The organism is Arenibacter catalasegens (assembly GCF_002909235.1).
Lineage (GTDB): Bacteria > Bacteroidota > Bacteroidia > Flavobacteriales > Flavobacteriaceae > Arenibacter > Arenibacter catalasegens.
Window position 1 is genome coordinate 1 of sequence record NZ_PHQQ01000010.1, and the last position, 115,343, is coordinate 115,343.

General features: G+C 38.4%; 96 protein-coding genes and 1 tRNA gene. 56 read left to right on the top strand and 41 right to left on the bottom strand.

Going from position 1 to position 115,343, the window contains the following annotated elements:
* Positions 1-159 precede the first annotated feature (159 nt).
* The 5 genes from CWD90_RS09580 to CWD90_RS09600 all read left to right on the top strand — a co-directional run bounded on the left by CWD90_RS09580 (position 160) and on the right by CWD90_RS09600 (position 4,739).
* Complete coding sequence (locus tag CWD90_RS09580) at positions 160-1,626, top strand: ATP-binding protein (protein WP_239986498.1); 1,467 nt, start codon at positions 160-162, stop codon at positions 1,624-1,626.
* A gap of 498 nt (positions 1,627-2,124) precedes the next feature.
* Entirely contained in the window at positions 2,125-2,316 is a 192-nt protein-coding gene (locus CWD90_RS09585) for a cold-shock protein (protein WP_103475739.1), read from the top strand.
* 357 nt (positions 2,317-2,673) lie between these two features.
* The gene (locus CWD90_RS09590; protein ID WP_103475740.1) at positions 2,674-3,231 is read left to right on the top strand and encodes a porin family protein; all 558 of its coding nucleotides are present in this window, start codon (positions 2,674-2,676) and stop codon (positions 3,229-3,231) included.
* A 526-nt stretch (positions 3,232-3,757) separates the two neighbouring features.
* On the top strand, positions 3,758-4,201 hold the full coding sequence (gene tnpA / locus CWD90_RS09595) for an IS200/IS605 family transposase (RefSeq protein ID WP_103475741.1): 444 nt from the start codon (positions 3,758-3,760) through the stop codon (positions 4,199-4,201).
* Between the two features lie 91 nt (positions 4,202-4,292).
* The gene (locus tag CWD90_RS09600; protein WP_103475742.1) at positions 4,293-4,739 is read left to right on the top strand and encodes a GNAT family N-acetyltransferase; all 447 of its coding nucleotides are present in this window, start codon (positions 4,293-4,295) and stop codon (positions 4,737-4,739) included.
* Between the two features lie 156 nt (positions 4,740-4,895).
* Here CWD90_RS09600 and CWD90_RS09605 read toward each other — a convergent pair whose 3' ends face one another.
* Positions 4,896-5,195 (bottom strand): hypothetical protein, encoded by a 300-nt coding sequence (locus CWD90_RS09605; protein WP_157941187.1) that lies wholly within the window; start codon positions 5,193-5,195, stop codon positions 4,896-4,898.
* A gap of 222 nt (positions 5,196-5,417) precedes the next feature.
* On the opposite strand from CWD90_RS09605, the gene CWD90_RS09610 reads away from it, so the two are divergent.
* From CWD90_RS09610 to CWD90_RS09635, 6 genes are all read left to right on the top strand, one after another.
* A complete protein-coding gene (locus CWD90_RS09610) occupies positions 5,418-6,884 on the top strand; it encodes a Gfo/Idh/MocA family protein (protein ID WP_103475744.1) in 1,467 nt (488 codons plus the stop codon).
* Positions 6,885-7,046: 162 nt separating this feature from the next.
* Complete coding sequence (locus tag CWD90_RS09615; protein ID WP_103475745.1) at positions 7,047-7,508, top strand: FKBP-type peptidyl-prolyl cis-trans isomerase; 462 nt, start codon at positions 7,047-7,049, stop codon at positions 7,506-7,508.
* Between the two features lie 607 nt (positions 7,509-8,115).
* Positions 8,116-9,378, top strand: coding sequence for a chloride channel protein (locus tag CWD90_RS09620; RefSeq protein WP_103475746.1), 1,263 nt, complete (start codon positions 8,116-8,118; stop codon positions 9,376-9,378).
* 20 nt (positions 9,379-9,398) lie between these two features.
* Positions 9,399-9,902 (top strand): GyrI-like domain-containing protein, encoded by a 504-nt coding sequence (locus CWD90_RS09625; protein WP_239986499.1) that lies wholly within the window; start codon positions 9,399-9,401, stop codon positions 9,900-9,902.
* A 6-nt stretch (positions 9,903-9,908) separates the two neighbouring features.
* Positions 9,909-11,696 (top strand): SGNH/GDSL hydrolase family protein, encoded by a 1,788-nt coding sequence (locus tag CWD90_RS09630; protein ID WP_103475747.1) that lies wholly within the window; start codon positions 9,909-9,911, stop codon positions 11,694-11,696.
* Complete coding sequence (locus CWD90_RS09635) at positions 11,686-12,972, top strand: glycoside hydrolase family 27 protein (protein WP_103475748.1); 1,287 nt, start codon at positions 11,686-11,688, stop codon at positions 12,970-12,972. Before CWD90_RS09630 ends, CWD90_RS09635 begins: the two co-directional genes overlap by 11 nt.
* 2 nt (positions 12,973-12,974) lie before the next feature.
* Here CWD90_RS09635 and CWD90_RS09640 read toward each other — a convergent pair whose 3' ends face one another.
* The 3 genes from CWD90_RS09640 to CWD90_RS09650 form a co-directional block, all read right to left on the bottom strand.
* On the bottom strand, positions 12,975-13,817 hold the full coding sequence (locus CWD90_RS09640) for an N-acetylmuramoyl-L-alanine amidase-like domain-containing protein (RefSeq protein ID WP_103475749.1): 843 nt from the start codon (positions 13,815-13,817) through the stop codon (positions 12,975-12,977).
* 298 nt (positions 13,818-14,115) lie between these two features.
* The gene (locus tag CWD90_RS09645; RefSeq protein ID WP_103475750.1) at positions 14,116-17,640 is read right to left on the bottom strand and encodes a TraB/GumN family protein; all 3,525 of its coding nucleotides are present in this window, start codon (positions 17,638-17,640) and stop codon (positions 14,116-14,118) included.
* Between the two features lie 123 nt (positions 17,641-17,763).
* On the bottom strand, positions 17,764-18,837 hold the full coding sequence (locus CWD90_RS09650) for a mechanosensitive ion channel family protein (RefSeq protein WP_103475751.1): 1,074 nt from the start codon (positions 18,835-18,837) through the stop codon (positions 17,764-17,766).
* Between the two features lie 326 nt (positions 18,838-19,163).
* Between CWD90_RS09650 and hemH the strand changes: the two genes are divergently transcribed.
* A complete protein-coding gene (gene hemH, locus CWD90_RS09655) occupies positions 19,164-20,195 on the top strand; it encodes a ferrochelatase (protein ID WP_103475752.1) in 1,032 nt (343 codons plus the stop codon).
* On the top strand, positions 20,195-21,580 hold the full coding sequence (locus tag CWD90_RS09660; RefSeq protein ID WP_103475753.1) for an MATE family efflux transporter: 1,386 nt from the start codon (positions 20,195-20,197) through the stop codon (positions 21,578-21,580). Before hemH ends, CWD90_RS09660 begins: the two co-directional genes overlap by 1 nt.
* 88 nt (positions 21,581-21,668) lie before the next feature.
* On the opposite strand, the gene CWD90_RS09665 is transcribed toward CWD90_RS09660, so the two are convergent.
* Positions 21,669-22,448 (bottom strand): hypothetical protein, encoded by a 780-nt coding sequence (locus CWD90_RS09665; RefSeq protein ID WP_103475754.1) that lies wholly within the window; start codon positions 22,446-22,448, stop codon positions 21,669-21,671.
* Between the two features lie 252 nt (positions 22,449-22,700).
* On the opposite strand from CWD90_RS09665, the gene CWD90_RS09670 reads away from it, so the two are divergent.
* From CWD90_RS09670 to CWD90_RS09700, 7 genes are all read left to right on the top strand, one after another.
* On the top strand, positions 22,701-23,252 hold the full coding sequence (locus tag CWD90_RS09670; RefSeq protein ID WP_103475755.1) for a CopD family protein: 552 nt from the start codon (positions 22,701-22,703) through the stop codon (positions 23,250-23,252).
* 116 nt (positions 23,253-23,368) lie between these two features.
* Positions 23,369-24,811 (top strand): sensor histidine kinase, encoded by a 1,443-nt coding sequence (locus CWD90_RS09675; RefSeq protein WP_103475756.1) that lies wholly within the window; start codon positions 23,369-23,371, stop codon positions 24,809-24,811.
* Between the two features lie 50 nt (positions 24,812-24,861).
* On the top strand, positions 24,862-25,644 hold the full coding sequence (locus CWD90_RS09680; protein ID WP_103475757.1) for an enoyl-CoA hydratase/isomerase family protein: 783 nt from the start codon (positions 24,862-24,864) through the stop codon (positions 25,642-25,644).
* 23 nt (positions 25,645-25,667) lie between these two features.
* Positions 25,668-27,233 (top strand): hypothetical protein, encoded by a 1,566-nt coding sequence (locus CWD90_RS09685; RefSeq protein ID WP_239986500.1) that lies wholly within the window; start codon positions 25,668-25,670, stop codon positions 27,231-27,233.
* Between the two features lie 122 nt (positions 27,234-27,355).
* Positions 27,356-28,429 (top strand): PA0069 family radical SAM protein, encoded by a 1,074-nt coding sequence (locus tag CWD90_RS09690; RefSeq protein WP_103475759.1) that lies wholly within the window; start codon positions 27,356-27,358, stop codon positions 28,427-28,429.
* 89 nt (positions 28,430-28,518) lie between these two features.
* On the top strand, positions 28,519-28,866 hold the full coding sequence (locus CWD90_RS09695) for a YciI family protein (RefSeq protein ID WP_103475760.1): 348 nt from the start codon (positions 28,519-28,521) through the stop codon (positions 28,864-28,866).
* Between the two features lie 184 nt (positions 28,867-29,050).
* Positions 29,051-30,322: an RNA polymerase sigma factor gene (locus CWD90_RS09700; RefSeq protein WP_103475761.1), complete on the top strand. Its 1,272-nt coding sequence runs from the start codon at positions 29,051-29,053 to the stop codon at positions 30,320-30,322.
* Positions 30,323-30,534: 212 nt separating this feature from the next.
* On the opposite strand, the gene CWD90_RS09705 is transcribed toward CWD90_RS09700, so the two are convergent.
* The 3 genes from CWD90_RS09705 to CWD90_RS09715 all read right to left on the bottom strand — a co-directional run bounded on the left by CWD90_RS09705 (position 30,535) and on the right by CWD90_RS09715 (position 32,417).
* Positions 30,535-31,191, bottom strand: coding sequence for an HD domain-containing protein (locus tag CWD90_RS09705; RefSeq protein WP_103475762.1), 657 nt, complete (start codon positions 31,189-31,191; stop codon positions 30,535-30,537).
* Complete coding sequence (locus tag CWD90_RS09710) at positions 31,188-31,925, bottom strand: lysophospholipid acyltransferase family protein (protein ID WP_103475763.1); 738 nt, start codon at positions 31,923-31,925, stop codon at positions 31,188-31,190. Before CWD90_RS09710 ends, CWD90_RS09705 begins: the two co-directional genes overlap by 4 nt.
* 81 nt (positions 31,926-32,006) lie before the next feature.
* The gene (locus CWD90_RS09715) at positions 32,007-32,417 is read right to left on the bottom strand and encodes a BrxA/BrxB family bacilliredoxin (RefSeq protein ID WP_103475764.1); all 411 of its coding nucleotides are present in this window, start codon (positions 32,415-32,417) and stop codon (positions 32,007-32,009) included.
* A 135-nt stretch (positions 32,418-32,552) separates the two neighbouring features.
* Here CWD90_RS09715 and CWD90_RS09720 point away from each other — a divergent pair, with 135 nt between their 5' ends.
* From CWD90_RS09720 to CWD90_RS09735, 4 genes are all read left to right on the top strand, one after another.
* Positions 32,553-33,290 (top strand): TerB family tellurite resistance protein, encoded by a 738-nt coding sequence (locus tag CWD90_RS09720; protein ID WP_103475765.1) that lies wholly within the window; start codon positions 32,553-32,555, stop codon positions 33,288-33,290.
* A 46-nt stretch (positions 33,291-33,336) separates the two neighbouring features.
* Positions 33,337-33,921 (top strand): HupE/UreJ family protein, encoded by a 585-nt coding sequence (locus CWD90_RS09725; protein ID WP_103475766.1) that lies wholly within the window; start codon positions 33,337-33,339, stop codon positions 33,919-33,921.
* A gap of 218 nt (positions 33,922-34,139) precedes the next feature.
* Complete coding sequence (locus CWD90_RS09730) at positions 34,140-34,574, top strand: deoxycytidylate deaminase (RefSeq protein WP_103475767.1); 435 nt, start codon at positions 34,140-34,142, stop codon at positions 34,572-34,574.
* Between the two features lie 16 nt (positions 34,575-34,590).
* Positions 34,591-36,216 carry a S41 family peptidase gene (locus tag CWD90_RS09735; protein WP_103475768.1) on the top strand — a complete coding sequence of 542 codons (1,626 nt, stop codon included), beginning with the start codon at positions 34,591-34,593 and terminating at the stop codon, positions 36,214-36,216.
* Here CWD90_RS09735 and CWD90_RS09740 read toward each other — a convergent pair.
* Positions 36,213-36,416, bottom strand: coding sequence for a hypothetical protein (locus CWD90_RS09740; protein ID WP_103475769.1), 204 nt, complete (start codon positions 36,414-36,416; stop codon positions 36,213-36,215). The two genes, CWD90_RS09735 and CWD90_RS09740, sit on opposite strands and share 4 nt — an antisense overlap.
* 20 nt (positions 36,417-36,436) lie before the next feature.
* Positions 36,437-37,015, bottom strand: coding sequence for a MarC family protein (locus tag CWD90_RS09745; protein ID WP_103475770.1), 579 nt, complete (start codon positions 37,013-37,015; stop codon positions 36,437-36,439).
* 152 nt (positions 37,016-37,167) lie between these two features.
* On the opposite strand from CWD90_RS09745, the gene CWD90_RS09750 reads away from it, so the two are divergent.
* A complete protein-coding gene (locus tag CWD90_RS09750) occupies positions 37,168-37,740 on the top strand; it encodes a DUF3109 family protein (protein ID WP_103475771.1) in 573 nt (190 codons plus the stop codon).
* On the opposite strand, the gene CWD90_RS09755 is transcribed toward CWD90_RS09750, so the two are convergent.
* Together CWD90_RS09755 and CWD90_RS09760 are read right to left on the bottom strand one after the other, a co-directional pair.
* Entirely contained in the window at positions 37,730-39,709 is a 1,980-nt protein-coding gene (locus CWD90_RS09755; RefSeq protein WP_103475772.1) for a tetratricopeptide repeat-containing sensor histidine kinase, read from the bottom strand. The two genes, CWD90_RS09750 and CWD90_RS09755, sit on opposite strands and share 11 nt — an antisense overlap.
* Positions 39,710-39,723: 14 nt before the next feature.
* A complete protein-coding gene (locus tag CWD90_RS09760; RefSeq protein ID WP_103475773.1) occupies positions 39,724-40,458 on the bottom strand; it encodes a LytR/AlgR family response regulator transcription factor in 735 nt (244 codons plus the stop codon).
* Positions 40,459-41,486: 1,028 nt separating this feature from the next.
* Here CWD90_RS09760 and CWD90_RS09765 point away from each other — a divergent pair.
* From CWD90_RS09765 to CWD90_RS09775, 3 genes are all read left to right on the top strand, one after another.
* The gene (locus CWD90_RS09765; protein WP_192878008.1) at positions 41,487-45,476 is read left to right on the top strand and encodes a two-component regulator propeller domain-containing protein; all 3,990 of its coding nucleotides are present in this window, start codon (positions 41,487-41,489) and stop codon (positions 45,474-45,476) included.
* 687 nt (positions 45,477-46,163) lie between these two features.
* The gene (locus CWD90_RS09770; RefSeq protein WP_103475775.1) at positions 46,164-47,153 is read left to right on the top strand and encodes a ribonucleotide-diphosphate reductase subunit beta; all 990 of its coding nucleotides are present in this window, start codon (positions 46,164-46,166) and stop codon (positions 47,151-47,153) included.
* Positions 47,154-47,286: 133 nt separating this feature from the next.
* Complete coding sequence (locus tag CWD90_RS09775) at positions 47,287-49,761, top strand: ribonucleoside-diphosphate reductase subunit alpha (protein ID WP_103475776.1); 2,475 nt, start codon at positions 47,287-47,289, stop codon at positions 49,759-49,761.
* Positions 49,762-50,218: 457 nt separating this feature from the next.
* Here the strand turns inward: CWD90_RS09775 and CWD90_RS09780 are convergent, their stop codons facing one another.
* The 3 genes from CWD90_RS09780 to CWD90_RS09790 all read right to left on the bottom strand — a co-directional run bounded on the left by CWD90_RS09780 (position 50,219) and on the right by CWD90_RS09790 (position 53,592).
* Entirely contained in the window at positions 50,219-51,133 is a 915-nt protein-coding gene (locus CWD90_RS09780; protein WP_103475777.1) for a hydroxypyruvate isomerase family protein, read from the bottom strand.
* 99 nt (positions 51,134-51,232) lie between these two features.
* Positions 51,233-51,880 carry a gluconate 2-dehydrogenase subunit 3 family protein gene (locus tag CWD90_RS09785; protein WP_103475778.1) on the bottom strand — a complete coding sequence of 216 codons (648 nt, stop codon included), beginning with the start codon at positions 51,878-51,880 and terminating at the stop codon, positions 51,233-51,235.
* Entirely contained in the window at positions 51,880-53,592 is a 1,713-nt protein-coding gene (locus tag CWD90_RS09790) for a GMC oxidoreductase (protein ID WP_103475779.1), read from the bottom strand. The genes CWD90_RS09785 and CWD90_RS09790 overlap by 1 nt, the downstream gene beginning before the upstream one ends.
* A gap of 134 nt (positions 53,593-53,726) precedes the next feature.
* On the opposite strand from CWD90_RS09790, the gene CWD90_RS09795 reads away from it, so the two are divergent.
* The 4 genes from CWD90_RS09795 to CWD90_RS09810 are packed head-to-tail and all read left to right on the top strand — an operon-like array spanning position 53,727 to position 57,571.
* Entirely contained in the window at positions 53,727-54,716 is a 990-nt protein-coding gene (locus CWD90_RS09795) for a sugar phosphate isomerase/epimerase family protein (protein WP_103475780.1), read from the top strand.
* An 11-nt stretch (positions 54,717-54,727) separates the two neighbouring features.
* Positions 54,728-55,171 (top strand): DinB family protein, encoded by a 444-nt coding sequence (locus CWD90_RS09800; protein ID WP_103475781.1) that lies wholly within the window; start codon positions 54,728-54,730, stop codon positions 55,169-55,171.
* Between the two features lie 16 nt (positions 55,172-55,187).
* A complete protein-coding gene (locus tag CWD90_RS09805; protein ID WP_103475782.1) occupies positions 55,188-56,417 on the top strand; it encodes a nucleoside permease in 1,230 nt (409 codons plus the stop codon).
* A 17-nt stretch (positions 56,418-56,434) separates the two neighbouring features.
* The gene (locus CWD90_RS09810; protein ID WP_103475783.1) at positions 56,435-57,571 is read left to right on the top strand and encodes a Gfo/Idh/MocA family protein; all 1,137 of its coding nucleotides are present in this window, start codon (positions 56,435-56,437) and stop codon (positions 57,569-57,571) included.
* Positions 57,572-57,643: 72 nt separating this feature from the next.
* Here the strand turns inward: CWD90_RS09810 and CWD90_RS09815 are convergent, their stop codons facing one another.
* Entirely contained in the window at positions 57,644-58,105 is a 462-nt protein-coding gene (locus CWD90_RS09815; protein WP_103475784.1) for an ASCH domain-containing protein, read from the bottom strand.
* Positions 58,106-58,166: 61 nt separating this feature from the next.
* A complete protein-coding gene (locus CWD90_RS09820; protein ID WP_103475785.1) occupies positions 58,167-59,870 on the bottom strand; it encodes a GMC oxidoreductase in 1,704 nt (567 codons plus the stop codon).
* Positions 59,871-60,013: 143 nt separating this feature from the next.
* Between CWD90_RS09820 and CWD90_RS09825 the strand changes: the two genes are divergently transcribed.
* From CWD90_RS09825 to nadD, 6 genes are all read left to right on the top strand, one after another.
* Positions 60,014-61,066 (top strand): sugar phosphate isomerase/epimerase family protein, encoded by a 1,053-nt coding sequence (locus CWD90_RS09825; protein ID WP_103475786.1) that lies wholly within the window; start codon positions 60,014-60,016, stop codon positions 61,064-61,066.
* A gap of 17 nt (positions 61,067-61,083) precedes the next feature.
* The gene (locus tag CWD90_RS09830) at positions 61,084-61,860 is read left to right on the top strand and encodes a 3-keto-disaccharide hydrolase (RefSeq protein WP_103475787.1); all 777 of its coding nucleotides are present in this window, start codon (positions 61,084-61,086) and stop codon (positions 61,858-61,860) included.
* A gap of 19 nt (positions 61,861-61,879) precedes the next feature.
* Positions 61,880-62,710, top strand: coding sequence for a 3-keto-disaccharide hydrolase (locus CWD90_RS09835; protein WP_103475788.1), 831 nt, complete (start codon positions 61,880-61,882; stop codon positions 62,708-62,710).
* A 283-nt stretch (positions 62,711-62,993) separates the two neighbouring features.
* Positions 62,994-63,851 (top strand): YicC/YloC family endoribonuclease, encoded by an 858-nt coding sequence (locus CWD90_RS09840; RefSeq protein ID WP_103475789.1) that lies wholly within the window; start codon positions 62,994-62,996, stop codon positions 63,849-63,851.
* Positions 63,851-64,444 (top strand): guanylate kinase, encoded by a 594-nt coding sequence (gene gmk, locus CWD90_RS09845; protein ID WP_103475790.1) that lies wholly within the window; start codon positions 63,851-63,853, stop codon positions 64,442-64,444. Before CWD90_RS09840 ends, gmk begins: the two co-directional genes overlap by 1 nt.
* 74 nt (positions 64,445-64,518) lie before the next feature.
* Positions 64,519-65,106, top strand: coding sequence for a nicotinate (nicotinamide) nucleotide adenylyltransferase (nadD, locus tag CWD90_RS09850; protein ID WP_103475791.1), 588 nt, complete (start codon positions 64,519-64,521; stop codon positions 65,104-65,106).
* A 1-nt stretch (position 65,107) separates the two neighbouring features.
* On the opposite strand, the gene CWD90_RS09855 is transcribed toward nadD, so the two are convergent.
* The 3 genes from CWD90_RS09855 to CWD90_RS09865 form a co-directional block, all read right to left on the bottom strand.
* Entirely contained in the window at positions 65,108-65,821 is a 714-nt protein-coding gene (locus CWD90_RS09855) for a DUF6503 family protein (RefSeq protein WP_103475792.1), read from the bottom strand.
* Positions 65,822-65,847: 26 nt separating this feature from the next.
* Entirely contained in the window at positions 65,848-68,115 is a 2,268-nt protein-coding gene (locus CWD90_RS09860) for an inorganic phosphate transporter (protein ID WP_103475793.1), read from the bottom strand.
* Positions 68,116-68,188: 73 nt separating this feature from the next.
* Complete coding sequence (locus CWD90_RS09865; RefSeq protein WP_394335822.1) at positions 68,189-69,394, bottom strand: porin; 1,206 nt, start codon at positions 69,392-69,394, stop codon at positions 68,189-68,191.
* A gap of 332 nt (positions 69,395-69,726) precedes the next feature.
* Here CWD90_RS09865 and dgt point away from each other — a divergent pair, with 332 nt between their 5' ends.
* Positions 69,727-71,070: a dGTP triphosphohydrolase gene (gene dgt / locus CWD90_RS09870; protein ID WP_103475795.1), complete on the top strand. Its 1,344-nt coding sequence runs from the start codon at positions 69,727-69,729 to the stop codon at positions 71,068-71,070.
* Here dgt and CWD90_RS09875 read toward each other — a convergent pair.
* A complete protein-coding gene (locus tag CWD90_RS09875; RefSeq protein WP_239986501.1) occupies positions 71,067-72,083 on the bottom strand; it encodes a DUF3078 domain-containing protein in 1,017 nt (338 codons plus the stop codon). The two genes, dgt and CWD90_RS09875, sit on opposite strands and share 4 nt — an antisense overlap.
* Before the next feature lie 112 nt (positions 72,084-72,195).
* On the bottom strand, positions 72,196-73,974 hold the full coding sequence (locus CWD90_RS09880; protein WP_103475797.1) for a 1-deoxy-D-xylulose-5-phosphate synthase: 1,779 nt from the start codon (positions 73,972-73,974) through the stop codon (positions 72,196-72,198).
* 152 nt (positions 73,975-74,126) lie between these two features.
* On the opposite strand from CWD90_RS09880, the gene CWD90_RS09885 reads away from it, so the two are divergent.
* A complete protein-coding gene (locus tag CWD90_RS09885; protein ID WP_103475798.1) occupies positions 74,127-74,576 on the top strand; it encodes a nucleoside deaminase in 450 nt (149 codons plus the stop codon).
* 76 nt (positions 74,577-74,652) lie between these two features.
* Positions 74,653-75,072, top strand: a complete 420-nt coding sequence (locus CWD90_RS09890; protein WP_103475799.1) for a hypothetical protein — start codon at positions 74,653-74,655, stop codon at positions 75,070-75,072.
* Positions 75,073-75,153: 81 nt separating this feature from the next.
* Here CWD90_RS09890 and CWD90_RS09895 read toward each other — a convergent pair whose 3' ends face one another.
* The 4 genes from CWD90_RS09895 to aspS form a co-directional block, all read right to left on the bottom strand.
* Complete coding sequence (locus tag CWD90_RS09895) at positions 75,154-75,348, bottom strand: cold-shock protein (RefSeq protein WP_103475800.1); 195 nt, start codon at positions 75,346-75,348, stop codon at positions 75,154-75,156.
* A gap of 92 nt (positions 75,349-75,440) precedes the next feature.
* Entirely contained in the window at positions 75,441-75,692 is a 252-nt protein-coding gene (locus CWD90_RS09900) for a hypothetical protein (RefSeq protein WP_103475801.1), read from the bottom strand.
* A 14-nt stretch (positions 75,693-75,706) separates the two neighbouring features.
* Positions 75,707-77,500 carry a chloride channel protein gene (locus CWD90_RS09905; protein WP_103475802.1) on the bottom strand — a complete coding sequence of 598 codons (1,794 nt, stop codon included), beginning with the start codon at positions 77,498-77,500 and terminating at the stop codon, positions 75,707-75,709.
* Between the two features lie 55 nt (positions 77,501-77,555).
* A complete protein-coding gene (aspS, locus tag CWD90_RS09910) occupies positions 77,556-79,304 on the bottom strand; it encodes an aspartate--tRNA ligase (RefSeq protein WP_103475803.1) in 1,749 nt (582 codons plus the stop codon).
* A 179-nt stretch (positions 79,305-79,483) separates the two neighbouring features.
* On the opposite strand from aspS, the gene CWD90_RS09915 reads away from it, so the two are divergent.
* From CWD90_RS09915 to CWD90_RS09925, 3 genes are all read left to right on the top strand, one after another.
* Positions 79,484-82,456, top strand: coding sequence for a SusC/RagA family TonB-linked outer membrane protein (locus CWD90_RS09915; RefSeq protein WP_103475804.1), 2,973 nt, complete (start codon positions 79,484-79,486; stop codon positions 82,454-82,456).
* Positions 82,457-82,473: 17 nt separating this feature from the next.
* Positions 82,474-83,754 (top strand): RagB/SusD family nutrient uptake outer membrane protein, encoded by a 1,281-nt coding sequence (locus CWD90_RS09920; RefSeq protein ID WP_103475805.1) that lies wholly within the window; start codon positions 82,474-82,476, stop codon positions 83,752-83,754.
* 201 nt (positions 83,755-83,955) lie between these two features.
* Positions 83,956-84,309, top strand: coding sequence for a toxin-antitoxin system YwqK family antitoxin (locus CWD90_RS09925; protein WP_103475806.1), 354 nt, complete (start codon positions 83,956-83,958; stop codon positions 84,307-84,309).
* Positions 84,310-84,485: 176 nt separating this feature from the next.
* Here the strand turns inward: CWD90_RS09925 and CWD90_RS09930 are convergent, their stop codons facing one another.
* The 4 genes from CWD90_RS09930 to CWD90_RS09945 are packed head-to-tail and all read right to left on the bottom strand — an operon-like array spanning position 84,486 to position 91,173.
* A complete protein-coding gene (locus CWD90_RS09930) occupies positions 84,486-87,974 on the bottom strand; it encodes an efflux RND transporter permease subunit (RefSeq protein ID WP_103475807.1) in 3,489 nt (1,162 codons plus the stop codon).
* Between the two features lie 7 nt (positions 87,975-87,981).
* Positions 87,982-89,151 carry an efflux RND transporter periplasmic adaptor subunit gene (locus tag CWD90_RS09935; protein ID WP_103475808.1) on the bottom strand — a complete coding sequence of 390 codons (1,170 nt, stop codon included), beginning with the start codon at positions 89,149-89,151 and terminating at the stop codon, positions 87,982-87,984.
* Between the two features lie 31 nt (positions 89,152-89,182).
* Complete coding sequence (locus CWD90_RS09940; protein WP_103475809.1) at positions 89,183-90,523, bottom strand: TolC family protein; 1,341 nt, start codon at positions 90,521-90,523, stop codon at positions 89,183-89,185.
* A gap of 44 nt (positions 90,524-90,567) precedes the next feature.
* Positions 90,568-91,173 (bottom strand): TetR/AcrR family transcriptional regulator, encoded by a 606-nt coding sequence (locus CWD90_RS09945; RefSeq protein ID WP_103475810.1) that lies wholly within the window; start codon positions 91,171-91,173, stop codon positions 90,568-90,570.
* Positions 91,174-91,333: 160 nt separating this feature from the next.
* On the opposite strand from CWD90_RS09945, the gene CWD90_RS09950 reads away from it, so the two are divergent.
* Positions 91,334-92,308: a polyprenyl synthetase family protein gene (locus CWD90_RS09950; RefSeq protein ID WP_103475863.1), complete on the top strand. Its 975-nt coding sequence runs from the start codon at positions 91,334-91,336 to the stop codon at positions 92,306-92,308.
* Between the two features lies 1 nt (position 92,309).
* On the opposite strand, the gene CWD90_RS09955 is transcribed toward CWD90_RS09950, so the two are convergent.
* The 4 genes from CWD90_RS09955 to CWD90_RS09970 all read right to left on the bottom strand — a co-directional run bounded on the left by CWD90_RS09955 (position 92,310) and on the right by CWD90_RS09970 (position 99,867).
* Complete coding sequence (locus CWD90_RS09955; protein WP_103475811.1) at positions 92,310-95,720, bottom strand: DUF7133 domain-containing protein; 3,411 nt, start codon at positions 95,718-95,720, stop codon at positions 92,310-92,312.
* Between the two features lie 66 nt (positions 95,721-95,786).
* Positions 95,787-96,947: a lycopene cyclase family protein gene (locus CWD90_RS09960; protein WP_103475812.1), complete on the bottom strand. Its 1,161-nt coding sequence runs from the start codon at positions 96,945-96,947 to the stop codon at positions 95,787-95,789.
* A gap of 122 nt (positions 96,948-97,069) precedes the next feature.
* Complete coding sequence (locus CWD90_RS09965; RefSeq protein WP_103475813.1) at positions 97,070-97,561, bottom strand: thioredoxin family protein; 492 nt, start codon at positions 97,559-97,561, stop codon at positions 97,070-97,072.
* A gap of 2 nt (positions 97,562-97,563) precedes the next feature.
* On the bottom strand, positions 97,564-99,867 hold the full coding sequence (locus CWD90_RS09970; protein WP_103475814.1) for a TonB-dependent receptor: 2,304 nt from the start codon (positions 99,865-99,867) through the stop codon (positions 97,564-97,566).
* Positions 99,868-99,945: 78 nt separating this feature from the next.
* Between CWD90_RS09970 and CWD90_RS09975 the strand changes: the two genes are divergently transcribed.
* The 5 genes from CWD90_RS09975 to CWD90_RS09995 are packed head-to-tail and all read left to right on the top strand — an operon-like array spanning position 99,946 to position 102,763.
* Positions 99,946-100,608 (top strand): metal-dependent transcriptional regulator, encoded by a 663-nt coding sequence (locus CWD90_RS09975; RefSeq protein WP_103475815.1) that lies wholly within the window; start codon positions 99,946-99,948, stop codon positions 100,606-100,608.
* Entirely contained in the window at positions 100,605-101,426 is an 822-nt protein-coding gene (locus CWD90_RS09980) for a ZIP family metal transporter (protein WP_103475816.1), read from the top strand. Before CWD90_RS09975 ends, CWD90_RS09980 begins: the two co-directional genes overlap by 4 nt.
* Positions 101,427-101,470: 44 nt before the next feature.
* Positions 101,471-101,902 (top strand): hypothetical protein, encoded by a 432-nt coding sequence (locus CWD90_RS09985; protein ID WP_103475817.1) that lies wholly within the window; start codon positions 101,471-101,473, stop codon positions 101,900-101,902.
* Positions 101,903-101,928: 26 nt separating this feature from the next.
* Positions 101,929-102,342, top strand: coding sequence for a DUF2141 domain-containing protein (locus CWD90_RS09990; protein ID WP_239986502.1), 414 nt, complete (start codon positions 101,929-101,931; stop codon positions 102,340-102,342).
* 34 nt (positions 102,343-102,376) lie between these two features.
* Positions 102,377-102,763: a DUF423 domain-containing protein gene (locus CWD90_RS09995; protein WP_103475819.1), complete on the top strand. Its 387-nt coding sequence runs from the start codon at positions 102,377-102,379 to the stop codon at positions 102,761-102,763.
* 3 nt (positions 102,764-102,766) lie between these two features.
* Here CWD90_RS09995 and CWD90_RS10000 read toward each other — a convergent pair whose 3' ends face one another.
* The 5 genes from CWD90_RS10000 to CWD90_RS10015 all read right to left on the bottom strand — a co-directional run bounded on the left by CWD90_RS10000 (position 102,767) and on the right by CWD90_RS10015 (position 108,036).
* A complete protein-coding gene (locus CWD90_RS10000; protein ID WP_103475820.1) occupies positions 102,767-104,299 on the bottom strand; it encodes a carboxypeptidase-like regulatory domain-containing protein in 1,533 nt (510 codons plus the stop codon).
* Positions 104,300-104,440: 141 nt separating this feature from the next.
* Positions 104,441-104,590, bottom strand: coding sequence for a hypothetical protein (locus CWD90_RS23195; RefSeq protein WP_192878009.1), 150 nt, complete (start codon positions 104,588-104,590; stop codon positions 104,441-104,443).
* Between the two features lie 76 nt (positions 104,591-104,666).
* Complete coding sequence (gene feoB, locus CWD90_RS10005) at positions 104,667-106,904, bottom strand: ferrous iron transport protein B (RefSeq protein WP_103475821.1); 2,238 nt, start codon at positions 106,902-106,904, stop codon at positions 104,667-104,669.
* On the bottom strand, positions 106,901-107,143 hold the full coding sequence (locus CWD90_RS10010; RefSeq protein ID WP_103475822.1) for a FeoA family protein: 243 nt from the start codon (positions 107,141-107,143) through the stop codon (positions 106,901-106,903). The genes feoB and CWD90_RS10010 overlap by 4 nt, the downstream gene beginning before the upstream one ends.
* A 218-nt stretch (positions 107,144-107,361) precedes the next feature.
* A complete protein-coding gene (locus CWD90_RS10015; RefSeq protein WP_103475864.1) occupies positions 107,362-108,036 on the bottom strand; it encodes an SCO family protein in 675 nt (224 codons plus the stop codon).
* Between the two features lie 163 nt (positions 108,037-108,199).
* On the opposite strand from CWD90_RS10015, the gene rseP reads away from it, so the two are divergent.
* From rseP to CWD90_RS23640, 6 genes are all read left to right on the top strand, one after another.
* Complete coding sequence (gene rseP, locus CWD90_RS10020) at positions 108,200-109,516, top strand: RIP metalloprotease RseP (RefSeq protein WP_103475823.1); 1,317 nt, start codon at positions 108,200-108,202, stop codon at positions 109,514-109,516.
* 179 nt (positions 109,517-109,695) lie between these two features.
* Positions 109,696-109,769 (top strand) — tRNA-Asn (locus CWD90_RS10025).
* 350 nt (positions 109,770-110,119) lie between these two features.
* Positions 110,120-110,416 (top strand): helix-turn-helix transcriptional regulator, encoded by a 297-nt coding sequence (locus CWD90_RS10030; protein WP_103475824.1) that lies wholly within the window; start codon positions 110,120-110,122, stop codon positions 110,414-110,416.
* The gene (locus tag CWD90_RS10035) at positions 110,413-110,865 is read left to right on the top strand and encodes a helix-turn-helix domain-containing protein (RefSeq protein WP_103475825.1); all 453 of its coding nucleotides are present in this window, start codon (positions 110,413-110,415) and stop codon (positions 110,863-110,865) included. The genes CWD90_RS10030 and CWD90_RS10035 overlap by 4 nt, the downstream gene beginning before the upstream one ends.
* Before the next feature lie 5 nt (positions 110,866-110,870).
* Positions 110,871-111,533 carry a P-loop NTPase family protein gene (locus tag CWD90_RS10040; protein WP_103475826.1) on the top strand — a complete coding sequence of 221 codons (663 nt, stop codon included), beginning with the start codon at positions 110,871-110,873 and terminating at the stop codon, positions 111,531-111,533.
* 293 nt (positions 111,534-111,826) lie between these two features.
* Complete coding sequence (locus tag CWD90_RS23640; protein ID WP_317045718.1) at positions 111,827-112,387, top strand: BfmA/BtgA family mobilization protein; 561 nt, start codon at positions 111,827-111,829, stop codon at positions 112,385-112,387.
* 344 nt (positions 112,388-112,731) lie between these two features.
* On the opposite strand, the gene CWD90_RS10050 is transcribed toward CWD90_RS23640, so the two are convergent.
* Together CWD90_RS10050 and CWD90_RS10055 are read right to left on the bottom strand one after the other, a co-directional pair.
* Positions 112,732-113,400, bottom strand: a complete 669-nt coding sequence (locus CWD90_RS10050; protein ID WP_103475827.1) for a DNA-binding response regulator — start codon at positions 113,398-113,400, stop codon at positions 112,732-112,734.
* A 7-nt stretch (positions 113,401-113,407) separates the two neighbouring features.
* Positions 113,408-115,270 (bottom strand): ATP-binding protein, encoded by a 1,863-nt coding sequence (locus CWD90_RS10055; RefSeq protein ID WP_103475828.1) that lies wholly within the window; start codon positions 115,268-115,270, stop codon positions 113,408-113,410.
* Positions 115,271-115,343: the final 73 nt, after the last annotated feature.

Sequence of the window (115,343 nt, forward strand, 5' to 3'; positions counted from 1 at the left end):
CCTTTAACGCCTCAATGGCCACTTTGGCCTTGAACGATGCACTGAATTTTCTTCTTGATCTCTTCATATTTGACAGGGTTAAATTACAACTTAACTTGCTGTCCTAAAATTGGGGAGTATTATACCCAATTAATAATTGCCAATCTGGAACTTAAATTCTTGAATGAAGAAAAAGCGAAACGTGCAGCGGAGTTGGTCATTGCAAATATTGAACTTGTCTTTCAAAATAATGAGAAATCAAAACGGGCAGCCGAATTAATTATAGCCAATAAAGAACTTATCTTTCAAAACGAAGAGAAAGCGAAACGTGCAGCCGAACTGATTACAGCCAATAAAGAACTTGTCTTTCAAAACGAGGAGAAAGCGAAACGTGCAGCCGAACTGGTTGTTGCCAATAAAGAACTAGTTTTTCAAAACGAAGAGAAAGAAAAGCGTGCTTTAGAATTAACTCAGGCAAAGGAAAAGGCAGAATATAGTGACTTGCTAAAATCAGCATTCTTAGCTAATATGAGCCACGAGATAAGGACACCCATGAATGGTATTCTGGGTTTTGCGGATTTGTTGAGAGAACCTGAACTTACCGGAGAAATGCAGCAAGAATATATAGGTATTATTAAAGAAAGTGGAGCGCGAATGCTCAATATCATCAATGATATAATTAGCATTTCGAAAATTGAATCGGGATTAACTGAACTAACTATACAGGAATCCGATATTAACAAACAAATCGAATTTATACATACATTCTTTAAACCTCAAATTGAGGAGAAAGGAATGCGTTTGTTAATCAAAACTACCTTGACTGGAAAAGAGGCGGTTATTAAATCCGATAGCGAAAAAATTTATTCCATTCTAACCAATCTGGTTAAAAATGCCATTAAGTATTCTGAGCAAGGTACAATTGAGCTGGGTTATGTTGATAGATCAGAACCCAAGCCAAGAGAATTGGAGTTTTATGTGAAGGATACGGGCATAGGAATACCAAAAGAAAGACAAGTAGCCATATTCGAACGGTTTATACAGGCAGGTCTTTCAGATAAAATGGCCATTGAGGGAGCAGGACTTGGTCTGTCCATCTCCAAAGCATATGTGGAAATGCTTGGTGGTAGAATTTGGGTAGAAAGTCAAGAAGGAAAAGGTTCAACATTTTATTTCACCATACCTCATTGGATAGAACGACCAGAACAATCAACCAGTAAAACCATCCTCTCTTCGGAAAATATTGAAAGTATATTGGACCCTAAAGCCTTTAAGTTAAAAATATTGATTGCCGAAGATGACAAGATATCAGCAATGCTTATATCCGCCATGGTCAAAGATTATAGTGTAATATTACTTCAGGCGAAAACAGGTTTAGAGGCTGTAGATATATGTCGTAACAATCCCGGCATTGATTTAATTTTAATGGATATTCAAATGCCGGAGTTAAACGGATTTGAGGCAACCCGACAAATCCGTCAATTTAATAAAGATGTAATTATAATTGCACAAACGGCATCTGTACTTTCTGGAGACAAAGAAAGGATAATTGAAGAAGGATGTAATGATTATATTTCGAAGCCCATCAACAAGGGTAAATTAACTAATTTGTTACAAAAATATTTCAATAAATCTTATGTAGCCTGAATAAATAAGGAATAAAAACCAATTTGTTACCAAAAAGAAAAAAGAAGCTTAATTACCATTATTGGTTTCGTTTTCCACTTGGTGTGATTCCTGCCCTGAGCACTTATACTTCGCTTAGCATAATTTAATTGCCTTTAATTCGAAGCTGATATAAGGCAAAAAATGTGGGGTTGACAAAGACCTTGCCTGAAACCATGAAACAAGTGGAACCGGCTCCGCCTATTGTTGGCCAGTTATAAACTCTCTAGAGAACCCAAAATCGCTCTTTGTTTATTATGTAAAGCAGAAATGGACCAGTTTTCAAATGCATTTTTTAATTTTGACAAATTATGAGTGCAAAAATGAGGATATGTGGCATAAATAGAAGGTAGGGGAGACCTATTAATTGTGTCTTCTTTTTGGCTATTATGAAATTCTAAAGGTAAATAGTTGTGTATTAAAAAAATTGGCACGACATTTGCCTTTTAAGTAAGTATTATAAATTTAATAAATATTACAATGAGTAAAGGAACAGTAAAATTTTTCAATGAGTCTAAAGGATTTGGATTTATCACTGAAGAAGGAGTTGAAAAAGATCACTTTGTACACATTTCAGGATTAATAGACGAGATTCGCGAAGGCGACGAAGTTGAATTTGATCTTCAAGAAGGAAACAAAGGCTTAAACGCGGTAAACGTAAAAGTTATCTAATACATATACTTCAAGTTTTATAAAAGCCCATCTATTAATTTAGATGGGCTTTTTTTGTGGGTTGAATACTGGATATTTTTTAAATAAAGTAATTATAGCATACAGAGATAAAGATTTAGTACAATTACAGCAGCGCAATATCTCCACAAAATTCTTAAAAGTTAATGTCATCATAGTCTGAGATGGATGTAATCTGAAGTTAAATAAGAACCTATTTAATTTCAGGTGTTAACTACCCCAATGCGGCCTGCCAACACGCTTGTTAAAATTGGTTAAAAACGTTAATACGTTTATAAAAAATAAGAGTAGACACTTAAAAATATCTTCTTTTGCTTTGAACAATTTAAATTTTAAAGAATGAATAAATTATTACTCGTTACCGCCTTGACCGTTTTTGGATTGGCAAATGTACATTCCCAAGACATTCACCTCGGTGCTAAAGTGGGCATTAACTTTGCCTCGATCTATGGGGACAATACGGGAGACCTAGACCCTATAACCAGCCTAGTTAATTTTGGTGTTGTCGCCGAAATGCCATTTAGCGAAAAACTGTCGTTTCAACCGGAACTAATGTATTCTATTCAGGGTTATAGCATTGGCGAAGATGTAGTGGCATTAAATTATTTGAATCTTCCGTTAATGGGTAAATATTATTTATCAAAAGGTTTTAGTGTGGAAGTTGGTCCACAAATTGGGTTATTACTTTCCGGAAAATATGAAGATGTAGACGTAAAAGATAATTTTAAAACCATTGATTTTGGTGTAAACCTTGGATTGGGATATAAACTAAACAACGGACTTAATTTTGGGGCACGGTACGATTTTGGGTTATCTAATATTAATGGTGTAGATGGTGCTTCGGATAAATACAGAAATGGGGTATTACAAGTTTCTGTAGGTTACTTCTTTTTTTAATCAGCATCCTTTTAATTTTTACCAGGCACAAATTGGCTCTCAAACTGTAGAGCCAATTTTTTTTGTACTAATATGAACTATAATGTCTGAGATGGGGCCAAGTGTTCTAAGAATCCCTTTTAGCAAAGGAGGGATAGGAGGGGAGATAATGGGTGTTAAATGGTATTAATTCCGCTAAGTATAATTTTTATTTAATTCCTACTGGAAAATAGATTTACTTTGGATACAAACCCTATTCTACACTTTTACATCTTTCATTTCTGACTTAAATACATAGAATATTAGCTTATATTCTGATAGACCTTTAATGCCCAAGACCAAATTATAGCCAGCAAAATCTATTGTACTTAGAAGGCGATTTTCAAAATAGGTATTTCTTATTGATGGTATACCTATGTATTTTGAAGCAGCAGCTTTGTTGGTCTTTTCGAAGATACCTGAATCACCTATAAAATTTATTTTTAATCTATAGAATTCCCCGAGGCTCTGCCTCGGGTGTAGCGTAATGATATGTATTTTTGTGGGTATGAGCGAACATATTCATAAAAGCCATAATAAAAGCTTGCTTTTGTATCATTTTGTTTGTCCTATCAAATATAGGAGAAAGGTGCTTAGTGATGAAGTTACTATAACGTTCAAGGAAATTTGTCTTGGAATAGAGGAACGTTACGAGATTCATTTTTTGGAAATCGGCCTTGATGTCGACCACGTTCATTTTCTGATTCAGAGCGTTCCGACGAGTGCTCCTAAAAAGATAATCGGAGCAGTCAAGAGCGTTACGGCAAAGGAAATTTTCAGGCTCCACCCCGAAGTGAAAAGATTGCTTTGGGGAGGTAAATTTTGGACAAGTGGGTATTATGTGAATACGGTTGGTCAGTATGCGAATGAAGAGGTAATTAAGAAATACCTCCAAAACCAGGGAAAATCTCAATATAGCGTGATACATAAGAATCAATTACGTTTATTTTGATACCTCGATGGCTCTGCCTCGAGGTAGTTCATTTTAAATTTGCGAATTATTATAACCCTAAGTTTTTACTATTAAGTTTAAAGATGAACCTATGAAAATAGCCCTACTACAAGAGTCTGACGTCAACCCGGATATGGAAAAACAATTGGCTGGATTGTTTCGCCAGTTGAATGCAGATATAAAACAAATTGATCTAAAGCATGTGCTTGACCCAGAGAATCCCATATGTCTGGTGTATTGCAAGAAAGATGATAAGGTTTTGGGAATGGCCTTGATGTGTACCTATACTGTTATATCCGGCATAAAAGGTTGGGTTGAGGATGTGGTTGTGGATTTAGAACACAGGGGGCAAGGAATAGGAAGGAAGCTTATGGAAAAATTGGTGTCCGTGGGAAAGGAAAAAGGACTTACGGAAATTCTACTTTTCAGCGCAGATAAAAGAATTGAGGCCATTAATTTATATAAAAGTTTAGGTTTTGAAGAAAAGGAAAGTCGTATTTATGTACTGAAGACCGAAGCTTTGATTAAGAAGGCCTAAAAAGTATTATGGGGAATAATGGGAGGAAATGTACCCCCTGTTATTTGAAATAAGACAATGTTATATCTGAAGTTTTAAGAAGATCGATGGGCTATTCTTAGTTCCCAAATTCTTGTATACCCCCAATTCTAAAAGCTACACCTGCTACCATATGTATTAAGGTTGGGTATGTGGCCAGTTAGCAATTACCCAAAGTCTGGTAATGAGGTTGACCGTTTTATAGCAAATATCTAGTTGGTCCAAGGCTCTAAGCCTCCCTATTTCGTTATTTTTCTCGCTTTTTATGTATCCAAGAGGGGCATTGATGTTCACAAGATTGGACGGATTTTTGATCAAGATCGGCAACCCTGCCGATTTAGTAGAATCATGAAGTACAATGACAATACTTGCCGCTGGTTTATTAAGGTACTCTGCTAGAATAGACCCATACCACATTACACGCAATCTACTTATCATTTTTAACTATATCATAGTTGGTAGGGCCATTGTTTTTTAGGGTTAATATTATAGTAGTATTTGAGAAAATCTCAGTGATAGGGTTTGTAAAATTGTTATACATTGCTAAGTCCCTAAGGCGGTTATAGTTAAGCGTATAATAATACAGTTATAGTTGCACCGGTTTAGAAAGATTTTTTCAAAAGTTAAATTGAGAAGGTAAAAATGTAATAATCAATAATTATGAAGAAAAAAAAATCTGAGAAATCTGTCGATTCACGCAGATCGTTTATCAAAAAAGGAGCCATGGCGTCCTCTATCTTTTTCGTGCCTAGGCATGTACTTGGAGGTGTTGGGTATACGGCTCCCAGTGATCGGTTAAATATAGCAGCCATTGGCGCAGGAGGAAAAGGTGCCAGTGATATTCGCAATGCCTCGGTAGGAGGTAGGGAAAAAGTAGTGGCTTTGTGTGATGTAGATTTCTCCGGATCAGCAAAGAAATCCGTAGAATTATTTCCGAAAGCAAAGCTTTACGCCGATTTTCGGGAGATGTTGGACAAGGAAAAAGATATTGATGCTGTTACTATTTCTACCCCAGACCACGTTCATGGACCGGCAGCGGCCTATGCTATGGAGCGTGGGATAAATGTATATGTTCAAAAGCCAATGACGCAAAATATTCGGGAAGCAAGAATTCTGACCGAAATGGCAAGAAGTAAAAGGATAGTAACCCAAATGGGGAACCAGGGCGGTTCCAATCCTTTATTGGGAATGGTTCAAAAATGGGTAGATTCCGGGGACCTTGGTAAAATAGCCAAAGTACAAGTATGGACCAACAGACCAGTTTGGCCACAAGGGGGAGCATTTCCAAAACCGGATCCAAGTGCTAAACCAAAAGACCTTAATTGGGACCTATGGTTGGGACCATCAGAATTTAAGCCTTATACCCCTCACTTGCATCCCTTTGGATGGAGAGGATGGTGGGAATATGGCACCGGTGCTTTAGGTGATGTAGGGTGTCATTTGATCGATATTCCATTTAGAACTTTGGGACTTAAGTATCCAACAGATGCAGAATGTAGTGTAGGTGAGATTTATACTCCAGAGAACGGGAGGGAATACCACCCAGAAGGATGTCCTGCTTCTTCGTATATAACATTACACTTTGGGGAGACAGACAAGAGTAAGTCTCCAATAGAGCTTACTTGGAGCGATGGCGGCATTAGACCTGCACATCCAGAAATAATACCTGCAGATCATAATATTGGTGGTGATGGTAGTCGTAATGGAGTAATGATTATTGGAGAAAAGGGAATTATCTCTACCAATATCAATGACAGTTCTCCTTTAATGCCGAAACTGTATCTAAATGATGGTTCTACGGATTTTGGTCCGGAAGTAGAGCCTAATGATGAGCCGGAATATGGACATCAGCGACTTTGGGTAGATGCCTGTAAGGCTGGCTTTGGCAGTAAAGAGCACCTTGGACTAACATCCTCTTTTGATTATGCTGGGCCAATGACAGAAACTGTGCTTATGGGGAACTTGGCTATCCGTAGCTATATGTTGCAAAAAGAAAACGAGAAAGGCAAGATGGAGTTCTTTGCTCGTAAGAAATTACTTTGGGACGGTGAGAACATGCGCATTACCAATCTTGAAGAAGCAAACCAGTTTGTAACCAGAAATTATAGACCGGGCTTTGTAGTATAGATTGGAATATCAGGGAATTAAGCACCCTTAAAATCTTACTAGTTGAGGTTTTAAGGGTGCTTTGTTTATGATAATTAACTAAAATTTATATAGTCCTGCCAAAATTTCACCATCAAAGATTATAGGTAATACGCTATATTTGCCCCTTAAAAATTAATAACTATGAAGAATATACTTTTTGTTTTGGCCCTAGTGCTCTTTGTTTCTTGTGATAATGATAAAAAATCTGAAGAGGAAATAGATTTTGTGGCTAAAAATGAGGCGGATATAAAGGCTTATGTTGAGGCGAACGATTTAACCGCCGTACGGAGTAATTCAGGGCTTTATTACGTAATTGAAGAAGAAGGAACAGGAACCCAAGCCGTGGCTACTTCCAATGTTACAGTGGCTTATAAAGGGTATTTTCTTAACGGTTCTGTTTTTGATCAAAGTGATTCTGAAGGAATCTCTTTTGGACTGAACCAGGTAATAAAAGGTTGGACAGAAGGAATTGCCTATTTTAAGGAAGGCGGTAATGGTTTGCTTTTGGTGCCTGCACACTTGGGATATGGCAGTAGGGATTATAATGGGATACCTGGTGGATCTGTACTAATTTTTGAGGTCACTTTGATTGCCGTAAACTAGAGAGAAATCTATTATTCTTCAGTTTGCGTTAGTTTTTACCTAGATGTAAGAATATACATAAAACCAACCGATAGGTTGGTTTTATCTTATTATAGATTTTATGCGGCTTATGATATTCGGAGATTAAACACCAATTTCATCGATGAAATACCTGTTTATGACCCTGTTTCCTATAAAATAGTACATAAACCGACTAATAAGTTTGTGTCTATTCTATAAAATTTAACCTTAAACTGACATGTACCCTTACCACAAGGATTATATTTTTGAGAGTATCCAAGTTGGGCCATGTTTGTAGCACAGTAACTGTAGCGATAGCGGATTACTTAAAATGCCTTCAGCAATTTCTTTTGTGAGTTTTTCTTTCCTTGCCTAAGGATCAATTTTATTTTATGGAACGTTTAGTTGGCAAGAAAGAGAAAAGTCTTAATCTGTTTTCAACCAAGATATTTTATTATGGATTTAAATATTTACCCATAGAGAACGTGGCCTAAAGCTGAGCTGCTTCTTAAAAATGCTTTGTCCTTAATCAACTTGTCCCTATATTTAGAGATTCTTATAATTATTGGATGGCATTGGCCTCCCTACCTAACAAGTTGGCGGAATAGTGAAGCTAAAACGGAGAAGAAAACTCATTACTTACCTAAATATATTGGACCAGCCAATTCGGTTCAATCCTTTTGTGTTTAGTCGCACCTTTTTATTATGGGCCTTATTGGGTTTATTGGGGGGATTGATCGCGGGCATATACTGGATAGTCTTGGAATTTTTGACCCACAAAATGGCATTTTTTGAAGGTTGGTTCGTAATTCCCCTTATGTCGATCGCTGGTTTATTGGCCGGTTTGGTGATTCATTTTATTGGTGACCCCGGCGAAATCCACCTCATTGTAAACAACATTCGCTTTAATAAAGGGAAGTTAGACCCCAAGAATAATCCCTCAATGATATTATCGTCCTTGCTGTGTGTAGCTTCCGGAGGCAGTCTGGGTCCAGAAGCTCCTTTGGTACAAGTTACTGGATCAACTGGCACTTGGCTTGGAAAAGTATTTCGGTTAAAAGGCGAAGAATTACGTTCCTTGAGTATTGCGGGTATGGCTTCGGGTTTTACGGCCTTGTTTGGCGCTCCATTGGGGGGCAGTTTATTTTCATTGGAAATACTGCATCATAAGCATGCTGTGGAATACTATAAGGCTATTATTCCTGCCTTGGTAGCAAGTAGTTTCAGTTATGTAGTTTTTGCTCTGATCATTCACTTGGGTATTGGTCCCATTTGGAATTTATCGGAATATGAATACAGTGGGGTGTTCGATTTTCTCTATGCCGTAATTTTTGCAGTGGTGGGCACCATAGTGGCCTGGGGATTTATCTACTGCACCAAATTTTTCAAATCAATTTTTGAAATAAAACCTATTCCTATTTATTTAAAAACTTTGATTGGGGGTTTTCTTTTAGGGATTATAGCTTATTATTTTCCGTTGACGAGATATTTTGGACATCATGAAATTAACGAACTGCTTACACAGGATTTATCACTGAATGCCCTTGTAGCAATCTTGGTTTTTAAAATTGTCGCCATAGCCATTACGGTTACCTCTGGTTGGCGGGGTGGCTTTATTATACCTTTATTTTTTGTTGGGGTAAGCTTAGGGATGATACTTTATATTTTATTCCCTTCCATTAATCCCACTCTGGCTATAATAAGTTGCATGGCAGCAATAAATGCTTGTGTCACGAGGACACCAATGAGTACTACTATTCTTTTGGCTACTTTGACCGGATTTGGGTATTTTATCCCTATCCTGTTTGCTAGTCTAACGGGATATTTTTTGGCTCCGAGAATACCTTTTATAGGCTCACAAATGGAATAATAAATCAAGGATAGTGTAAAATGGGATTCAACATAGATCCACGAATTGAAGAGGTATCGGAAAAAAAATTGATCGGAAACCGATTGGTCATGTGCTTATCGGAGGATAGGACCAAGGAACTATGGCAGGGATTTATGAGCAGAAGAAAGGAAATTGGGAACGCTATCAACACGGGTCTGATAAGCATGCAGGTATATGAACGGCTGCTGAGTTTTTCGGAATTCAATGATACCACCCAATTTGAAAAGTGGGCGGTTGTGGAGGTGAAGGATTATAAGGTCTTGCCCAAGGGGGTGGAATCTTATACCTTGTTTGGAGGATTATATGCCGTTTTTATTCATAAGGGTTTGCCCAGTGCCTTTCCCAAAACGGCCCAGTATATTTATGGAGTTTGGTTGCCGCACTCTGACTATGAATTGGATCATAGGGAACATTTTGAGGTTTTAGGGGATAGATATAGGAAAAATGACGATAGTTCGGAAGAGGAGGTCTGGGTGCCCATTAAAAATAAGAAATTAAAATAAAGTTATATGAGAACAAAGTCGCTTATTGGTTTTTTGACAATTATTTTTCTGTTTCAATTTACCAATGCCCAGGAGGATAAAAACATCAAATGGTGGAACCCAACGGACACCAATTCCCTGGTCGTTGAAGGGCAGGCTTGGCCGGACCAGGTGGCTTCCAGGTATCATAGATTACCCAAGCAGGCCGAGGAAAGAGTTAGGGCTGCTGTTTGGAACCTATCCAAACATTCGGCAGGGCTCTCTCTTAGGTTTAGAAGCGATGCCGAATCCATTACAGTACGCTACAAGGTAAAAGGCAATCATGCCATGCCCCATATGCCTGCAACCGGTGTTAGCGGGGTGGACTTATATGCCAAAACCAGTGATGGGGATTGGCGATGGTACAGAGGAAAATATTCGTTTTCGGATACGATACAATACCGCTATTCCAACATAGATCCTAAAGAAAAGTATCATGAAAAAGGTAGGGAGTATCAGTTGTATTTGCCTTTGTACAATGAGGTGGAGTGGTTGGAAATTGGAGTTCCAGTAGATGCTGTTTTTGAGCCTTTGCCTTTAAGAGGGGAGAAGCCTGTAGTAGTATACGGTACCTCCATAGCCCATGGAGCGTGTGCCTCTCGCCCTGGAATGGCATGGACCTCTATCTTGGGAAGAAAATTGGATAGGCCGCTTATTAATTTGGCTTTTTCAGGTAATGGAAGACTGGAAGAAGAGGTACTCAATTTTATTACGGAAATAGATGCCAAATTATATGTTTTGGATTGTTTGCCTAATTTGGGCGCTACCAAGGATCGCTCATTGGACGAGGTACGGCAACTTATAATTTCTGCGGTAAAACAAATAAAAAAAAGGCGACCATTTACCCCAATTTTAGTGGTGGAACACGATGGATATTCTGATGGGGCCGTAGACAGTGAACGTTTCAAAACTTACACGGATTTGAATAGAATTGCAAAAGAGGCATTCGCCCAACTACAGGCTGAAGGTGTGCAAGATATTTTTTTAATGACTAAAGAAGAAATGAATCTATCCATGGAGAGCTTTGTGGATGGTACCCATCCTACGGATTTGGGGATGATGGAATATGCTGTGGCCTATGAAAGGACAATTCGTCAAATAATAAAGGAACCCATTGGGACCCTTTCTACGACAATTCCTGTAACCCAAGCTAGAGAGCCCGGAATGTACCCTTGGGAGGGTCGACATCAGGAGTTGTTAAAAATGAATAGGGAAACCGCTCCCAAAATATGTTTTTTCGGAAATAGTATAACCCATTATTGGGGGGGTATGCCAAAAGCCTCTTTGAGCAATGGGGCCGATTCCTGGAAAACCTATTTGGAGGATTTTCAGATAAGGAATTTTGGTTTTGGTTGGGATAGAGTGGAAAACGTGCTCTGGAGAATATATCACGATGAATTGGATGGCTTTGAAGCAGAGCAAATAGTACTAATGATAGGCACCAACAATGAACATCTCAATACGGATGAAGAGATTCTCAGTGGATTGGAATTGGTAATCAATGCCATTAAAGTAAGGCAGCCTAAAGCTAGACTATTATTGTTGGGATTGTTCCCAAGGGTGGATAAGGAGGAGCGTATGCTTAATTTAAACCTGGGGATAGCTGCGCTGGCAATCGACAATAATGTTGATTATGCGGATATCGGGGAGGTGCTTTTGGATAAGGACAAGAAAATTGATGCCAGCCTTTTTTCGGATGGCTTGCACCCCAATGCAAAAGGTTACCGGAAAGTGGGCAAAATACTAAAACAAACCATAGAGACAAATGCTAACTAGAAATCTGAGAAGCACCCTTCCCTTCTTTTTAGGCATATTATCATTTTCCTGTAATTTAAAGACTGACGGAAATTCTTCGAATACCTCTCTGAATAAGGTAGAAATAAAAGAAGCCACAAGACCTCCCAAGGCACCCATTATGGGTTGGGCCAGCTGGAACAATTATCGGGTAAATATTAATGAGGATATTATAAAATCCCAAGCAGACGCCATGGTAACCACTGGGTTAAAGGACGCTGGTTATTCGTTTATCAACACAGATGACGGATTTTATGGGGGAAGGGATAAAAATGGAAACCTTTTGGTACACAAGGAGCGTTTTCCTTCCGGGATGAAATCTCTGGCAGAGTACATTCACACAAAAGGGCTAAAGGCAGGAATCTATTCCGATGCGGGAATCAACACCTGTGCTTCCTACTGGGATAAAGACACTATTGGTTCCGGAATGGGGCTTTATGGACATGACCGGAAGGACTTGACCTTATATCTAAAGGAATGGAAGTACGACTTTATAAAAGTTGATTGGTGCGGCGGAGAATGGTTGGGACTGGATGAGGAAACCAGATATTCCGAGATAGGAAAAATAGTAAGGTCTATTGACCCTAACGTAATTTATAATGTCTGTAGATGGAAATTTCCAGGAAAATGGGTGACCCAAGTAGCAGATTCATGGCGAATTTCCGGAGATATCAGCAATAGATTTGAATCCATTTTAAGGATTATTGATTTAAATGCCGATTTGTGGGCCTACAGTTCTGCCGGACATTATAATGATATGGATATGCTTCAAGTGGGACGGGGAATGACGCTGGAGGAAGATAGGACCCATTTTTCAATGTGGTGCTTAATGCATTCGCCACTTTTATTGGGTAATGATCTAACCACCATGTCTAATGAAACATTGAAATTGGTCAGCAATCGTGAAATGATAGCACTCAATCAAAGTTCTTATGTTTATCAAGCAAGGCGTTTGGTAGATTATGGGGAATTGGAAGTTTGGGCAAAACCACTTATGGATACTATGAGCGGCGAAATAGCTGTAGGATTGCTTAATAGGTCCGATAGCCAGGCGAACATTACTTTAAAACTCTCAGATATAGGAATTAAGGCCTCGGCAGGATATACCATTCGGGATATATGGGCCAATAAAGACTATAAAACCACCAAGGAGGAAACAATTCAGATGGAAGTTCCAGGCCACGGTATTGTGGTTCTAAAGATTAAAGGTGCGGCCGTTCCTTTTAACGTTTTCCAGTTCAAGGAAAATAATTGGTAGCCTTATAAGGGCCGTGCCACCATAATCCCCGTATTACTTTTAATTCCTTTTAGGTAATCGGTAAGAGGTAGTTTGGATATTTCAACCTCCATAGATCCGGTGGAAGCATGTAGCAAATGTATTCTGCCATCGGCTTCACGACTAGCAATACCCGTGTGCGTGATATCCAGCCCTTTAATGGAAGTAGTCAGGGCAATTATATCGCCAGATCGAATTAAATGCTCATTGGCTTTGATTTGGTCCTGTGGTAGGATACAGATGGACTGCGATTTAAGAAATTCCTCCGAAGCCTCAATCTTTTTATAGTTGTCGGCATCTTTTAGAAATGGATAAAGCTCCCGATGTGTGCTCATAAAATTGATGGCCTTATTGCTTTCCACACCTCCAATTTCGGAGGTTATATCCTTTAATAAGCCCTTATGCCCATTGTTGGCGATCCATTCTGAAAAATAATGCAGCCGTGAGGCGTAGCCATTGAGCTTTCCATCCTTATACCGAATGGTTTCTAAGTAATCAAGAAAGGAGTCGAAGTCCTTTTCATTATTTTGTACCATAAGGCTAAAGGCCCAAACATTTTCTACAAAGGTTGTGCAGTCCAGCCCTTGAAGGTTAATTACCAAAGATTCAGTCACTCCAATTTCCAAGGTTTTGGCTACATAAGGAATCCCGATAAAAGTTTTTCCAACGGCCACTATGGTTGCTCCAATTTCTTTGTTTTTATGAGTTGCTATGACCTTGATCTTACTGTCAAAGGTATCCCTATCCTGTGCAGAACAAATCAGATTTTGCGCGGTTCCATGTAGGTTGAAACAAAGAAATATAATGAAATAGAATGTATTTTTCATTTAAGTATAATTAAATCTATAGTTGAAATAAATTTGCACAACTATTTGTATGTTAGAATAATATAAACATTTAATACCAATTGGTTTTAGGTTATTGTTCAAGTCTGCGAAGTTGAGCTATTTATTGATACAAGTCTTTTAATAGCCTAGCCAAGTTCATAAAAAATTCTTGTAAAATCTTTAATTCTAATATAATTTATCAATTGCATACATTGGACATGCTGCTTGTTTCATTACGCATGTTATCTCTAATTCGACTATTTGGGACATCATTATTTTTATATCGTTCGTTCTGTCTCTAATGCATAAATCCTGAATAGGCAGAAGGGTTGGTTACTATGGTCCGTGGTCTGTCCTTTAAATTATACTCTTCGGTAGTTAACCGCAATACTTCTTCCTCCGTACTAATGTCCGTAATGCTGAAACCTTTGTTTATATAATAAGATTTAGATTCGATGTTATTGGATTTTTTGAATGCTAATAGGTACATTTTTAAGGTATTGCTATAATTATCTTTTACTTTAAAAAAATAGCCGTGGTAATTGCTGGAGGGATAATACAATTTTTGATTCTTGACGTATTCAATTGCGTGTTGCTCGGGATTTAACTCCATAGTGTTATAGAGAATGGACTCCGCTAGGGCTTGTTGATTTCTGTAAATGGAGGGAAACATATTTAATTTGCCAATATGCTGTAATTTCTCGAATAGCAATAATCGTGTTTCTGGATTTTCTGCCAAGGAAATTATTAAACTTTTGGGTATTTTTATGTCACCACTAAAGGGATTTTCTTCATTTTTCACTATTAGAGCTATATAGGATGTTTGAATTTCCGGGTCTTCCACCATAGACAGGCGTTGGAAAAATGAGGCCACCTCCATTTCCTTAATAAATGGGTATAGTAAAATCGCATAATTTTCTAGGATGTCATAATTGTTGTCGGCGCTTGTAGAGGACTCATCAGTTAATTGATCCATGGAGAGACCCAGCTGTCTTTTAAGCTGGATTTTAGCATCATTTAATATTTGGTTTTTATATTTCTTATAGCTTTTTGGTTTGATCAATCCTCGGGCTTTTAGCTTTGCAAGAATGGAGAATATTGGGGATTTATATTCTTCTATGGCACTGTAGTCGAAAATCTCAGGAAACAATTTATTGGCAAGTGGCAGACTGTCTAAATACGGCTGGAATATGTTTTGAATTTCCTGTTTGCTTGAAACCAAAGGCAGGTCAGTTGACATTAGCCGCAGGAGTAATTCTAAGGAGCTTTCGTTTTGTTTTTTGCTTATGGCCTGTAGTATCTTTGTTTGTGCCTTAGAGTTGCTGTAGGATTTGGCATAATAGGTCTCAAAGAACCCTGTGGCATCCACATCTTGCATTTGCGCCAATTTTTGGATTAGATGTGCTTGTAAATATTTTTGATTGTCCTTAAAGTTAAAGTCGGATATGTAGTATTTTAGGGAATCTTCGTGTTTTTTATAAAATTGCACAAAGGGATAGCCATCATGGACAATACTATCGTTCTGTCTGATGGCCTTAAAAAAATTGCCTGTTTTATCGCTTAAAATGGATGAACCTATGAGGGTATCCTTTGGGGTGAAGTTTTCGAAGAAATCGGTGATAAATTTACTTGGGGGTATAACGGTATCTATTAGTGCTTTAACTTCATAAAGCAGGCCTCCCTTAACGATGTTTTTAATCATTATTCCCCGTGTACTACCCGAATCTACAAGGGTTAAGTTTATCTCGTGATATTTATTGTTGTATTGTGGGCGCTGCTCGCGAATAATATTAAGCGTATTTTGACGGTACAATTTTCTCCTGAGCATCCATACTGAATCAATATTGGGAAACATCAGAAAATCATGTGCTTTGTTAACGGTTACCAATACGGCCTCATTATTTTTATTCTGATAAACTGATTTCTTGGTGTAAGCGCTATAAGGTTTTGGCTTTTTATGGCGTTCGTAATAGTTATTGCTGTTTTCAGCAAATTTAGGAGGGTCAATAGGGCTTACCGTTGAAAAAAACAGTGCCGTATCTTGTACTTTTTTAAACTCTTCGGTATAATTTGGTTTCTTAATTTTAAAGGAATCGAAATACCGCTCCGCGTAAGTACTATCCGTATTTATACTCCCTAAGAGGTAATAGTTGTTATTGCGTATAACGGTCTTTAAATACAGCTTTTGCCTTCCGTTCGGGCTAAAATTAGCAGAAGAGGTTAAACTTTGGTTGTCAATGGGTCCGTATTCTGGTTTTAGTTTAAGGTCTTCATAAAATCGAGTTTGAATTTGTTTCAGCTCAAAGGTGTCCTCTTCAATAAAGTTAAAATCATTTAGGGTAGCTTTTTTTAGAAAGTAGTAGGCTGAGGTTTTAGGATCTACTCCTTCAATAAATCTATTGCCTTTCCTTTTCCGATTCGTAAAATTATACAAAGAAGGCATTTCTATTTCAAAATCATCGAATTGGGAAAAAAGTACCGTACGTTTTTTTTCTAGTGACTTGAAGCTGATGCTATTAAATATGGTATCGGAATGTTTTGCCACATAATCACCATGTCCGCTCATTTTAAAAATCAGTATTTCTAATGGGGTAATATAGATATGGTATCGTTGAAAATCGCCATTTTTCAACTGATTTTTAATATCCAAACCGGGATACAGCTCATTTTCTATCTTAGTCTTTTCAAGGATTTTCCCGGGAATATTTTCGAACAACAATCTATCCACATCCTCAATGGTGTAGGTATAGTCCTTTTTTAAATAGGAAAAAGTTGGGATTCGGTTTACCATAAGATAACTTCCGTTGGCTAAATCTGGAGATACGTAGGTCGTATTGGTATATTCAGCAATGGGATATAGTTTGTTGGGAAGAAGAATACTAAAAAGGGCGTCATCGGGGGTCCTAGTTATGTATTCATTGGTTAGAGTTTTATTTTCCAAAGAATCTTTAAGTGCCCGTCCCTTTTGGGAGAATCTGGAAGTAAGGGCCTTTACTTTGTATCCCTTGTTTCTTAAAAGTTGTATCACCCCGTTTTTTCCTGGAAGATGTGCGGCCCCAATTCCTGTGAATACTTTTACAGTTTGCATTATGGAGTCCAGCCTTTGTACCATATTTACATTTCTAGCATAGAGCATATTTTGTAAATAATACTCTGTATACATTGCCTGGTCAAGTGAATCTATAAGATTTATATTGCGTTCCCTATATGCGTCCTGCAATAATGACATAACATCCTGCGTCTGCATCTTTTTTTGAAGCCACTCGTCCGGTTTGGGTTTCATGGCATTCATATTGGCCCTGCCCACCAATGCACTGGATTCCTCCAAAACTTCTAAGGCTACTATAGGTTTGGAAAACTTTTTGCCGGCCTGATAAATAAACATATCCAGATAGGTTTCCTCCTCGAAGTTTTGAGAAGTTTCATTTGTACGGTAAAGGATATTGTTCACTAACCGATCATCCAAGGAAAGGTAGGAGGACAAAATTTCCTTGGTAGGGTTTTTAATTGTAAAAGGGTATATGTAAAAGCCTTTGGAAACAAATCCTGTCCCAAATCCTATTCCGCTGCTGCGCATTTTCCCATAATCCTCAAGCCATGTTCCTGGGTCGGATTCAAGAGCCACAATTTCACTTTTATCCAAGGCTTCGTAAAAAACATCGTCCAATCTAAAGGCAATTTTCTGACTTACATGCATAGTCCCATATAAATAAGACGACTGCGGTAGGTTGTTACTGGAAATTTCCCAAAGAAGACTGTTTTCTTCCTGGGCATGGATTCCTTGTGTTAAAAGCAATAAAAGTAAACCTAGGCCTAAGCGCATACCAAAATCCAAATTTTAGTTAAAAATGCCTCAAAAATATGTAGGAATAAAGGCTTGGCGCATAATTAACGTTTTATTTGTATTAAAGCATCATGTTTCATGCCAATCAAGAGAGAATTCCCTTTATTTTTCAGAAGAGGTAGGCTCCATGTTGTTGCTAAGGGATAATCGGGTATGGGGTAGGCTTTCAGGATAATTTTTTTGTAAAAAACCAATCAGTTTTTCTCGGACCAAAACCCTTAGGTCCCACGCAGTAGGTGAGTCCACCGCACTCATTAAGGCACGTATCTCTACACTCTGGGCCTTGGCATCGGTAACCTGAAGTACATTTACCTTTCCGTCCCACAATTCAGTAGTGGACAATATCCTGGTGAGTTCTTCCCTTAGTTTATCAAAAGGAACACGGTAATCTGTATGAATAAAAACTGTACCCAAAATATCTGAGGATGTTTTGGTCCAATTTTGAAAAGGGTTTTCAATAAAATAAGGCGTTGGAACAATTAGTCGCCTTTTGTCCCAAATATTGATTACTACGTAAGTTAGTGTAATCTCTTCTATCCGGCCCCACTCTCCCTCAACTACCACTACGTCATCAAATTTAATGGGTTGGGTAATGGCAATCTGTATTCCGGCGAGAATGCTTCCAATTAGTTTCTGGGCGGAAAAACCTATAATTATTCCTGCCACCCCAGCAGAAGCAAAAAGACTTACACCTATTTCTTTAATGCTGTCGAAACTCATTAAGGCCGCTCCCAAGGCCAGTACCGCAACTAGTACAATGAAAATGCGCTCTAATATGTTGAATTGAGTATATATTTTTCTGGCCTTTAAATTGTCGGATGTTTCTACATTATAGTTTTGGATAATCAACTTTTTGGCAACTTTTAGGGCTACTATAATCAACCAGGTGATAGAAAATATGATAAGAAGTGTGCTGGTCTTTTTAATGACAAAACTAAAATCGTTTAGATATAATACAGTATGAAGGGATTTAGAGCGAATCAGGAAAGATAGGAATAAGATGAAAAGTGGCATACCCACTTTTTTCATGGCATCTTTGGGAATTAGATACTTCGGACTGCTTCCCAATTTCCGGAGGGTAAGGTAGGTGATTATGTAAAGTATAGCCAAAAGAACAAACGTGCCCGCTGCATATACGACGGTCTGGTGGTCTACGTTTTTAAATATATTTTCCATCTAGGTGAATTTTTATTCAATGTTATCCGTAACATACTAAAATCTATTCAATATAAAAACTCCTAAGCCTTTGTCCCAGCTAATCTTTGACCCAAATCTACTGAGGTATCCCTCATATTGGCATGGAAATTTATAATGCCTAAAATAGATGGAGAATGGGTTTTATAAATAAAATACTAAATGGTATTAATAATGAATGTTTTTTATTTATGCGTTTAAATTAGGGATATCTATGACGGTATAGAGAAACTATTTGGAGGATTTAAATTATTGTTGCCCTGCATGTGTTATTTTTGCTACGCAAGTAAATTAATCAAAAAGGAATAATGAAAGGAGTTTTGTTGGTAAACCTAGGTTCCCCTGATAGTCCCACGCCTAAGGATGTTAAACCTTATTTGGACGAATTTTTAATGGATGAACGGGTTATTGATGTTCCCAAATGGTTAAGAAATATTATTGTGCGAGGGATTATTTTACAAACCAGACCTAAAAAATCCGCCGAGGCCTATAAAAAGATATGGTGGGAAGAGGGATCTCCCTTAGTCGTGATTTCCGAACGCTTTGCGAACAAGGTAAAAGAACAAAGTGATATTCCAGTTGTTCTGGGTATGCGCTATGGAAGTATGACCATTAAAAAAGCCCTTGAACAGCTGCATGAAAAAGGAGTGGACGAGGTGTTGTTGGTTCCATTATATCCTCATTATGCTATGTCTTCATATGAAACGGTTGTGGTAAAGACTATGGAGGTTGGGGAGGAATTTTTTCCTAATATGAAAATCACAACTCTTCCGGCATTTTATAATAATATCGACTATATTGAAGTGCTTTCAAAAAGTATTGCGGAGGGATTGGAAGGTTTTGAATATGACCATATTTTATTTTCCTATCACGGTATTCCCGAAAGGCACATTAGAAAGTCCGACCCCACAAAATTTCATTGCAAGATAGATGACAATTGTTGTAAGACCAATTCGGTGGCACATCATACCTGTTATCGCCATCAATGCTATGAGATGACAGAAAAAGTAAAGGAAAACCTTGGTCTTTCCAATGATAAGGTGAGTCTTTCTTTTCAGTCTAGATTGCCCAACGATCCTTGGTTAAAACCTTATACCGACTTTGAGTTTGAACGTTTACCAAAAGAGGGCATTAAGCGCTTGGCTGTAATTACGCCTGCCTTTGTTGCAGATTGTTTGGAAACTTTGGAGGAAATTGCCATGGAAGGAAAACATCAGTTTCAGGAAGCAGGTGGAAAGGACTATAAACATATACCCTGTCTTAACGACAATGAAGCCTGGGTGAATTTAATGGTAAAATGGATTGGAGACTGGCAGGCTAAGGAAACACTTCCCGGGTAATGGCCAAAGTGTCCTCAAATCAGTTGGGCAGCGAGCCTATAGGTAAATTACTGATAAAACAAGCAGTTCCGGCATCTATTGGTATTTTGGTCATGTCCTTAAATGTTCTGGTCGATTCTATTTTTGTGGGTAACTGGATCGGTTCTATTGCCATAGCGGCGATCAATGTTGTGCTTCCGGTTTCTTTTTTTATAGCAGCTCTAGGAATGGCCATTGGTATTGGCGGTTCCAGTATTATTTCGCGTGCCTTAGGAGAAAGTAATAGCGAAAAGGCACTAAAAACCTTCGGGAATCAAATTACCTTAACACTTCTTGTCACCATAGTTATGGTGATATTGGGGCTGTACTATGTAAATAGCCTTATTCCTGCCTTTGGAGGTAAAGGAGATATTTTTGGACCGGCTAAAATATACTATACCATTGTTTTGTACGGGGTGCCGTTTTTAGCCTTATGTATGATGGGAAATACGGTTATTAGGGCTGAAGGCAAACCTAGATTTGCTATGAACGCTATGATAATTCCCTCAGTAGGAAATCTGTTGATGGATTATATCTTTATCTATGTCTTTGACTGGGGTATGGAAGGTGCTGCTTGGGCAACGACAATTGGCTATTTTCTTTGTTTTGCATATATTCTTTATTTCTTTCTTTCCAAAAATTCTGAACTTAAATTGAAATGGTCCCATTTTGGACTCGATCGACCCATTCTAAAGGAAATTGGGGCTTTGGGTTTCGTTACCTTGTCCAGACAGGCCGTAATAAGCTTAATTTATTTGTTGATGAACAATATTCTCTTTGGTTTGGGAGGGGAAGCTATGATAGCTGTCTATGCCATTATTGGTCGAATGTTGATGTTTGCTCTATTCCCTGTATTTGGGGTCACTCAGGGGTTTTTACCCATTGCAGGCTTTAATTATGGCGCAAAAAAATACCAAAGGGTACGGGAATCGATCAATACCGCTATCCTTTATGCCGCTGGCTTGGCTTTTATAGTATTTGTAGGGCTAATGATTTTTCCAGCTGAGATAGCTGCTTTGTTCTTAAGTAATCAGCCAGGGATGTCCGCCAACGAATTGGCCATGAATGCATACGTGTTGGAACACACCCCTTCGGCCATGCGCTGGGTCTTTGCCGCAACACCAATTATAGCCATTCAATTGATTGGCGCCGCCTATTTTCAAGCTATAGGTAAGGCTGTACCAGCACTACTGTTGACACTAAGTCGACAGGGGTTCTTTTTTATACCACTCATTTTAATTTTACCAAATTACTTGGGGGAACTTGGGGTGTGGATTTCTTTCCCCATTGCTGATGTTTTGGCCACATTGGTTACAGGCTTTTTTTTAAGGAAAGAAGTTAGAGCTACATTGTTAGAAAAACCATAAGGAATAATGGTTCTAGGCAAAAACAATTTGCATCTCCTTTGCTAGGTAAATACAGACTAGCAAATATAGAGTCCGTTTATTAAATAATTCAAAACTTAAAAAAGGGGTTGGATTTCCTATTGCTATATCCATGGAATAAAATTACCGATAGCAGAACAGCACTACATGCCAATGCGGAATATGCAATTATTTCCAAACCGCCTTGGTGCCTAATGTAAATTGCGAATAGCGCCCAAACCCCAACAGCCGCAAATTCGCGCATGTTTCTTTTGTAAATGATGACAAGATTAATCAAAGTGGCAACGATTATGAGCACAATGGTCCATTGCACTTCAGTTAGAAATGCCCCGTTCCATCCTATTTTTGTTAGATAAAGCGCAATATTGGCTATAGTGGCTACGGTAATCCATCCACTGTAAAAGCAAATTGGCCACCAAGAAAAGACTATTATTTCCTTAGGGGCATCCCATCGTTCCATATTGGTATTGATAATGATCTTTAATAGGGAGATTAGGATTCCAGCAATAATGATTACGGTTAAGCCCATATAATTATAAGCAAAAACAATAACCCATAGGGCGTTCAAGACATTTGCAAAGGCAAACCAATTCCCTGTCTGTTTTATAAATGCAAGTTCCTTCCTATCAAAAAAAACAACTTTAATCTGAAAGAAGGCATATGCCAATAAGCCAAGAAAAATAAGGCCCCAAATGGCAAATGCATAACTGGCAGGAGTGAAAAGATTTGTATATCGCTGACTTAATTCTCCTATAGTGGTATCGTTAATGCGGACTGCTTGTGAAATATAATTTACGGCGATGACCAAAACTACCGAGAGTAGGTTTATAATGGATAACTTTCTTTGCATTTACCCAAATTACGTAACTTTTTCAGGGAATCATGTCCTATTGCTAAAAAAAATAAACCATTCCAAATTCATCTTAAGGCTCCTGAAGAACATTTTAAGTCAGTTAATAGGGCCATATTTTAAAGAAATACTCAGTATTGGATATTTTTTTATTCGCTTTAGTCTTCTGTAATAATGAAATAAACAGTACGGGTACCAAAGATTAGTTTTTAAGAAACCCGTCCATTATCTTTACAGAACAACAGCCAATATATGAGCGACTATTACAATTATATTAAAGCCCTTCATCTCATTTTTGTGGTTACCTGGTTTGCGGGATTGTTCTATATTCCTAGATTATTTATTTACCATATAGAGGCTGATCAAAAACCATCGCCTGAAAGGGAGATCCTTACCCAACAATTAAAGTTGATGACCAAACGGTTATGGTTTATTATTACCTGGCCTTCCGCTATTTTGGCCACATTATTCGCTATTTGGTTATTAGTGTTATATCCTGCTTGGTTGCAACAGCCATGGATGCATATAAAATTGACTTTTGTGGTATTACTTTTTGTCTACCACTTAAAAAATCATCAAATTTTCAATCAATTGCAGCGGGATGAGGTAAATTACACTTCCAAGTTTATGCGGATTTGGAACGAGGGAGCTACCCTGATTCTATTCGCAGTGGTCTTTTTAGTTGTTTTAAAGGGTACTTTTAATTGGATATTTGGTGTTGTCGGAATTATAGTACTGGGAGTGCTGCTAATGCTGGGAATTAGACTTTATAAGCGGATCCGAGATAAAAATCCTGAAGCTTAGGGGGTTTTTGAGCTGGAATTGCTGTTTATTTTGGCTTGATAATTGTTACCTTTAATATCTAAATTAGATTTCAGTTGCTCACAAACTTTTCGTTGCGTTCCCGAATTTTTATCTCAATGATTTTTTGGGTAGTAATTGCTTTTGTACTAATTGCATCCGTTACCGTATACCAGTACAGCGAACAAAACAGGGACTACCATGCCGACCGTATGGAACGGAAGGAGGAACAGATCAAACAGAGTATTGATTTGGCACTACAAAAGACAACCTACCCCGTTACTACTGAAAATTTGGGCTTTATTTTTAGGGATGAAATTTATGAGATTGCTCTGGTACAAAATATTAATTTTAATATTTACGATTTACAAGGCCAATTGATCAAGAGTTCTAGGCCTAAATTTGAAATTGACTCCATTTCCACTTGCTTGGATGCTGAAGTGCTTAATAATTTGGCTTCTACGCCTACAAAGAGGTATGTGGAACAAAAATCGGCCGCTGGCTTTAATTATCAGGCTTCCTATACCTACATAAGCGACAAAAGATTTAAACATGTGGGTATTTTAAACCTGCCCTATTTTGAGGATAATTCATTTAATGATAAGGAATTAAAGGAAATATTGTTAAGGCTTACGGGAGCCTATCTTCTTTTGTTGCTCTTGGCTATTGCACTTGCCTATTTTATTTCAAAATACATTACTAGGTCTTTACAGACTATCTCGGACAGATTGAATCAGACCGACCTGACCAAACGGAACGAAAAGATCATTGTGGAGAATCCAAGTGAAGAAATTGGAAAACTGATTACCTCCTATAACGAAATGATCGATGAGCTGGAGATCAGTGCTGCAAAATTGGCAAAAGGGGAGCGGGAGCAAGCATGGCGCGAAATGGCAAAACAGGTGGCACATGAGATTAAAAATCCACTTACGCCCATGCGCTTAAGTGTACAGAATTTTGAACGTAGGTTCAACCCCAAGGATCCGGAAATTACAAAAAAGGTTTCAGAGTATTCAAAAACGTTGATTCAGCAGATTGATACCATGAGCAGTATTGCCTCTGCATTCTCCAATTTCGCCAATATGCCGGCACAGCAGAACGAGACTTTAAATGTGGTGAAGATCGTAAAGATGGCAGTTGACATTTTTGATGAAAACTATATTCACTTTTCGTCCGATGAAGAGGAAATAATAGCCAAATTGGATCGTACCCAATTAATTAGAGTAGTGACCAATCTTGTAAAGAATGCCACACAGGCAATTGTGGAAGTGGAGGCGCCCTATGTTATGGTTACAGTTTCTAAAGATGGGGATTTTGTAAAAATGACCGTAGAGGATAACGGCATTGGCATACCGTTGGAGTTTAGGGACAAGGTGTTTGAACCTAAATTTACTACCAAGTCCAGTGGAATGGGCCTCGGGTTGGGAATGGTTAAAAATATCGTGGAAACCTATAAAGGGACTATCAACTTTACATCGGACACCAACAAAGGAACCGTATTTACCGTTCGGTTTCCTATTGCTAATGCCGTGGCGAATATAATGGATCGGATCGTGCAATAAAGTAGATACTGAGAATTTAACGAAACGAGGTGTAATTTAATATTAAAGCAATGCAATACGAAAATTTACTAATTACTTCAGAAGTAAAGGTAGCCACTATTACCATTAATAGGCCTACTAAACTGAATGCACTTAACAAGGCAACAATTGAGGAGCTACATTATGCATTTAAGGACTTGGAAAAGGATAAAAATGTAAATGTTATAATTTTAAGGGGTAGCGGTGAGAAGGCATTTGTAGCCGGAGCCGATATTTCCGAGTTCGCTAATTTTTCAGAGAAAGAGGGCGGGAAACTAGCAGCAAAAGGTCAAAAACAATTGTTCAATTTTGTGGAAAATCTAACCACTCCGGTAATAGCGGCAATTAATGGATTTGCCTTGGGAGGTGGATTGGAATTGGCTATGGCCTGCCATTTTAGGGTAGCCAGTCACAATGCCAGAATGGGCCTCCCTGAAGTTTCTCTGGGTGTTATACCTGGCTATGGAGGAACCCAGCGCCTTCCACAACTTATAGGCAGGGGAAGGGCCATGGAAATGATTCTTACCGGTGGAATGATCGATGCTGCTAAGGCATTGGAATACGGTTTGGTCAACTATGTGGTTGAACAAGAGCATTTAATGGACCTATGTATGAAATTTGCAGGTAAGATATCGAATAATTCGCCTGTGGCCATTGGCTATGCAATAAAAGCGGTAAATGCTGGTTTTAACAATAGTATTAATGGGTTCAAAGCGGAAATAGAAGCTTTTGGCAGTTGTTTCGGAACTTCTGATTTTAAGGAAGGTACTACGGCCTTTTTAGAAAAAAGAAAAGCCAATTTTCCAGGAGCTTAAAGGATACCCCTAAATGGCTTGTTATGAATATTGGGAAAAATCTTGGGTTACTTTGCGTGTTTATGTCCTTTTTCTGCTCAACACAAGCACAGGAAATGCCTGTGAAATATAGTTTTGGCGAAAAATATAACGATAGGTACAAATACTCCAACTTATTGGAAATTTCAGATGACGGTATGGGAGGTACAATTTTGGTGCGCTCTTATTACACTGGAATAATCTTAAAACCAAGGGGGTATTATATAGAACACTACAATGAGGACTTGGAGTTGGTGGGGGAATATAATTACAAGATAAAGGGCCTTGACTTTGTAAATGCCTTTGTGAAAAATGGACAACTGAATATATTGTTGCTGGACTATAATCTTGGTAATGGGTCGTACGATTATGTGGTGCATAGAAGTCCAATAAGCAGTTTTAATTTTACAGAAGAGACTATTCTTTCCATAACTTCCGAACAGGTAACTCAGCCTTTGGACCATAACTATTACAAGAGAAATTTTTCATCAGGTTTTACTACTACTGCCTTTTTCAATGAGGACAAATCTGCTTTTGCAATAAGTACACATTTTAAAAAGGGGAGGGAAGAAAAACATTTTGTATATCTCTTCAGCAGTAGTTTGAACAAACTTATGGAATACGATTTTTCCGAGCAGATAGAAGAAAAGAACTATGCTTTTGAAAACATGGTTACTTCCAAGGATTTAAGTGAATTGTATTTGGTAGGTAAGGCCTATTATAAAAAGAAACGGTTTGCTGTTACAGATCGTAAATTTCAATATGAATTGCTCAAGGTGACCAAAAGCGGGGCCGGTATCCAAACTTTTGATGACCCAGGTAAATTTTCAGAAGCTTTAAAACCGATAATGGTCAATGGGAAATTAATATGTGTTGGATTTTATGCCGATAGAAAGGATAATAGATATAATGGCTTGGCCTATTTTGAACTGGAAAGGAATACTTTGGCGATCAACGCTAAAAAATACAATCCTTTTTCACAACAATTTATGGCGGATAAATTTGGTAGGGAAGACGATATAGAAATTAAAAATTTAGTGTTTAAGGATGTTAGTGTTACCGAGGATAATTCCATTTTGTTCAATGCAGAGGAATACTTTGTAACTTCGAGTGTGCAACAAGACCCAACTGGTTCCAGGGTAAAAATTGAGAGATTTCACTACAATGACATTGTCAGTGCCAAATTAAATTCGGAAGGAGATATTATCTGGGCCAGAAATATTAACAAGTCGGAGGTTACTCAAGGGGACGGCGCCTATGCCTCCTATAGTTCATGCGCTAGGGGCGATAATACCTATTATGTTATCAGCACTGCATCAGAAAATCCACAATTGTTAAGTGGCGAAAGGCTAATTTTTAGGCAGGGCCTTAGCCGAAATAGGAATGTTTTCATGATTAGGTTGGACAAGGATGGAAAGATCAGTTATGAGAAGGTTATCGATGACAAAGAAGCTAGACTCCCTTTAATGGTTTCTATGCCGTTAATTGACAAGGAGAATAGTCGAATGCTCTACTATGCCAAAAGAGGTTCTAAAAAGCAATTAGTGAGTGTAGAAATTAATACTCCATAGGCTATTACACTTTGATTAGAGGAATTTCTGTAAACACTATTGGAAGAATCAATTTTGTTAATTAACAATGGCATTTTCAATGATATGGATTTATTCCATATTTTTGGAATAAATCCATATCATTGAAATCAAAAGAGTATATAAAAGGCCGTGGGGCACAACAAAATACGGACAATAGGTTTGCCCGATTTTCCAATGAATTAAGGGACGATTTTTTGGAGTTCTGTCGCTTGGAAGGGGAAACTGCGGACCATAATAAGACACAGTACCTTCCAATTTTTCCAAAATCTATAGTGAACAAGGTAAATAGCCCTGATGTGGGCATGAGTTTTTCCTTGAATCCTTATCAAGGCTGTGAACATGGTTGCATTTATTGTTATGCAAGAAATAGTCATGAGTACTGGGGCTACAGTGCCGGACTCGATTTTGAACGAAAGATCCTAGTTAAAAAGGACGCACCAGCCTTGTTGGAGACCAAATTGAAAAGTAAAAATTGGAAGGCAGCTACTATAGTTCTTTCCGGGAATACGGATTGTTACCAACCGGCGGAGCATCAATTTAAGATTACTAGGGCTTGTTTAGAAGTTTTTCTGAGATATAGACATCCCGTAGGAATAATTACTAAAAATGCCTTGGTATTAAGGGATTTGGATATCCTAACCCAATTGGCAAAGGAGAACTTGATCGGGGTAAATATTTCGGTAACCTCATTATCCGAAGAAACCAGACGTATATTGGAACCTAGGACAACAACCATTAAAAGGAGGCTGGAGACCATTAGAATATTATCCGAAAACAATATTCCGGTAAATGCCATGTTGGCCCCGATTATTCCCGGTATAAACAGTCATGAAATACTTAATTTGGCCCAAGCGGTATCAGTTAACGGAGCCCTGTCCTTTGGGTTTACAGTGGTTAGATTAAATGGAGCCATAGGGAAAATTTTTGAGGATTGGATTAAAAAAACCTTACCTGACAGGGCGAATAAAGTATTGCAGCAAATAGCGGACTGCCATGGGGGGAACTTAAACGATAGTCGTTTTGGTATTCGCAATAGAGGTGAAGGTAAAATTGCACAGCAAATAAATGATATGGCCCATTTGGCGCGCCATAAGTATTTTAAGGACAAATCCTTTCCTAAATTAGATACTAGTCTTCATGAGCAATATAAGGATGGTCAGTTAAAGTTATTTTGAAAATAATGGCGAGATATGTCCAAAGCAGAGGTTTCTGTTCGTCATTAAAGCGAACATAAAAACAATTTTGTTAATTTAAATTCAAGATTATGAGCAATTTTTTATTTTTATTTAGGGGCGGTGATGCCGCAAGAACCAATCAAACGCCAGAAGAAATGCAGGAACATATGCAGAAATGGGGAGCTTGGATGGGCGGATTAAAGGAAAAGGGCCAATTAGTGGATGGTCTGCCTTTGGCAAAGGAAGGTAATGTAGTAAAAAAAGGCGGAGAAGTAATTACCGATGGACCTTTTGCTGAGGGTTCCGAGGTGGTTGGCGGTTATCTTATTGTGGCCTCAAAAGATCAAAAAGGGGCAGTGGAGATTTCCAAGGGATGTCCAATATTTGAGCATGGAGGAAATGTAGAGGTAAGGCAAATAATGTCCATGGATATGTAGAAAAGTAAAACTGGGTAAAAGTCGTTTAAAAGTAGGACTCTTTGGTGTTTAATTAGGTTAGAAATATTTATTTCCCAAGAAATGGCAATAATTTCATAATTGGCATTTCTTTGAGCGAAATTGAATGTACAAACAGGACATTGGGAATTAACTACTTTCTAACGGCTTTTTATTTTTTTGGGATATGACAGAAACAAAGAAACAGGTAGAAAACTTATTTCGTTATGAATATGGCAAGATCATAGGCGTACTCATAAATAAATTTGGCCCAAGCAATATAGAGAAAATTGAGGATGCTGTGCAGGACGCCCTTTTGAAAGCCATGCAGGTATGGGGATACAAGAACCTGCCAGATAATCCCACGTCATGGCTTTACCGGGTGGCCACCAATAATCTTATTGATGCACTCCGAAGAGATAAGAAAATGCTACTTAAGGCATATGACAAGACTATTTTAGTAGAAAATTACATCAGTATTCCAGAGATTGTTTTGGAAAGTGCTATTTCGGACAGTCAATTAAAAATGATCTTTGCATGTTGTCACCCTTCACTTTCCGTTGATTATCAAATTATTTTAAGCTTAAAGTTAATAGGTGGTTTTGGTAACAAGGAAATAGCCAAGGCTTTACTAAAAAAGGAGGAATCAGTAGCAAAATCATATACACGGGCTAAAAAGCAGTTGAATTCGAATATCACTACATTGGATATTCCCATTGAAATGGGCTTGCAATCTAGGCTTTCTATTGTTTTAAAGGTAATCTACCTACTATTTTCTGAGGGTTATGCTTCGAGCATCGGCTCAGATATCATTAAAAGGGACATATGTTTGGAAGCTATCCGACTGGCTCTTTTGTTGAGTGAAAATGAATATTGCAATAGACCCAATGTAAATGCCCTGCTTGCTTTAATGTGTTTTCATACCTCTAGATTTGAAGCTAGGGTAAATGAAGCTAGGGAATTGGTGGATTTGGAACATCAGGATAGAACAAAATATGACAAAACCCTAATTGCTATAGGCATAGAGCATTTGGAAAAAGCATCCAAAGCTGTTCTTGAGCCGTCCAATTACCATTTGGAGGCAGCTGTCTCATATTATCATTGCATTGCTAAGACATTCGAATTAACGGACTGGAATAGCATTTTGAATTTATATAATTTACAGTTAAAGAGACAATATTCCCCTGTAGTACAATTGAACAGGATAGTGCCATATTATAAAGTAAATGGGGCTAAAATGGCAATGAGTAAGCTTTTAGAATTTGAAGACAATACATATTTCAAGGTTAGTGTCCTTTATTATGCTATTAAAGCGGAACTTTTATTAAAATTAGGAAGTAAAGTGGAAACATTAGTGGCGTTAAAAAATGCCATCGACCTTACGGAGAATGAAATGGAACAAAAACATTTCTTAAATAAAATGGTACAATTAAGAAAAGAAATGATAGATAATCAATAACCGAAGATCGTAATTAATGGTTTAATGTAAATTGGATTTTATTCGAATAGTAATTGATCTGATTACTTAATTAATTTCCTGGCATGAATTGCCGACGATTTATTAATGTGTATTCTCCAGCATTTACCTAGATTTTTAAGAATCCATTTTTGAATTCCTAGGTTCGCACTCAGATTTAAATGCCAATGGAGCTTTATATTAATTCAATGTCATTAGGCATTTCCATTCCATTCCGTGTAGAATTGCTCCAAATAATCCAGCATATATTGATGCCTTTTTTCAGCCAATTTCTTGCCAGATTTGGTGTTCATTTTATCTTTTAGGAGCAGCAATTTTTCATAAAAATGATTAATGGTAGGCGCGCTGGATTTTTTGTACTCCTCCTTGCCCATATTTAAATTGGGGGCAATTTCCGGGTTATAGAGTTCCCTGTTCTTAAACCCGCCATAGTTGAAGGCGCGGGCAATTCCTATCGCGCCAATGGCATCCAGGCGGTCGGCATCCTGCACTACCTTAAGTTCTTTGGAGGTAAATAAATTTTTGGAACCCAAACCAGATTTATAGGAGATGTTTTCAATAATTTTCACCACATGGTCTATAACCTTTTTATCAACCTGTAAAGAAGTTAAAAATCCGGAGGCTATTTTGGGTCCTACAGTTTCGTCCCCGCCATGGAACTTTGCATCGGCAATATCATGTAAAAGTGCCCCCAAACTAACTATAAGGACATCTACCTTTTCATCTTTTGCTATAAGCAGCGTATTCTTAAAGACACGTTGTATATGAAACCAATCGTGTCCCCCTTCTGCTCCCTTTAGTGTTTCTTTTACAAAAGCAATAGTTTCTTCAACAATCTGTGTATTGGTCATGCAGATGGAATTATGGCCTGGGTTATGGTTTTTTCAACGCTATCAATGAGATTTTCCAAATCTCCAGAATTTTCCATTGGCTTGTGTACGTCGAAAGTAATGTGGTTACAAAGTCCATAGGGAAATTTGCCATATTTTAACATTTTCCAGGAATTATTAATGCTAATGGGGATTATTACGGCAGAGGGCGACTTTTTTAACAGCACCTTTAATCCAGTAGTATGGAATTTTTTGGGTTGGCCAGTTTTGCTTCTTGTGCCTTCTGGGAATATCACGGCAGAGTATTTATGTTTTTCAATATAACTTCCTAGTTTTGCGATTTCCGACAGGGATTGCCTACTGTCCTTTCGGTTAATGAGTACCGATCCACCGTTTCTCAAATTGTAGGAAACGCTTGGTATGCCCTTGCCCAATTCCATTTTACTAACAAATTTGGGATGATGTTTCCTCATAAACCAAACAACCGGAGGTATATCGTGCATACTTTGATGGTTGAGCACTATAATAGCTGGCCTATTTGTTGGGATGTCTTGGGGATTATTAAAAGAATAACGGGTGCCAAGGATATGGGTACATCGCATTAGAGTAAGGTTCAATAATGCGACGCTCTTTCTGTGGGCGTCATAACCAAACCAATTAAAGCAGACCCATTGAATGGGATGAAATAATATTAAAGTGAGCCCAAATAATATGAGATAAAGGGCCGACAAAGGAAATGCCAATACTTTTTGCATGTTACAAAAATAAAAAACCGCTCTTTTACAGAGCGGTTTCATTCAAGAATATTTCCAGAATATTAAATAGATCCCAATTAATCAACAAAATTCGTTGTAGGCTTCCATTAAATTTTCTGCTATAACTTCTGCAGGTCTTCCTTCTATATGATGACGTTCTATCATATGTACCAATTCGCCATCCTTGAACAAGGCCATACTAGGTGATGATGGAGGAAAAGGAATCATAGCGTTCCTCGCCGCATCAACGGCCTCGGTATCTACCCCAGCAAACACGGTTACCAGATGATTTGGTTTTTTTGAGTTTTGCAGGCTCATTTTGGCAGCTGGTCGTGCATTGGCGGCGGCACAACCGCAAACCGAGTTAACCACTACCAAAGTAGTTCCTTTTTTGCTAATAGCGCTTTCGACAGCATCGGCCGTATATAATTCTTCAAATCCGGCAACAGCCAAATCTTGTCTCATTGGTTTTACTAATTCTGCAGGATACATAGTATTGTTTTTATTGGATTATTACTAAAGTTGTCAAAGATAACCATTTTAGGTCATTCCAATGGAATACTTAACGTTTCATTAGACCTTCTGTTGTACCTTAAAATTATATCTTTGCCAAAATTTTGTATTGAGATGATTAAATGGTTTGCAGCAATATTGGGATATTACACCTTTAGGTTTCCAGGGGCTATTCTAGGGTTTATTATTGGTAGCTTTTTCGATAATCTGAAAAGCTCGGGGGGTGGAGGTGCCAGATCTGTTTTTAGGGATATTACACAGCAAAATGTATCGCCTGCCGATTTTGAGATTAACCTACTTTCACTTTGTTCCATTGTTATAAAGGCTGATGGTTCTGTAAGTCAGACCGAGATGGATTACGTTAGGCGATATTTTGTCGGTACTTATGGCAAGGAAAAAGCCAATGCTATTTTTAAGACCTTTAACGAAGTAGTTAAAAAAAGGGAAGTCTCTGCGGAGCGTATATGTACCTATCTAAATCAGCGTACCAGATATGAGGTCAGACTTCAGTTATTGCATTTTTTATTCGGCATAGCCCAAGCAGATGGAACCTTGCGTCCTGCAGAGATAAACAAAATTTCGGAAATTGCTGGATATTTTAGGGTAAGTCAGATCGATTTTGAAAGTATTAAGGCTATGTTTATCAAATCGGCCGACAATGCCTACAAGATTTTGGAGATTGAAAAATCGGTAACGGATGAAGAGGTTAAGAAGGCCTATAGAACAATGGCTAAAAAGTATCATCCGGATAGGGTAAATACAGAAAACGAAGCCATTAAGAAAGGGGCTGAAGAAAAATTTAAGGAGGTTCAAAAGGCCTATGAAATTATTCAACAAGAGAGAGGTCTTTAATAATTTTGTTCATGAAAATTAAATATATCTGTATTAATTTTTAAGCATGGGAGATTTTTGGTTTTATATCCAGTTGGGCTTGGAACATGTATTGGATTTGGATGCCTATGACCATATATTGTTTTTGGCGGCCCTAACCATACCTTTTACCTTTATGGATTGGAAAAAAGTATTGGTGCTCGCTACCGTATTTACAATTGCCCATTGTTTTTCACTTGGTCTATCTGTATATGAGGTGGTGGCTGTGGATGTACGTCTCATTGAATTTTTGATTCCAGTCACTATATTTTTTACGGCGATATATAATTTAATAAGTTCTAGGAAAGCTACGGATCGGAAAAATTTGGTGGCATACATAGTGGCTACTGGTTTCTTTGGACTTGTTCATGGTTTCGGGTTCTCCAATTATTTTAAGATGTTGATGGCAGGGGAAGAGGAAAAAATTTCACCCTTATTGGGCTTTGCGGCCGGGATAGAAATGTCCCAAATATTAATTCTATTGACTGTTCTTTCGGGCAATTACATTGTAAGATCCTTGTTTAAGGTGAAACAACCCTATTTTATCCAAATAATGTCGATTATTGTACTATTAATTACAATACCAATGTTGATTACAACGTTTCCTTGGTAGAGAGAGTTTGGCTAAATCTTAACCTTTCAAGATTGTGAGAATTGTAGGTAGCATCTATCTTAGTAAGAACTAAAGTTGATTTAATCCCTATTGGCTAATATTTTCAATACACAGTTGCCTTATCTTTGTGGTAATCAAACCAAATGGAATAGGTAAATAGGAGTCTATAGGCACAATATTTAGAAATGGTCCCATGCGGTATTGGGAAAAATTATTGAATGAAAGAACGTAAACAAGAAAAGTACGATAAAGCGTATTTACGTATGGCGAGTGAATGGGGAAAACTCTCTTTTTGCAAGCGCAAACAGGTCGGGGCCATCATTGTTAAGGATAGGATGATTATTTCTGATGGTTACAATGGAACTCCAACTGGTTTTGAAAATATATGTGAGGATGAGGAGGGTTATACCAAATGGTATGTTTTACATGCCGAAGCCAATGCCATATCCAAGGTAGCCTCTTCTACCCAGTCCTGTGAAAGTGCAACCTTGTACATTACATTGTCACCCTGTAAGGAATGTAGTAAATTAATACATCAGTCTGGCATAAAACGTGTAGTATATCAGAAAGCCTATAAAGATAATTCCGGCTTGCAATTTCTTGAAAAAGCTGGAGTGCAACTCGTTCACCTGCCCATTATCGTGAACGTTTAAAATGCTAATTTGAATCATGAAGAAAATAAATACCTACATATGGCCTACTGTAATAGCTCTGGCAATTGCCATGGGAATATTTGTTGGTGGAAAATTGAACTTTAATGATTCTCCAGAAAAACTCTTCACGACCAATTCAAAAAAGGACAAGCTCAATAGACTAATAGACTATATAGACTATGAGTATGTGGATGAGATTAATACGGATAGTATTGTAGACGTTACCGTTAACAATATTCTTGAGAAATTGGATCCCCATTCCGTGTACATCCCAAAACAGGAAATGGATAAGGTCTCTGAAAATATGAAGGGAGATTTTGTGGGGATAGGGGTTAATTTTTATATGTACAAGGATACTATTTCCGTGATTAGAACCATAGAGGATGGACCGAGTTTTCTTAAAGGTCTACAGCCTGGGGACCGTATTCTGATGGCCGATAATGACACTTTGTTTGGAGAGAATATACCTAATAATTTGGTGGTGGAAAAACTGAAGGGTAAAAAAGGGTCTCCTGTTAGATTGAAGGTATATAGAAAGGACAATAATACCACCTTCAATGTAAATATCAAGAGAGATGTGGTTCCCATTAAAAGTGTGGAGGCGTATTATATGCTTACTAATGATATGGGTTATATAAAGGTAAATCGCTTTGCCGAATCAACTTACAAAGAGTTTAGAACGGCCCTTAGGAAGTTAGAAGGGCAAGGAGCCAAGAAATTAACCTTGGACCTGAGAGATAACCCTGGGGGTTATTTGGGTATTGCCGAACAGATGGCAGACGAATTTCTCTCGGACGGCAAGTTGATTTTATTTACAAAAAATAAAAAGGGTAAGATAGATAAGGTATTTGCATCCAAAAAAGGGGATTTTGAGGATAAACCGGTGTATGTTTTGATTAATGAGCGTTCGGCTTCTGCTAGTGAGATCATTGCGGGATCTTTACAGGACAATGATATAGGTACTATAGTAGGACGTAGGTCTTTTGGTAAAGGTCTAGTGCAGCGTGAAATGGATTTAGGAGATGGCTCTGCTGTGCGTTTAACGGTTTCCAGATATTACACCCCAACAGGGCGGTCTATTCAGAAATCGTACGATAAAGGGAACAAGGATTATTATCAGAAATTTACTGATCGTTACCATAGCGGGGAACTCATTTCGGTAGACAGTATTAAAGTGGCCGATTCGCTAAAGTTTAAAACCCCTAAAGGTAAGGTGGTATATGGGGGTGGGGGAATTATTCCAGATGTTTTTGTGCCCATTGGGACCAATGAATCCGAATATTTTGAGAGCATGGAAAGCGTGGGGTTTTTATCCTATTTTGTATTTGAGCATTTGGATGGGAATAGGGCTCAGTACAAAGGTTATTCCAGAGAGGAATTTATCAATAACTTTAGAGTAGATGATATCCTTTTTGAGATATTTATAGATTATTGCCTTGCAAGAAATATAAAAATGGACTTTTATGCCTTCGAGGAAAAAATTAAATTATATATCAAGGCTACATTGGCCGAGCAATTGTTCGACCCCAATGCTTATGCACAAATAAAAAGCGGTGAAGATGATATGCTGAAAAAGGTTTTGGAATTGGATAAACCGACCATAAGCCAAAAAGAGGTAGATAAAATTGAAGCTACAAATTAATCTTGTTCAATTTTTCTCTGGATCTTTTTAGAGGTACTGTATATCAACAATAGCGCTACGGCACATAAGGAAGCCACTATTCCTATTAAGGCTATTATACTATTTCCTTGAAAAGGGTCCTTAAAATCCACTAAAGTTACGTTATAGGCTATTAAGGCCAATCCCAATACAATGAGTATTACTATTAATATTTTGTTCATCTCACCTTCTTTTTTATTGATTAAAATAACTGGTTAATATTTGAGGTAAACAGTTTAACCGCAATGGCCAAAAGTATAACACCAAATATTTTTCGGACTACATTAAGTCCGTTTTTACCCAAAATGTGTTCTATTCTACTAGAGGATTTTAGGACGATGTATACAAAAATAACATTTATTATAATGGCTACAATGATATTCTCCACGTAGTATTCCGCCCTTAATGAAAGTAAGGTGGTTACCGTACCGGCACCGGCAATTAAAGGGAATGCGATGGGAACTATAGAAGCACTTTCGGGTTGTTCGTCCCTATACAGAGTGATTCCCAAAATCATCTCTATAGCCAAAAAGAAAATTATAAAAGCCCCTGCAACGGCAAATGAGTTGACATCAATACCTATTAGATTTAAGATTTCTTCCCCTACAAACAAAAAGGCTACCATTATAATAGCCGAAACAACTGACGCTTTTTCAGATTGTATATGTCCTACTTTCTTCCTTAGGGTTATTATGATGGGAATGCTCCCAATAATATCAATTACCGCGAAAAGAACCATACTAGCCGTAACTATTTCCCTAAAATTAAAATTGAATTCCATAGCTTTAAAAATATAATCTTAGTCCATCAGGTGCTTATTTTGCCCTTTCCTCCTAAGACGCGGCAAATTTACGTTTAATTAGGGGTATTTGAATTTAATTAAGGGAAAATATATCCACCTAAAGAATTATATTTGCTGCCTAATAAAATAGTATGTTCCAACTGGGAAAAACAATTGTGTCCGAGGAAATTATTGAGAACGATTTCGTTTGTAATCTAAGTGCTTGTAAAGGGGCTTGTTGTGTTGATGGTGAGGCTGGTGCGCCGCTTGAGGACAGGGAAACAGAGATTTTGGTAGATATTTATAGTAAAGTGAAACCCTTTTTACGACCAGAGGGTATTGCCGAAATAGAAAAGCAAGGGGCCTTTATTAGAGGAGAAGATGGCGAATGGGAAACTCCCTTGGTAAATGGCAGTGAATGTGCGTATGTGGTTTTTGACGACAAGGGAATAACCAAATGCGGACTGGAAGAAGCTTATAATCAAGGGGCTACTAAATGGAAAAAGCCTGTGTCATGTCATTTATACCCTATTCGTGTACGAGAGTATTCGGAACTTACCGCCGTTAACTATCATAAATGGGAAATTTGCGATCCTGCATGTTCCTTGGGGAATGAACTTAAAGTGCCCGTTTATAAATTTGTAAAGGAGGCCTTGATTCGCAAGTTTGGAAAAAAATGGTATGCCGAATTGGAGCAAATAGCGTTAGAGCATACTAATGGGTAGGGATATGTAAAACCACTTTAGTGCCCAAAGCTACCTTATTGACGTCATAGAGATCTATTATTTCTACCTGAAAAGAATTTTCGAAGTCTTTGGAGAAATTGGCCAACCGTTCCTTGGTAATATCGATGCCTATGGATTTTCGTTTCAAAATCTTACCTTCCTTTATTCTTTCTGATGCTTCCCGTCCAACACCGTTGTCAGTAATGCTAATTTGAATAAATTTATCGTTTTCCCGACTTACATGGAGTAGAATATTTTTTTCCCCTTCTTTGGAGGAAAGTCCATGCCAAAGGGCATTTTCCAGAAATGGTTGAAGAATTAACGAAGGAATCTTAACAGTGTGCTCATCTATGGGTTCTTCCACTCGCACTTTAAAATTTATTTCGTTGGAAAATCTAATGTTTTCAATGTTCATGTAAAGTTCAATGGTCTCCAATTCGTCTGCCAGGGATATTTCTTTTAGGGACGAAGCTTCTAGAATTTTTCGCACCAACTTGGAGAATTTATTGAGGTAGTGTACTGCATTCTTCTTTTCGTTATTAATGATGTACAACTTGATAGAGTTCAAGGAATTGAACAAAAAATGTGGATTCATCTGGCTGCGCAGCATACTTTGCTCGAGGGTTAGTATCTGTTTTTCGTTCTTGAGTTCTTTCTGTCGGTAAAGAATGTACAGTATAAACGTCAATAGCGCCATACCCAATGCCCCAATAATCAAGGTATTCGTTTTTTTGCGTAGCCGAAGATTCATAAATTCGTTTTCCCTGGCCAATGCCTCTATTTGATTGGTTTTTTTTTCAGTTTCATATTTAATGATCAAATCATTAATATAACGCCGATTCACTTCACTATTTATTTCCTCGTTAAACTTTTCTGCCATTTGGTAATACTCCAAGGCATTTTTATAATCCCCTTTGTAGGTAAATAATTTGGATAGAAAGGCATATGCCTGTGCAATGTAAGTTGGAAGATGGTGTTTCTTGGACATTTCCAATCCGGAAGTGAGATATTTTTCGGCTTCGTTGTATTGTTTTAACTCCATCAATGCCCAGCCCATGTTAATATTGATGGCAGTAATAATAGACATATCGCCTAGAGTTTCAGCAGCCAATAGATTTGGTTGTAGAATCTCTATGGCCTCATCTAAGTTGTTTTGCTTTAAGTAGATTTGGGCAATACTGTTTTTACAAATAATTTTACCCTTGTCATTTTCAATTTCATTATTGTAATCCAAGGACGTCCTATAGTAGTGAAGGGCCTCCTCCAATTCCCCTTTATATTCCAAACATTCCCCAATGTTTTGATAATTTATTGCCAACCCTAATTTATTGCCTAGCTCTTTTGCCGATTCCATGGCCCTTTTAAATTGGGAAATAGCTATTTCATACTGTTTAAGGGTTAAATAAAGGTTGCCAATGCTATTTAAGGAAACGTTTATACTTTTTTTGAGTTCGTTGGAAGGATTGGAAACGGACTCTGCCAACTCTAGGGCCTCCTGGTGGTAATCCAAAGCTATTTTAATGTTGTCATTCCTTCTGTAAACCACACCCAACATATTTAGACTAAATACCCTGAATTCCAGATCATCGGCATCTATGGCCGCCTGTAATCCTTTTTGGTGAAGTGCAATGGCTTTGGCGTATTGCGATATATCCCGGTATTTTCTCCCTATTTGATTTAGGGCATATGATTGTCCTGATGAATATTGTTTTTTTGCGGCTTCATTGGTGAAGTAGCGCATATAAATGGTATCAGTCCTTTTGGAGTGTAGGATAGAATCCAATTCCTGGTAAGTTTTTGGGGCAGCTTTTATTAGACTATCTGTTATTCTTTTAAAATCTTCGGTAACTTCCTGTGAAAGGCTTTTGGGAGCAGAAATGAAGGTAAGAACTAAAAAAAAAAGGAATGTGTTCGCTTTTAAGATCGATAGTCTCCGTATAAATAAAAGAATGCAGGAGGGAAAATTCATGTTATGGTAATAGATTATATTAAATCTAAAAAGTCGGATTTTTTTTGTCTTGAAACAGGGATTTTATGATTGGATTGTAAAATTACATATCCATCTGTTTTAAGAAATTCCTTAATTTTATTGAGGTTGATAATAAAGGAATTATGAATTCTAAAAAAAGTATCCTTGGGTAGTATTTGATTTACCTCCTTTAATTTTTTGGTAAGCAAAATTTTTTGTCCATCCGTTAAAAATAGTGTACTGTAATTTCCGTCGGATTCCGCAAATAGAATTTCATCACTTTGTAAAAATAATAATTTCCCATCTGTATTAATAGTAATCTTTTTTTGGAGTGAATCAGAATTGAATTTCAATAAAATTTTCTCCAGCTTTTCCGCAGTGTAATTTTTATTGTTAAACTTTTTTATTTTAGCGATTGTGTCGTTTAAATCGTCTGTGTCTATGGGTTTTAGAAGATAATCTATGGCCTCATTTTTAAGGGCTTTTATGGCATATTGATTATAAGCAGTGGTGATGACTACCGGGAAGTCTTTGTTCTGTAATTTCTGAATGAATTGAAAACCATCCATGGTGGGCATTTCTATATCCAAGAACAAACAGTCGGGAGGATTTTCCTCCAAATATTTTAATGCCTCAATAGGGTCTGTAAAAGAAGCCACCACTTTAATTTCATCACTAAAGTTGGTCAGCTCCCAGGAAAGGCTCTGGAGGGCTTTAATTTCGTCGTCTACTAAAACTGCTTCTAACATAAGTTTAGGAAAGATACTCAAAATTAAAAATATTGTTTGTTATGCTCCCTATATTTTGTGTCAATGGAAATGAATTGAGTATAGTTGGTGGTAAATGATTTAGGGTTGGAGCTTTAGGATTATGTAGAAACGATCTATCGGGAACCTAAATCACAAATTGCGCAACATATATCTTGAATTTGGCTAATGTCATTTATACAGGATAATTTACCATTTACACATTTACGAAGCATCTGTTAGTGCAATTCAGCTACATTTGATCAACATAATTATTTCCCCGGATATGTAAAATGTATAACCTACAATGCAAAAACCCAGGTGATGAATAAATGTATAGTTTTTTTTATCGTTTTAGTTTTAGTCCTTATTACTGCTGTGATTACTGATAATGAGAGAGCAACTTCCCATGAAAATAATCTAGTGGAACATAAGGTTGATAAAAATACAAATAGGATCCTTGTGGAAAATAATGCTGTGTCCAACAGGAGCTACTAATAAAACAAAGCCGATTGGTGGAAAGATTCCTTGAATGGAATAGTATTCTTTGGCTATAACAACAAATAATTAGAATTAACTGCCAAATAAAGTGCGGTCCTGTAGAATTAAGTTTTAAATACGAACATGTCATTGTTGCAAAAACGATTCGAAGGATGTAAATGTAAATTTGAAAAACGCAATCAACTTGTAGGTTTTGGATTTTTCATAGTATTTAGGTTTCGGGGGAACTACCTGAACATGTAAATCCGATTCTCGTAATTCATAATCTCGTTGCATCGTGTGGATCGCACTTTATTTGGTAGTTTTCTTTTTGGTTTACCCTCTCTAATATTCTTCACGAACACTTCTTTAAGTCAAAAAATACAGAAGGTCTTTAGTCCCTGACTTCTTCTTTAAATATGTCAATTTTTTGGTTGGATTGATTTCCACTTAGATAAACCTTATCTTGTTGTAATGTTTTTTAACAGGATAGGATGGCTGTATACAAAAGAACCTCTTTACCCTTAGTGTTAAAGTTAATATTGGGACTAATGTATCTCAATACAATTTTTACAGCCCAATCCCAATCCCAAATTAAGTTTAGACAACTCTCCGTTCAGGATGGACTTTCTCAAAACAGTGCCATATCAATTTCTCAAGATAGTATAGGTTATTTATGGATTGCCACTCAGGACGGTCTAAATAAATATGATGGCCAAGTGTTTACAACATACCCTTTTACTTTTGTAGATATTACGCGTTCTAACTATAGTAATTTGGGAAAGGTCTATACAGATTTAAAGGGAGGGATATGGATTATCCCAATAAATCGCATACCGCATAAACTAGACACAAAAACAAATAGTTTCGTTCCCTTACAAGGAGTAACCGATGCCAGCGCCATTTTTATGGATAGGGAGTTTAATCTTTGGATAGGGACTTATTCCAATGGACTTTATGCCTTAAAAAATGGTCAGGCCATAGCAAAAGAAGTAATTCCGCCTTCAGTTCTCAAAAACACGATTTACAATTTGACCCAAAATGATAATGGAGAGCTACTATTGGCTATGGAAAATGCAATTGCCACATACGAAGTTCATAACAACAAATTTAATAAGGTAGGGGCCTATACCAAGGAGAATAGCAAGTTGGAAGCGAATTTCAGTGATATAGTTGTTGATGCTGCGTCAAGGGAGTGGATTGGAACATTTGGTAAGGGACTTTATTTTAGATCTTCAGCTAATGGGCCCTTGAAGCGTATTCATGCTTTATCCTTTTCAGATGTATTGCCGGCAGATTTGAATATTACCGATCTTTACCTGGATTCCAAAGATAGACTTTGGATTGCGACCTATGGCCAAGGACTTTATCTCGTTAATTTTGAACAAGTTTCAATAACCAATTTTGTTACTGAAAAACATAACCCTACAGCTCTGCATTACAATGATATACTGAGCATTTATGAGGATTATTCAGGCACATTGTGGTTTGGTACAGATGGGGCTGGAATGAGCTATTACGATGAGTATTTGGAAAAATTCAATTCCTTCACAGATTACCAGACCCCGGAAAATGTGAGTATCGATGTCGTGAGGTCTATTGTGGTGGACAAGGAGAAATCTGTTTGGATAGGGACATCTGGCAAAGGTCTTACACAGTATAGTCCCAGCACCAATACCTGGAGAACCTTTAAAGCCTTAAATGGGGATATTAAAACTATTTCATCAGATCGTGTTATGAGTCTTTATGTGGATAAGGACGACAATTTGTGGATAGGGACGCAAGAGGGAGGATTATCTATTAAGGAGCCCAATGGTGATTTTTTGCATTTTTCTAATACTTCGGAAATTAAATTAACAGCCAATACCGTTTGGTGCATTTTTGAAGATGGTGAGAATAGGGTATGGTTGGGAACAAGGGACCAAGGGCTAATTCAATTCGATAAAGAAAAAGGAGAAATAAACAAATTTGAGTATGACTCAAGTAAGAAAAATGGGATTCCCAGTAATAATATTAGGGCGATCACCTCGGATGGGAAAGGTAATTTGTGGATTGCGACAGAGAGCCATGGTATTGGAATGTTTAATATTGAGATGGAAACATTTAAAGCTTATCAGTATTTGACCAATGGTAATTCGCTGTCGTCCAATAGCGTAAAAACCTTGTATTACTCACCCAATGATATCCTTTGGGTCGGCACTAATGGAGGTGGCCTTAATGCATTTGACGTTGAAAACAATCGATTTTACCACTACAGTGAAAAAGTCGGCTTGGCCAACAATGTCATTTATGGGATATTGCCCGATAGTGAAGGTAATTTGTGGTTGAGTTCCAACAATGGAATTACCAAATTTACAATAGGACATTTATTGGATGAAACCCCGGAAATAGTAAACTATAATAACTATGAGGGATTGGCGATTGAATTTAATACCGGTGCAGCCTTCAAGGATTCGGAAGGCTACCTCTATTTTGGTGGTTTGGATGGGTTTTATTGGTTTAGGCCCAACGAATTAAAAGAAAACACCATCTTACCCAAGACTGCGATTACCGGGTTCGATGTATATAATAAGCCCTTTCCTTTAATAGATGAGCTTGCCTTGGAAGCCAAGCAAAATACGATTTCCTTTACCTTTTCTAGTCTTCAATTTTCCCTTCCTCAAAAAAATCAATACCAATATAGGCTGGTTGATTTTGATAGCGAATGGGTTTTTGCGGGCAACAAGAACTTTGCCCGATACACCCGATTACCACCTGGAGAATATGAGTTTCAAGTCAAGAGTAGTAATTATGATGGACTTTGGAACAATGTGCCCGTAAGCTATACTTTTTCAATTTTGGCTCCTTGGTATTTTACCCCTTTGGCCAAGTCCGCCTATCTTCTTTTATTTTTTATGTTGGTTTATGGGGTTTACGCTTACTTGAAATGGAAATGGCGCATGCAACTTAAACTTCGATCAAAAATCGAGGAGACAGAACGGTTTAGAGAACTTAATGATTTGAAATCCAAATTGTATACAGATATTTCCCATGAATTCCGTACTCCCTTGACCTTGATATCAGGCCCAGTGGATGTAAAATTAGGGCAAGCCAATCTTTCCGAAACTGATTTCGCCAATTTCTCTATGATAAAGCGGAATATAAATAGGTTAATTGCCCTGGTAGATCAACTCCTACATTTGGCAAAGTTGGAAAAGGGTAAGCTGAAACTTAGGGTTTCAAAGGGAGATCTAGGTCTTTTTTTGGGTATGTTAACATCATCATTTAGGCATACGGCATCAAGAAACAATATTGAATATAAAGTCGAAATAGAGCCTTTGCCCAATGCCTGGTTCGATGAGGATGCTATGGAAAAAATTGTTGTAAACCTGCTTTCAAATGCTTTTAAATATATAAGCGCGGAAGGTATATGCCAGTTTACGGCCATTAAAAATGAAGGAGAAGTGCAGATAAGTGTTAAAAATACGGTAGAAAATTATTCTGATATGGATATCGATCTACTTTTTACACGGTTTTACCAAAAGGATGAATATTCGGACGGAGCTGGTATTGGCCTTTCGTTGGTTAAGGAATTAATAGATATGTACCAGGGCACCATATCTGTACAAATGGAAACAGGTGGGATTATTCACTTTAAGGTAATCTTGCCAATACTAATTTCCAACTTTAAAAATTTCGAATTAATTGAGAAATCAGAAGAAATTGGTATTCAGCCCTTAATAGGTAATGAAGCAGGTTTGGTGCTGCCCAAAAAACCAATGATTCAAAATGGGGAAGCCAAGGACTTGCCCATTGTTCTGATCGTGGAAGATCATAAGGAAGTGCGCGAATTTCTTAATGCCGTTTGGTGCAGCAAGTATCGGATCCTGCAAGCGGGCAATGGCTTGGAAGGAGCAAAAATTGCAGTGGAAGTGGTTCCTGACCTTATTATTTCGGATGTTCGTATGCCTTTCTTAGATGGTATATCGCTTTGCAATAAATTAAAAACAGATGAGCGTACTAGCCACGTTCCCATTATTCTGCTTACGGCCGGTTTGGATGAGGAGCAGGAGTTGCAAGGGTTGTTGTCAGGGGCAGATGATTTTATCACCAAACCCTTTAAGGTCCGGAGTCTGGAAACACGAGTTGAAAATTTAATTGGAACCAGAAAAATGCTTCGAAAGAGGTATAGTCATGAACTTATATTGGAGGCAAAGGATATGGCCATAAGCCCCACAGATGAAGTATTTCTTAATAAATTGGAAAAAGTACTGGATGTGCACCTGCTGGACTCTCAGTTTAACGCAGCTTCTTTTTGCGCAAAATTAGGTATGAGTAGAATGCAACTACACCGCAAATTATTGGCTTATACAGGTCTGTCTACAACAGCCTTTATAAGATCTCAGCGACTAAAACGGGCTATTCACATTTTAAGGTCTTCAGATGTTTCTGTCAATGAGATTGCGTATTCCGTGGGCTTTAACACTCCTTCCTATTTCATTAAGTGTTTTAAGGAAATCTACAACAAAACACCAACAGAGTACCTAGAGTCGCTTGAATAGTAATGCACAATGTTCATGTTACATTTCTTGCAAACTTTGTTACATATAAGGCATATCTATTGAGTTTACTGCAATATATTTGAAACTAGATGATGAAGGGGATAAGAATACACTGTTTTGATGAATTCGAATGTTATTGTTGTAGATTATCATGAGCTGTATTATTTCCGTTGGAGAAAAAAAACAATGGAATGAACACTATAAAACGTAATTAACTCAAACTCCACTAATATGTTTACTTCTAATATTAAAGCTATAAGCTTAGTTTTCTTGGCCATGATTGCCATTTCCATTATGATGATTTTGGCAGCAATATCCATTTAGTTTTTCAAATTAAATTTGGAAAGGTGAAATGCCGATTACTTGGTGACTTTGCATCCAAATCTATGGATGTGAGCACATATGGATTAACATAAACCAAATAGTATGTTTTTATATACTTTTTGGTTTATTTTTTTGAAAGAATATTTTTCACTGGGAGAGTTTCTCATTTTATAATTTCCGTTGTTCAATAAAGGTAATGAACATCACTTGCGAACATACATTTCAACATTTTGTGTTAAAAACTTTGTGGGTAATAATGCTTATTTAGCTTTAGTTATTGGGTGTATTTTGCAATCTTTGTTATCTCCGACCGAGGGCAAATATTCGCCTTAGTTTAAGAAACCCTTAAAATCTAAATAAGATATGTCAGTAGCTATAGAGCCGATTCTGAAAGAAAACCTTAACCGATTTGTTATTTTCCCTATAAAGCATCACGATTTATGGGATTGGTACAAAAAATGTGAGGCTAGTTTTTGGACTGCCGAGGAAATTGACCTGCATACTGACCTTAACGACTGGAACAACAAGTTGAATAGTGATGAGCGTTATTTCATAAAACATATTCTCGCCTTTTTTGCGGCTTCTGACGGAATTGTAAATGAGAACCTTGCCGAAAATTTTGTAAGTGAAGTTCAATATGCCGAGGCAAAATTCTTCTACGGTTTTCAAATCATGATGGAGAATATTCATTCTGAAACCTATTCCCTATTAATTGATACTTATGTAAAGGATGAAAAGGAAAAGGATTTGCTTTTTAACGCTCTTGAGAATTTCCCGGCCATTAAGAAAAAGGCAGATTGGGCCTTGAAATGGATTGAGTCGCCCAGTTTTGCAGAACGGCTAATTGCTTTTGCTGCAGTTGAGGGTATTTTCTTCTCTGGTGCCTTCTGTTCCATATTTTGGCTTAAGAAAAGAGGCTTGATGCCCGGGCTTACGTTTTCCAATGAATTAATATCAAGGGATGAGGGAATGCACTGTGATTATGCTGTTTATCTTCATAATAAACATCTTATAAATAAGGTTCCTAAAGCTCGTATTACCGAGATTTTAGTAGACGCATTGGATATAGAAAGGGAATTTATTACGGAATCGCTTCCTGCCAGTTTAATTGGGATGAATTCGAATTTGATGACCCAGTATCTGGAGTTTGTAACAGATCGCTTGTTGGTGGAGTTGGAATGTGACAAAGTGTACAATTCTACCAACCCCTTCGACTTTATGGACATGATTTCACTACAAGGCAAAACCAATTTCTTTGAAAAAAGAGTAGCTGAATATCAAAAGGCTGGGGTCTCGAACAACAAGGATAAGGACGACGATTCGCAGAAAATTAGCTTCGACGCCGATTTTTAATAGGTAACGGTATAAAGGAAATCCCCTTTGGGTTATAAGGGGATTTTTATGCGATGAATTTGATATGTTAATGTTTTTAACATATGCCCCATGGCCCAAACGTATGTATCATTAAAAAAAAAATTGTAGCAACATGTATGTAGTAAAAAGAGACGGAAGAAAAGAGCTGATAATGTTCGATAAGATCACAGCTAGAGTAAGAAAATTGTGTTATGGCCTAAATGACCTGGTAGATCCACTAAAGGTCGCCATGCGTGTAATTGAAGGGCTTTATGATGGGGTAACTACATCTGAACTCGATAATTTAGCGGCTGAGATTGCGGCTACCATGACCACTTCACACCCAGACTATGCCAAGTTAGCGGCACGTATTTCCGTTTCCAACCTACATAAAAACACCAAAAAATCCTTTTCGGAAACGATGAGGGATTTATATGTATATGTAAATCCAAGAACGGGCAAAAAAGCACCATTGCTGTCCGATGAGGTGTACAAAGTTGTTTCTGAGAATGCAGATAGATTGGATTCTACCATTATTTATAACCGGGATTTTGGCTACGATTATTTCGGATTTAAAACTTTGGAGCGTTCCTATCTTTTAAAACTCAATGGGAAGATTGCAGAAAGACCACAGCATATGCTTATGAGGGTATCCATAGGGATTCATCTTAACGATTTGGATTCGGCCTTGGAGACATATGAGTTGATGTCCAAAAAATATTTTACCCACGCTACGCCTACCTTATTTAACTCTGGAACTCCTAAACCTCAAATGTCTTCTTGTTTCTTATTGGCAATGAAAGACGACAGTATTGATGGTATTTATGATACATTAAAACAAACAGCAAAAATTTCGCAATCTGCTGGGGGAATCGGTCTTTCTATCCACAACGTTAGGGCCACAGGTTCTTATATTGCAGGGACAAATGGCACCTCTAATGGCATTGTACCTATGCTACAGGTTTTTAATGACACAGCGCGATATGTAGATCAAGGCGGTGGAAAGCGTAAGGGAAGTTTCGCTATCTATGTTGAGCCATGGCATGCCGACATATACGAATTTTTGGACTTGAAGAAAAACCATGGAAAGGAAGAAATGAGGGCTAGGGACTTATTTTATGCCATGTGGATACCAGATTTATTCATGAAAAGGGTAGAGGCCAATGAAAATTGGACCTTAATGTGCCCTAATGAATGCCCTGGACTATTTAATCATCACAGTGAGGATTTTGAAAAGTTGTATGCTAATTATGAATCAGAAAACAAAGGGCGTAAAACGGTTAAGGCTCGTGAACTTTGGGAGAAAATTTTAGAATCCCAAATTGAAACAGGTACTCCGTATATGCTTTATAAGGATGCAGCCAATAGGAAGAGTAACCAACAGAATTTAGGTACTATTCGCTCCTCCAACCTTTGTACGGAAATAATGGAATATACTTCGCCTGATGAGGTGGCTGTTTGCAATTTAGCTTCCATTGCGCTTCCGATGTTTATTAAGAATGGGGAGTTTGATCACAAGGAATTGTTTAGGGTCACAAAACGGGTTACGAGAAATTTAAATAAGGTTATAGATAGAAATTATTATCCGATCAAGGAGGCCGAAAATTCCAATATACGCCATAGGCCAATAGGTTTGGGGGTTCAAGGTTTGGCCGATGCGTTTATAATGTTGAGGTTGCCATTTACAAGTGATGCTGCCAAGGAATTGAATCAGGAAATTTTTGAGACTTTGTATTTTGCAGCGGTTACGGCTTCCATGGAAATGGCAAAAGAGGAGGGGACTTACTCTTCCTATGAGGGTTCTCCAATATCCAAAGGAGAATTTCAGCACAATTTATGGGGTGTTAAAGATGAAGAGTTATCCGGGAGATGGGATTGGGGAAAATTGCGTAAGGAAGTAAAAAAGAACGGAGTTCGCAATTCCCTATTGGTAGCGCCTATGCCTACAGCCTCTACATCGCAAATATTGGGTAACAATGAATGTTTTGAACCTTATACATCCAATATTTATACGCGTAGAGTATTGTCCGGGGAGTTTATTGTAGTGAATAAACACTTATTGGAGGATTTGGTAGGACTTGGCCTTTGGAACGAAAATATGAAACAGGAATTAATGCGTGCCAATGGTTCTGTGCAGGATATTGAAAATATACCTACCGAAATTAAGGAGTTGTATAAAACAGTTTGGGAGTTAAGTATGAAGGATATTATTGATATGTCCAGACAACGTGGTTATTTCATAGACCAGAGCCAGTCCTTAAACTTGTTTATGGAGAACGCCAATTATTCCAAGTTGACCTCAATGCATTTCTATGCATGGAAAAGCGGACTTAAGACTGGAATGTACTATCTAAGAACGAAAGCGGCAGCAGATGCTATTAAATTTACTTTGGATAATAGTAAGAAACAGGAAGTTCCTGTTGCTGAGGCGCCATTGGAGACTAGTATAGTGGCTAAAGAAGTAACAAAGACCATTAAGGTGGAAGCTACTTCGGCCAACCAGCAACAGGTGGAAGTAAAACCGATGACAGCGGCCGAGATGAAGGAATTGATAGCTCAAGCTAAGGAAGGCCAAGCAGATGACGATTGTTTAATGTGTGGCTCCTAAAGGGCTCACATCCTCGGAATTAATCAATAAAAAATCCCCAAAGATTACTTTGGGGATTTTTTATTATAATAGCTAAAGTGCCTTAGCTCATATAATTGTAATCAATTATTCTTGTAAGCTGTTTATCTATTGGATATATAAGGTTTTAGTACAAACGCACAAAGGAACGCTATACAATATATTATTAGAATTGTGATGTGCTTATCCATTTTGCCCCGTATTAGATAGTTTATACATTTATATACGTGAGAAATAGGAAATTGGATTATAATTATCTTATATACAATAATTTATCATAACATATCCTTGTCATTTTTTAAAATGATGGTGATATATTATTCTTCCTAATGCGAAGAATATAAGGTAGACTGCTAAGGTGTAAATGTAAAGTTCCATCTTACCCTTCTGACGAAGAAGCAAGATGGAAACTTTCTAAAAGCAACGTTAAATTTGTGGACTACAAGAAGTTATCCTCGGACTTATAGGCATTTATAACGGCCGTCTCACCCTCCTTGTCCGGTCTGGAATTGCCGTGTTCCATGCCCAAGACTCCTTTAAATCCTTTGCTGTGAATATATTTGAAGACATTTTTGTAATTAATTTCCCCAGTAGTAGGTTCCTTTCTACCAGGATTGTCCCCTATTTGGATATAGTCTATTTCATCCCATGTAAGTTCCATATTGTGGATTAAATGTCCTTCAGTTTTTTGCATGTGGTAGATGTCAAACAATATTTTACAGGAGGGGCTATTCACGCCTTTACATATCATATAGGTTTGATCTGAATTTTGTAGGTATAGATCTGGAGAATCAGATAAAGGTTCTAATACCATTACCAAGCCATGAGGTTCTAAAATCTCCGCTCCTCGTTTTAATGCCTCAATAACATTGCCGTCCTGAATACCAATTGGCAGTTTTCTTTCGAATCCACCCGGCACAACGGTCATCCATTTGGCATTGACACGTTTGGCAACATCTACGGCTCTTCTGCAGCCGTCCAAAAAGATATCAATATATTCCTGTTTACCTGCAGCGAGGGTATTTGCCATATTACCTCCTTTGTCAACTACAAATACACCCATGGTCATATTCCGTTTGGCTAAGGTTTCGCCTATTTTGGTTTGCATTGCAACGTCCCTACCCATCATGCCGTTGTCTTCAAAAGCAGTAAACCCTTGGTCGGCCATAAAGTTTATTTGGTCAATAAGGTCATCACCGGCAAGGTTTTTAAACATCCCAAAATGGGGGGCATATTTTAAATTGAACGTATGCTTCGCTTCTAAATTAGGTTTGGCTCCATAAGCCAAAGAACCTCCAATTGTAATGGCACTACTTGTAAGTGCTGTTTTTTGTATAAAATCTCTTCTTTTCATTTTTTGGATATGGTTGAATTTATTTATAAAAGAATGCTAATGGAACTAAGTGGCCTTTTGGCCTTCCTAGTTCCGTTAGCATAATAATTTTGGTATAATTTAAAGTGACCAGGCCTTTCCCCCGGTTAGTTCCTGAAGATCTCCGCAACCAATGTATTCCCCAGGTACCGGTAAATATGATAATACATTCTCGCCGACCAATTCGGATGACTTATAGCCCCAGATAGTTAGATCTCTTAAATTATTTGCGAATGCAAATCTGGATATATCATCGTTCAAGTTGTCCGTTTTGCCAGCTTTTACGGCTTCTGTGTAAGTCTTTATTGCCTTGAAATGGTTTACCTGATCTTCTTTTGAAATCTTCAGGGCATTGGCCAAGACCGGTTCCAGTTCTTTTGGAGTTAAGTCCGCAATCTCTGTCTTGCCCGAATCCTTTAAGACCTTATCCAAGAATTTCCCCATGGTCATCTTTAACATGTCCTGCTGTTCTTTTTCCATTACCTGATCTGCCAAACGGTCTATAAAGATATGGACCTGTACCTCAGAGGCAGAAGGGGTATCGGTTTTAGGAAGTATTATGTCGACCAGATGGGTTAGAACGGAGCCCTCTGCAGAGGATAGAAAATCTGGTGTCCATAAAATTGCAGCGTCTTTTTTACAACTTTGAACAATGCTTAACAAGGTTGGGGTGGCTACGGTGTATCCCAACGCCAGTCCCATATTTCTAATTGCTTTTCTTCTATCCATTATATATTTCCTTTTTTAAGTTCTTTTACCGCATGGTCAGCGGCTCTAGCAGTGAACGCCATATAAGTTAATGATGGGTTAACGCAACTGGCCGAAGTCATAAATGACCCATCAGTTACATAAACATTAGGTACGTCATGCAATTGATTGTTCCCATTGAGCACAGAGGTTTTTCTGTTGCGTCCCATCCTTGCAGTACCCATTTCGTGAATTCCCAAACCTAAGCCGGTTGGGCCATCATGTCCTTCTACATCACGTAAACCAGCTTTTTCCAACATTTCTACAGCTGATTGCTGCATGTCTTTACGCATGTTAAATTCGTTTTCCTGTAAGTCGGCATCAAAGGTTACTGTGGGAAGCCCCCAGCCATCTAGTTTATCGTAATCCAAGGTCATTCTGTTGTCTTGATAAGGGAGCACTTCGCCAAAACCACCGATGCCCATTCTCCAACCTCCTGGTTGAAGTATATTTTCCTTAAGGTCTTTTCCGTAAGAGAGTTCGGCAACCGTTTCTTCCCAATTACCCCTGCTGGCTCCCCCTTGATAACCGAAGCCACGTTTGTAATCTTTTCTATTGGAATCTCCCCCTAAATTTCTAAATCTTGGAATATATATACCATTAGGTCTTCTACCTTTGTAGTACCTATCTTCGAAGCCGTCGAATTTACCGGAAGCACCAACCCCTAAATGATGGTCCATAATATTGCGGCCCAATTGGTCAGAATCATTCCCCATACCATTCGGGAATCGATCGGATTTGGATTGCATTAATATCGAAGTGGAAGCTATAGAGGAGGCACATAAGAAAATTACCTTTGCCTTAAATTCAAATGTTTCCTTTGTTAACCGGTCTATAACTTTTACCCCTGTAGCTTTTTTGGTGTTAGGGTCATAAATTACCTCATGTACAATGGAATCTGTACGTAATGTCATGTTTCCTGTTGCTTCTGCCGCAGGTAGGGTAGAAGACAAACTACTGAAGTAAGCTCCAAAAGGACACCCTCTAATACAACGGTTTCTATATTGACACTTGGTACGTCCGTCAAAATTTTTGGTTCCGGTTATGTGTGCAACCCGACCTATGGTAACGGCACGGTCGTCAAAACCTTCCGTAACTTTATTTTTAAAATGTTCTTCAACACAATTCATTTCCATGGGGGGCAAAAAATCACTATCCGGTAACTGAGGAAGATTAAGTGCCTCCCCACTAACACCAATATAGTTTTCCACTAAAGAGTACCATGGGGCAATATCCTTATAACGCACGGGCCAATCAACTGCAATGCCATCTTTTAGGTTGGCTGTAAAATCGATGTCGCTCCAACGGTAACTTTGACGTCCCCATTGTAATGAACGTCCACCTAGGTGGTAACCTCTCATCCAATCAAATCGCCTTATTTCGTTATATGGGTGTTCCAGATCATTTACAAACCACATTTTACTTGCAGCATTTGTGGTATATCCAGTTCTGTTCTGTTTAGGTTGTTTTTCAACATCTGCCTTGGTCGGTTCTCCGGCATTCGGAAAGTCCCAAGGATCCATATTGGCAGTCTCGTAGTCTTCGATATGTTTTATCATCCTTCCACGTTCCAAAACCAGGGTTTTAAGTCCTTTTTCACATAATTCCTTTGCGGCCCACCCTCCGCTAATTCCCGTACCTACGACAATTGCATCATAAGAATCCTGCACCTCATTGTTAAAAATCTTGCTCATTTATGAAATTGTTTATTTAATAAATTTATTAAATATAAAATTAATTTTCTACATTTAAACCCTATATTTATTAATACTATAGCACTATAACGTTATAGTTATTGTTAATCCTTGGATTTAATCTCAAACCTGATATGAAGTGTAAAAATTTAAAAATCAATGGAATTAAGGTAGTTTTATTTGCCTTATTAATAGGTGTTTTTTCTTGTAAGGAAGCTCCTAAGGAGCAGCCAAAGGATGTGGAGGCCTCTGAGTTATCCATGAAGGTTGCAGATCCATTTTTTAAATTGTCATTGGCCCAATGGTCCATTCATAAAATGATACGTAATGATAACGTTGATCCTTATACATTTGCGGAGAAGGCAAAAAAATGGGGCTTTACCGGGCTCGAGTACGTAAGTCAATTATATAACCCTGAGTTGGAAAAAGCTAATTATTCCAAGGAGGCCATGGCTGCATTTGTCGAGAAATCTAATGCAGAGGCAAAAAAGTACGGTTTGCAAAATGTATTGATTATGATCGATGGCCAAGGGAATTTGGCCGTAAGCGATGAGAAAGAAAGAAATGAAACCGTTGAAAAACACAAGATATGGGTGGATGCCGCTGCCGCAATGGGATGCCATGCAATTCGGGTAAACCTTAACGGAAGCAGCGTTCCGGAAGAGTGGAAAGCGAATGCCGTTGACGGACTTACCAAGTTGGCAACTTATGCTAAAGGCAAGAATATTAATGTTTTGGTCGAAAATCACGGGGGCTTGTCTTCCAATGGCGCATTACATGCCGAAGTGATGGCAACTGTAAATATGGATAATTGTGGAAGCCTTCCTGATTTTGGCAATTTCTGTATTGAGCGATCAAAGGATGGATGTGCCGAGGAATATGACAATTATAAAGGTATCAGTGAATTAATGCCGTATGCCAAGGCGGTAAGTGCCAAATCCCACGATTTTGATGCGGATGGCAATGAAACTAAATTGGATTACCCTAGAATTCTTAAAATCGTTAAGGATGCGGGTTATACTGGATATATAGGTGTGGAGTACGAAGGTAGTATTTTAGGCGAGGAGGACGGAATTCTTGCTACTAGGGATTTATTGATAAAGGCGGGTAAGGAACTTAATTAGTAGTGGATCCTATGAAGGCCTTTTTTAATCAGCTGTTCGATTATAACTTTTATTGCAATAAGAAATTGATTGAAGAGTGCCAAAAGCTGGAAAATGTTCCAGATAGAACAATGGAGCTCTTCAGTCATATTTTAAATGCCCATCATATTTGGAATGCTAGAATTCTTGGAAAAAAGATTGAGTATGATGTTTTTCAGTTACAATCTCCAAAGGATTGGGGAGACATACATTACGAAAATCAAAGAAGCTCTTTTGAGATAATAACCAATGTGGATGATCTTGAAAAGCGATTGGATTATGAGAATACCGAAGGAAGGTTGTTTACTAATACCATTCAAGATATGTTGTTTCACATTATAAACCATTCGACCCATCATAGGGCGCAAATTTCCATTGATTTTAGAAATAACGCCATTGAGCCTTTGGTCATGGATTATGCTTTTTATAAGCGATAAATATACCCTCTAAACCGTGAATGTAAAAACCAAAGTGCAATTGTCCTTTATGATGTTTCTCGAATTCTTTATTTGGGGCGGTTGGTACGTAACACTTGGTACCTTTTTGGGGGAGAACCTTCAGGCCACTGGAGCAGAAGCGGCAATGGCGTATTCAACGCAATCCTGGGGGGCAATTATTGCTCCTTTTATAGTTGGATTGATTGCCGATAGATATTTTAATGCGGAGCGAATTTTAGGTGTGTTACATCTTTTGGGAGCGGTGATGATGTGTCAAATGTATACCGCCGTGGACTTTGTCGGTTTTTACCCCTATGTACTTGGATATATGATACTCTATATGCCTACTCTGGCCCTAGTGAATTCAATTTCCTTTAGTCAGATGAAAAATCCGGCCAAAGAATTTTCTTTTGTCAGGGTTTTTGGAACCATAGGATGGATAGTGGCCGGATTAGTAATTAGCTATGCGTTTTTATGGGACTCCGAAACCTCCAGGGGAGAAGGCTTATTAAAAAACACCTTTTTAATGGTGGCTATCGCTTCGGCTGTTTTGGGACTTTTTAGTTTTACGTTGCCCAAAACACCTCCAAAAGTCAAAACTGATGAAAAGATATCGATTTCGAGTATTTTGGGACTGGATGCCCTGAAACTTTTGAAAGATAGAAATTTTTTGATATTTTTTGTTTCATCAATACTAATATGCATTCCCTTGGCCTTTTATTATCAAAATGCCAATCCGTTTTTGTCGGAGGTTGGAATGGAAAACCCAACAGGTAAAATGACCATTGGGCAAGTTTCGGAAGTTTTATTTATGTTGCTGTTGCCATATTTCTTTAAGAAATTCGGATTTAAAAACACCATGATTGCCGGAATGCTCGCCTGGACAATTAGATATCTCCTTTTTGCCTATGGAAATAACGGGGATTTGACTTTTATGTTAATTTTGGGTATTGCCCTGCACGGTATTTGCTATGATTTCTTCTTTGTTTCCGGACAGATTTATACGGATTCAAAGGCGGGTGATAAATTTAAAAGTGCGGCACAAGGATTAATTACCTTGGCTACCTATGGTGTTGGGATGTTGATAGGTTTTTGGGTTGCAGGTAAAATAACAGATAGTTATTTACTGAGTGAAGGGTTGCACAGCTGGACGGATATCTGGACATTTCCTGCTATTTTTGCACTAGCGGCTATGGCGCTGTTCGCTATATTTTTTAAAAACGAAGAAGTAGAATATAAAGAGTAATTAGGAATAAATAGATTATGGGTAAAAAAATTAGATTAGGAATTCTAGGGGGTGGAGGAGACTCTCTAATTGGGGTGTTACACCGAGTGGCATCACAGATTAATGATAATTACGAAATTGTTGGTGCTGTTTTTAACCCGGATTTTGAAGCGAATGTTGCTTTTGCCGAGGAGATAGATGTGCCTACCAATAGGATTTATAAGGATTTTGATACCTTGGTGGAAGAGGAATTAAAACTCCCTAAGGAAGAACGTATTCAGGTATGTTCAATACTTACCCCTAACTTTTTGCATTTTCCAATGGCTAAAAAGTTGTTGGAAAACGGGTTTCATGTAATTTGTGAAAAGCCCATGACCACTACCTACGAGGAGGCTAAAATATTACAGGCCACCTTGGAAAAAGCCAAAACTGTTTTTGCGGTTACCCATACCTATACCGGGTATCCTATGGTTAGACAAATGCGGGAGATGATAAAGGACGGTGCTATTGGGAAAGTACACAAGGTAGATGCACAATATTATCAGGGATGGATCAACTCCATCATACATGATAAGGCTAAACGGTCTACGGTTTGGAGATTGGACCCTAAAAAGGCAGGGATTAGTTCGTGTATGGGAGATATTGGGGTACACGCCTTTAATATGATCGAATATACAACCGGCATGGCCATAAAGTCTATTTTGGCAGATTTCAATTATTTATATGAAGATAACCAGATGGATGTAGACGGTACAGTTCTGATCCGTATGGGAAATCATGTGAAAGGGGTTATTCGATCTAGTCAGGTGGCTACAGGGGAAGAAAACAGACTTTCCATTGCTGTTTACGGAGAAAAGGGTGGCCTTAGATGGGAGCAAGAAAATCCCAATTATCTTTATGTCTTAAGTGATGATAAACCCCTTCAGGTATATAAGCCTGGTCATGCATATAATTCCAAATTATCCTTGAATGGAACTAAATTGCCTCCTGGACATCCTGAAGGTATTTTTGATTCTATGGCCAATATCTATTTAGGTGTTGCAAGGGCAGTTAGAGGTGAAAAATATAACGATGGAGAATTTCCTACAATGATGGATGGTGTACGTGGTCTGGATTTTATTGAGAGCACGGTAGAGTCCAACAAAAATGGGAATGTTTGGGTCGATTTGAAATAATTAATATTTGATTGATATAAAAATGGCCGCAATTGCGGCCATTTTTTATGAAAATATTTTAAGTTAAAGAGATTATCCGTACACCTTTTCAAATTCCACGCAAACTACGATGGTACTATCTCTGGGAACACGGTCGTAAGGTGCCAGTTCACGGGTAAAATAATCCCAATGGTATTTTTTCCAGTACTCAAGACTTTTGTCGCCCATGCCTTCCAATTGTACATAATCTTTGGTAATGCTGAAAAATGGTTTCAGCTTTACAGCGGTAGTCCTTATAATGCACTTGGCTTTGCCGTTCCAATCTGTAATTATCATAAAAGCACCTATTTTGGGTAGTGGCTCCTTTCGGTTTTGAAGACCCAATAAGGAAAAAGAGGTCGCTTTTTTAATATCCTTTATAATTAAACCCACAAAGTGGTCTGCGTCTTGTTCATTGTCGCTAAAGTGAAGCACTTTGGGTGCTTCTACAAAAGCAAATTCTAGGTGGGCATCCAAAAAATCCCCCCACATATTTCTAGCCGAAGCATTGTCCATTCTAATTAGGTCTAAGTTTTAACAGTAACGGTAAAATACATTAATTATTTCTCGAAGGATGTTATGAAAATTTGCCCTCTTTCAATTGTTTGGCTGCATGATTTGCCGCCCTGGCTGTAAATGCCATATAAGTCAATGACGGATTTACACAATTGGAGGAGGTCATAAAAGCACCATCGGTGACATAAACATTGGGAACTAGATGCACTTGATTATTTTTATTCAAGATGGAAGTTTTGGGATCATGCCCCATTCTGGCGCCACCCATTTCATGTATGCCCAATCCCGGCCAGGAAGATTCCTCATAGGACTGTACATCCTTAAATCCAGCCGCTTCAAACATTTCTACGATAACTTTTTTGATATCCTTGCGCATATTCAACTCGTTTTCCTTGAATTCAACATCAAACGCCAATTGTGGAAGTCCCCATTTATCTTTTTCAGTAGGGCTTAAGGTGACCCTGTTGTCGTCATATGGCAGGAATTCTCCAAATCCGGTAACACCGATTGTCCAATGACCGGGCTTTAGAATACTTTCTTTGAGTTCTTTTCCATATCCCAATTCCCCAATGGCTTCCGACCAATCGCCTCTACTGGCCGTACCTTGATATCCGAATCCACGAATATACCCATCACGCTTGGTCTTTTTGTCCATATTTACGAATCGGGGAATATAAAAACCATTGGCACGGCGACCTTTATAATATTTGTCCAAATAACCATCTACTTTAGCGGTTGCCCCTAATTTATAATGATGGTCCATAATCCCTCTACCTAAGGCATCCGAGTCATTTCCAAGACCGTTAGGGAAGCGTTCACTTTTTGATTGCAATAAAATACCGACAGAAGCCATGGCTGAAGCACAAAGAAAGATAATACGGGCTTTGAACTCCACTTTTTCGTTGGTCTCCGTATCTATGACTTTTACTCCGGTCGCTCTTTTTGTTTTATCATCATAGACGACCTCGTACACAATGGAATTGGGTCTGAGCGTCATATTACCAGTTCTTTCTGCGGCTGGCAAAGTGGATGAATTACTGCTAAAATAGCCTCCGAAAGGGCAGCCACGCCAGCACCTATCTCGATTTTGACACACTCCACGACCTTCGAAATCTGCATTTGGATTTGTAATGTGTGCCGTACGACCAATGGTCACCAAACGACCATCGTCAAATTTTTCTTCGATAGATTTTTGAAAGTCTTCTTCTACACAATTCAATTTCATGGGGGGTTGAAATTTGCCATCCGGCAATTGTTTTAGCCCGAGGGCTTGACCACTGACCCCTATATATTCTTCAACTTTGTCATACCATGGCGAAATGTCCCTATATCTAACAGGCCAATCAACACTGATGCCCTCTTTTTTATTGGCTTCAAAATCAATGTCACTCCAACGGTAACTCTGTCTGCCCCATGTTAAGGAACGCCCACCGACCTGATATCCTCTTATCCAATCGAATCGTTTGGTTTGAACATAAGGATGCTCCAAATCGTTCACAAAGAAATGCTTATTGCTCTGATCTGGTGCCCAATTCAACCTACTTTGTATGTGATATTTCTCCTTATCCGATTTAGATAATTTGCCTTTTAATGGGTAATCCCAGGGGTCATCGTTCATGGTGGGGTAATCCTCGATATGCTTAACCATTCGTCCTCTTTCCAGCACCAAAGTCTTTAACCCATTCTCACAAAGTTCTTTAGCTGCCCAACCTCCACTAATTCCGGTACCTACAACAATGGCATCAAATATTTCACTTTGATTCATTCTATATTTCTTGTATTAATTCTGATGCTTTTCCTATATTTATGACTTCGCATTTGTAGGCATAGGCTACAAACATTAAATATAGGATTTTTATCCTAAATGTTAACAATGGTTATTTTCAATTACACTTAATAAAATTTAAAATGAAGACAATTAAAGGGCCGGCAGTATTTTTAGCACAATTTGTAGATGAAAAAGCACCATTCAATTCATTGGATGGCATGTGTAAATGGGCATCCGATTTGGGATATAAGGGAATTCAAATACCTACTTGGGTCGATTTTCTTATCGATTTGGATAAAGCTGCCGAGAGTCAGACCTACTGTGATGAATTAAAGGGAAAGATAAATTCCTACGGACTTGAGATTACGGAGTTGTCTACGCATTTGCAAGGACAATTAGTGGCAGTGAATCCTGCTTACGATTTGATGTTTGATAATTTTGCGCCCGATAAAGTAAAAAATAATCCCAAGGCCCGTACCGAGTGGGCAGTAGATACTGTTAAAAAAGGAGCTACAGCAAGTAGAAGACTTGGTCTTAATTCGCATGCCACCTTTTCTGGTTCTTTATTATGGCATACGGCCCATCCATGGCCACAGAGACCAGCGGGATTGGTAGAAATGGGCTTTGAAGAACTGGCCAAAAGATGGTTGCCTATCCTAAATCATTTTGACAAGGAAGGTGTGGACGTATGCTACGAAATTCATCCTGGTGAAGATCTACATGATGGGGATACTTTTGAACGCTTTTTAGCTGCTACCGGAAATCACAAAAGGGTCAATATTCTTTACGACCCAAGCCATTTTGTACTTCAACAATTGGACTACATTGCTTATATAGACCATTACCATGAGTTCATAAAATCATTTCACGTTAAGGATTCTGAATTTAACCCAACTGGTAAGAAGGGTGCTTTTGGTGGATTTAACGATTGGGGAGACAGGGCTGGAAGATATCGCTCTCTAGGCGACGGACAGATAGATTTTAAAACCATTTTCTCTAAATTAACACAGTATGGCTGTGATGTTTGGGCAGTAATGGAATGGGAATGCTGCATAAAAAGTCCAGAACAAGGGGCACGGGAAGGAGCCAAGTTTATCCAAGACCATATCATAGAGGCTACAGAAAAGACCTTTGATGATTTTGCCGGCGCTGCAATAGATAAAACAGTACTGAAGAAGATATTAGGAATATAAAATTAATATAGAAGAAAATGAAAAAATTAATTTTCAGTGCCTTGATAGCTGTTATGGTTGTTGGCTGTAAGGATAAAACGGATAAAAAGAACATGGACTTAGACTCAGATCCCATGACTAATTCTGAGCAAGGAACTCCACCTCCACAAGCTCCTATTGAAGGGGAATGGCAGGTACTTTTTGACGGGACCAATTTTGATGCATGGAAACGGTATTTGGAAGATGGTGTTGGGGATGCATGGAAGATTGAGGACGGTGCCATGGTGTACTATCCACCCAAGGACCGCAAAAAGGGAGAGAAATACAATTTAGTAACCAAGGAAGACTTTACCAACTTTGTACTATCCGTAGACTGGAAAATTTCAGAGGGTGGGAACAGTGGTATTTTTTGGGGAGTTAAGGAAGTTCAAAGCCTGCCGGAAGCCTACCACTCTGGGCCAGAAATTCAGGTATTGGACAATGAAAAACACCCTGACGCCAAAAATGGAACTACCCATCAGGCCGGTGCTTTATATGACATGATAGCCCCGAGTATAGATGCCACAAAACCGGTTGGGGAATGGAATACCTGTGTAATTACCATAAACCATAAAACCAATAAAGGTAATGTAGTTTTGAATGGTACAGAGGTAGCTTCTTTCCCTGTTCATGGTGAGGAATGGGAGGCCATGATTGCCAAATCCAAATTTAAAGGATCAGAGCATTTTGGTAAATATATGACCGGACGAATTGGATTGCAAGATCATGGGGACAAGGTGTACTTTAAAGGCATCAAAATAAAAACATTGGACTGATCCAATATTAATTAAGTATATGAAATTGAGACTTGTTTATACCTTCTTTCTATTGATTTTGGTTTTTGCCTGTAAAGAAAAAGTTGCGGAGGATACATTGGAGCTAAAAGATTCAAAGGAAATTGAGGAAGGAATTGTAGTACATGGGGAATACTCAGGTGCAGAACCAACAACTCCGGAGGGGACCGAATTTTATAAACCGGTTCCTCCTGTGGTAAATCCTTTTGATCCCATTAAGAGAGCTCCCAGTGATGCTATTATTCTCTTTAGTGGAGGAAATTTGGACAATTGGATTACTACTAAAGACAGTACAGCAGCCAAGTGGATTGTTAACAAGGACGGTAGTATGACGGTCAACAACAAGACAGGGGATATACAGACAGTACAAAACTTTGGGAGTATGCAATTGCATCTTGAATGGAAATCTCCTGCAGAAATTCAGGGAAAACAACAAAGTAGGGGTAATAGTGGTGTTTTTCTTCAGGGCTTGTACGAGGTACAGGTCTTGGACAACAATGATAACGATACCTATGTAAACGGGCAAGTGGGGTCTGTATACAAGCAACATACCCCCCTTGCCATGGCATCTGTGCCCACTGGGGAATGGAATACCTATGATATTATTTATCATGCACCGGAATTCAATAAAGACGGGAAAAAGATTAAATCGGGAACTGTAACTGTAATACACAATGGTGTCCTTGTGCAGGACAATGTTGAAATTAAGGGAACCACTCCTTATATTGGCTGGCCCAAAAATCCAGCCCATGGAAAAGGTCCTTTAAAACTGCAGGATCATGGGGACAATAGTAGGGTAAGTTATAGGAATATCTGGGTAAGGGAACTTTAGATGGAATGGGTGTTTATCATTGGAAACAAGGCACCCAGTTTGCTGTTTTTACTTTTTGCCTGGTTCGTTGTACATGCCCTCCTACATACATATTCACATTTATGGCTATCGCAGCAGAAAAGGCATGAAGAATCGGGAAGCGATTAAAGAGTGAGCACCAATCCAGAATGGAAGAGTTCAAATTAGCATTAAAGGCCTTAATGATTGACTTTGCACTGTACTTGTCCATCGAAGAATACAAATCCCAATTTTATTTACCTTTATCAAAATTTAAAAACAATTTATGATCCAATCTATGACAGGGTTTGGGAAGCACGTTATACAACTTCCTTCGAAAAAAATTACCATTGAAATCAAATCTCTAAATAGTAAAAGTCTTGATTTAAATGCCAGGATACCCTCTACGTACCGGGAAAAGGAATTGGAATTGCGAAGGACGATTGCCGGTTCCTTGGTCAGAGGTAAAATAGATTTTAGTCTATATATTGAAAATACGGGTGCTGAGACCACTTCGGAGGTTAACGAAGTAGTGGTTAGACAATATATGAAACAGTTGGGTCATATTGTTTCCGGTAATGAAATGAGCCTATTGGAAATCGCTATGCGCATGCCCGATACTATGAAAACGGAACGGGAGGATATAGATGAGGACGAATATAAGATTATAAAAGAGTCGCTTGAAGAGGCACTAAAGGAAATAAATATTTTTAGAACAGAGGAAGGAAAGGTCTTGGAGGTTGATTTTGAAGCAAGAATAAGCACTCTCAAAGGTTTATTGGACAAGGTTGCACAAATGGACCCAGACAGACTTTTAACGATAAGAGAACGGCTGGAAAAGGCTGTAGCAGACCTAAAGGCCGACTTGGATGCGAATCGTTTTGAACAAGAGCTTATTTACTATCTTGAGAAATATGATATTACAGAAGAAAAGGTTCGTTTGCTTAATCACTTGGATTATTTTGCCAGTACGTTGAAATCTGATGATTCCAACGGTAAGAAACTGGGTTTCATTAGTCAGGAAATCGGAAGGGAAATAAATACTATTGGTTCCAAGGCTAATTTTGCCCCCATGCAACAGTTGGTGGTGCAGATGAAGGATGAATTGGAAAAGATCAAAGAACAAATGCTTAATGTTTTGTAATGAAAGGAGGAAAATTAATTATTTTTTCTGCCCCTTCTGGTAGTGGAAAAACAACCATAGTGAAACATCTTTTAAATCAGCCAGAACTTAATCTGGCATTTTCAATTTCGGCCACTTCCAGACCTAGACGTGGAAAGGAAAAAAATGGTGAACATTATTATTTTATGAGCTTGTCCGAATTTAAGAAACATATTAAAGAGGATGATTTTTTGGAATGGGAAGAGGTGTATAGGGATAATTTTTACGGGACTTTAAAAAGTGAGGTAGACCGACTCTGGGCCGAGGGGAAAAATGTAATCTTTGATATTGATGTTGTTGGAGGTTTGCGAATAAAAAAGAAGTTTCCAGAACAGACCCTTGCGGTTTTTGTGAAGCCTCCGAGTGTAGATGAGCTTAAAATTAGATTGAAAAAGCGCAGTACGGAATCTGAGGATAAAATAAATATGCGTATTGCGAAAGCCTCTGTAGAATTGGCCACTGCTCCGCAATTTGATACAGTTATCAAGAATTACGACTTGGATACGGCACTAAATGAGGCACATAAGTTGGTGGCGGATTTTGTAGGTGTTGAAATTATAAATAAAATAGAATAAGCTTTTTCAACCTTGAACGGACGAATTAATTCTAGAATGTTTAGCAAAAAAAATGATACTGAATCAAGTTTCTCATGAATAAAAAAATAGGACTTTATTTCGGTACGTTTAACCCAATTCACATAGGGCATTTGGTGATTGCCAATCATATGGTGGAGTTTTCTGACTTGGATGAGGTCTGGTTTGTGGTAACCCCTCAAAGTCCTTTTAAAACAAAAAAAACACTGCTGGACAATCATCATCGGTATCAATTGGTAGCCGAGGCCACCCAGGACTATCCCAAATTAAAACCAAGTAAAATAGAATTTGAGCTACCCCAACCCAACTATACAGTGAATACCTTAGTTTATTTACAGGAAAAATATGATGTGGGTCATGATTTCTGTTTGATTATGGGGGAGGACAATTTAAAAGGCCTGCACAAATGGAAGAATTATGAGATTATTCTGAAGAATCATGACATTTTTGTATACCCTAGGATTTCAGAAGGGGAAGTGGAGCATAGGTTTAAAGGTCATGCCAAGATACATCATGTTACGGCCCCTATTATGGAAATATCCTCAACGTTTATTCGGGCACAACATAAATTGGGTAAAAACATTAGACCTTTGCTGCCAGAAGGAGTTTGGAATTATATAGACGAAATGAACTTCTATAGATAGGTTATAGGGTATTTTTACCCAAGACATCTGTTCCTAAATATTGATCTTTTTTATTGTAATACCACGCCCTTGTCTTCGGCATTTTAATGTCATTTATGATTTCTTCGCCTGAAAGTGATATATACTCCCCATCATTTTTGGATTCATCATGGTAAAATTGATAGACTTCCATGGCGTATGTTGAGGGGTCAAAATAAAAATACCAAGTGTCTTTCCCGACCTCTTCGGAATACGTTACTTTGAGTCTCAAATATTCTTTGTTCTTAAAGGTCTTTGTCTCCACATTGGACTCAATTATGGTCCCGGGATCTCTTAGTTTCATTGGTAGACCATAGAGATAGGTATAATAATCCTTCATCTTTTTAGAGCGTTCACAAGAAATATTATGAGTTGCCCTATCCGTATCCGAAATATTGGCACTGCCATTAAGCCTTAAAATGCAGTCGCCTTTGTCCACGGTTTGTTCTAAGGTGTTACCCTCCTTATTGGTAATCAATTTAAAATAGGACGCGGGCAGATTAATCGCAATTTGGCTTATTCTGTTATCTCCTTTGGGAGATTTCATAGTTACCGTAAAATCACCTTTAAAGGAATTCCAGTTGCCTTTGGGGTCATGATAAGCTATTGCCTTTTCCAAAAGTTCCATACCCGTAATATTTTGCCCAATGCTACATGCGGTACAACCAAAAGTGATGAGCAGGAACAAGAATTTCATTCAATGGTTTTAAATTATGGACCCTACTAGACTTCTAGTTTTGCAGGCTTAACCGTGCTGTCGTGTTCCTTGTAGTAAAGCTCCAAAAGGTTCATTGTTGCGTTAATAAAATCTTTTGTTTCCAAAAGAAAAGTAAAGTATAAAGTAGTGTTTTTAGGACTGGATTCTTCAGTACGTGTCCTGGCTATCTGTTTTTCAATTTTTTGAGAAACCATATCCAGTAATGCTTGTTTACTGGCAAAAATGGTACCAATTCTATGAAAAGATCTGGTTCCAAAGGCCTCCTTGGTAGCACCTAACAATTTTTGTAATTCAAGATCTATTTCTTTTAGTTCTTTAATTTGGTTGTATTTTAATTTTTTATGGTTGTTGTGGATGTGTTTATGACTAATTTTATTTAAATATTCCAAAGATTGGGCCATATCCTGCAGATACCCTAAAATGTTTATATATAGATTACTGGCCCCTACACTGGCCTCATCCAAATTCTTAATAAAATAGAATATATGGTCTCGTAATTCGTCTATTTCATCAGAAAGTTTACCAACACCTTTTTTATTCTTTTTCAGAAGCTCCAAATCTTGCTTAGCAAGGCCGTCGATGATGTTTGTATATATTTTATTACTTCTTTTGGCAACGTTGGAAATATTGTCTGCACTTTCTTCGATCACCCCTTGGATAGAACTGCTTTCGGCCTTTCGTAGACTATCCTCAGCTTTTATTTCCTTTGATTTTTTGTTGTGTGAAATGTAGTTCCTTGCCAGTAGAAGAACCGCAAGCAATAATAGAATGGCCACCATGGACGGAACATGAATATTGATAAGTGAAACTATTACCGCAGCAGAAACAAAGGCGATAATGGCTGTAAAGAACCACCCACCAATAACATTCAATACCCCTGCAACACGGTAAACGGCACTTTCCGCTCCCCAAGCCCTATCGGCCAAAGATGAACCCATTGCCACCATAAATGTAACATAAGTGGTAGATAGCGGCAATTTATATGATGTGGCCAAGGAAATAAGGATCCCTGCAACCATCAAGTTAACAGAAGCCCTTACCATATCAAAAGCAGGCATTTCAAAAGTTTTATCCTTTGAAAGTGCTATAACTGGCTTTTTAAAGTTGGAATCTATTTTTTCCTGTAACGATTTTGGTAAAAGAGCGGATGTAACAGAAGACAGAGCCATAGCTGATCTTACAATACCTCTAGAAAGAAAATTTGGCTGAAAGCGTTCCTTTGATTCACCTTCCCTGGACAGGTTTATTTCTGTTTGGGTTACATAACGTGCTTTTTTGGAAAACCACAAGGTAAGAACCATAACCATTCCCGCTACGAATAACAAAATAGTTGGCGTAGGAACCTTTTCTGCCAACACCGTCATACTAAATTCATTGGCTGGGATACCCGAGGCCTGCCAAGCTTCAAAGGACTGCCATGCGGCAATTGGCACACCTATGAAATTAACAAGATCGTTCCCTGCAAAAGCAAGTGCCAAGGCAAATGTTCCAACAATAATGATTAATTTATAAACGTCGTATTTCAAAACTACTGAAATAAGGTATGATGTAAGTGTCCAAAGAAAAAGACTTCCAATAATAATGGTGCTGGTGTTATTTTTTATATAATCCAGAACATCAGCACTTACGAAAGTGGCGCCTTTTAAACCCTTAATAAGTATGAAATAGGTGATTGCGGTCAAAGCAATACCTCCGAAGAGTGCTCCTATAATTTTTGCTTTTTTTCTAAAGTCAAAAGAAAGCAGTATACGGGATAAATATTGTACCAAGGCCCCAATTGAAAAGGCTATAACGACCGAAAGCAGTATGCCCATAATTATTTCAGTGGCCTTAGAAGTGTTTATATAATTATATATATCAATATAATCACCCCCACTTGAGGCTATTTTAATAAATGACATGGCAACTGATGCGCCCAATAGTTCAAATACAATGGATACTGTAGTAGAAGTGGGCATCCCTACCGTATTGAAAAAATCCAATAACAAGATGTCGGTTATCATGACAGCCATGAAAATAATCATGATTTCACTGAACATGAATTCACCGGGATGAAAGATTCCCTTTCGGGCTACCTCCATCATACCGCTGGAAAAAATGGCACCTATGGCTATACCCAAACTGGCTACAATCATTATGGTCCTAAACGAAATGGCTTTGGAACCAATTGCGGAGTTTAAAAAATTAACGGCGTCATTACTAACCCCAACTACCAAATCTGCTATTGCCAGGAAGGCAAGGGCAATAATCATTAATAAATATAAATTGTCCATTATCTTATAAAAATAGTTTGCAAATATCTAAAGTCTCTAGGTTCGTAACGTTATCTTAAGGTTATATTTTTGGCTAAAAATGAACATCCAATTGTAGCCTATACATTAATTCATCAGAGCCATTCATAACAGATAGATAGCTAATATCTGTTTGTACCTTTAATTTATGGCCTACAATATATTTTGAAAGTCCTAAGGTGTATTGGTTTTCTGGATTGATACCCGTAATATTTTTATCTAATTCTATGTTTGTGTATCTACCTGAAATCTCCCAATTACTGCGAAACAGATATCCGGATTGTAGATTTAATCCATGGCCTTTTTGAACCACATCCCCGGTCAAGGAACCGTCGATATTTGCTGCAAAGGGGTTTTCAGTATCCCTATGTGCATATTCTGCCATGAAGGAGAATCCGTTGTATTTAAACATGGCATCAAGGAATAATGTGTTGATATTGGTTTGGTGAAAACCGAAATCTGTAACCATATAAGTCCCTTGATTACCTCTGGTTTTTACAGCGTTTAAATTAAGGTTGTAAGTAGCGGCCAGCATTAATTTTGGAGATGTTTCCCTTTTTAGATCGCCACCACTGTATTCGCCATTACTCTTGAATTCACCAAAAGGCAGTATTTCCAGACGTCCGGTGTACTGGTGCCCTCCTAAATTTCCTGTGGTTACATTTCTTCCTTCCCCTTGTGAAATGGCGATTATTTCCCGCATTAAAAATGAATCCGTTAGGTAGGTGAAGTGCCTAAGTTGTAATCCCATTTCACGATCTAGGGTAAACTGGCTATTTAACCTTGAGCGGTCTACCATTTGTAGGTTACCTGAGGAAATAACCCGTTCCATATTGCCGGGGAGTTTGGTTTGGCCCACCCAAAGTTCAAAGTTTTGATAAAAATTCCACATTACTACGGCATCCAGTATATATCGTGGAGCGTCACTGGTATATTGAGAAGCACCTGAGATATCCCTATTGGACAATCCCAATTCTAGTTTATAGCGAAGTTTAGGTGAATATACAAATCCATCAAATTTTAACCTTGCCCTTCTAATAAGCGCATTGAATTGAGGGTCCGTGTAGTTGCCGTTAGAATTTTCAGTCCAAGACGTGCTACTCAAAAATTGCATTCTAGCAGCAATCTTGGCACTCCAAGTACTGTCCTTACCCATTAAATTAAAAAGTCCCTTGCCAAATTCCTCGGAATTGGTTTCCTGAGAAAAGGAGGTAAAAAATGAGCATATAATTAGCCCAAAGGCTAAACATTTCATGTTCATATTACTTTAGTTTTTGTCGACGGCAAAGTACCAATACAAGTGTTAATTTAATGTTAACTTAGAAACAATATTACTTTAAATAAAAAAGCTACCTTGGCCAGAGGTAGCTTCAGATTTCAAATCAATAGTCGACAAAAACTAATAGTTAAAATGAAACCGAAATAGTCTAAAGACTAATGCTAAGATGCGGATTACTAATTAGCCCATTGTAATCTTAAGTTTAATTTATTGTTAAAAATGACCCTGATTATTTTGGGTTACCTAATGTGCAATAGGGTTTTATTATGTGTTGAATTGCTAAAAATGTATCTTGCGGCAACTAAAATTAGATTATGAATTGGGAACAGCTACTATCATTGAAACGCTTTGGTGATACCCATAAAAGAATAAGAAAAGAACAGGATGAAACTCGATTGGGTTTTGAGGTGGATTACGATAGGGTTATATTTTCTACCGCCTTTAGGAGTTTACAGGATAAGACCCAGGTAATTCCGCTGTCCAAAACCGATTTTGTCCATACCCGCCTAACACATAGTTTGGAAGTTTCGGTGGTGGGGAGAAGCCTTGGTAGGATTGCTGGGAAGAAAATTTTGGAAATCCATCCCTATCTTGGTGAGATACACGGCTATAAGTTTAATGATTTCGGCGCTATAGTAGCTGCTGCAGCATTGGCACATGATATTGGAAACCCACCCTTTGGACATAGTGGTGAAAAAGCGATTGGGGAATATTTTAAAACGGGAAAGGGCCAACAATTTAAGGATGCCCTATCCCAAAAGGAATATCAGGATATTATAGATTTCGAAGGAAATGCCAATGGTTACAGGTTATTAACTGAGACCCGCAAGGGGGTAGACGGCGGTTTGCGCCTGAGCTATGCAACTTTGGGTGCTTTTATGAAATATCCAAAAGAATCCTTACCCAAAAAACCAACCAAACATATTGCGGATAAGAAATTTGGTTTTTTTCAGCAAGACGTTGACACCTTTAAGGAGGTGGCCGTTGAACTGGGATTGGAACCAAGGGGACAGGGAAGGGATGTAGGTTTTTGCAGACACCCACTTACCTTCTTAGTGGAAGCTGCGGATGATATTTGTTATACTATTATTGATTTTGAGGATGGAATAAACCTAGGGCTTATTTCAGAGGATTATGCCTTGGAATATTTGATTAAGTTGGTTAAGGACAGTATCAATATAAAAAAGTATAATGATTTGATCTTTATGGAAGATCGTCTGAGCTATTTAAGGGCATTGGCAATCAATACATTAATTTCGGATGCTATTGCTATTTTTATTGAAAACGAAGAAGCCATTCTAAAAGGGGAGTTTTCGGTTTCCTTAATGGAGAAAAGTAAGTTCAAGGCCCAAATTGAGGATATTATTAAATTAAGTGTACAGAAAATCTACCAGTCTCAAGAGGTTATTGAAAAAGAAATTGCCGGTTATAAGATCATCTCAGATATTTTGGATGTATATACCACGGCTTTGATTAGGAAAAAGGAAGGAAACAGTTCCAATTACGATCGACTAATGATTTCTACCTTGCCGGAACCCTATCGGGAAATACCAGATTCCACATACTCAATTTTATTGAATACCTGTTGTTATGTTGCCAGTTTGTCGGACAGCGCTGCGGTACATATTCATAATAAGATTATGGGAAAACAGCTTTAGAAATCATATACCAAACCAACACCTAGTAATTGTTTAAACTGAACTTTGCGTTTACCAGGGGTTGTAATGGTGCCATCTGCAGCCTTTACCTCGTCGAATATAATATCGTGGTCATATAGGACATGGGTGCCTATGGAGGCCTTTACGTATTTGTTTACCGTTAAGTCCAAGTTTAATTCCCAGTCCACATCAATATTTCCGAAATTTTTGACGTAGTCCGAGTATAATTGTAGCCGATGGTTCAATTTTACATTTTCATAAACCATGGTTTCCCAACTGTTAGAGACCAAAAAACCAAATTCGAGATAAACGTTTTCACCCTCCTTGATTATGTTTCCATCAGTATCCACCAGTGCCCTTTGAACTCCAAAAGCTCCACCATTTGCCAAGGTCTGGTCCAGGACAAAGGTAGCTTTAAAAGTAAGTGGGGCTAAACGCAGGTTGAATTTCTTACCTTCCGGTATATATGAGGTACCAGCACCTAACAAGGAATAGCCGGGAGCCATAAATCTGGAAATTGGTTTATCCCTATTGGGATATTTGTAACCATTGGAGAACTGTGTTCTAAATTCTGCGCTAGCGGAATAATACCAATTACTAATGGTGTCCCTTCTAAACGCGAAAGTGGAAGAAAACCGCAGTGCATCATCGGACTTTCTTAATTTGAACCCTTCCTGGGCATTAAGGCCATATCGGATATCTAAAATGTTATTTAATTGAACGTATCGAAATTTATAATTTCGCACAAATTTCGCGCTGGCCAAACCGGAGATGGAATTGTTTCCCCCTGCATTCCAGTTTACAAAAGCTACCTCGCTAAAATTAAATCCAATTTTATTTTCTTTTTCCCAAAAAGAAGGTATTCTAAAACGCCTGTATTTTTCTTCCAAAGGTTTAGTGCGATTAAAGGAAACTACTGGATTGGTTAGGTCTGCACCACGGGGAATATATTTTATTTTATCCTGCAAGGTCCTTATAACAATGGTGTCTATACGCATAGAGTCGACACGCATAGAATCTACTTTTGTAGAATCGGGAACTTGTGGAGCGGGAATAGTGTCTTGGGCAAATAAAAAATTAATATTTAGAAACAGAAGGACAATAATGAAAATTTTACCACACATGCTAATTAGAATTCAAGAGGTTGTTAATATAATTTTTTAAGGTCGATATATCTATTTTGGCTATTTTTTGGAGCTCTTCCACTGTTCCATGCTCTATAAAAACATCTTCAATACCAAAAATCTTTATGGGAACAAAACTATGGATCTCATTTGCATATTCCAAAATTGCAGTTCCAAATCCTCCTATTTTACAGCCATCCTCTATAGTGATGACCTGCTCATAGCTTGAGAATATGTTGCGCAACATAACAGTGTCCAAAGGTTTCACAAAACGCATGTTGTAATGACCAATTAGGTTGTTGTCCTTAATGCCTTTCAACAAACTGGTGACCATATTCCCTATATGGCCGATCGAAAGTACCGCAATTTTCGTTCCTTTTTTTAATTCTTGCGATATTCCTATCGGTATTTTATTAAAATCTTGTTTCCAATCCAGTATTATCCCTCTCCCTCTTGGATATCTTATGGCTATAGGTTGCCCTAATCCTAGTTGAGCTGTGAACATTATATCCCTCAACTCAATTTCGTTCATCGGTGCAAAAATAATAAGATTAGGAATACATCTCAAATAAGCCATATCATAGATTCCATGATGCGTTGCCCCGTCCTGACCCACAATACCTGCTCGATCCAAACAAAATATAACTGGGAGATTCTGTATGGCAACATCGTGGATGATCTGGTCGTAGGCACGTTGTAAAAAAGTGGAGTAGATATTACAAAAAGGAATTAATCCTTCCGCAGCCATACCCCCGGCCATTGTCACCGCATGCTGTTCCGCGATACCAACATCAAAGGCCCTTTCCGGTAGTTGTTCCATCAAGTATTTTAAGGAACTACCAGTAGGCATAGCAGGAGTTATACCTACTATATTTTTATTTTTTTTGGCCAATTCCACAAGCGTATGCCCAAATACATCTTGATACTTTGGGGGTTGTTCTTCAGAGGATTTGGGTAAAAGGTCACCCGTTTCCTTATTGAATTTTCCCGGTGCGTGATATACTACTTGATTTTCCTCGGCTTTCCTGAGACCTTTCCCTTTGGTGGTAATGATGTGAAGTAGTTTAGGTCCTTCAACAGATTTTAGCCTATTCAATTCCTTAATTAGGGCGCTCAAGTCATGACCGTCCATGGGACCGGAATAATTAAAATTTAAACATTCAAATATGTTTTCATCTTTTGCAGTTCCTTTTTTAACATTGGTAAGGTATCTTTTAAGGGCCCCTACGCTGGGGTCGATCCCTATGGCATTGTCATTGAGAACTATAAGAACGTTGGCATTGGAATCACCCGCGTGGTTGAGTGCTTCGAAGGCCATTCCACTAGCAATGGAAGCATCGCCAATGACGGCAATATGTTGTCTATTCCTTTCGCCATTTAGTTGAGAGGCTATGGCCATACCTAAAATCGCCGAAATGGAAGTGGAGCTATGCCCGGTTCCAAAATCGTCATAGGGGCTTTCAGAGCGCTTGGGAAATCCGCTTATACCTCCTAATTGTCTGTTGGTATTAAATATTTCTCTCCGTCCGGTCAATATTTTGTGTCCATAGGCCTGATGTCCCACATCCCAAATTAGTTTGTCGATAGGGGTGTTAAACACATAGTGTAGGGCAATAGTTAGCTCCACTACACCCAGACTAGCTCCTAAGTGCCCTTCTTTAGTGGCTACAATGTCTATGATGTACCCTCTTAATTCTTGGGCAAGTTTTATTAAATCGACAATTTCTAAGTGTCGAAGATCCTTAGGGTCATTAATATGTTGTAGAATTCCGCTGGACATACTTGAAATGTTACGCAAAACTAAGGTATTTAAAAGTTGAATTGAGTATTTTTTAGGGGATGATTAGTGCTTTTTTTGGATATTTTAAAGAAACGCTATTTTTTTTGACTCTACGCCAATATTGTTTACTATTGTGACCTAAAGTGATTATTATGATTAACCCTTTCGACGATACTTATTTTATGAAAAAAGCTTTGCAAGAGGCAGAGACTGCTTTTGAAAAAGGGGAGGTCCCTGTTGGGGCTGTTATCGTTGTTGAGAATAGGATCATTGCCCGGGCGCACAATTTAACAGAGCGCTTGAACGACGTTACAGCACATGCCGAAATGCAGGCCATAACTGCCGCAGCCAATTTTCTAGGTGGAAAATACCTTCATAATTGTACCCTTTATGTAACCTTGGAACCATGTCAAATGTGTGCAGGGGCTTTATATTGGAGTCAAATTTCGAAGATTGTTTATTCGGCAAAGGACGCGGAAAGGGGCTTTGTGGCTATGGGAACCAAAATACATCCCAAAACACAATTGGTTAGCGGAGTTTTGGAAAAGGAAGCATCAGAACTACTAAAACGTTTCTTTATTCAAAAACGTAATTTAAATTAGTTGGGGTTTTTATTAGGATCCATTACGCAACCTTTTAATGGAATTTGGGTCTATTTATTAATAATATTTTGGTAATATGAAGGTTTACTGTTTAATACTTTACTTAGGTCTAATACAAGTTTTAATTGGTTGTACCAATGAGAATACCCATGGAGATGAGGATTTAGTAAGTGGTAATTGGAACTTAATTAACGTGAGTGGTGGGTTCGTAGGGGTCGATGATGATTTTGCCAAGGGGGAAATCGTATGGAAGTTCGATGCTAAGGCCGAGACTTTGATCGTAGTCAATAATGATGAGTCCAGTTCAATTTTTAATGGTTTGTCATCAGGTAACTACAACTACTCCCTTTTAAAGGAGAAAGACAAATATTATTTGCTGGTAAACGACAAGGAGATGGGTGGAATATTGTTCACCGAAGCAAAATTGATTCTAGATCAAAATAATACTACATCCGGAAGCGGGGCAGATGGATTTGTACTTGTATTGGAAAAATAGTCACTAATATAGCTAAGGGCTTAAAACCAAAAAGACCCTAGGGTTAGCCAAGGGTTTTCAATTCTTTCAAAATAAAATAGGTTAGCCAATTACTTGCACTTGCCCAGCAACTATTCCATTTCGCCCTTCTTCTTCTTGATATTCCACTTTATCACCTTCGTTAAGCTCAGTGCCGTTTAATGCAGTTGCATGAACAAAAATATCTTTACCTGTGTCGTCGTTGGTAATGAAGCCATATCCCTTAGATTCATTAAAAAATTTTACTGTCCCAGTCATTACAATGAAATTAAAATAATAATTGATTAGATTACTAATTTATAATTTTTTGGTCAAAAATGGAATATAAACGTTTTAAAAAAATATCAAAATCACTGATTGTCAGTAGTTTTCTTCTCCTTTCCCTGCATTTTCAGAATGTTTTCCTCATTTAGCATATAATCCTTCATTTTCTTGCCTTTACTGACTTTTATAAGAAAAAGGGGCATGGCCACCAAAAATATTCCTACTGTACCAAAGCCGATACATTTTTCGGATAAAGATGTATTTTCCTCATTTATGCTAAACCCATAGAGAATTGAAGCAAGTGAGGCCAAAAGAATTAAAGAGATGATATACTTCATGCGCAAGAGTGGATTTAAGCGGTTAAATTTATTAATTTCCTTCTGTAAGCGGTCAACAATTTTGATTTGGAAATGAACCCAATATATTTTTCATCCTTAATAACTGGCAGATTCCAAGCACCACTACTTTGAAATTTATCCATGATATCGGTCATTTTATCTTTGTCCAATTCTATAATTTCAGGGGGGGTGTTCATGACGTCACTGGCCAAGACTTCCTTATATAATTTCTGGTCGAACATGATGGGACGTATGTCGTCCAACAAAATAATCCCTAGAAGTGTATTGTCTTCCTTATCAATAACAGGAAAAATATTTCTGTTGGATTTGACGACCGCCTGTTGCACAATTTCCCCTAGATTCATTTCGGGATAAATAGGGACAAAATTATCTTCAATAACTTTATCAATATCCATGAGGGTCAAAACGGCATGGTCTTTATCGTGCGTAATTAATTCTCCTTTTCTACCTAATTCCATATTATAAACCGAATGTGGGTGAACATATTTGGTAATGGAAAAGGAGATTGTAGAGGTTATCATTAGTGGGATAAATAACTCATATCCACCGGTAACCTCGGCTATAAGGAATATGGCGGTGAGTGGAGCATGTAGCACGCCTGCCATAAGTCCGGCCATGCCCACCAATGTAAAATTACTTTCGGAAACTTGGTATGGAAAAAATCCGATACTGTTGATTACTTTGGCAATGCAATTGCCCATTATGCTACCCATGAAAAGTGTAGGGGCAAAAATCCCCCCAACCCCTCCTGCTCCAAACGTAAGCGCACAGGCAATTATTTTAAAAAAAACCAATCCTGCAAGTAGGCCTATGACCACCCAAACCTTGGTAAGGTCTAAATGAAAAATGTTGTTTTCCAATACTTTTTCAGGGTTACCTAGGAGCAGATTGTTTATAACATCAAAACCTTCTCCGTATAGCGGAGGTACCAGATATATTAATACCCCAATAGCTACACCCCCGTAGAGTAGCCTTTTGATAGGGGAGTCTATTTTGTCGAATATTTTTTGGATCCGTTCATATACTTCTGTGAAATAGATAGAGGTTAGGCCCGCAAACAATCCCAGAAGAATGAAGAAGGGAACGTCCGATATAATAAAATCATCCTCAATTTTAAAGGGCAATAGTACATCGCTCCCAAAGAAAAAGTAGGAAGTTATGATTCCAGAAATGGAAGCCAATAGCAAAGGCAACATGGAGGCAATGGTCAAATCCAAGCTAAATACCTCAATGGCAAAAATAATGGCTGCAATGGGTGCTTTAAAAATAGAGGACATGGCTCCGGCGGCGGCACAACCAATTAGTAAATTCCTAGTAGTCTGATTTACATGGAACATTCTAGAAATATTGGAGCTAATAGCGGCCCCAGTTGCTACAGTAGGTCCTTCCAATCCAACAGACCCTCCAAAACCTACCGTTATAGGTGCAGTTAGAATGGACCCGAACATTTGATATTTCCGCATGATTCCCTTCATTTTGGAAATGGCAAAGAGGGTAGAAGGTATACCATGACTCACTTTGTTGCGAATGACATATTTAATGATCAAATAAACAAGGGTAAGACCAATAATAGGAAAAACAAAATAAAAGGCATTGTGGTAATATCTCACCAAATTACCTTCCAATAGATGTTGAAAAAAGTGAGTTAAATTTTTAAGGACAACGGCACCTATCCCGGAGGTGAAACCTACCAAAATACTAAGCAAATAAATAAATTGCTTTTGAGAAATATGCTTTGCGCGCCAAACCAAGAAGTTGTTTAGCCAGGATTTTTTTAGTGCAGCCATGATAATTAAAAAAAATCCTGCTATGTAATTGCATAGCAGGATTTTAAAGGTATGATTATAAATCCAATTTTAGGTGAAGTTCCCGTAATTGTGTGTCATCTATCGCGGCTGGGGCATCGATCATCACATCGCGGCCACTATTGTTTTTTGGAAAAGCAATAAAGTCCCGAATTGTTTCCTGTCCGCCTAAAATGGCCACCAATCTATCCAAGCCAAATGCCAAACCTCCGTGGGGAGGGGCGCCATATTGGAAAGCGTCCATTAAAAACCCGAATTGAGCCTTTGCCTCCTCCGGACTAAAACCAAGATGCCTGAACATGGTGGCTTGTATTTCTTTATCGTGAATACGTATCGAGCCTCCACCAATTTCGTTGCCATTTAGTACCAAATCGTAAGCATTGGCCTTTACTGATGCAGGGTCTGTATCCAACAATTCCAATTGTCCAGGTTTTGGTGAGGTAAAGGGATGGTGCATGGCGTGGTAATGACCCGTCTCCTCATCCAGTTCCAATAATGGAAAATCAATTACCCAAAGAGGTGCAAATTCATCCTTTTTGCGAAGTCCCAAACGTTCTGCTATTTCCATTCTAAGAGCACTTAACTGGGTTCTAGCTTTATTCGCGTCACCGGACAGTACACATATTAAGTCTCCTGGTTTTGCCCCCGTGGCTTCTGCCCATCTGGCAAGATCTTCCTGATCATAAAATTTATCAACTGAAGATTTAAAAGAACCATCGTCGTTATATTTGGCATAGACCATTCCTTTTGCGCCTATTTGTGGTCGGCGTATCCAGTCTACTAGTCCGTCTATTTCTTTTCTGGTATAGGCAGCTCCACCAGGGATGGCAATGCCCACCACCAATTCAGCCTCGTTAAATATTGCAAAATCCTTATGTTGGGTAATGGCATTGAGTTCTCCGAACTCCATTCCAAAGCGGATATCCGGTTTATCATTGCCATATTTTTTCATAGCTTCATCATAGGTCATTCTAGGGAATTTGTCAATGGATACCCCTTTAATTTCCTTCAATAAATGCCTGGTCAATCCTTCAAAGACATTTAGAATATCTTCTTGTTCCACAAAGGCCATCTCACAATCGATTTGTGTAAATTCGGGTTGTCTGTCTGCTCTAAGGTCTTCGTCCCTAAAGCATTTAACAATCTGGAAGTACTTATCCATTCCCCCAACCATTAATAGCTGTTTAAAAGTTTGTGGGGATTGTGGCAAGGCATAAAATTGGCCTTCGTTCATTCTACTGGGAACCACAAAATCACGGGCACCCTCTGGTGTGGATTTTATTAAATATGGGGTTTCAACTTCAATAAAGCCTTGATCAGAGAGATGTTTTCTAACCTCTATGGCAACTTTATGCCTAAAAATAAGGTTGTTTTTTACTGGATTTCTACGAATGTCCAGATATCTGAATTTCATGCGGATATCTTCCCCTCCGTCTGTTTGGTCCTCTATGGTAAAAGGGGGGGTCAAGGATTTATTGAGTATTTTGATTTCGGATACCAATACTTCTACATTTCCGGTAGGTATATTCGGGTTTTTGGAGGTCCTTTCAATTACGGTTCCTTTAACTTGAATTACAAATTCACGACCTAGCGATTTTGCAATTTCCATAATCTCCTTTGAAGAACGTTCCTCGTCAAAAATGAGCTGGGTAATTCCGTATCGGTCCCGCAAATCGGCCCATATCACAAAACCTTTATCCCTTACTGTTTGTACCCATCCTGACAGGGTAACCTGAGCCTGTTGATTGGCTTCCCTTAATTCACCGCAATTATGACTTCTATACATCTTTTTGATTCATATATGAAAAGGCAAATGTAAGAAGTAATGGGGTAAGCTGAAAAAAATATCTGCAATTGAGAAATTAAGATATTTGTTAGTTATATTTTATCAAATTCTAATAATTTTTAGATAATATTAACAAAACTTAACTATTTTAGTATATAATTCTAACGAAACTCACTAATATGAAACACAAATTAATTAAGAGAAACATCTTGTTATTTTTTTTAGTGGCTCCTCTGCTGTTGTTGGCTCAGGATGTTGTTAAGGGAAAGATAACAGACACTGGTCTAGGAGATCCACTTCCTGGGGTAAACGTCGTAATTAAAGGAACTACTACGGGTACTACTTCCGATTTTGATGGGAATTACGAAATTTCCGTGGATATTTTTCCTACTACCTTGGTTTTTTCATCATTGGGATATGCCCCAAAGGAGATGCCAGTGACAGGGCCAACCACTTTGAATGTTGCTTTGGAGGAATCCGCAACAGGTCTGGAAGAAGTAGTAGTAACTGGATTGGCAACTTCAGTTAAACGAAGTAATTCTGCCAATTCAGTAGCTTCGGTATCTGCAGATGAATTAACAGGAAGAACACCGCCACAAACCTTGGATGGTGCATTGGCCGGTAAATTTGCGGGAGCGCAAATTACGGCGGCCTCCGGAGCTCCTGGTGGTGGTATGTCGGTAAAATTAAGGGGGGTAACCTCAATTAATGGACAGGGACAGCCATTATATATTATAGATGGGGTTTACGTGAATAACAATAGTGTTTTTGCTGGGGGTCTAAATGAGATTTCCAATGCTGCCGGTGGTGGTGCTTCCTCCACCGATTCACAGGACAACGCATCAAATAGGATTGCGGATATTAATCCGGACGATATTCAAAATATTGAGATATTAAAAGGTGCCTCTGCCTCTGCCATTTATGGATCTAGAGCAGCTGCAGGTGTAATCATTATTACTACCAAAAAAGGGAAAGCAGGAAAAACAAAAATCAATTTTTCCCAGGCTGTAGGATTTAATGAGGCTGTCAACTTATTGGGTCAAAGAAATTGGACCGCGGCATTGGCAGAGAGTGTTTATGGTGAAGGAGCACTGTACACGGCAGCTGAATCTGCGGGCAGACTGAGGGACTATGAGCAGGAGATATATGGAGAAAAGGGCTTTATTACCAATACTAATTTAAGTATTTCAGGTGGGTCCGATAAAACCTCTTTCTTTGGGAGTTTTACTAATAATGAAGAGGATGGCATTGTTAAAAGAACCGGAGCGTCTAAACAATCGCTTAGGTTAAATGTGGATCACAGGATAACAGACGATATTAAATTGTCCGTAACAGGAAATTATTTGGAGTCGAGTGCAGATAGAGGATTCTTTAATAATGACAATTCCAATACGACAATAGGTGTTTCCTTATTGTTTACAAGGCCATGGGATTATTTGTTGCCCGATGCAGACGGTAATTATCCTAATCATCCAGCTAATTCTTCCAATCAGATACATACTCGTGATGTCCTGACCAATAATGAATCAGTCAGCCGTCTTATTGCAGGTGGATCCTTGGATGTTAATTTGTTCAGAAATGAAAATCAGAGTTTGAAAATGATCCTGAAGGCGGGGATAGACACCTATACCCTTAAAACAACGGTTTTTTTCCCTAGGGAACTCCAATTTATGAGTCCGGCTGTGGGAGGATTAGATGGTTTATCTTCAGATGGTACTACTCAAAACACAGACGCCAACTTTTCGGCATTTTTAGTACACAATTTCAGTACAGATAACGAACTTAGTTTTACTACCCAAGCAGGGGTGACGAATGAGCAATTTTCCCAAAATACCGTTAGGGTAACCTCAACCGGTTTAATAGCCTCTGAACAGAATGTGGATCAAGCGGCTAATGTTAAAGTAGATCAATTTAGGTTGGAACAGGAAGATGCCGGTTTTTTCGTTCAAGAAGAAGTTAACTTTCAAGATAAATTAGTGGGAACCATTGGGATAAGGGGGGATAAGTCCTCCAACAATGGTGATGCCAATAAGCTGTTTTATTATCCTAAGGCTTCTGCAGCAGTTAATATTCACAATTTTGACTTTTGGAATCTGGAGCAGGTAAATCAGATTAAGGTTCGTGCTGCTTATGGGGAAGCGGGCAATTTTGCGCCAAATGGGGCACTTTTTACTACTTATATAAATTCCTTGATTGACGGAAATGTTGGGATAATAACGCCAACGACACTTGGGGATCCGTCCATACAACCAGAAAGGCAAAAAGAATTGGAACTTGGATTGGATGCAGGGTTTTTTAATAATAAGGTAAGTCTGGAGCTAACCTGGTACAATAAAAAAGTTGAAGACTTAATTCTGCAAGCAGATAATGAACCGTCATCAGGATATAGCTTCCGTTGGGCAAATGCTGGTGCATTGGAGAATAAAGGAGTGGAGATTGGTTTAAATGTTAATGCCTTTGATACAGAGGACTTTTCATGGGATTCGGGAATTAGTTGGTTTAAAAACAAATCTGAGATTACTAAATTAACAGTAGCTTCCTTTGATACCCAGGGTTTTGGTACGGGCCTGGGAACATTTAGAATTGAAGAGGGCAAAAGTGCTACCCAAATTGTTGGGAATGACGAAAATGGTAATGTAGTGGCATTAGGAGATGCCGAACCGGATTTTCAAATGTCTTTTAACAATAATTTTAAATACAAAGATTTCACTTTATCCTTTTTATGGCACTGGAAGAAAGGAGGCGATAACGTAAATCTAAGTAGGCTACTTTCGGATTTTGGCAACACAAGTGCCGATTATGATGAGATGTCGCTAGACCCTTCAGGCACCTTGAACAATGGAGATTATAGAAAAGACGCTTTTGGTGCAGGTTTTGCAGGACCTTTTGTAGAGGACGCCTCCTATTTAAAATTAAGGGAGATAGGCTTGTATTATAACCTTCCGGAAAATACGTTGCAAAAATTGTTTAAAGGAAATGTATCCAATGTTAAAATTGGCCTTTCAGGACACAATATCATCAGTATTTTTGATTACAACAGCTACGATCCAGAAGTGTCGAATTTTGGTTCAGGAGCTGCAGGGATAGGAATTGAAGTGGCACCATTTCCATCGTCCAAAAGATTTATGTTTCACTTATCAATTGGACTATAACATTTAAAAAAACTAATATGAAAATCACAAATAAATTAAAAGTTCTATTTATGACCTTAATCGGATTTCTGGTTTTTGGTTGTACTATTGAAGATGGGAAAGATTTAAACGGCCCGGAAACGGTATCTATTTCGGAAGGAGTATCCAGACCAGAACTTCCACAAGTGGTAGCTGGAATTTTAGCGGATATGAGGGATCGGTTAAATACCCAGGAGGATGCAATTTCGGTTGTTGGACGGGATTATTGGAGGCATCAGAGCTCTGATCCCAGATGGGCTGGAGATCTAATGACAGGTGTTTTGGATGATAACGCCTTTTATCTTACTACACCTTATGCAGCTCGTTATGCCGTAGTTAAGGAATGTAATCTTTTGTTGGAAGGATTGGAGAATACGACAACGGATTTTTCTGAAGCAGAAAAAGCGTCTATCAGAGGGTTTGCCAACACCATTAAGTCGCATCAATTGTTAACGGTACTCAATATGTTGTATCAAAATGGAATACGCACAGATGTGGCCGATCCGGATAATTTAGGGAGCTTCGAGGGTTATGATGCCGCTTTGACTACTATTTTAGGATTATTAAATACAGCTGCTTCTGATTTGGCTACCGGAGGAGATGTATCCCCAAACACTTTAGGTGTCTCCTATTTAGAATTCAATAGGGCAATAACCGCTAGGGCAGCAGCCTATCAAGGGAACTATTCCCTTGTTTTAAGCGCTTTGGATGATTCCTTTCTGGATTTTACGGGAGATATGTATTTAGGAGCTTACTACCGATTTTCTGCTGCAGGATCAGATGAGTTAAATCAGTTGTTTTTTGCCAAAAATTCCACTGGGGCCAACGCGAGAATAGCACATCCGGATTTTGTTAATTCTGCTGAGGCAGGGGATGGTAGATTGGGGAAGGCTGTACTAAGGACTGACGGTCCACTTAATATTGCAGGGTTAACTCCTGGAACTCATGATGTATTTATTTATGAATCTAGCACGGATCCTGTAGCATTGATTAGGAATGAGGAGCTTATTTTATTATATGCAGAAGCAAATATGGTTGATAACCCTGGAGAATCCGAAATGGCGATCAACGTTGTGAGAAATGCAGCCGGACTTGATCCTATTCTTCCCGGTACTGTAGACGAGGATAGGCTTTTGTATGAAAGAAGATATTCTTTATTTGCTGAAGGGCATCGTTGGATAGATTTAAGAAGGTTTAATAGGCTGGATGAGTTGGTTATTGATAGGGCAGGAGATAATAGGGTTACCCAATTCCCCATCCCTCAGAATGAAGGTCAATAAGGAAACTGTTTAAAGCACCTGTTAAATGACTAGAAATTAAAACTCCCTGTTTCAGGGAGTTTTTTTATTTGTAAACAATTGACGAATAAACTATTAAAGGCTCAATGTAAACTTAATGTTAAGTTAATGTATATTTTAAGTAAAATATATGTATCTTTAAAACGTTGATAGCATATAGACAAATTTAAAATCTCGAATAAAATGAAAGGAATTACCCTAATTTTCGCACTTATATTTTCAGTGGTAATCAATGCACAGGATATAAAACCAATTTTTGAACAAGATGGTGATGTGTTAAAGGCCACTTATTTTCATGACAATGGAGTCGTTTCCCAAGAGGGTCATTTTCTAAATGGAAAACTTCATGGTGAATGGAAGATGTTTGGTGAGGATGGAAAGAAAATTGCCATGGGTGAATATACCCAAGGAAAGAAAACTGGGAAATGGTTCTTCTGGGATGCTAAGATGCTTAAGGAGGTAGATTTTGTGGATAGTAAAATCGCCAATGTTACCCAATGGAACGGAGTTGGAGAATTGGCAATTCACAAACAATAGAAAATTATTATATAAATAGGAACCTGGCGATATTCGCCGGGTTTTTTTGTTTATGATTTGAGGATAATATGGTTTAAAATTGGATGTTGTTTTATTGGGTATCTACAATGTCAAAATATTGCACAAAAAAAGTGCCTATCTTAAAATAGGCACTTTTTAATTTAATTGGAATTATCTTAAGCTGCGGTTATAGCCTCAGTTTCGGTCTTGCCGCTACGTCTAAGGGCAATTTTCATTCTATAGGTAATATTGAATAGAACAGGTACAATGATCAAAGTAAGAAAGGTGGCTACGATCAAACCAAAGATTACGGTCCAAGCCAAAGGACCCCAAAATACCACATTGTCTCCTCCCATGTAAATGTGCGGGTTAAATTCAGAAAATAACGCAAAGAAGTCGATGTTTAAACCTATTGCCAAGGGTATTAATCCTAAAACAGTGGTAATCGCGGTTAGAATAACCGGCCTAAGCCTTGCCTTTCCGCCTCTAATGATGGCTTCGGTAGCATCTTCCTTAGTCAATAGGGCTTTATCATCCATTCCAAGTTTTACCTTCCTACGGTCTATAAGAATTTGGGTATAGTCTAATAGCACCACTCCATTGTTCACAACAATTCCCGCCAAGGAAATTATTCCCATCATGGTCATCATAATCACAAAGGACCACCCTGTAATCATTAGTCCTCCAAATACCCCTATAAAACTTAGGAAAATGGCAATCATAATGATTAGTGGTTTAGAAATACCACCAAACTGAAATATCAATATCAGCATGATTAGTCCCAATCCGGTAAAAAATGCACCGACCAAGAACATCATCTGTTTGTTTTGTTCTTCAATTTGTCCGGTATAATCTATTTTTATACCTGTTGGAAGGTTCTTAAACTCTTCCATTTCCTTTTGAATCTCTGCTACTATGGCTGCAGCATCGGTAAATCCAGGTTGCAGCCCAGAATATACGGTCACTACACGTTTGTTGTCCCTATGCTTTATGGCACTAAAGCCGGAAGTATTTCTCTCTGTTGCCACCGCGGAAACAGGAATTTCTTTGACTTTTCCCGTAGCTTGATCTCTAAAAATGATGTTTTGATTAAAAAGGGCACTTTTGTTGTACCTTAAATCCTCGTTAAAACGAACATTTATATCATAATCCTCACCGTCTTCCTTGAAAACACCTGCTTTTTCGCCAAATAAGGCCCTTCGCAATTGGTTCCCGACCTGCCCTACCGAAACTCCAAGCTCACCCGCTTTTTTACGATCTACTACCACTTGCATGGAAGGTTTACTTTTATTTACATCGATCTTTATTTCTTCAATACCGGCGATATTTTTGGTATTTATAAAGTTTCTTATATCCTCAGCAGTATTGATCAATTGGTCGTAATCTTTCCCTTCCAATTCAATATTAATGGGATAACCTGCTGGTGGGCCATTCGCCTCTTTTTCCACGGATATGGCAACACCGGGATAAATACCACTGAGTCCGGACTGCACTTTGGCGCGGATGTCTTCCGTATTCAATCCTCTCCTATACTTGAATTCACTAAAGTTAACAGTGATTTTCCCTTTATGGGGCATTTCGGCCGCAGAACCTCCATCGGCCAAAGGATTGCCAGCTCCTTCACCTACTTGTGATACAGCAGTGGTCATCATAAAGTTTTTACCATTGTCCATATATGCCTTGTCATTGACTATGGCATAGACCCTTTTTTCAATATCAAGGGTAATGTCATTGGTCTTTTCTATGGCTGTTCCTTCGGGATATTCAATGTATACATAAATTTCATTGGGTTTATTGTCCGGGAAGAATTCAATTTTGGTTCTTCCACTTCCGACAGACATTCCGAATAGCATAAATACAACCACTAATAACATTACTGTAATTCCAAAATACCAGTATACATTTTTACCCCTTAAGGCGTGTATCAATCTTTTCTCATACCAGTTTTCAAAACGTGTCATCGTATTTTTTTGAAAACGCACGGCCCATTTTTTTACTGCGTATTTGTATATCCAGAACATGCCCGCCGTTAAGATCATAACTGAACCAAAACCTCTCATGGCTCCGCCAAAGAACAAAATCAATAGCCCGATTCCTCCCATTATGATGCTAATTCGTACCAACTGCTTTACGGTTAGTTCCTTTTCTTCCGTATCCATAAAATTGGAAACTAACATGGAGTTCATAAATATGGCTACAAATAAGGATGACCCTAATACTACAGATAGGGTAATTGGAAAATAGATCATGAATTGCCCAAATATCCCAGGCCAAAGTCCTAACGGAACAAAGGCCGCAACAGTAGTTGCCGTGGAAATTATGATGGGGAAGGCAATTTCACCAATACCCTTTTTCGCCGCCTCAATACGTGACATACCCTCATCCATTAAACGATACACATTCTCCACTACCACAATACCGTTATCCACCAACATTCCCAATCCCATGATCATTCCAAAAAGAATCATAGTATTCAGGGTATAGCCCAACCATGATAGGATCATAAAGGACATAAACATGGACATTGGTATTGCAAATCCAACAAATAGGGCATTACGGAAGCCCAAAAAGAACATAAGTACGCCTACCACCAAAATAATTCCAAAAATGATATTGTTGACCAAGTCGTCTACTTGGTTAAGAGTTCTTGTGGATGAATCATTTGCAATAGAAATGTGTAGATCCGGAGGGAAATAGTTGGCTTTGGTAGTTTTTACAATTTCCTTTATTTGGTCAGATGCCGATATGGAATTTTGACCTGCCCGCTTTTTTACATCCAACATCACCACGCTCTCCCCAAATTCTCGAGCAAAGGTAGTTTTGTCCTTTTCATCAAAATGTACCTCGGCAATATCTTTTAGATATACCGCTCCGTTTTCGGATTTTACAACAAAATCGTTGAGCTGGCTTGGATTTTCTACTTCGCCTATGATCCTTATGGTACGCCGCTGTCCACCAATTTTTAAATTCCCTGCGGACATGGTCATGTTACCATTACCTATGGCTTGCATAACATCGTCAAAACTTACCTTGGCAGCCATCATTTTATACACGTCTACCGCCACCTCTACTTCTTTTTCCTGGGCTCCACGGATGTCGGCTTTTTTGACTTCAGGAAGGTTTTCAATTTCATCCTGTAAGTATTCGGCATATTCCTTTAGCTTTTCCACCGGATAATCGCCGGTAAAGTTGATGTTCATTATGGGAACTTCCTCTGAAAAATTAAGGTCGAATACATTTGGTTCTACTTTTGCACCGTTAAAAGTAGGCCAGTCCTCACTGGCTTTTTCCCCATCAACTTCATCCTTAACCCTTTGTTTGGCCGATTCAACTGAAATTTCTTCATTGAATTCAACGGTGATAATCGAATAGTCTTCTTGCGAGGTAGAGACAATCTCCACTACATTGCTTATATTCTTTAATTCATCTTCCAAAGGGTCCGTAATCAACCTTTCAATATCTTCGGCAGTATTTCCGGGATATGGGGTGCTGATATATATCTTCGTTTCTATGATCTCTGGAAAGTCTTCCCTAGGCATGGCGAAATAGGATGATAATCCTATCCATAGAAAGATACCGATCATTACATATATAACCGACGGGTTGTCTATTGCCCACGATGATAGACTAAATTCTTTGTCTGCGTTTTTTTGTAGTTTGCTCATGGACTTTTTAGTTTAAAACTTTAACTTTTTGGCCATCTTTTACGCTTCTGGCACCTTCTTTTATAATATGATTACCATCGCTTATACCAGAAAGTACTTCTACAAATCCATTTTGGGTCTTACCAGTGGTTATGATCATCTTTTTTACAATAGCTTCGTTGTCTGCGTTCAATTCTTCGGCAACATAAGCATACTGTTCCCCATCCGCATTTTCGGAAACAATACTCTGTGGAATAAGAATGGCGTTTTCGCTGGTATAATCGTTTAATTGTACCTTGGCGCTGAGGTTGGGCTTAATGGTTCCTGTCTTATTGGGTACCGGTATTTCTACCGTAAAAGATCTGTTTCCAGGGTTTATAAAGTTTCCTGTCTGTCTAATATTGGTCATTATGCTATCTCCTAAAACAGGGAAATATACTTTGGCTTCCTTTCCATTTTTTATGCTGCCTAAATAGGTCTCAGGTACATCGACCACGATATACATATCCGATAGGTTTACAATTCTAAATACTTCGGATCCTTGACCAGGGGCAACTACTGTACCTTGGTCCTTAATAACGTTGTCTATAATTCCGGAAAATGGAGCTCTAATGGTTGACTTCCCTAATTGGCTCTGCATTTGATTAACGGTATTTTCTGTAGCTTCATAATTAGCCTGAGCCTGAAGAAACTGAATTTCGGAACCTATTTTTTGATCCCATAATCTTTTTTGGCGTTCAAAAGTTGTTTTTGCCAATTGTGCTTGAGTTTTCAACTGCTCCAGTTGGCTGCCCATTCCACCATCATCTATACTTGCCAATATTTGGCCTTTACTCACTTCTTGGCCCTCTTTAACATATACTTTTTTCAAAACACCTTGCATTTCTGGGTAGATAAGTACATTTTGTTTCGTTTTTACATCACCTTGTAAGTCAAGGTAATGATCAAACTTTACAGGATGGGCTACAACCGTGGTTACCAAAGGAAGATTTTCATTTCCGCTCATGGTTCCTATGATCGAATCCAACTTCTTCATTTCGGATTCCATGACTGTTTGTTTCTCAAAAAGTTCACTTTTCTTGGCACGTAGGGCGTTAAGGTCTCCGCTGGAAATAAGTTGATCTATTGTTTGCTGATTATCGGAACCGCAAGAGGCCAGAATGGCCCCCAAGGCGAATATTTGAAGTATGTTTTTCATGATTTTTTATTCTTAGGTTGATGTTTTACGTTTATAGTTTGCTGTTAAGTACCGTTTCCAATTCTGTTTTGTTGTTAATTACTTGTACCATGGATTGAAGGTATTCCTGTTGTGCATTGTACAACTGTGTTTGTGCCTGTCTTAGCTCAAAGCTGGAGGCAAGGCCTTCGGTGTATTTCACTTGGTTTTTATATTCTATTCGTTCTGCTAAGGCCAAATTTTCGCTTGCCGTATTGTATTCTTCTATGGAAAAGAGGTAATTGCTTTTTGCAGTTTTGTGATGTAGGCGAATATTCTGTTCGGTCTCAGACAGTTCAGTCTTGGCTTTGTCCAACGCAATTTTTGCCCTCGCTGTTTTAGCGCTTCTCCCTAAAGAACTAAAAATTGGAATGTGTAGGTCTAAGCCCAATACCGATGAATCGAACCATTCGGTATCGTTACTTAAAAAGTTGAACTTGTCACTGTAAGAGGTGCTACCGTAATTTACAAACGCATTTAAGGTTGGCAGGGCCATACTTTTTTGCAGCTTAAGTTCCAATTCCCTTTGCTGGTTTAGATTGTTCACTATTTTAAAATCGATGTTGTTGTCTAGTATGAAATCTTCTTCCAAGAGATCTAAACGTATCTGAGCTTGGGCCAAATCGGATAGTTTTTCCTTTAATAGGGTAGGAGCATCTATGTCCAGACCCATAATTATATTTAACATCTGTAAGGTGATCGACTGTAGACGAAGCGAGTTTTTTAATTGATTGTCAATGGAGGATAGGGTAATCTGTAATTGTTCCACGCTTTCTTCATCGCCAAGCCCATTTTCGAAAAGCTTTTGGGTTTCGAAAAGATTTTTTTCCAAATTGACCTTGTTTTTTTCCAAAATGGCAACGCTTTCCTGCGACAAAAGAACATTCCCATAAGCCTCAACAACAGATTTACGCACCTCCAATTCAGTTTTCTCCTTGTTGTTATTACTATAGGCAATAAAGGTTTTTGCCGCTTGAATGCCAACGAGGTATGACCCGTCAAAAATTTGTTGTTTAAGGGTCGCCGTGGCATTGGCAGTTTGGGGTTGTCCAAAGACAACGGGAATAAAGGTTCCCGGCTCCTGGCCCGCCAATTCACCTGGCAACAGGGATACGGGTTGCTTTAATTGATTTTGATAGCTCACAGCCCCATCTATTTGTGGAAGCCCCGTGGCAATTGTTTCCCATTTTTGTTTTTTTGCGTCCAACAAATCCCTATCGGCATTAATGGCGCTGTAATTGTTCTCCAAGGCAAAGGCAATAGCTTCCTCTAGGCTGAAACTATATGTCTGTTCTTGGGCGTAGGTCCAAGTAACTGTAAATAGCATCAAAAGTGCTAAAAAGCTATATTTCATAAAATTCGATTTAATGTTTTTTGATCGGGTCATTTAGTTGTTTTTTATTCATGTGTAGAATCGATGATATCATTTAGTATCTTTCTTCCCTTTGGTGTTACAATTCCACGCAAATGATATTCAAGAAAATAATCCTGTAATTCTTTTGCAGAGAAATTGCCCTCTGGAAAAAAGCGTTCGTCCTTGATACTTGCCACGCCCGAAATATAGATGCGTGATACAAATTCGATGTTCAAATTTTCCCTGTAAATCCCAAGTTCTAAACCTCTTTTAATATTTTTTATCGTGCATTCCTGCATTAGTTCGTATTGCTTTTTCCTAAGGTTTGCAAAAATTTTGGGATAGTATTTCTGTAACTGGTACTGGGGGGAAGACTTTTCATCCTTTAAATGGGAAATGACAAACTTTTTAATGTCGTACAATTCTTCAATAGGATTCTTAACATTGGCACATATGAATTCTATTCCTGTATTAATTTGATTAAATAAGCTAAAAGTACACTCCTGTACCAACTTCGTCTTATTTTCAAAATGGGTGTAAATCGTTTTTTTGGATATCCCCATTTCATTAGCCAAATCGTCCATGGTAACACTTTTGAACCCCAGGTTCAAAAACATATCAGTTGCCTTTTCTAAAATTTTTTCTTTCATAGAGTTTGCAAATATAGTTTAGGAAACTAATAAAACAAAAAAAGTTTCCATAGTTTTACGATTTCTTAACATTTCGGTCAATTTCCTTCTATTGGCATTGAGATTTGTTTCATTATGATAAGTGATGTCTTTTAATGTATTTTTGAAAAAAATTGCCATTATGCAGAGTATAGAACAATACAGGGCCGAATTCCTGGCCTATATGGAGTATAAATTCAAAATTAAAGAGCCTGTAAATCTGTATGAGCCTATCTCCTATATTCTTAATTTAGGCGGGAAACGATTAAGACCTGTTTTAACTTTAATGACGACCGATATTTTTGGAGGGGATTATAAAAAGGCTTTGGATGCCTCTTTGGCCATTGAGGTATTTCACAATTTTTCTTTGGTACATGATGATATTATGGATGAGGCCCCATTGAGAAGGGGAAAGCAGACCCTTCATAAAAAGTGGGACATGAATACAGGAATTCTTTCTGGGGATGCCATGTTAATATATAGTTATCAACTGTTGGAAAGTTATCCTGCGAGCACCTATAAGAACTTAATGAAATTGTTCAGTAAAACTGCTTTGGAAGTTTGCGAAGGACAACAGTATGATGTGGATTTTGAGAACAGGGAAGATGTAAGCATTCCTGAATATCTCATTATGATTCAAAATAAGACGGCTGTTTTAGTAGCCGCGGCCATGAAAATGGGGGCTATAATTGCAGATGAATCGGAGGATGTCCAAGATTTGATTTATGATTTTGGAAAAAATCTGGGGATTGCCTTTCAACTTCAGGACGATTATTTGGATGCTTTTGGAGACCCCAAAAGCTTTGGAAAACAGGTAGGGGGCGATATTATTGAAAACAAAAAGACCTATTTGTACTTAAAAGCTTTGGAATTGGGAACCCCAGATCAGGCTCAAGAATTAGAGCATTTGTTTTCCATTAAACCAAAGGATGCCACCAATAAAATAAATACCGTTAAAGAATTATTTGAGGAAACAGGGGCAGTATCCCGTACTATAAAAGAGATAGAAAGTTACACCGATAAGGCATTTAAAACTTTGGAAATGCTAAGCGTTGCACCTGGGAAAAAGGAAACATTAAGGCAGTTTGGAACTGCCTTAATGAACCGCGAAGTATAAGTTATTCTTTTTTCATACCGGCCAAGAATTCGATTACATCCCTTATTTCCCTTTTGGACATTAAGGAACCCATAGGAGGCATCCCTGAAGCCATATTTTGTCTCTTATCTATTCTGGATAGTGCAATTTCCATGGGTTCTGCATCAGAGGTTTTAAGTATGAGCTCATCCTTGGTTTCCTCTTCCAAAATTCCTGTAACCGTTTGCCCATCTTTTAGGGTAACGGTAACCATTCCGTAACCTGGTGATAAACGTGCACTCGGATTAATCAACGCCTCCAGTATTTGTTCCCTGCTCAATAGGTTTCCAATATTGTCCATGGCAGGGCCTACAGATCCACCTGCACCCCCAACGGCATGGCACCTAACACATTGCCCAGTTGAATTAGTATTGAAATAGTCATATCCTGCCCTTCTGTTTCCGCCATTTAGGGTTTCAGAATAGGCATCCAAACCATCACCGTGGGCTTTAAGTTTGCCCAGTTGAGCAATTAGTTCTTTGGATTGGGTAGCCTCAACAGCCTCTGTCAGATCCAAGATAACCCCATTTGATAGCTTCTTGTTATTTCCTTGTTTTATTAGAGCGCTTAGTACATCCTTACTTTTTTCAAGTGGCATCTCTCCCAAAACGCTTAGCATTTTTTGTTGTTCAATAATGGACCCACTTTTAAATATAGGCTCTACAATAGCGGGCAATTTTTCTTTGGGAATATCAACTTGGGTTACTAATCCTACAGCCACGGTACGCACATCCCGATTTTTATCTGCCATACCAATTCTCATAGCCTCTTCAATATTGGTATAATTTAGATCTCCAAGTGCCATTAACATGGCAGAACGCACCTCTGGGGAAGTATTGCTTTTCATGATAGTTGCCAATTGGGCATTGTAACCATCTATTTTGAGGGCGCTTATGGCCTTGGCTGCGGCCACTAAAATATCCGGGTTTTTATCCTTTAAAAAGTCGGGAATATATTTTTCTATTTTATGTTTTACGGCAATGGCATCCCTATTAATTTCTCCCCTATAACGCCCATCTACCCTGTCCAGGACAGAAGGGGAGGCCCATGTGCCAATGGCTGCCAATGCTTCACCTCTAAGTGTGCTGGACACAGTTGTTCTGCGTGCAAAGTCGATTAGCAGGTCCAACTCCTTATCACCTCCAACCCTAAGTGCGGCATTAATACTTCTGCGCAATAATGGTTCAGAGGTAAATCTTTCCTCTTTCAACAAGGAGGCTAAAGCAGGCAAGGCAGGTTCAATTGACCAATCGTCGTTGATTGCCCTAGCGGCCTCGGTAACTATATATTCATCCTGGTCCCTTAAAAAAAGGGCTAAATGTTCATTCTGTAGTCGTCTCAATACCAATACAGCGGCTATGCGCAAACTTCTGTTTTTACTGTCGGCCAAGGCAATTATAGGGGCAGTTTCTCCAATTCTGCTAAGCGCCAATACAGCTGCATGTCTTAAATAAAGATCTTCGTCATTATTAGCCTCCAACATGGTTAATAAGGGCTGAACTGCACTTTTTTCCGCAATCCTACCTATAGCTTGTGCAGCGAAGAAACGAACTCGGGCGTTTTGGTGTCCAAGCAAGGAAATTAGGTTTTTACCGGCATTATTATATCTAACATCTCCCAGAGTTTTGGCAGCCTGTGCCACAATTTCCGCGTCACTGTCCTTTAAAAGGAGCATTAAAGCTTCCGCTCTTTCCAATTTTTTTCGTGCCAATTGTCCAATGCCCCAAATTCCATGGACCCGGGCCAATTGGTTTTCCTTTTGTGTAATGGCTACGGTAAATGCTTTTTGGCCCTTATTATCCCTATCTGCCAATTCGAACTGCGCTTTTTGGCGAATACGCATATCTGGATATGATAGGAATTGGATCAATTCGTCTGCGCTTTGGTCTGTATAGTCCAAGGTCATTAAACGCTCTGTTTCCTTTCTTTCCGCCTTAAGGTCGTTTTTGTTGGCAGCAACATCCAACTTCCAGACCCGACCGTAATTTTTGGTGTCCCAGCCGTTCATCCAGTCTGCAATGTAAAGAGCACCATCCGGTGCGAAACGAATTCCTGTAGGGAGAATTCCACTCAAAATATCTTGTTCCTTATTTAATTCAAAGGAGGCACCTTTAGGTTTTAAGTCGAAACTCCATATGTGAGATCTACTTGGATTACCAACAAACTCCACTAGAAAAAATTTATTTTTCCATTCTTTCCCCAAGGCCGTGCCGGGGTTGTATGCCATTCCAGTGGGACCATTGTGAAAGTTCATTATGGGCGGAATAATATAGGCGGCTTGGTTTTCCCAACGTGGAACAAAAAGTTTTTCATCCATCCAAACGTTGTAGCTATTGTTTTTTGGGTCGGTATATTTGCCATATTGCCAGTTGGAGCGCCAACCTGCATCCGATCCTTCGACAATATATACCAAGCGTTCACTTTCTCCACGGTGATCTCCGTCATTATCAGCGGTAATAATATTACCGTATTCGTCAAATACGAATTCATGCGTATTACGGACACCAGCGGCAAAAACTTCAAAATCGCTACCATCGGGATTGGATCTAACAATAACCCCTTGATTAGGGTATTTGTGATTTGTTCCGTCTGCGGTAGTAATATTGGCCCCTATATCGCCAATACCCCAATATATCCTTCCGTCAGGACCTTCAATAGCTCCGGACATTCCATGTCCCCCAAAACCGATATGTACCCCGTAACCATGGGAAATGGAAGTTTTATCGTTCATAATCCCATCTCCATCCTCATCGGTAATTCTCCACATATCCGGAGCAATACCTACGAACATATCATTTTTCCTAACCAATAATGCTCCGGCAACATCCGATTTTTCTTCATTAAAATCATTCACAATTCTTGTAGCAACATTGGCATAGCCATTAGCATTTTGATCCTCCAATTTCCATATTTCCTCCTTTTGCACCGTGAGATCTTTCCAATCGTGGATGCCATCATTATTTAAGTCCTTTAACCATTCGTTTTCCTCGGTTTTTTCGGAGGCGAAGGTTTCATGTAAAAAGTTCTTTCTATCCTCCACGGATTGTAGGGCAATTGATGGTGTCATCCAATGTCTGAAACCTCTGATATCAAATTCAGAGTTTTTTTGACGGTTGGTCCTAGTAAGGTATATGTTTCCTTCATCGTCAACGGACATCGCCACTGGATCAGGAGCCAAGGAATCTGAAGCCCATAAAGACAATGTTAAGCCTTCTGCGACTTGTGCGGGAACGCTTTCCCTTATTTCCTTAAACCTGTTTAAGGCAGTAGTGGTGTCTTCTTTTATTACCAACAAGGGTTCCTGGGGTTGCTTGGGTTTTTTATCACAGGATATGGCAAAAATGCCAAAAAGGGATAGAACTAAGGCAGTTCTGAAGGTAGATATGGTTTGCATGTGAGTAATTGGTTTTTAAAAGAGTAAAATATACGGGTATATATCAGTATTAGAAAATATAGCTTGTTAAATTAAAAAAACCCTTCGGATGAAGGCCTGAATAAATTCTTTTTTAGGGCAGGCAGCTATTATTTTTAAGTCTTCCAGGATACCGGTTTTTTCGTCTAAAAATTTAAATATTTGTTGTGGCCCACGGTTCTTGAACAGTTGTCCAAAAATTAATCTTCCCTTATTGTTGGTCTTATGTAGTATATCCAATAGGAGGAGGTCATAAAACCAAAATCGGTCCTTTTTAAAAAAGGAATTTAATGGTTTGTCTCTTTTTAAAAATGGGATTAACGCTGTTATTTTTTGGTGTGTCCGCATAAAGGTATAGCCCGAACTTGGCTTTGCCCAGCCTCCGGCAACACCTATATGCATTAGGTTTGTGCTGTTGTGGATGTTAAAATCATAACAGCTCATGGGGATACTTCCTTTTTCCCTTTCTATTATTTCATAATCTTGGCAACCCAATTCATCATTTAGATAGGACTTTATAGCCTCTTCATATTCCTTTTCTGGGAGCATATTTTCAGAGAATAAGGTGTATTCCACCAAGGCCTCTGTTTCTGAAAATGGCAATACGTACATAAAACGGGTGTTTCCCTTCTGTGGAATGGAGAAATCCATAAAAGTGGCTTGATTCCCATCAAATATAGGTTTTGTTGTTTTTACAAACCATCCTATGAAATGTTGCTGTAAAACCGGATATTTTTGTTGTTGTAACAGCGGCTTATAGTCAAATATACTATTGAATACCCTTTTGCCTTTAAAAGTATTGGTATCAGTGGAGACCATTACTTCATTGCCTTTATCTTGAACTTCTTTTACGTTCCCTTGTAACAAAGTGATGTTGGAACGGCAAGCTAATTGGTTACGGTAAGAACGGTAAAAATCCTCAGCTCGAATCATTTTATACAGGTATGGGGCAATGGACGTGCGTTTGGAATATTGATCATCTGCTACTAGAATATGATCCCAGGTTTTGTAAAGTATAGTATCAAAATCTCCTTCGCCAATTTCCCAAAAACACCAGGTGCGGTCATTTTGTTTGTTTAAATTTCTGTCTAACAATAGGATTGATTTCTGAGCAAAGAAATTATCCTTGGTCATAGCATTGGCCAATAACAAACCAGAGGCCCCTGCGCCAATAATAATATAATCGTATGTTGCCGTGGAAATACTCAATTGTGTTAAGGGATTAGGCCGAGTTTAGTGTGAATTAGTGTCCATCATCGGGATGCCATCCAAAAGTACAAATTCTATTGGTAGAACTTACAAACCGGATAATGGTAAATTATGGAGATTTTTTAAGGCATTTTCTCTAGTATTCCCAGTAATTGATCGGCATCAAGATATTGAAAATAGCGTGCTTGGGCAATAAAAGAGGAATCCATAAATACTAATGCTGGTAGCGTAAAGGGGGCATCTTTTCTGCTAGCCAATAGAAGGGGTATTTCATGAACGGGATTACGTCTTTTTGCTCTTGGATTTGTAAAACGCTGTTCTCCAAAAACAATGGTATCCTTGGTTTCTACATTAAATTTTATAGCATAGAAATCCTTATTTATTTTATGAACAACTTTAGGGTCTTTAAAGGCTACTTCATCCATTTTTAAGCAAGGAGAACACCAATCCGCATAAAAATGTATGAATACCTTTTGCGGATGTACTTTAAGGGAATCATGTAGTTGCTCAAAGCTAATCCAATTAATTTCATTTTTTTCTTGTGCATGTGCATCGTTCCATGGTAGAAATGAATTCACCAGCAATATTATAAGTGTTGTCTTGGGTAGCTTCATTCTTATAAAGATTTTATCCTTAGTCCTATAAAAACGGTTCTTGGAGCCCCAGGACCATAGACGTAGTTACTATCCCTGTTTTTCCCCAAATCAAAATCGTCCTGATAAGCATTGGTCAAATTTTTGACACCACCAAATATCTCTATTCCTGTGTCAATTTCGGAAAATGCGTGGTTATAGCCAAGGCGGAGACTTAGTTCCGTAAACGTTGGGGACTGGGTATATTCATTTACTTGCTGTCCTGTTCCCTCCCCACTATAATGGGCAATTTCCATAGGTCCGGTGTACACAATATTGGCGCTACCACTTAATTTTTTAGTGGGTGTATAAGTAATAGTGGCATAACCGTAGTGGTTTGGGGTTCTTAAAAATGCCCTTTTTGCTTCCAATCCTGTAATATTCTCAATGGCATTATCGAAGAGGCTGGATTGTAGGGTGAAGCCTGCTTCGATCTGAAGCAAATAATCAAAATTGGCTCTAGTTTCTAGGGTAATACCCCGGACCGTTGCACCAGGACCGTTTCTCTTTTCAAAACGCTGTCCAAATTCATCCTCGCCCAAAGGGAAAAGATAATAGGCATCATTTAAGTGGGTATAAAACCCCTCCAGAGTAAAACCGGCAATGAAGTGTTCTGATGCCTTATCATAATTAATAGATCCTGTAAAACTGTTGGAGCGTTCCTCCTTTAGGCGGTCGGATAATGAAATACGGGAGATACCACCTCCGGCAAAGGCAATGTGCAAGTCCGTATCAAAAGCTTGGGGAGCCCTAAAACCAGTACCCCAACCCAATCTCAATTGTGTCTCCTTGTTCCACTTGTAGAGCAAGGAGAGCCTAGGGCTAATAATAGTTTTGTCTACTAGGTTGTGGTCATCGATCCTAAAACCGGAAAGAAAATTTAATTTGGCAGAAATATCCCAGTCGTTCTGTATAAAACCACTTAAATTCCTAGTTGTTTGGTCTATTTTATAATTATAGGGTTCAATAACATCCAGTACCTCGTCATATACAAATTCGGAACCAAATGTAAATACGGTTTTACCGCCAAGAAACTCTTTAAAGCTATGATTGTATTGTGTGCCACCTTGATGTGTAGTAACATTTGATATTCCGTAAGGGGGGTCCGCCAAGAATTCCCCCAATTCTGGTTGGCTGTCCGGGATTATGCCCGTATAATGATCACGATCGGTATATTGACCACCATAATAAAGTATAAGTGCACTTTTTTCCTCATTAAAATTTATTTGATAATCCAGACTGCCCATGAGTACGTTATGGGTCCTTTCTTCGGATTGCTGTGCCAAGTGGGCAGGTTTATCCACCATCTCCCCGCCGTACCGGTATTCATTTATGCTACTAATACTTACTTCTAACTTTTGGTTTTTCTTTGGTAGGTAAAAGAAGTTGGTACCGAAGGAGTTGTTTTTTAGCTGTGGTAGCTCAGAAAAATTATCGCCGTTAGCGTCATAGGTGTCACGGTCCCTCTTGCTGACGAAAAAGGTGGCTCCTGCATTTCGTTTTGGATTTACTACGGTTGCGTTTCCTACTAGAAGATGATCGTTGCCATTGTTCCCTACATTTTGATAGGTATAGGTAAAGGAATAGTCGTTTTGTCTTGGAATTTTGGTGATCACATTCACGGTACCACCTATGGCACTTGATCCGTATAAGGCCGAAACGCCGCCTCGGACTATTTCTATACGTTCTATCATGTTGGTTGGAATTTGCTCCATACCGTATAAGCCGGTAAGCGGGCTAAAAATAGGCCTTCCGTTGATCAATATTTGTGAATACCCCCCTTGAAGTCCATTTATCCGCAATTGGGTATAATTGCACGTTTGGCAATCGGTTTCCACCCGGAGGCCTGGTTGGAACCTAAGCCCTTCAGAAAGATTTGTTGCCACTACATTATCCAATGTTTTACTGTTGATCAGATTTACGATGACGGGGGAGTCCGTGCGTCTTTTGTCCGTTCGCGTTCCAGTTACCACTACCTGTTCCAGCCCCATAACATCTTCTTTTAATTCAAAATTTAATTTTAATGTAGGGGATTGGTCTACAATAGTTTTTTTAAGTATGGAGGTGTATCCTATGCTTTGGCAAACTACGGTATAGCTTCCAAAGGGAGCGTTTAGGCTATACTTCCCTGTTTCATCCGTAGTGGTGCCGATGTGGGTGCCTTGCAGCTGTATGGTCGCCCAGGCCAATAGCTCTCCGTTGGAGGTAACTGTACCTTCCAAGGTTCCGGTTTGGGAGAAAAGAAGGGATAATGGTGCAAATAGAAATAGTAAAATTATATTTTTCATTAAGTTAAATTATATTTTAGGCAAATCTAAAAATTTGTTTGTACAAATAAAAATGTATTTTTGTATAAATATTATTTGATGACACGTTCGGAAGAGAATTATATTAAGACCATTTTTCATTTAGGCAGAAAGGGGACAGAGGAAGTGGCCACCAATGCCATTGCAGAGCTAATGGAAACCAAGCCCTCCTCGGTTACCGATATGATTAAAAAATTGTCCGAAAAAGATTTGGTAAACTACAAACGATACCAAGGGGTTTCGTTAACCCCATTAGGGACAAAAAGGGCATTGAGCATTATTAGAAAGCATAGACTTTGGGAAGTTTTTTTAGTGGAGAAACTGGATTTTTCCTGGGATGAGGTCCATGAGGTGGCGGAACAGTTGGAGCACATTAAAAGTGACCAGCTAATAGATAGTCTAGATCGTCTCTTGGCATTTCCCAAGTTTGATCCGCATGGAGATCCAATACCGGATAGGAACGGAGCCTTTAAGGAAAGGGATAGGGATTTGCTTAGTGAAGTCCCTATTAATACTATTGGAGTATGCGTTGGCGTCAAAGATTCATCAGCAACGTTTTTGAAGTTTTTGGATAAGAATGGTATAGCCTTGGGTAATCAAATAAACGTAATCGAAAGGGAGGAGTTCGATGGTTCATTAAATATTGAAATAGACGGAAGGAAAATGCAAATTTCACATGTCATCGCTTCTAATTTGTATATTAAAACCAATGATGAAATATGAATGAAATTATTGATTATTTTGAATCTATCGACCCAATACTAGCTGCTTTTTATGCTACCTTGTTTACATGGGGACTTACGGCCCTGGGTGCCTCATTGGTGTTTTTCTTTAAGACTATGAATCGTGCCGTACTGGATGGCATGCTTGGTTTTACGGGCGGGGTCATGGTAGCGGCCAGTTTCTGGAGTTTATTGGCCCCTGGTATAGAAATGAGCCCTGGGGAGGGATTTGTTAAGGTGATACCGGCTGCAGTTGGCTTTTTATTAGGGGCATTGTTTCTTTTTGGGTTAGATAAGGTATTGCCTCATTTGCATATAAACTTTAAGGAAAACGAAAAAGAAGGAATTAAAACTCCCTGGCATAAAACCACCTTATTAACTTTAGCGATTACCCTGCACAATATTCCAGAAGGATTGGCAGTTGGGGTCTTGTTTGGAGGTGTTGCAGCAGGATTTGATGGAGCTACAATTGGCGGGGCAGTTGCCTTGGCCTTGGGGATAGGACTTCAAAATTTTCCGGAAGGTTTTGCGGTGGCCATGCCGTTAAGGCGGCAGGGCTTAAGTAGGAGAAAGAGTTTTATGTATGGACAGGCATCAGCCTTGGTGGAACCTATTGCAGCGGTATTGGGTGCATGGGCGGTTCTTGCTTTTCAGCCTATTTTACCCTATGCCCTTTCTTTTGCAGCAGGCGCTATGATTTTTGTGGTCGTTGAAGAGGTAATTCCGGAAACTCAACAAGATAAGTTTACGGATATAGCCACCATGGGTTTTATAGGAGGATTTATAGTTATGATGATGCTCGATGTAGGCCTTAGTTGAAATATTTTGGTTTGTTAGAGGAATCATCTATCTTCATTTAAATTATGGGAAATACAGAAAAAAGACATTGGTTTTTAAATTTGCTTATTGTGGTCACCATAATTGTAGTTGCCTTGGCTTTTACGGCTCATTACAAAAATTGGATAAAGACGGAAAAGGAGGAATTGGAAATATTATCTGGAATATATTTCGTTAAAATCCCTTATGCGGAGATGGACAGTGTTGCAATGGTGGAAAAGATTCCTTCCATGGAACGCATCAATGGATTCTCTGTTAAGGAAAGGGAAAAAGGAGTCTTTAAAGAAGATAGCTTAAGCCTTAACAAGGTGTATGTTTATGTGGATCGACTTTCCCAACCTAAAATAAGATTGGTATATCAGGATTCCATGAAATTATTTTTAAACATGCCAGATAGCACGGAAACGGTGGCTATGTATCAGCTTTTATCAAACAAAATTAATCCTCCAAAAGAATAGTTGTGGGGTTTACAATGGTCGGTTATTTGAAGAAATATATTTGGCTTGTGTTGATTTTATTTCCATTCAGCGGCATGTCCCAAAATAAACTGTCCGTAGTAGTGCATGGCGTAAAATCATCCATTGGCAATATCAATATTGCCATTTACAATAAGTCCGAAGGGTTTCTAAAATTTGAGGAGGTATATAAGGTAGAACGCATTACCGCTACTGAGGTCACTACCCATTTCAAGATTTCCGATCTTCCCAAAGGCGAATATGCCATGGCTATTTTTCATGATGAAAACGAAAACGATAAATTGGATACAAATTGGTTGGGAATTCCAAAGGAACCCATAGCCTTTTCTAATGCCAAATTAAAGACCTTTGGTCCTCCATCTTATAAAGAATGCGCTTTTAATTTGAATAAGGACTTGGAATTAAAGATGGAGTTCAATTAGTTTTATTGTTTACTACTTTTATAAAAATATTTTTATGGTTCTTTTAGCGCATGTACTGGGTTCTCTTTACGGTCTTTTAGCAGTGGTTTTCGGGGCATTTGGAGCGCATGCCCTAAAAAAAATCATGAACGAACAACAATTAAAAAGTTTTGAAACTGGGGTAAAGTATCAAATGTACCATGCCATTTTATTACTGGTTTTAGGATTTAATTTTAATCTGGAAACAGCTTTGGAACGTTATATGATTTATTGTATTATAATTGGAGTGTTTCTATTTTCATTTAGTATTTATGGACTTTCTATAAGTGCAGCTAAAGGAAAAAAACTCAAGTTTTTGGGTCCAATTACCCCATTGGGCGGATTATTCCTAGTTATTGGTTGGGCATTGTTGTGTTATTCCTTTATTCAAAATTTGGTTTAGTCTTTAGTTAACCTCTACTCGCGCCGTAAAATCCTTTATTGCCTGGTTGGGTTCTATTATGTTATACCCCTTCCAAAATTCAGGATTGTAGTTGGGCATATAGGTAGGAAGAACGGTATTATTTTCCTGAACGGCATTGAATTGGGCGGTAGTTATGGCTTCAGAATCAAAAAGGATCACCTCGTGCCTGTTTACCCCACTGCTCGCCATATCTATTTTTAAGGAAAGCTCGTTCTGTTTGTTCCTTCCCTTTACACGCTTGTTTAGTTCAATGATTTTCAAAGGCCTTTTTATGGCCACCTTTGCGCCCAGTTCTTCTTCAAAATAGCGTAAATAGTAAAATCCTTCTTCATTCTTGGAAAATATCATCTTGCCCTTGTCCAAATATTGGTCCAAAGATACTCCCAATAGCTTAAAGGTCCTCAAGGATTTAACATTGCTGTAATCCAATCGGATTATAGCAAAATCATCTGCATGGATATATAGCCTACCTTGGTAGTCTGCAGCTCTTTTGGGCTCAAAATCCAGGATATAGACCGCATCATTCCCTATGTAGGTAAAATCTACCATTTTAAAATTGTACCGATTGTCTTTATGGATGAAATTGAGGTCTGAATCTTTCAGAAAGAACTGTTTTTCCATAATCTTACTGAGACTTCCTTTTTTAAAGGAAGCGAAATTCTTTTTTCGATTTTCTTCCTTCTTTTTCTTTTCTTCCAATTCTTTTTTCAGGGCCTCTGCATCTGCACCTTCATTCTCTGGGGTAAATATTTCGTCGGCATCCACTTTTGTACCGAATAGACCCGATTTAATTTTGAAATAGGAATCGGACTTTATATTTTTCTTTAGAATATCATTGAATTTTTCTTCCAAGGAAGTTAGGTCCAATTCACTTTGCTTGTCGTAAAGCTCAGAAGCTTTTATCAGGGTGAGTTTTTGATTGTCCTTTTCATAATTGCCATAGAAGTCACCTAAGATTTCGGTGTAACGGCTCGATTTTTTTGGGATGGTATTCAAAACACTGTCCAAGAATTTCTCGTTGAGCGCAGCTATGGTGGATTCTTTGAAGGTATAATTGGATTTGGTAAGGTTTTGATGATAGGAATCCCTAAAGAACAATCGTTTTTTAGTGAGGGATTTACTATAATTCTTGTCGATATGTTCTTTTACCTGCTCTATAAGCTCTTCGGCAGTATATTGTTTGTTACTGACAATTACAGGATTTAATTCTATTGGCTTGGCACTTAGAAAAATGACAGCTTCGGTGAATTGATTCAATGGCTTGCGCAAACCTTCATAGCCTATGCACGAAATAAATAGGGAGTCGGTGTCTTTGCTTTTTTGATCTAATATCAAACTAAATCGGCCTTCTTCATTGGTAATAACCCCTTTTTTATTGGACAGTAGAATTGTGGCATAGGGGATAGGTTGTTGTGTAGCGGAGTCTTTTACAACGGAGGAAATTACTTGGGCCTGATTAAAATTGCTTCCGAAAACAATTAAAAAAATGGGGAATAAGAATTTAAAATTGAGCATACAAGTCATCTAATGAATACCAAATTAAGGAATTGGATTTCTGAAAGCAATGGACTTGTGATTATTTTAAGACAGATTTATTTTACTTAATAAAATGTAATATTAAGTACCAATGGAAGATTAAAACGTTTTCTACTAGGATTAATGACAACCACAATCCCCATCACCACAAGCTTTAGAGCTACGTTTTTTTCCTGCAAACAAGGATTTTGGCAATAGAAATTTCTTTACAATGTATCCCAAGGCTAAAACCACGGTGATATAGACCAGTATGTGTTGAAGAATGCTCATTTTAGGTGTTTTAAAGTCCTATTAAATTATCGGAAATAAAGTCCGTTACATTTTTACTTATTTTTGGTCATCCTGGTTACTTTAAGATCTGGTATGCGATCAATGCTACAATATAAGCAAAAAGGCTCATAAAAACTAGCTGTGCTGCAGGCCATTTCCAGGTATTTGTCTCCCGTTTTACTATGGCAAGCGTACTCATACATTGCATTGCAAATGCGTAGAATAACAAAAGAGAAATGCCAGAGGCCAAATTAAATAAGGGTTTCTTTGTTTTAGGGTCTATTTCGGCGGCCATTCTATTCTTTATGGTGTCTTCTTCGTCACTGCCTACACTATATATAGTAGCTAAAGTACCCACGAAGACTTCCCGAGCAGCAAAAGAGGCAAGGACGGCAATACCAATCTTCCAATCGTAACCCAGCGGGCGCACTACCGGTTCTATGGCTTTTCCCATATATCCCATATAAGAGTTTTCCAGTTTGTAACTAGCTATTTCTTGGTTCACTGCCTTGTCGTGTAAGGTCTTTTCTTTAAGCCTTAGTGAATCTCTTAATCCTACTTGGTCCATAGCGTAGGCTTGGGTATTGATGCTATCCTGAAGTGCTTGTTTGTACGAGGCCATGGTACTTTCAATATTGATTTTATTGAAATCCGAAAATCCTTGTTTTTCAATTTGCTCACTTACAATCCCCTCGGCATTGGCAAAATTATCCGAAAATCCATTGGATCCCAGAAACCAAAGTATGATGGAGATGGCCAAAATAATCTTACCGGCGCCCAACACAAAACTTTTAGTTTTTTCCCAAACTGTATAGACCACATTCTTAACGAGTGGGAGCTTATAATTTGGCATTTCCATGACAAAAAAAGTCTTGCTTTTTATCTTCATGATCTTGTTCAAGATCATCGCCGAAAAAATAGCTGCTCCAAATCCCATGAGATAAAGGAGCATTAAGGTCAAGGCCTGATAACTCAGCCCAAGAAATCTTCCCTCAGGAATAACTAGGGCAATAATGATCAAATAAACAGGTAGTCTGGCAGAGCAGGTAGTAAACGGGGTAACCAAAATGGTAATAAGCCGCTCCTTCCAGTTTTCAATAGTCCTAGTGGCCATAATTGCGGGAATTGCACATGCTGTTCCTGAAATCAGAGGCACTACGCTCTTGCCGCTTAAGCCAAACGGACGCATCAATTTGTCCATTAAAAAAACAACCCGGCTCATATAACCGGATTCCTCCAAGAGGGCAATAAAAAGGAATAAAAAGGCTATTTGGGGAATAAAAATGACTATTCCACCTATCCCAGCAAGGATTCCTTCCGCAATTAAATTGGTAAATACCCCTGGAGGTAAAGTGTCCTTGACCCATTCACTGGCAGAAGCAAAAGATTCATCAATAAAATCCATTGGGTAACTGCTCCAGTCGTATATGGCCTGAAATATGGTTAGAAGTATCAAGAAAAAAATGACATACCCAAATATTTTGTGTGTCAAAATCTTGTCCAATGTGGCCCTGAGTCCCTTGGCCGCATTAATATCCACCTTATATGCCTGTTTTAGTATGCCATTTATAAATTGATATCTAAGAATGGTTTCCTTCTGTTGCAACCTTTTTAGTTCGGCCTTAGATTTGGTGGCAAAAGAGGAGGGAATGGTAATTGGATTTTTTGCTATGGGCATAAAATTAACATCCTGTGTAATTACAAGCCATAGTTTATAAAGTTCTTCTTTTGGAAAAGTCGATTTCAATTTTTCAAAATACTGGGGTGCAATTACCGTAGTGTCAACATTAGGGCTAATGGATAGATTTTTATAGTCCGCTATCAATTCCTTAACTCGGTCTATACCCGTACCTTTTCTGGTGCTTACCAACGCTATTTTGGTGTCCAGTTTTTCTTCCAACAGTTCTATGTCCAAAGAAATACCAGTCCTGGACATGCGATCGGCCATATTAATGACCAAGATTACCGGGATTTTAAGATCTTTGATTTGTGTAAAAAGAAGAAGGTTTCTTTTAAGGTTTTCAACGTCGCTGATTACAACGGCAACGTCGGGAAAATCCTTATCATTTTTATTGAGCAAAAGTTCTACCACTACACTTTCATCCAAAGAAGTAGTATTAAGGCTATAGGTACCTGGTAAATCCAATATATGTGCCTTTACACCACGAGGCAGTTTACAGACCCCTTCCTTTTTTTCAACAGTGATGCCCGGGTAGTTGCCTACTTTTTGTTTTAATCCGGTTAGTTGGTTGAAAACGGAAGTCTTTCCGGTATTGGGATTGCCTATAAGCGCAACCTTGATCTGTTTGCTCATAGTGGGGAATCTTCAATAATTTCTAATTCTATCAGGGCGGCTACAGATCGCCTAATGGCTATGTGCGTGCCGTTAACGTTAATGTATATGGGGTCTTTAAGAGGGGCCACTTGTACGAGTTCAATTTCATTGCCAGGAAGGCAACCTAATTCCAATAGTTTAATTGGAAGTATTCCATCGGCAAATTCTTTGATGATTCCCTTTTGACCTCGCTTTAAATGTGCTACTGTGGTAGTCAATTTTTATTTAGATTGATTTTAATTAAGCACAAAAATAAAAGAAAAAGATGAAGTATTACGGTAAAACCATAAAAAGTTGAAGCTTTGAAGGCCTGTTGCTTCCAATTGAAGAGACACTAAGATTTTTTTAAAGGTAGCAGAGGTGGTAAATGGGACTTCGACATAGGAAATCGCCAATCTTAATTATACCTTTTTATCCGTAAAGAGTTTTTGGTACTTTACTCCTTATAGGAAGATTTCAATATTTTAAGATCGCTCAATAATTTATCCATTTCTTCCGATTTTGTACCATCATAAAAGCCCCTTATCCTACGTTCTTTGTCTACAAGAATAAAGTTTTCGGTATGGATCATATCGTACGGTCCTCCGTCACCACTGGTCTTAACTGCTAAATAGGATTTTCTAGCCAGTTCATAGATCTGTTCCTTGTCACCTGTAACCAGATTCCATTTGTTATCCTTGACCCCTTTTTCCAAGGCATATTTTTTTAATTGTGGAACGGAATCTATGTCTGGGGTAACGGAATGGGATAGCAACAATACGTCACTGTCATTCATGATTTTGTCCTGAAGGCCAGCCATATTTTTTGTCATTATAGGACAAATTGTGGGACAGGTAGTAAAGAAAAAATCGGCAATATAAATTTTGTTGTGGTAGTCCACTTGAGTTATCGATTTGCCGTTTTGATTGGTCAAAGTAAAATCGGCAATAGTGTGGTATTTTTTCACATGCTGTAAGGTGCTGTCTACCAATTCAAAATTTACCATGGCTGGTTGGTAAACCGGTAACAATTTTTTGGGTTGAAGGGCATTGTAGAAAAGGGTGACGATTATCCCGGAAACAATGAGTAGAACAATGCCGAAGAATTTAAATTTGGCAAAAAACGAACGCATGTTTTTTTGGCAAAGGTAGGGCAGATACCGTGAAATTTCAAGCATCTTTAAACGGATTGCTACTAAAACTTTCATAAAAATAGCCCTTGTGGGGAATAGTTTTTTTTTAAGACCACCTAATAATGTACTTTTGTGCGCTTTTAAAGTTTAAAAAAAATACTGAATGACGTTAGCAATACAGATTGTACAGTTTGTACTTATCATATCCATTTTGGTGATTCTCCACGAATTGGGCCATTTTCTTCCCGCAAAATATTTTAAGACGAAAGTGGAGAAATTCTATTTGTTTTTTGATGTGAAGTTTTCCCTTTTCAAAAAGAAAATAGGGGATACGGAATATGGAATTGGTTGGTTGCCCTTGGGCGGTTATGTGAAGATTGCGGGGATGATCGATGAGAGCATGGACACCGAGCAAATGAAGCAAGAACCACAACCTTGGGAGTTCCGTAGCAAGCCGGCTTGGCAACGTCTTATTATAATGACAGGTGGGGTTATTGTAAACTTTTTGTTGGCGTGGGTAATTTATACCACGATGTTGGCAAGTAATGGTGATACGTATATTCCTTCGGATAGTTTAAAATATGGAATAGTAGTAGATTCAATTGGAGAGCAGTTGGGATTAAAGACAGGCGATCAAATTTTGATGGTGGACGATAAGAAAACCAGAAAATTCAACGAGGCGGTTTTGGATATCATTCTCGGAGATGAGGTAACGGTTAAAAGGGATGGAAATGAAATTACCTTTCCTTTATCTGATGAAGGAAAGGAAACTGTTTTTGCAACCCAAGGCAAAAATTTCTTGGGGTATAGATCCAAGGCTATTATTGCCAAGGTGCAGCCCAATTCGGTAGCGGAAGAGGCAGGCCTATTGCCAGGTGACGAAATTGTTGGGGTAAATGGTGTAAGTACCAAGTTTTGGGATGAGTTCAGAGGTAAAATTGGTTCATCCGCCAATCAAAAGTTAGACATCAGCGTTTTGAGAAACGGGGCTACAGAACACTTGGAACTAACAGTTCCCGATGTAGGACTCATAGGTATAGAATTAGATCTTAACGATCTTAGGGTCACCGATAATTATAGTTTTCTTGAGGCCATTCCTGCAGGTTATACACGTACCATACAGGTGTTGACCGATCAGATAAGACAGTTTAAAGTTATTTTCAATACCAAGACGGGAGCTTACAAACAGGTTAAAGGACCCATAGGAATTGTGGAAATGATGCCGGAAACTTGGAATTGGATTTTCTTTTGGAATTTTATGGCCATGTTTTCCGTATGGTTGGCATTTTTGAATATTCTTCCTATTCCGGCATTGGATGGCGGGCATGTAATGTTTTTATTGTACGAAATAATTTCTGGCAGGAAACCAAGTGAGAAAGTGTTGGAAACGGGCCAAATAATTGGTTTTGTTATACTTATGGGGCTTATGGCAGTGGTATTTGGAAACGATATCTGGAATATTATCAAGAAGTTTTTATAGGAGAATTAAATATTTTTAAAAATTAGGTGTAAAACAGCCATTTTTTGTTTGGCGTATTTGAAAAAACATTTTATATTTGCACCCGCTTAGGCGATAAAAATACACTCCTCCTTAGCTCATCCCGATAGCTATCGGGAGGTTAGAGGAAACGTTCTTTAAGAGAATTAAAATATATACACTCCTCCTTAGCTCAGTTGGTTAGAGCATCTGACTGTTAATCAGAGGGTCCTTGGTTCGAGCCCAAGAGGGGGAGCTTAATGAGAATAGGCCTTACGAGAAATCGTGAGGCCTTTTTCTTTTCATGGGTACAACATAGGTACAACATTTTTTTTTCTACATAATATTACTTCAAAGACTCCAAAAATTATTCTTAGTTAGGCACTTTCAACAGAAGAAACTAGTTAGAGCTATATCCCAAATAGGATTCAGCTTCCTTTTTCAAATACCATCATATGAAATTTGCGTGTTGCGTAATTCTGACCGTTTTTTAAGATTCGTTGTCAATCCCTCAATAACTATCATTTTTTTAAGTTAAAATTTTCTCGTTCTTCTTTCGGTGTTATTTGCTTCTATAATTTGAAGAAAATCATAAAGTTAATTATCATGGAAGAAAACGAAAACGTAGTGGACCTGCTATCCGATATCAAGGGTCTGTTGTCCCACACCAAGAAAGTAATGAACGTGGAGGATCTGGCCGCATACACCGGACTCTCCAAAAGTAAGATCTACAAACTGACCCAGCTAAAGCTGATTCCCATGGGGAACAATCCCCATATCCGACAGAAATTTTTTGACAAGGATACTATCGACGCCTGGCTCTTGGGGGAACCCGACCTTTCCGATGAGACCTTGGAACATAGGTTCAACAAGTCCTTGGTGAAAAACAAGAGAAAATTATGAAACCTGAAGAAAGAAATTTTCAGGGTATCTGGATACCGAGGGTGATCTATCTGAACTCGGATGCAAATTGGTATGCAAAAATCTTATTCCTGGAGATACATAGCTTCACCGAAAGCGGGAGGGAATGCTTTATGTCCAACAGGCACATTGCTACCTTTCTGCATATTTCCGAACGACAGGTCACCAGGTACATTTCCGAACTAAAGACCTTGGGCTGGATAGAGGAAACGGCCTTTAACGGAAGAAGGCGATATCTGAAAAGTTTGCTGCGTTTTAATGATAGAAATGGCGGGCCTGGCAGGACAAAAATGTCCGGACAGCCTGGACAGTTCTGTCGGGGCAGCATGGTCAAAAGTGTCCACCATAATAAACAAGGGATAAAACAAGAAATAAAACAATTTACCTTTTTAAAAGAAGAAAAAAACAATAGAAGTCCAATATTGGAATAGGCGATATGGAAAAAGGATGGTCAGATCGGTTTTTAAAAAAGCAAACGGAACTTAAACCGCTATGCGCCCCAGAACTTTTTAAAAAAGTTTTTTTTAAGGCGGCACAGGAATTTTATGCCCGGATGGATCTAGATTTCGAGGTGGACGCTACCAATAAGAGCTTCTTGGCGCATTTCTGCAAGTATTGGAACCAAGACCCCGAATTTGAAATGGTGGATAACATATCGCTTAGAAAAGGGCTGATAGTTTTCGGCTCCTATGGAACGGGCAAGACATCGAGTTTTAAAATTATCCAGAACATGTCCAAACAATATGGGTTGCGGGAATTGTGGTTTCCCTCAATTGCGGCACAAGAGGTAGTTGCAAAATACAATGCTGAAAAGAACAAGGACCACATTATAGATTACTATTCCAAGGGGACATTTCTATTCGATGATCTGGGATCGGAAACTGTGGGGAACAATGTTTACCAGTACGGGAAGGAGGAAATATTTGTTAGGATACTTTTAAACCGTTATCGGAATTTTGAAAGCCTTGGGACAAAAACACACATTACGACCAATTTGAGCCTGGAACAGATAGGGAACAGGTACGGAACACAGATTTCGGATAGGTTCATAAGGATGTTCAACCGGTTAAAGTTAGATGGCCCTAGCCGTAGAAAATAGCTGGTGAAAGAAAAAAAAGAACTTTTGGAATGAACAAAAGTTTTGGAAGGTCACCAAAAAAATCATAAATCGGGTGAGGCCTTTTAGAAGTCATAAAGAAAGTATTCCGGTACGAAGTAAAACGGAACTAAGGGGAATAGCAAGAGGGTAACGGGCTAAAGCCACGTTACAATATATAAGTTATTGATTTTCAATGAATTGAAAATTGTTTTACTTCTTAATCTGAGAAAATTTGCGACAAACACCATGTAAAGGCCCATTTTTAGGGGAGAATTTGCGACAAGCAGAAAATTATGAACCCATTTATAGGTATTCGTTTTAAGAAAGATACAGCAAAGCAGTTCCAGACGTTTTCGAGACAGCTTTTCAAGACCCATACGGAGGCGCTACAAACGATGTTGGATTTCTTTATTTATAACGAGATTTCTCCAAAGGAATCTTTTGGTCCCAATGGACGGACCATTCAGAATTTGATCAAGAAGCGGTTTAATGCGATGGTCGCCATTATGAAGAATATGGAAAAAAATGGGGTCCTTCCGACCAAGGCTATGATAGAACTTTTATTTGAACACTCGCCACAAAAGAAACGCAGGCAAGCTCCTTTGCTAATGGAAGGTAAGAATGCCGATCCGGAAAGGGATAGGTTCTTCAAAAAGGTGGAAGAGGCCATTAACATAGAAATGGAAAACACCAATCTTAAACGCGACCTAAAGCAAAGAAATGTTGATATTTCGTCACTGCTCGGTAAGATTCAATTGGTAAAGAGCAATTTTGGGAAGCCAAGGTTACAATTGGATATGACTCCTGAGGATTTCGAAAAGCTTACAATAAAGATGAAAAAAGAATTACACTAGAATAGCCCTATTGGATGATTTCGAAAAACAAATCCAGTACCTGCGGAAGTTGAAAAACCCAAAAGTTTTCCAACCTCCTCGGAACCGCTCATAAAAGCATGGAACGTAGAAAGAACATACCATACCTTTATTTTTGCCACCACACGGTTACTTACCACCATCAAAAAGAGATATCCTTCCACTAATTAAATAAGCAAGTGCGCCCTATCCGATTTTTGCTTTACGATTATCTTCCGGAACACTACAAAAATCGGACAGGATCCTCGCGCGGTTAAGTTATGGTAAGATTTGGGGTTGTGTCCGTTTTTTAAAGTGTCCTTGACAAAAAAAATAAGTAGGCAGTACTAAATAAGCCCCAAACTTGAAGCTACATAGACCAAATGTGTAGTATTGGAAGCATTGAAATGGTCCTTTAATTTACTGATATTGGCCTCAATAGATCTTATGCTATTTGGGGAAATACCATCTTCTTTGAGCAATATGCTAATTTCATTCTGCTTATATCCTATGGCCAATAATGACAGTAATTTTTGATCATAGTCATTTAATTCCAAGGTGTTTTTTTGTTGTAGTGCAGCTGTGGCTATTGGGCAAGTGTATGGTTCGCTGTTGGCAATGGATTCAATACAATGCTGAAGCTCCTTAAGCCCGTTAAGTCCCTTACAGACATACCCATCAATTTTTTGGTCCTCAAACAAAGATTTTATGGTGTTGTGATCGTCCTCCACAGAAAAGACCACTACTTTGACTTCTGGATAAATTTCCTTTATAGCCGAAATAAGCTCTTGCCCATTTAGGAGGTTTTTTTTATCCCTAGGATTGTCGAAGGATAAGTCGGTTATTAAAAGCTCATAAGGCTTGCCATCCTTAATTGCCTTTTTTAGTTTCAAAAGAGCTTCATCACAGTACTGGGAATGTCCTATATTGGTATATCCCAAAGTTTGAAGCATGGTAATGACCCCTAGATTGTTACTGTCTATATCTTCCGAAACAAATATCCTGTTGAATTGCATATGTATTTTAAATGGCAAACGTAATGGTGGCGGTGACACCTTCGTTTGGTTTTGAATCGAAATTAATATTTCCTTTTAAACCCTTCATACGGTTTTCCACATTCTTAAGACCGTTTCCAGAATAATTCTCCTTCAAAGAAAAGCCTACCCCATTGTCTTTATAATTAATGGTCACTTGTTTTTTGGTCTTTGTGCAAGTAATGGCAACCAATGAAGCCTGACTATGTTTTTTCATGTTTACCAATAATTCTTGCAGTACCCTATAGACTTCAATCTTAGCTTTTGCCGAGATATCGTCCCAAAAATTAGGTGCTAGTTCTTTGGTTATTAATTTTGTTTTAATGGAGCTATAAGAATTAAGCAGGGCAAAAAATTCTTTTCCAAAATTTTCTCCCGTATTAATGACCGTAAATTCTTTGGAAATATCCCTTATTCTTTTATAAATGCTGTCCAAACCTTGCAAAATTATTGTGTTTTTAGAAGCCGGCATTTCTGGAGAGTCTTTTTGTATCTGGGTCATTAAGTAAAAAATATCATTGCCGAGCTCATCATGTAATTTTTTAGACAAGCGTAGTTCAGTCTTATAAGCTGTCTCCAGCTGCTCCTTTTTTTTCTGCTGATTTTTAAAATATATAACGAAGCCTATCAGTGCCAAGAAAAATAATGCAACTGAAAGCGCTATAATTTTCTGTTTCTCTTTAATGGCAACTTGGGCCAATAGGATAAGGTTCTTTTTTTCTAAATTATCATTATCATATTTTGTTGCAGCATAAATAGAACGCACTCCCTGTTTTGTTTTTTCGAGCTTATTTTGCACAGTGGAATAAAATATGGCTTCTTCGGAAACATCCTGGTTCAAGGCTTTTTTTAGGTGCAAAATTAGATCGAGGGATTCCAAAATAGCGACCGAATTGTTCAGTTTTTTTGAGTTCTCAAGTGCTTTTTGAGCATATTCCAGCGCTTTAGGTTTATTGGTTTCAAAATAATATTCTGCCAAATGAACACTACTGGATATTAATCCAGGAGCCGTATTTAATTCTTGTCTTATGTCCAAAGACTTTAATAGGAGGGACTCACTCTCTGGGTTGTTCTTATTTTCTATCCACTTATAATGCCCCATATTGCATATGGCGCGTGAATATTGTTCTTGATTGTTTGCTTGGGTGCTATTGGCTATGCTATCTAAAATGCCAAAACTGGTATTAAATTCACCTAGTAGCGCTAAGATATTTGCCCTTGTAGTTCTCATGGCATACACATTTTCTGTAGAAATGTCCGAAGAAGGATGCTGGTTTAACAGACTAAAAATTTTATTGTTCCAGCGGAGGGCTTCTTGGTAGTTACCTAATTCTTTCTGGCAGACGGAAATAGTTTGGTACAGACCAGTGATGGATTCTATTTCTTGGGAGCCTTCCAAATATTGTAAACCCTCCGTAGACGTGATCATGCCTCCATTATAATCGCCTAAGCTTTTCTGAATATTGGCCATATCCAATAAACGGTCACCGGCACCGATACTATCCATTAATTTTAAATTTATGGTAAAGGATCTGTCTAAATAGTAGTAAGCAGAATCTAATTGGTCGATTATTTTAAAATAATAACCTTGTCTCCAATAGGCATTACTTATATGATTGCTATCGGATAGAAATTGGGCTTGTTCGAGTAATTTTTTGGAATGGATAATGGCCTTCCCGTAGTCTTTGTTTTTTGCAAAAGCACCAATTTGTTTTTTTAGTTGGGCTATTGAATCCTTTGATTTTTTTAAGGAAACAGCATAATTGTGCACAACATATTCAGTGGAAAACCCTGCCTGGCAACAACTGAAAATGAGCACAAAAAAGAGGGACAAACCAAACTTAAGTTTCATCCCTCCAAAATACAAAAAGCGTTCACATTAAAGGAACGCTTTTAATTAAATACCCAATAATGGGAAAGGAAGA

Coding starts and splice junctions, on each gene's coding strand:
- CWD90_RS09630 (WP_103475747.1), top strand. CDS start 9,909: ATGAGAACAAAGTCGCTTATTGGTTTTTTGACAATTATTTTTCTGTTT.
- CWD90_RS09700 (WP_103475761.1), top strand. CDS start 29,051: ATGACAGAAACAAAGAAACAGGTAGAAAACTTATTTCGTTATGAATAT.
- CWD90_RS09865 (WP_394335822.1), bottom strand. CDS start 69,394: ATGAACATGAAATGTTTAGCCTTTGGGCTAATTATATGCTCATTTTTT.
- CWD90_RS09635 (WP_103475748.1), top strand. CDS start 11,686: ATGCTAACTAGAAATCTGAGAAGCACCCTTCCCTTCTTTTTAGGCATA.
- CWD90_RS09780 (WP_103475777.1), bottom strand. CDS start 51,133: ATGAAAAGAAGAGATTTTATACAAAAAACAGCACTTACAAGTAGTGCC.
- CWD90_RS09935 (WP_103475808.1), bottom strand. CDS start 89,151: ATGAAAAACATACTTCAAATATTCGCCTTGGGGGCCATTCTGGCCTCT.
- CWD90_RS09590 (WP_103475740.1), top strand. CDS start 2,674: ATGAATAAATTATTACTCGTTACCGCCTTGACCGTTTTTGGATTGGCA.
- CWD90_RS09795 (WP_103475780.1), top strand. CDS start 53,727: ATGAAGTGTAAAAATTTAAAAATCAATGGAATTAAGGTAGTTTTATTT.
- CWD90_RS09880 (WP_103475797.1), bottom strand. CDS start 73,974: ATGTCCAGCGGAATTCTACAACATATTAATGACCCTAAGGATCTTCGA.
- CWD90_RS09730 (WP_103475767.1), top strand. CDS start 34,140: ATGAAAGAACGTAAACAAGAAAAGTACGATAAAGCGTATTTACGTATG.
- CWD90_RS09875 (WP_239986501.1), bottom strand. CDS start 72,083: ATGCGTGTCGACTCTATGCGTATAGACACCATTGTTATAAGGACCTTG.
- CWD90_RS09800 (WP_103475781.1), top strand. CDS start 54,728: ATGAAGGCCTTTTTTAATCAGCTGTTCGATTATAACTTTTATTGCAAT.
- CWD90_RS09775 (WP_103475776.1), top strand. CDS start 47,287: ATGTATGTAGTAAAAAGAGACGGAAGAAAAGAGCTGATAATGTTCGAT.
- CWD90_RS09970 (WP_103475814.1), bottom strand. CDS start 99,867: ATGAAAAATATAATTTTACTATTTCTATTTGCACCATTATCCCTTCTT.
- CWD90_RS09680 (WP_103475757.1), top strand. CDS start 24,862: ATGCAATACGAAAATTTACTAATTACTTCAGAAGTAAAGGTAGCCACT.
- CWD90_RS09995 (WP_103475819.1), top strand. CDS start 102,377: ATGGTTCTTTTAGCGCATGTACTGGGTTCTCTTTACGGTCTTTTAGCA.
- gmk (WP_103475790.1), top strand. CDS start 63,851: ATGAAAGGAGGAAAATTAATTATTTTTTCTGCCCCTTCTGGTAGTGGA.
- CWD90_RS10055 (WP_103475828.1), bottom strand. CDS start 115,270: ATGAAACTTAAGTTTGGTTTGTCCCTCTTTTTTGTGCTCATTTTCAGT.
- CWD90_RS09605 (WP_157941187.1), bottom strand. CDS start 5,195: ATGATAAGTAGATTGCGTGTAATGTGGTATGGGTCTATTCTAGCAGAG.
- CWD90_RS09915 (WP_103475804.1), top strand. CDS start 79,484: ATGAAACACAAATTAATTAAGAGAAACATCTTGTTATTTTTTTTAGTG.
- CWD90_RS09660 (WP_103475753.1), top strand. CDS start 20,195: ATGGCCAAAGTGTCCTCAAATCAGTTGGGCAGCGAGCCTATAGGTAAA.
- CWD90_RS09770 (WP_103475775.1), top strand. CDS start 46,164: ATGTCAGTAGCTATAGAGCCGATTCTGAAAGAAAACCTTAACCGATTT.
- dgt (WP_103475795.1), top strand. CDS start 69,727: ATGAATTGGGAACAGCTACTATCATTGAAACGCTTTGGTGATACCCAT.
- CWD90_RS09600 (WP_103475742.1), top strand. CDS start 4,293: ATGAAAATAGCCCTACTACAAGAGTCTGACGTCAACCCGGATATGGAA.
- CWD90_RS09840 (WP_103475789.1), top strand. CDS start 62,994: ATGATCCAATCTATGACAGGGTTTGGGAAGCACGTTATACAACTTCCT.
- CWD90_RS09815 (WP_103475784.1), bottom strand. CDS start 58,105: ATGGACAATGCTTCGGCTAGAAATATGTGGGGGGATTTTTTGGATGCC.
- CWD90_RS09750 (WP_103475771.1), top strand. CDS start 37,168: ATGTTCCAACTGGGAAAAACAATTGTGTCCGAGGAAATTATTGAGAAC.
- CWD90_RS09785 (WP_103475778.1), bottom strand. CDS start 51,880: ATGGATAGAAGAAAAGCAATTAGAAATATGGGACTGGCGTTGGGATAC.
- CWD90_RS09890 (WP_103475799.1), top strand. CDS start 74,653: ATGAAGGTTTACTGTTTAATACTTTACTTAGGTCTAATACAAGTTTTA.
- CWD90_RS09925 (WP_103475806.1), top strand. CDS start 83,956: ATGAAAGGAATTACCCTAATTTTCGCACTTATATTTTCAGTGGTAATC.
- CWD90_RS09940 (WP_103475809.1), bottom strand. CDS start 90,523: ATGAAATATAGCTTTTTAGCACTTTTGATGCTATTTACAGTTACTTGG.
- CWD90_RS09715 (WP_103475764.1), bottom strand. CDS start 32,417: ATGTATCCTGCAGAATTAGTAAAACCAATGAGACAAGATTTGGCTGTT.
- CWD90_RS09705 (WP_103475762.1), bottom strand. CDS start 31,191: ATGACCAATACACAGATTGTTGAAGAAACTATTGCTTTTGTAAAAGAA.
- CWD90_RS10035 (WP_103475825.1), top strand. CDS start 110,413: ATGAAACCTGAAGAAAGAAATTTTCAGGGTATCTGGATACCGAGGGTG.
- CWD90_RS09615 (WP_103475745.1), top strand. CDS start 7,047: ATGAAGAATATACTTTTTGTTTTGGCCCTAGTGCTCTTTGTTTCTTGT.
- CWD90_RS09900 (WP_103475801.1), bottom strand. CDS start 75,692: ATGAAGTATATCATCTCTTTAATTCTTTTGGCCTCACTTGCTTCAATT.
- CWD90_RS10015 (WP_103475864.1), bottom strand. CDS start 108,036: ATGCGTTCGTTTTTTGCCAAATTTAAATTCTTCGGCATTGTTCTACTC.
- CWD90_RS09860 (WP_103475793.1), bottom strand. CDS start 68,115: ATGGACAATTTATATTTATTAATGATTATTGCCCTTGCCTTCCTGGCA.
- CWD90_RS09670 (WP_103475755.1), top strand. CDS start 22,701: ATGAGCGACTATTACAATTATATTAAAGCCCTTCATCTCATTTTTGTG.
- CWD90_RS09685 (WP_239986500.1), top strand. CDS start 25,668: ATGAATATTGGGAAAAATCTTGGGTTACTTTGCGTGTTTATGTCCTTT.
- hemH (WP_103475752.1), top strand. CDS start 19,164: ATGAAAGGAGTTTTGTTGGTAAACCTAGGTTCCCCTGATAGTCCCACG.
- aspS (WP_103475803.1), bottom strand. CDS start 79,304: ATGTATAGAAGTCATAATTGCGGTGAATTAAGGGAAGCCAATCAACAG.
- CWD90_RS09585 (WP_103475739.1), top strand. CDS start 2,125: ATGAGTAAAGGAACAGTAAAATTTTTCAATGAGTCTAAAGGATTTGGA.
- CWD90_RS09765 (WP_192878008.1), top strand. CDS start 41,487: ATGTATCTCAATACAATTTTTACAGCCCAATCCCAATCCCAAATTAAG.
- CWD90_RS09945 (WP_103475810.1), bottom strand. CDS start 91,173: ATGAAAGAAAAAATTTTAGAAAAGGCAACTGATATGTTTTTGAACCTG.
- CWD90_RS09810 (WP_103475783.1), top strand. CDS start 56,435: ATGGGTAAAAAAATTAGATTAGGAATTCTAGGGGGTGGAGGAGACTCT.
- CWD90_RS09820 (WP_103475785.1), bottom strand. CDS start 59,870: ATGAATCAAAGTGAAATATTTGATGCCATTGTTGTAGGTACCGGAATT.
- CWD90_RS09885 (WP_103475798.1), top strand. CDS start 74,127: ATGATTAACCCTTTCGACGATACTTATTTTATGAAAAAAGCTTTGCAA.
- CWD90_RS09920 (WP_103475805.1), top strand. CDS start 82,474: ATGAAAATCACAAATAAATTAAAAGTTCTATTTATGACCTTAATCGGA.
- CWD90_RS10050 (WP_103475827.1), bottom strand. CDS start 113,400: ATGCAATTCAACAGGATATTTGTTTCGGAAGATATAGACAGTAACAAT.
- CWD90_RS09740 (WP_103475769.1), bottom strand. CDS start 36,416: ATGAACAAAATATTAATAGTAATACTCATTGTATTGGGATTGGCCTTA.
- CWD90_RS09650 (WP_103475751.1), bottom strand. CDS start 18,837: ATGGAAAATATATTTAAAAACGTAGACCACCAGACCGTCGTATATGCA.
- CWD90_RS10030 (WP_103475824.1), top strand. CDS start 110,120: ATGGAAGAAAACGAAAACGTAGTGGACCTGCTATCCGATATCAAGGGT.
- CWD90_RS09965 (WP_103475813.1), bottom strand. CDS start 97,561: ATGAAGCTACCCAAGACAACACTTATAATATTGCTGGTGAATTCATTT.
- CWD90_RS09695 (WP_103475760.1), top strand. CDS start 28,519: ATGAGCAATTTTTTATTTTTATTTAGGGGCGGTGATGCCGCAAGAACC.
- CWD90_RS09975 (WP_103475815.1), top strand. CDS start 99,946: ATGACACGTTCGGAAGAGAATTATATTAAGACCATTTTTCATTTAGGC.
- rseP (WP_103475823.1), top strand. CDS start 108,200: ATGACGTTAGCAATACAGATTGTACAGTTTGTACTTATCATATCCATT.
- CWD90_RS10000 (WP_103475820.1), bottom strand. CDS start 104,299: ATGCTCAATTTTAAATTCTTATTCCCCATTTTTTTAATTGTTTTCGGA.
- CWD90_RS09725 (WP_103475766.1), top strand. CDS start 33,337: ATGGGAGATTTTTGGTTTTATATCCAGTTGGGCTTGGAACATGTATTG.
- CWD90_RS09665 (WP_103475754.1), bottom strand. CDS start 22,448: ATGCAAAGAAAGTTATCCATTATAAACCTACTCTCGGTAGTTTTGGTC.
- CWD90_RS23640 (WP_317045718.1), top strand. CDS start 111,827: ATGAACCCATTTATAGGTATTCGTTTTAAGAAAGATACAGCAAAGCAG.
- CWD90_RS09645 (WP_103475750.1), bottom strand. CDS start 17,640: ATGCGCTTAGGCCTAGGTTTACTTTTATTGCTTTTAACACAAGGAATC.
- nadD (WP_103475791.1), top strand. CDS start 64,519: ATGAATAAAAAAATAGGACTTTATTTCGGTACGTTTAACCCAATTCAC.
- CWD90_RS09950 (WP_103475863.1), top strand. CDS start 91,334: ATGCAGAGTATAGAACAATACAGGGCCGAATTCCTGGCCTATATGGAG.
- CWD90_RS09735 (WP_103475768.1), top strand. CDS start 34,591: ATGAAGAAAATAAATACCTACATATGGCCTACTGTAATAGCTCTGGCA.
- CWD90_RS09760 (WP_103475773.1), bottom strand. CDS start 40,458: ATGTTAGAAGCAGTTTTAGTAGACGACGAAATTAAAGCCCTCCAGAGC.
- CWD90_RS09825 (WP_103475786.1), top strand. CDS start 60,014: ATGAAGACAATTAAAGGGCCGGCAGTATTTTTAGCACAATTTGTAGAT.
- CWD90_RS09835 (WP_103475788.1), top strand. CDS start 61,880: ATGAAATTGAGACTTGTTTATACCTTCTTTCTATTGATTTTGGTTTTT.
- CWD90_RS09720 (WP_103475765.1), top strand. CDS start 32,553: ATGATTAAATGGTTTGCAGCAATATTGGGATATTACACCTTTAGGTTT.
- CWD90_RS09710 (WP_103475763.1), bottom strand. CDS start 31,925: ATGCAAAAAGTATTGGCATTTCCTTTGTCGGCCCTTTATCTCATATTA.
- CWD90_RS09745 (WP_103475770.1), bottom strand. CDS start 37,015: ATGGAATTCAATTTTAATTTTAGGGAAATAGTTACGGCTAGTATGGTT.
- CWD90_RS09985 (WP_103475817.1), top strand. CDS start 101,471: ATGGGAAATACAGAAAAAAGACATTGGTTTTTAAATTTGCTTATTGTG.
- CWD90_RS23195 (WP_192878009.1), bottom strand. CDS start 104,590: ATGAGCATTCTTCAACACATACTGGTCTATATCACCGTGGTTTTAGCC.
- CWD90_RS09905 (WP_103475802.1), bottom strand. CDS start 77,500: ATGGCTGCACTAAAAAAATCCTGGCTAAACAACTTCTTGGTTTGGCGC.
- CWD90_RS09955 (WP_103475811.1), bottom strand. CDS start 95,720: ATGCAAACCATATCTACCTTCAGAACTGCCTTAGTTCTATCCCTTTTT.
- CWD90_RS09790 (WP_103475779.1), bottom strand. CDS start 53,592: ATGAGCAAGATTTTTAACAATGAGGTGCAGGATTCTTATGATGCAATT.
- CWD90_RS09930 (WP_103475807.1), bottom strand. CDS start 87,974: ATGAGCAAACTACAAAAAAACGCAGACAAAGAATTTAGTCTATCATCG.
- CWD90_RS09610 (WP_103475744.1), top strand. CDS start 5,418: ATGAAGAAAAAAAAATCTGAGAAATCTGTCGATTCACGCAGATCGTTT.
- CWD90_RS09625 (WP_239986499.1), top strand. CDS start 9,399: ATGGGATTCAACATAGATCCACGAATTGAAGAGGTATCGGAAAAAAAA.
- CWD90_RS09855 (WP_103475792.1), bottom strand. CDS start 65,821: ATGAAATTCTTGTTCCTGCTCATCACTTTTGGTTGTACCGCATGTAGC.
- CWD90_RS09640 (WP_103475749.1), bottom strand. CDS start 13,817: ATGAAAAATACATTCTATTTCATTATATTTCTTTGTTTCAACCTACAT.
- CWD90_RS09830 (WP_103475787.1), top strand. CDS start 61,084: ATGAAAAAATTAATTTTCAGTGCCTTGATAGCTGTTATGGTTGTTGGC.
- feoB (WP_103475821.1), bottom strand. CDS start 106,904: ATGAGCAAACAGATCAAGGTTGCGCTTATAGGCAATCCCAATACCGGA.
- CWD90_RS09755 (WP_103475772.1), bottom strand. CDS start 39,709: ATGAATTTTCCCTCCTGCATTCTTTTATTTATACGGAGACTATCGATC.
- CWD90_RS09980 (WP_103475816.1), top strand. CDS start 100,605: ATGAATGAAATTATTGATTATTTTGAATCTATCGACCCAATACTAGCT.
- CWD90_RS09895 (WP_103475800.1), bottom strand. CDS start 75,348: ATGACTGGGACAGTAAAATTTTTTAATGAATCTAAGGGATATGGCTTC.
- tnpA (WP_103475741.1), top strand. CDS start 3,758: ATGAGCGAACATATTCATAAAAGCCATAATAAAAGCTTGCTTTTGTAT.
- CWD90_RS09675 (WP_103475756.1), top strand. CDS start 23,369: ATGATTTTTTGGGTAGTAATTGCTTTTGTACTAATTGCATCCGTTACC.
- CWD90_RS10040 (WP_103475826.1), top strand. CDS start 110,871: ATGGAAAAAGGATGGTCAGATCGGTTTTTAAAAAAGCAAACGGAACTT.